Raw genomic sequence first — 115,343 nt, 5'->3', positions numbered from 1 at the left:
AATGGCAGATTCTATAAAACCATGTGGAGATGGCATTTGTATGCGGGCATTATTTTCGCGCCGCTTCTCGTGCTGTTAGCTATAACAGGTTCCATTTATTTGTTCAAGGCTGAAATTGAAGAAGTACTATACAAAGATTACTATCAAGTTAGTCCACAGGATGAAAGAGCCGCCGTTACAGAACAGCTTGATGAAGTGAAACGGCTGTATCCGGATGCGGTGGTGACGAAATACCGACCCGGTGAAAGCGAAACCCGTTCCAGCGAAGTGACCATCAGTTCGAACGGCGAGTCCCTCACTGTATTTATGGATCCCTATACTGGAAAATCCATTGGGGAATTGAACAATGACGACCGGATCATGGATAAGATTGAAGAAATCCACGGGGAATTGATGGCCGGGACACTCGGGGACCGAATTGTTGAACTGGCTGCCTGCTGGGCTATTGTGCTGATGGTGACAGGCTTCTTTTTGTGGTTCCCCAAAAAGAAAACCGGCATCGCCGGGACTTTAATCCCTCGATTGCGAAAAGGCAAGAAAATCCTGAGAAGGGATCTCCATGTTGTCCCGGCTTTTTGGGTAACGGGAGGGTTGTTGTTCTTGGTGCTGACCGGGCTGCCTTGGTCCGGCTTGTGGGGAGCCAATTTTCAAGCCATCACGACGAATACGGGGGAAGGTTATCCGCCATCCGTTTGGATTGGGGATGCACCAACTTCAAATATTCAAACACAGGATATTGCCGAAGTGCCTTGGGCTGCCGAAACTTTGGATGTGCCTCTTTCCGCCATACAAGGCCAAGTTCCGCTTTCACTGGATAAAGTAGTGGAGGTGGCGGAACAAGAAGGCATTTATCCGAGTTATTCCATCTTTATCCCACAAGAACCAGAAGGTGTTTATACGCTTTCCGTCTTCCCGCCAAAAGCGCAGGATGAAGCGACCATCCATATTGACCAGTATTCAGGGGCCGTCTTGGCAGATTACCGTTATGAAAATTATGGCGTCATTGGGAAAATTGTGGCATGGGGCATCACGTTGCATAAAGGTTCTCAATTCGGGCTTGCCAATCAATTGATCAGCTTGTTCATCTGCTTAAGCGTTGTTTTTGTAGCCATCAGCGGCATATATTTATGGTGGAAACGTAAACCCCAGAACGGAATAGGGGCGCCAGTGGCACCAGCCCTTTTCAACACGAAAGCTTTTCTGTTCCTTATGATTGGATTGGGTATTTTATTCCCATTGGTCGGTCTGTCCATACTCGCCGTCTGGCTGATTGATTGGCTCTTAATCCAACGCATTCCTTCTGTAAAAAAGTGGCTGAATGCTTAATGCAAAAAGGAGGAGACCGCAATGAGAAAATCAGGAATGCTGGCATTGTTGCTTCTATGTATGCTTATTCTAGGCGCATGTTCCCTTAACAGCGATGCAGCTAGCTTGTACAAGCAAGAAAGCCCGCTTCAAGTAAAAATGAACGTGCCAGAGGACCTTTCGGTGAATGAAGAAGTCGTACTTGAAGTTTCGTTAAGCCAAAATGGAGCGCCGGTGGATAACGCAGACTTCGTCCATTTCGAAGTCCAGAAACAGGATGGTTCAATCCGCTTTCCAATGGAGGAAGCGGAAAATGCCGAGAATAGCGCATATCAAATGCAATTTGAATTTGAAAGCGAAGGCCTCTACTACCTCGAAGTGCATGCAGGGAATAAGGGATCCGTTGTAAGCCCTCAGCAGCAATTCATCGTCGGCGAGCTCTCGGACAGTGAAGTGGAAAGTCTGAAGCAAGGATCCAAGCCAGAACAAGGCTCATCTGGGCATCACCATTAAATTATATTTAATAAAAAAATAAACTTCCGGAGTCATTATTAAGACTTCGGAAGTTCGAGGCTGCCGATATTTTATCGGCAGCTTATTTTTTTCAACTAGGTGAAAGATTTTAAACTTCTATTAATTCCTCAACCAAGATGGCTGGTTTAATAGTTCGCTCACACACCAAGATTTCCCGCAGAAACAATCCTTTTTTCGCGATGCAGCGGTCGGTTACCGTGAATCCAGCTTCTTCTATCATGTGATCGATGGACTCAATGGTAACGACAAGCAGTTTTTCGGCGAAGGGCAAGGCATGGCTAAGGATTTCCTGCTGTTCGTCTGGTGTGGCGTGCGTATAAAGGTTATAAGGCATATCTATGATGGCGACGTCATATTGCTGGCGGATGTCGGCAATCGGCCCTAAGTCAACTCTACCCGTCAAACCGAAATGCGCAATGTTTTCACGTGAACCATCCACGACAAGCGGATTGATGTCCCGGCCGACAATATCGATTCCCATCGATAAAGCTTCGACCAGTACAGTTCCAATGCCGCAGCACGGATCGATTGCTTTCACTCCCGCGGGTTCCGGAACGGCAATGTTGGCAATGGCGCGCGCCACTTTAGTGCTCAAAGCCGTAGAATATTCACGCGGTTTTTGCTGGTGCTTGAACCAGACTGACTCACTTTGCAGGTATGTGCCGAAATACCAGCGGCCGCCAAACGGCATGAGTCCGAATGTGACATCCGGGTTATGGACGTCTGCTTTCCCGGTAATGACAAAGCCGATCTGGCGCTCAAGGTCGCGTTTTTCCGCATAATCCACGTTATTTTCGAGCGTCAACCCGTTGATTTTCGGTAAAATTACTTTAAACGTGGAACTGTCCATATTCACGTGGGCAGCCTGCTCCAGAATATCCGCTACATCTGCGCCTTCAAAGAGCACTTCGATGCGCTCCTTGATGAACGGGCTTCTGCTCGGGTCTATGCCGCGCGTACTTTTAACGACTTTCTCTTCAGAATCCGCTCCAAAAAAAGCGCGCATTTCCAAGAAGCATAGGTCTTTCTCATCTTGATGGTATGCGTATGTATAAAGAAATTCACCTGTTGGCGTTAATTGTTTCAATTCATCCCGTCCTTTTTTGCGCCGTTTTCAGGCTGCATGAAACAAGTATACCAACAACGGCAGAAAAAGAAGGCATAAGAACATCGAAAAAGACACGGATTCCAAAACGTATTCAATTGATTAGTGTTTCTATGTATTAAAAAGCGCCATTATTAGCTTACAAGTGATCCTTCTTGTCACAGAATTCCGAAAAAATCGGTGGAGAATAATAAAATAAGCAAAACTAAGATGAAAGCGGATTGGTAGATTGTAGAAAGATAGGCATTCGGATTTTTCGCATATTTTCGTTCCATGACGGCTCTTATAATTTCAGAAGTGAACACCAGCACAAATAGCAAAACCCAGGGCTGCAAGAACAAATAGGGTTCCTGACCGATTCTTCCCGCATTAACAGAAGCCCCGATGATCATCAAGACAATGAATATAATCCTTAGAGTCCAATCAATTTTTTTGTGTTGATCATTTACATGGTTATGGGAAAAAGCTTTCGGTTTCTCGACTTTTAACCATCTTCGTATAAGGGCATTAAATAACGTGGTTAGTCCGATAAAAACGGTGAGCACGAGAATTAACCTCAGCCAAAAAGAGGGGTCAACTGCATACATGAAATCTTCTCCTTTCTTTGTTCTATTTGTTCTTTTACTATACTAATTAATTTTCAATAAAGTTTCATTTTTCAAAAAAGGCATTATCAAGATTATTTAATATTCGAGATAAACAATATCCAGAGGTTCGCGTAAATGCATGGAGATATATTATGAATATGAGTTCTGCTGTTTGTAAGTTAAGGGAGATTAAAAGTGTTTGCGGAGGCCCTAAATTTTTTTAATCTTCTAGGAGCAATAAAATTTCATTCGTTTCCTTGAGCTTCGTTAATTTTTTTTACTAATGCATCTAGGGCAAAGCCATAAAGTAGTGCTAGAAGAAAATGGAGAAGCAGAAGAAAGGGTAGCGTGTTCATAATATGCGGCAACAATGAACGAATAAAACCGAATACAGGATCTAATCCCATCCAAACAAGAGGCTTTGCCGGCTGCACAAACAACTTAAACAAAATCAACATAAAACTAAAGAACGGCAGCCAAAACGAAAATTTGAAATATAGTTTCATGTTCAACCTCCTCATGACGGATGTAAAAAGAAAAAATCGGTTTGATTTTGTCTGCTGAATATGCTTCAAGTACTGTTAACAAGTAGTTTATTATAGCATTTGGATTTCGAGAAAAAATGAAGGATTTCTAAAAGAAAATATTTATAAAAGGCTGATTAGAGATGGCTTTTATTTTTGTTGGGGGGGGGGATATAGTTTTAAAAGTCCATAACGTTGGGTGCAATCAACGTAAACAAGATTTTGCATAGTAACTAAAGAGGAAATCGAAACTATAAAATCGAATGTATGATATTGGACCTCTTTAAAATTCAGGAGAATTAACTTAATGTATATGGGATATTCAACTAGAAACTAGGAAAGAGCTTCTTTTTTACCATATTATTGTAAAAATTGGAGGGAAGTATGAATAAAGTTATTGCATGTATATTATTAGGCTTATTGGTTTTAACTACCGGCATATATGTCTCTACTTTTTTAACTAAATCGTGGATTGTAATTGGCATAATCCTTTCTGGATTTGGCGGAATTCTAATGGGAGCTAGTTCCTTTTTCTTGCCTAAGCGCATTGTGAAGTAGTTTGCTTGCAAGAGGGTTGGGACTCTATATTGGAATGGAAAGTTTTTAAAAACACTCTACTCATGAAGATTAATGATACTCGTCAATTCCTGGTTTTTGTTAAACAATGCTATTGAATTAATAGCGAATTATGTATTATATATGATTAATTCTGTAAGATTCTATTTTCAGCAAATTTGCTTCTAACTTTTAAAATGAGAAAAACATGAGGTAGATATTCTTAAATGGAATTTCTATTTTAAAGGAGAGAAAGAAAATTGACTCAAAACACATACAAAGCCGCTAAGAAATTGCTATTGAAATACAAAAGCAAAGCAGATTTTGTAGGTGAAGTACCTTCTGGAATTATTGCGAAAGCTGAGGAGGCTTTAGAACTTGAGTTTACTGGCTCCTATTTGGATTTTTTACAGAATTTTGGTGCAGGAGATTTTAATGGAGAAGAAATTTATGGCATCTTAGATAGCGACTTTGAGAATTCTTCTGTCCCAGACGCAATCTGGTATACTCTTCAGGAACGAAAAGAAACGAATCTCCCTTTGAATCTTCTTGTCATTTATGATACTGGGAGCGAAGAGCTTTTTTGTTTGAATTTTAATGATCTAGATGAAACAGGAGAACCTAAAGTTGTTTCTTATATGCCAGGGATAGATATGGGGGAACAAAATTTTGAAATTATTGCTGAAAACTTTTGCGACTTTTTGTTGGAACTATTAGAAGACTCTTTGGACTAAGAGATTGAAATTCTACATATAAAAAATTGATTGAAGACAAAAAGAAAAAGAAACTTTAGGACAGCATTATTCTTTATAGCATTTTGCTTGATTCCAATCAACTTGTTTTTGGGTACGCGGTATTTTTGGGGCCACCTATACTGAGTCTTGCTGCATCAAACAGTAAGACTCAGTATAGGCGTTTTCAGAAAAGGAGTGATCTTATGTTTTCAAACGAAATAGTTTGGGAAAATAAAGAAACCTTCGGATGTGAATATTTAAAATGCCTTATTACGGACACTGCCGTCCTCGCAGAAAGTACAGTTATATATTTGGGGCCAAGTTCTCCTGTTCAACTTGATTATCAAATTGAAATGGACCGCTCCTGGCGTACAAAGCTTCTAAATATCCATTCCAAGAGTGGACAGAGTTTACAGCTCACTTCTATAGGCTCCGGGAAATGGGCCGACAAGAATGGAACCATAATGGCGGAACTGGATGGAGCGGTTGATGTCGATCTATCTGCTACTCCTTTTACCAATTCACTTCCGGTAAATCGTTTTAACTGGAAACCGAATCAACAAAGAGTTCTGGAGATGGTCTACATTTCTGCTCCTTCGCTGGAAGTTTTCAAAATGAAGCAGACCTACACTTTTATAGGGAGCAGGGGAGAGATTCGGGTTTTTAATTTCCAAAGTCCTGGATTTGAGTCCCTCATTTCCACTGATGAAAAAGGATTTGTTGTTGACTATCCCGGGCTATTCAAAAGAAAATATTAATAGCTATTTTCTTTTGGTGAAATAGAAAGGTGATTTTTATAGGGCATAACAAAGAAGCTGAAAAGTTCCAAGAACAATTTCAGCTTCTTTTTGTATAATTTGTGTATAAGTTTTGGAAATACATTAGGTCGATTGGTATTTTCTTCATTTTGATGTTTTCTCCGGCCCGTTAAAAGGTAGTGAATAAGAAAAGGGGCGTTCCAAGCGCAAAAAGGAGCAGCATCATGAAAACACTCGACTATTGGGTCTACCTGGCCCTTACTGCAAGCAAGTTATATTTGTTCAGCATCTACACCGACACACCGTTCAGCTTTGGGTTCTTTCTGATTAGTTTATCAGGAGCGCTTGTGTTATCGAGCTGGACTTTATTGATAGGCGCGAAAAAACGCCGGTGGATTTTGCTGTCGCTATTGGCACTCCATAGCATTTTGCTGATTTCGGATGTATGGTATTACCGATATTTCGGTGATTTGCTGTCTGTGCAGCTGATTTCGTCCATGACGCAAATGAGCGACGTAGGCGGAGGCTTTATGAGTTTGATCCGCTGGACGGATTTTTTCTTCTTCGCTGATTTCTTCGTTTTCCTGGCCTTCATCCTGATGCTTCGGAAGCGCCAGAACCCTGTCCACGGGACTGCGAATAAGAAGCTGGCAAGCGTCATTTTAGCTGCCGGTTTAGTCATTTTTGCTGCACCTATTCTGTCCAGCGTCGCTAAAGGCGAAGCTTGGCTATCCGGCGACGCGGTCAGCGATATGCGGGAATACTATGAACTTGGATTTTGGGGCTACCATGGCTACGATTTGGCAAAAGGCGCCGTTTCGTTGGTCCAGGATACTTCACCATCTGAGCAAAATCAGGCACTGGTACAGGAAGCATTTGCTGCCAGTGTTACCGAAAACACCGGCGAACAGCCGAATGTCATTCTCGTGCAGCTGGAATCCCTTCAGTCTTCTCTTATCGGGCAGGAAATTGGCGGGGAGGAAGTGACGCCATACTTAAACGAACTGAAAAACGAAATGCTTTACTTCCCGGCTTTCCATCACCAAACCCACGAAGGGCGCACGTCGGATGCTGAATTCACGATCAACACATCGCTTCATCCGCTGCGCACCGGCTCGGTCTATACCCGGTATGCGGACAGCACGTTCAATTCTTTGCCGGAAACCTTGCGGGACGGCGGCTACGATACCGCGGCGATGCATGCCTACGAAAAAAGTTTCTGGAACCGGGATACCGTCTATAAGAATATTGGATTTTCCCATTTCTTCAGCAAAGAAGATTATCCGGATACCGAAAAAATTGGCATGGCCATCAACGATGAAGATTTTTTCTTAACTTCCATCGACCACATGAAGCAATTGGAAGAACCATATTATAGCTTTTTGGTCGCCTTAAGCAGCCACATCCCGTTTGAAATGCCGGAAGACCGAAAGCAATTGGAGCTGCGTGGCTACGAAGATGAACTTGTTCGCAATTATTACCACTCCGTCCATTACGTCGACGGGGCTGTCCAGTCTTTCGTCAATGAACTGAAAGCACAAGATATGTGGGATGATGCGCTCGTCATTTTTTACGGAGACCATGACAGCGGCTTAGTTGAAGCAGGAGGCGAAATGGCGACTCAGCTAGGTGTTGATGGCACAGCGGAACAATTTGAACTGTTCCGGACGGTCCCGCTATGGATCAAGCCGCCGGGTCTTGCAAAAGGCGAAACCGTTGAAACTGCCGGTGGCCAAATTGACGTAGCGCCAACCATTTTGGAAGTGGCGGGCATCGACCAAGGATTTATGCTTGGAACTTCGCTGTTATCAGATGCCGAACGCCTCACCGTCTTCCGCAATGGTTCGTTCCGCAAAGGAGATTTATATTTTGAACCTGATTTAACGACCGCTTCCGGATCCGGAGAATGCTATTCCATCGAAAGTGGAAAAAAAGTTGAAGATGCACGTTGTGAGCCGTTTATCGAAGAGGCCCTCAATCAACTGCGTATTTCCGATACCGTCATTGAGAACAACGGCCTTGAGTATATAGAAACACAGTAAAAAGCTTTGGACTTTATGTCCAAAGCTTTTTTAAGGGGGAAAAATTTCATTGAAATAAAGAAGCGAATTAAATAACAGCTGCTTCTAATAAGGAAAACGCCCTATGTAATCGCTCATTTAATAACTATAAAACGAATTAAATGGACTATAATGATTGATTTTATAAAAAATTTGTTTTATTCAGGCTTCACATTGTATAGAATAAGATTATCTTTAAAATTTCGTGCTGTTAGAGGAGGTACCTTACTGCTAGACTAAACATCAGAATAACAGCTCGGTTGTAAGATTTTAAAAACAAAGGGGATACACTAATGAAATTATTAAGCACGTGGAATCGAATCAGTCTTGTAAAGCAAATCATGATCGGCTTGGTTGTTGGGGTGGCTTTGGCTCTTTTGATTCCGGAAGCAGCAAAATCATTAACTATTTTCGGCGCCTTGTTTGTCGGTGCATTAAAAGCAATCGCTCCTGTATTGGTGTTGTTTTTGGTCATGGCATCAATCGCACAGCATAAAAAAGGCCAGCAAACCAATATGAAATCAATCATCTTCCTTTATCTTCTTGGAACATTTTTAGCAGGTTTGATTGCAGTTATTGCCAGCTTCATTTTTCCGGTCAGTATTGCTTTAACTGAAGGAGCGAAGGATTTAGCGCCTCCAGGAAATGCAATTGAAGTCATCAAAACATTGGTCTTGAATGTTGTCGATAATCCGGTCAACGCCCTGATCAATGCCAACTACATCGGCATCTTGGCTTGGGCGATTGTTCTTGGATTGGCGCTTAGAAATGCCGCGGATTCTACGAAAACTTTGATCACGAATTTCTCAGATGCAGTGGCCAAATTGGTAGGATGGGTCATTAAATTGGCGCCGCTTGGCATCATGGGCCTAGTTATTGAGTCGATTACGACAAACGGATTGGAGTCGCTGCTTGGCTACGGAAAACTGCTTGCCCTTTTAATCGGGTGTATGGTGTTTGTTGCACTAGTCATCAATCCAATCATTGTGTTTATCAACATCCGCCAAAACCCTTATCCATTGGTATTTAAATGTATTAGAGAAAGCGGAATTACGGCGTTCTTTACTCGCAGTTCAGCAGCAAACATCCCGGTAAACATGACCCTATGTGAAAAACTGGGCTTGGACCCGGACACGTATTCGGTCTCTATTCCGCTTGGTGCAACGGTCAATATGGCCGGTGCAGCCGTAACCATTTCCGTTTTGACGCTTGCTGCGGTGAATACGCTTGGCATTCAAGTGGATATCCCGACAGCTATCATCCTGAGTGTGCTTGCTGCAGTTTGTGCATGCGGCGCATCTGGTGTTGCCGGCGGTTCGCTTCTGTTGATCCCGCTTGCGTGCAGCTTGTTTGGGATTCCAAATGATGTAGCGATGCAGGTAGTCGGTGTAGGATTTATCATCGGCGTATTGCAGGATTCTTTTGAAACATCGCTTAACTCTTCTACAGACGTTCTTTTCACAGCAACAGCTGAATACAAGAAGCGTTTGAAAGAAGGAGAGAAAGTGAACTTCAAAAAAGTTTTTGCTTTACACAAAGCTTCTAAAGATTTGGCGAAAAACTAATTTTTCACTAACACTTAAAAAATGTAGGAACTAAAAAAAGGCTGTTTGAACCTGGGAAACCAAGGTTCAAACAGCCTTTTTCAATGAGTGGAATAAGGAGCCAACTTTAATTCTTTTCATTTAGCTCTAAACAATCAAATTTTCCGCAAAAGAAATCCGGCAAACCTGTGAGGACAGAGATGCCGGGTTTCGTATTTTTTACCTTCAGTTGTTTGGCTTAATTGGCCATGCTTTTGGATTTAGCGAACGTTTTTGTTCCAGCTTCGGTCCTAATTGGAACAGGAGCACACCACCGCTGATCAGCAGGACGCCAAGAAGCGATTGCCAAGTGAACGGGATTTGTTCGAGCCCGAACCAGCCAAGCCCATCCCATACCAAACCGAAGAAAATCTGAGAGACCATGACGAGTGAAATGGCGTGGCTTGGTCCGAGAATCTGCACGCCTTGGGTGACGCAAGCCACCACTCCGACTCCGACGATTCCGCTGAACCAGAACCACGGTTCTGCCTGGAAGCTGAACAATCCGCTTCCTTCTGAAACTACACCTGCCACAAACGATGCAGCAAATCCAAGAAACAGCACAAGTGCAGTAGTCGTCCAGACGCTCACCCGTTTTTTGACGTTTGCATTAAATGTATTCTGGAGGCTGACAAATCCGCCGCCGATAAGTGCCAGCAAGATGCCGCTAATCATTTGCTTTCCTCCTATTCGTATATATTCTGACCGGCTTGCGCCAACAATGCCTTTCGATCGAGCAGCGTAATTTTTCCTCGCTTTTTCACAAGCCAGCCCGCTTCTTCAAACTGCCGCAGCACCCGGTTTAAATGGCGGTAGCTGGTGCCGATCAAATCAGCCATATCGACGAGTGATGTGGAATTCAAAACCGGTTGCGTGGGCGTCATGGAAAGAAGGTAGCTCGCGACTCGGACATCAACGGTATAAAGCAAGTTGAAGTTCATCGCTCTGGATTTGCTTTCGAATTTTTGAGTGATCGTCCGAAGCAAAAATTGCAGCCATGCAGCATTTTCATTCAATTGTTTTCGCAAGCTGCCATGCGAAATTCCAATCACTTCAATATCCGTAACGGCTTCTACGGTATTGATGAAATGGCAGTCCCGCACATATTCAATGTCTCCTACAATATCAAAGGGCGTCCTGAAGGCCAGAATCAATCGCTTTCCTTCAGGGGACAACATGGAAATTTTCAGTTTTCCTTTGACAAGAAAATAAAGTACATGCGCTTCATCGTCTTGAGAAAACAGGCGTTCACCGTTTTTGAAAGTAGCAAGAGTCATTTCTTGCTTTAACTCATGCGGTAACAAATCCGTGAGTTGATACTGCTTTAAATAATCCGTTACACGCGGGTCCATTGTTTTCCTCCTCACCATTTCAAGACAATAACACCTGTAATCATCAACAAGACGCCAATGACTTGTGTCCAGCTAATTTTCTTTTTGGACATATCAAACCAGCCTTTGCCGTCGATGGCAAGAGCCATGACGAGCTGGGCAATCAAAAACACGCCGATTGTCAGCGTAACGCCCATAATATGGACAGCCGTCATATTGCAGAACAGTACAATGGCTGCCAACATGCCGCCAGATCCATAAAGAGGCGATACCTGGTTAAGTTGCCGGTAAGTCCGGTCTCTGAGCAGGACGACAATAAGAAGGGCGAACAAAAATCCCGTCAACTGAGTCATGGCCGCCGCTTGCCAAGTGCCGATATGGCTGCTGATCTCTGCATTCGCCACGCTCTGCAAAGTCAGAAAAAAGCCGCCAGCCAGCGCAAAAAATATCCCTTTCATAAAATTCCCACACCTTTCTGTATTTTTAATGTACAGGGAATAAAAGGAGATTAAAAGGACACATGTCCTATTATCTTTTCGCATTCAACGAAATTTTACAAGCATTAAAATACCCAGATGAAGCTAGAAAAACCATTGCAACTTACACCAACATCAGTCGTGAAAAGTGGCGGCTAAAAGCCCAGCCGAGAAATTTGCAAAGCTGTCTATTTTAAAGAAAAAAGAAAAGTGAAACTTTATAGAAATTAGTGCGTAAGTTAAGAACGCGAGAACTGATTTTACTGATTCGAAAAAGCAAATGGGGGATTAACTGCTTTGAAGAAAAAATTTTAAGCGGATTGAAGGTGCACGGATGGAAAAGTCAAAATTAAAAGCCGCAACAATGCATGCGGATGTTGAAGTAATTGAATTTCTTGGTGAAGGGGCCTGGCACTATGCCTGGAAAGTAAAGAAAGGCAGTAATAAATTGGTCCTTCGGATTCCAAAAGATATAGCTTATGGCAAACCGGTTCCTTTCAACGAAGAAGCATTAAAAGCTGAGTACGGAGGAACGGAACTGTACTATCGATCCGTCAATAAAGCAGTGGGAGGAGCAGCTCCTGAATTCTTCAAATTCCATGTTTCAGCGGAACTGGCATATACGCTGGAAACTTATGGTGGGGAACAAATTGATTTACATAGTACGACAGAAGCAACCGCTTTTCAGATAGGGAAAGAAATAGGAGAGATTCATCGGAAGACAGAAGAAGTTCCGCACGGTTTGGACGGTTTCGGCTATTTAACCTGGTCAGAAGAAAAGGGATTGCGAGGCAGCATAAGCGGAGACGCAAGGAAGTTTCTTGATGAAGAAAGTGCAGAGCATTTAGCAGATTATCAAGCCCTATGCGCAGCTTATTCGGAATTCGAAGACAAAGTTCTCTTTCAAACGATTCAACTGGCTGTTGACCTAAGAAAAAAATCATTTTCAAAGCCGCTTTTGGTAAATCAGGATACATCTCCTGAAAATATTTTGATGAACGGCAATCGTGTGTGTTTAATAGATCCTTACCCAAGCATCTATTACCCGAGAGGGATGGCCGGAAATTTCATGAATCTCTATGAAACTTACTTTATCGCTTTGGCGCAAACGGAGCGTTATAAAAAGCACCGGTTTGCCGCTTGTGACCGGCAGTTAAAAATGATGGCAAAAGGATTTATGGAAGGATACAGTGCAGGGGATCAAAAGGTTGCTGCAGAAGTCAAAGGAGAACAATTGCTGCAACTGCTTGAAATTGCAAACATCCATCGCCAGCTGTTAGCGGAGAACTTAACAGAAGAAACGATGATTCGTTATGGCAATAAAGAAGAAATAATGAAAAGGCTCTTGTTCCTGTCAGAAGAGTTGAAGATGCTGGCATCCCGGCAAGTTAGACAGCTAGAGGATTTAGTAGTGGAAGAACTTAAATGATTTAATGAAAGAACTGGACTGAGCGGCAGCACTTTAAAAGTGATTGCCGCTCAGTCCAGTTCTTTTTAAACATACTTTTAACAATGCAATGAAATGGACAGCATTCCAGCTTGAAAAAGAAGTGTTAATTAGAAGCATTTCTCTTGAGTCGCCAAAGTGCACACTAGTTAATTCTTACTCACCTCCGCTGGTGTAGTTGTTGTCCCCCATTTTGTAATTAGTGCTTTCTCCAGGTCTGGTGTGGGGGTTGCTTGTTTTATAGGCATCATCATTTCTTCTTTTTCGCTTCCATTCAATCAATAGTCCAAAAGACAAAAGAAATGTTATCGGAATGAAAAAAATCCACATCATCCATCCGCTCCTTTCCGCAAATTGAGTAATAAATCAATTAAAAACCGTTCGCAAAGCTTGTGTTATTTAATTATCTGAATAATACCATAAATTCCCATAAATACCAGCCTCACTAAGGCGCAAATAGATAAGGTTTATACTTCGAAATAACTCCTATTTTTAATATCCGTTCGTTGAGACAAAAAGTGGTTTTCTCATTTTATTTCCAAATAAATGAAATAGTTTTATCTTCTTACCCTATAACTGGCATGATGCTTATTTGGACGATCGCCATTGGGCTAGTGCTGTATTATGGTATGCACTTGCAGCAACAGTTAACGGAATGGCCGCAGACCTGCTTTAATCTTTTTCCACTTCAGGACTACCTGGCACTTTTTCCAGTAGTGATCGGGTTGTTGCTCCGGACGCTAGAAAATCCAATGGGAAATGTTGAATTGTTGCGGTGAAGAGGCAGAGGCATTAGTTGATGCCAAGCTTTGAAGGATAGACCCTACATAGATATAGAAATGAGCCTTCCCGAGTGGAAAGGCTCATTTTTGCGAATAAAATTAGACGGATCAACCAGTTGGGCATTGATAAATAATAGATATTTGTAACTCACACTGCATCAAATAAGAAACTTGTGGCTATATGGCCAAAAGAATAATAGATAGCCGTTTTCCTTTTGATTACCGGCTGGCAGGGATGGAAGCAGCGATATTTTTCTGCTTATGGATGTCTTCAGTGCCGGCTTCCAACGCCGTTTGGTAGTACATACATTTGTGTTCAATGACTTCCATCGTCTTTCTTAGTTCGGCCATCTGGGCTTCTACCGTCGCTTTTCGCTCCATGAACATGTCATAGCGCTGCTGCAGCGTAGCATCCCCCTCCGAACACCAGTCGATGAAATTTTTGATTTCCTTTATCGGCATGCCGCTTGCTTTCAGGCATTCTATGACATTCAATGCGGCAATATCACTTTCTTTAAACAGACGGATGCCGCTTTCTGAACGCTCAACAAACGGGATTAGCCCTTCCTTATCGTAGTAACGGATCGTGTAGACCGTTAAATTCAACTCTTTCGCAACTTCACCTATCGAATATGTTTTCATCGTTCGTTCCTCCATTCAACTTCCACCTTGAATGAAAGCTGGAATTTGGAAAGACTTTATCACGTATGGCGCCGGAAGTCAAAATCAATGCGGTGTGAGGTTCGCGCAGTTTATCGCTTGACCTAGAGTTAACTCTAAGGTTTATCATGGGTTTTCAAGAGGACGGAGCAGGGTAGAAAGCGTTAGGAGTGAATCTGCAATTAATTCCTCGTGGATGCCTGCAACAGCGTTCTTAAAAAAACTGGAGGTTTTCGATATGGTTACAGCTAAAGCAAGAGCGGTCGATGGGCCGGACAAATCTTTTTATGAAACAGAAATTCAGCGCCGCGACTTGGATATCAATGATGTTCTGATTGAAATCAAATTTTCAGGGATCTGCCATTCCGATATCCATACGGCTCACGGCGAATGGGGGCCTGTGAATTATCCATTGGTTCCGGGACACGAGATTGCCGGGATTGTTACGGAAGTTGGATCGAATGTTTCTACGTACAAAGTCGGCGACCGGGTAGGGGTTGGCTGCATGGTGGACTCATGCGGCGAATGCAAGAACTGCCAAAAAGGTGAAGAACAGTACTGCCTAAAAGGCAACGTCCCGACGTATGCGGGCGTGGATAAATACGGCGAACCAACCCAGGGCGGTTATGCGACGCATATCGTGGTCACGGAAGATTTCGTTGTCCGGATTCCTGACAACATTGAATTGGACGCGGCTGCACCTTTGCTTTGTGCTGGCATCACGACGTATTCACCGTTGAACCATTGGGGAGCCGGGCCAGGCAAAAAAGTGGCGATCGTCGGTATGGGAGGACTCGGCCATATGGCTGTCAAAATCGCAAGTGCAATGGGGGCAGATGTGACAGTTTTGTCGCAGACCTTGAGCAAAAAAGAAGACGGCATGCAGTTTGGCGCGAAAGACTATTATGCCACGAGCGATTCTGAAACTTTCTCGAAACTTGCCGGCACGTTCGACTTGATCATCAATACGGTAAGCGCCAAGATCGACATGGATGCGTATTTCTCTTTGTTGACGCTGGACGGTACATTAGTAAACGTCGGTGCGCCTGCAGAACCGCTCGCAGTAAATGTGTTTTCCCTAATTGGCCATCGCCGTTCATTCGCAGGTTCCATGATTGGCGGCATCCGTGAGACGCAGGAAATGCTGGATTTCTGTGCAAAACATAATATTGCTCCGAAAATTGAAGTGATATCGGCGGACCGGATTGACGAAGCTTATGAACGTGTATTGGCTTCAGATGTAAAATACCGCTTTGTCATCGATATCAGCACGATGTAAACCAGCCATTCCTGGCGTTGAAATAAGCTGAGCTTTGCTATGAATGCTTAATCTTCAATAACCGATTGGCAACAATACATTCCATTCACTGCAACGGCCAAATAGAATTCCTCTTCATAACCTAATGACGGGAGTTTTCTATTTGGTTTTTTTGATTAATAAAACAAGGAGGATTCCTATGGATACCAACGACTTTTTAGCACATCTAAACAGTGGGAAAGCAATTGAGGGCGGTTCGGAGATGCACCAAATGATGCATAATCTGGCGCAGGAAGCCTTGAAAATAACGGTGGAATTGAATGGGAAATACCATACGCCTGAAGAAGTCCAGGAATTATTTTCCCGGTTGACCGGCAAACCGCTAGATCCTACTTTTGCCTTGTTCCCGCCTTTTTACACGGACTGCGGCAAAAACATCCGTATCGGCAAGAATGTCTTTATCAATTCAGGCTGCCGCTTTCAGGATCAGGGAGGCATTACGATAGGCGATGGATCGCTTATCGGGCATAACGCCGTGTTAGCGACGTTGAATCATGACATGGACCCTCGAAAGCGCAGCACGATGCACCCTGCTCCTATTACCATCGGCAAAGATGTCTGGATCGGCGCAAACGTCACAGTGGTTCCAGGTATCAACATCGGAGACGGAGCTGTTATTGCGGCTGGTGCAGTCGTTACACGGAATGTTCCGTCGAACACCATTGCAGGGGGTGTGCCTGCTAAAGCGATCAAGCAAATTGAAGCCGGTAAAGAATAGACAATCTTCCGGATTTATCTTTAAGAAGCAAGTAGTTTTCAATACGCATCCTTTTATAAAAAACGAAAGTTGGATTTTTCCGTCTGTTTCCTAAGAGAAACATTATTTTAGTAGAGCTATTTTGGTTGATTGAGGAAAGAAGATTGCTGTAGACCCACTCAATATCCCTCTGTTATGCTGTTCGAGGACGTCTTTTGGAGGGAACAGCATGGAACGGAAATACCAGGATTTAAAACGCGGCGAACGGGGAGCATACCTCAGCATCGTTGCTTATCTTTTTTTGTCGGCAGTTAAATTGCTGGTCGGGCATTTGACCGGTTCGGAAGCATTGCAAGCGGACGGATTTAATAACACCACTGATATAGTGGCTTCCTTAGCAGTTCTAATTGGCTTGAAGATATCGCGGCGCCCGCCTGATGAAAATCATCATTACGGACATTGGAAAGCAGAACCGGTGGCTTCTTTGGTGGCGGCTTTTGTGATGATCGCAGTTGGCCTCCAGGTTCTTTATGGAGCTGCTGTTTCTGCTTTTCTCCGGCAGCCGGAAGCACCTGATCCCATTGCGGCTTGGACTGGATTGTTGTGTGCTGTTGTTATTTACATGGTATATAGATATAACAAAAAATTGGCATTAAGAATTCAGAGCCAGTCGCTTATGGCTGCAGCGAAAGACAATCGATCAGATGCTTGGGTCAGCGTTGGGGCAGCAATTGGCATCTTCGGTTCTCAGTTTGGCTTGCCTTGGCTGGATCCTGCAGCGGCATTAGTCGTTGGTTTTCTAATTTGCAAAACCGGGTGGGACATCTTTAGAGAAGCTTCCCATGATTTGACAGACGGCTTTGACGAAGAAAAACTAAAAACATATGAGCAAGCAGTTTATACGGTAGCCGGGGTAAAAGGGGTCAAAAACATTCGGGCACGAAAATATGGCAATAACCCTGTAGTGGATGTGGTTATATTGGTCAATTCTAAATTAGGAATAGCGGCAGCGCACGATATTTCGAACGAAGTGGAGGATCTCCTGATGAAACGCCACGGAGTGATTGAAGCGCATGTTCACGTGGAACCAAAATAAACGCCGCCTGTTTAAAGCAAATTAAAAACAGCCGCATGAGGAAAAAACAAATCTTTTGACGTTTTTCTAATGGAGGTCCGGTCTTATTTTCATGACGAGCCACTGCTCAAAAGTAAGTTGCGATACAATTTACGAATGACTTGCAGAAATGGCTGAAAAGGAATAGTATTACTAATTGACGGGAGGCGAACTCTATGCCAAACATAGGTGTACCAGGATTAATTTTAATCCTCATCATTGCATTAATCTTTTTTGGACCAGCGAAATTACCGGAGTTGGGTCGTGCTGCAGGACAAACTTTGAGAGAATTTAAAAACTCAACAAAAGGCCTCATGGACGATGCAACAGAAGATTCCAAAGTGGACGAAGACGCTGAAAAAGAAAAAATGATAAAAAAATAAGAACGCAAAAAACCTTTCTTCGCTTCGGCAAAGAAAGGTTTTTTTGTGGAAAATTGTTGATCCAAGCGATAGCCGAAATTCATTTTAGCTGTCTAGCTATAATATTGCAATCGGAATAAGTTTTGTAAATCCACTATTTCAGCATAGTAGATTAGAGAAGATAAATTGTTATAGGAATTTATGTAAAAATATGGTACGTTAATTTGAGTGAAGCTTATAAGCAAGTTGCTAAATTATATAATTTTACCTTTTATGAATCACGCAATGGACGAACCGTTGCCCATGCAAATGCAAGAAACGAAATGGCAAAAGCAGCCCAAAGATTATAACTGGCATTATACCGGATGGTAAGTGTACCTGCTCCTGCACCCAACATGAAAATCAGGACGGTCGCTGCCAAATTGGCCAAATGGTCTTTTGCTTTCGAATCATTTTTGAAAACAAGTTGATATAAATGGCTCATCAGGTTTTTTGTATTGCCAGTCATGATTCCATTATTGACCACTGTGCCCCGGAATTTACGGAAGATGGTCAGTTCATATCCCGCAAGCGTACCAAGTAAAAAGATCATAAGTGCCCCGGTAAACTGATCCTGAAATAGTGCAAGTACGAGCAGCAAAACCGTTTGGATCAATAAATAATAACGGTATCTTTTCACGCCTTTATCTTGATAACGGTCCATGACTGCTTCACCGGCAAATGCACCAATCAGAAATCCTCCAAATGCCCAAACATGGCTCATGGTTTCTTTCCATTCCCCTGAAAAGAGCTTTGAACTTAAGCTGACGAGATTGCCGGTCTGTGCACTCGCAAAGACTTCATCTTGCTGCAAGAATGTATAAGCGTCTAAAAATCCCATTAGAAACGATGCGATGATCGTCAAAACAGTGCTGATATAAAGTGTTTCATTTTTCTTGATGTGCATTTTTTCACTTTGTTGCTTTAAATTTTCCACAGTTCACTCACTTCCAATACTTGAAATAAAAAATGTTGAAGGCGGTGCTATTTTAGCCAAATGCACAAGACGCCGATATTGTCGAAAAAGCTATTTTACACTTTTAAAGGGAATTTGTAATGCAATTACCTTATGAGTACTAGAATCGTGCGATGGGATAAACTTTATGGATGGAAGGTTTGAAAAGTGAAAAGACTGCTCAGCGTTCTGATCTTTTTACTCTTTCTTTTAGCAGCCTGCGGAAACTACGAAGGAACCGTAGTAGAAAAGAAAGATTCAAGTTTTATGTTGGAGCTGTCATCCGGAAATTCTGAAGTAGTGGTAGAAGAAATGCAATTGATCGATCTAATGACTTTCAGCGGAGACGTAAGTTCCTTTGAAGAGTTGGAAGTAGGCGACCAGGTGATTGTTGTCCCTGTCGATACACCATCCGATTTCTCATACACCCTGCCAATGGAGGTGATTGTGGAGCGATGAAAGAAAGGAGGAGAAAAAAGGTGGCAATTTATTACTTGATGCTGGAAGCAGTTCCGCTTCCCGAGAATAAAGAAGAAAAAGAGATTGCAGGCGCCTTTATAAACTGCTGGGTAAATTCTGCGAGTATGGAATCCGCTTTGACAGAAGCGAATGATTACATTCAGAGCGAAGGATGGAAAGTGCAAAAAGTGGAAGATCAGTTCATTGTGAACCGGGAGCGGTACTTAAAGGATCCTGAACTTCAGGAATCACTGGAATGTTTTGATCAAGCTGTAAATGATGGGATTTCTTCTATTTTTTACGTTTGGCCGAGCGAGGAAACTGATTTTTCAGGTCTTTAGGCAATGAAAAAAGAAACAAGGTTGAATCACTATAAACTTGCAGTTAATAAAGAAAGGGGGAATTATTATGATAAGTTCAATCGGTGTTCCAGGGTACATTATTACCGCTATAGCCATTATTGGATTGGTTTTCCTGTTTCAGAAACTGTTTAGGCGATAAGAGGGAACGGCAAAAGAGAGATGTTAAATATGATATGGTGTTGTGTAAGGAGAATTGACAGCTTTTGCATAGAAAGAGAATGGTAAATTAAACTTTCTCATAGGTAGAAACTAATTGTCGAATGACTCTTAACGGCTTTCATTTTTTGCTGGATAAAGGAGGCCCCGGATTGGCCAACAAATTGTATAAACTCACAGCTAAATGTGATATAAAAATTGGAGAAGTCACTTACGAGGAAGGCAGTCAAATCCATACTTCTGTGACGCAGAATTTCCCGCTCGAATATTTTGAGTGTGTGGAGCAGGAGCCCTATATATCGTATAAGAAAAAGAAACACTTGCCCAAGCGCAGAAGGAAATTTTAATTTCCTTTAATGCAGAACCAGTTCTTCTTATTGGACTGCTGATTTCACTTAAAGCCATGCATCCTGCTAAAAGCCAAGCTTTATAGAGATGAAAACTGATTTTAAACTGAAGCTATTTGGAGGTCTTCGATGAAATATCCGTTACAGGACTTTTTAGATAGCTATTTCGACGGGTTAATCTTGAGCCCAGCCTTATTCTATTCCTGGAATCCGGGCATTCGTTTCGAGATTTCAGACCCTGCTCTTTCTGCTCATGATCCAAACTGTTTGGTCCAGGCACATCACCGGGCAATAACTTTGTTTAATGAAGTATTTGATGACAAAGACGAACTCTTGCTGGTGACTGACATTGTCGCCAGGCCAACAAGTTCCATTCTTCAACAGAAACCGCTCAATCTATACCGGAAATATGTAAAAGATAAACGAAATTTGTATCAACTGCAGCTAGAAACTTTTTCATATGGAGAGTATTTAGAAGAGGACCTTGATGAAGAGGATGCGATGGCCGTCCACCGCTTTAGTCTGAAATGCCAGAAAACCGATCTGCGCTTTGTCCAACTGCTTCAGGCCATCTGTTATGAAGATTTTAATCACCCGACGACAATTTTAAAGAATAATCCAGAAAGCGGGATTGAAGTTTATTTCATAAATCTGTCTAAGAAACTAATCTTTCATTTATACGATGACCGGGGTTGCGATGTTCTGGCGGCAGACCAGGAAAACATTCGCTTTTTGTATGAACAGTATAATAGCTGGATTCTGGACTACGACCGCCAAGAAATAGATGCCGTATTTCAAAGAGACTCACCTGGAATTCCCTGAATACAGTAAAAAGTAAAAGTCCGCATGCAGAGTTAAGCAGTTGCAAAACGACTCCAACCAGTGAATAAACTAAAAAACGGAATGCCTGGTTAATCGAGGCATTCCGTTTTGCGCTTTGAATTATTCTGTTTCCGGTCTGCGGACCACCAATACATCGCAGGAACTGTTTCGGACAATATGCAGTGATACGCTGCCCATTAAGTAACGCTCAAAAGCATTCATGCCTGTAGCACCGCAGACGATGAGATCCGCCTCGACCTTTTTGGCAGTATCGCGTGAAATTACTTTTTTGGGGGAACCGGGAGTGAGAAAGGTATTGACTTCTGAAACACCTGTCGCCTGAGCTTCTTGCTTGTAGCTGTCGAGCAGTTCTTTTCCATAATCATAAGCTTGTTCTTCAATATCCGGTTCGTGCAATTTGACGCCTGTAAACGAACGGGTATCCACTACATAAATCAGATTCAGGGCAGCTGCGTTGCGCTTGGCAATGCCGGTTGCTTTCTTGAACGCCCATTCCGCTTCATCCGATCCGTCAACAGCCACCAATATGTGTTTATACGCCAATGTCATGTTAAATTCCCCCTGTCATAAAAGCTTCATCGACGTATTTCTGTAAACAAAGACCAATCTCCTGCAGGGAATAAAATATATTCTAACCGATTGAAATTAAATTAAGAAGGAATAAATATTTATTGTAAATCAATAAACAATGTGATAAATTCAATGTAAAAGTTAGCGAGTTCTAAATCATCCCCCTTTCTGTTTCTTTTTTGAGGAAAAATAAAATAAATATCTCGTTAAATGTCACAAAATTCAGTAATATGGTGTCATTAAGGTAGGGGCTTTTCTGGAAGGAGGCATCAATGATGGAGGTGAAGGCGAATTTGTCCGACAGCCGAAGCAATTCGTCAGGCGAAGAATCGTTCCAGGAGTTATTCAAGCAGCATTATTCTCTGGTCGTCCGGAAAGCTCTGATCATTGTGAAAGAACAGGCCTTGGCGGAAGATATTGCCCAGGAAGTTTTTATGAAGCTGTACCATGCGGACCGGAAAGCGATTGAAAATATCCAGGGATGGCTGACAAAAGTGGCTGTTACCACCGCCTATAACCATATACGGACCGAAAAGCGCCATCATGCACGGGAAGAAAAGCAAAAGCGGTTTGGAAAAAATGCAATCGGGTCTGTTGAAGACCGCTACATGGCGCTCGAAGATATCCAGGAAGTCCAAAAGGTTTTGATGAAGTTATCCGAGCGGGATCGTGACATCCTGATTATGAAGTACTCAGGATACAGCTACGAAGAAATAGCCCAAAGCAATGGACTTGAAAAACTATCCATCGGCACCTTATTAGCGCGGGCAAAAAAGCGGTTTCGGGATTTTTATGCGGAAGAAAGGGGCGACGACCAATGACATGCCGGGATGTGGGAAGGCTGCAGGCTTATTTGGACGGAGAAGTCAGCCGCGAAGAAAAAAAGCAAATCATGAAGCATTTGGAAAACTGCCAAGCATGCCGCAGAAACATTCTCGAATTGCAGCAGCTGAATTCTTTTTTTGAAAAAAATTTAGAAGCGAACGAAGTTCCGCTTGATCTGGAAGTGGCCTGGGCACAGTTCGAAGAAAACCTGCAGCACGGCGGAAGCCGGAAGACGGCTGCCGTTCAAGAGATGAAAAACAGGAAGGGATGGAGTACCTTGAAATCGAAAACCAAACGTTTGCTTGTTTCAGGAGCGATTGCAGCCGCGTTGTTCAGCACACTTGCCCACCCGCAAGTCCGGGTAGAAGCGAACCAGTTTTTGTCGCTGTTCCGCGTGAACGATTTTGAAATCGTAACGCTGACGCAAAATGATCTTCAGGAAATCGAGTCGTGGGTCAGTGAAAACAAAGAAGGGACGCTCGACTTGAAGGACATCGGGCAGCTGGAAATGTCAAAATCCGCCGCTGAAGCCGCCTACTTTGAGTCTAAACAAGCGGCTGAAGCAGCCGGCCACGCGGTACCGGCATTAGGAGAATTTGAAGTGGAAGGGGTGAACGTGATGCCCGCTTCGACAATCACCTTTACGCTGAATGTCGAAAAAGCGAATCAGATGCTAAGCCAATTAGGATCTGACCAGCAATTTGACGCCTTGCTCGACGGCAAGCCGTTCTCGGTCGCAACTTCTGAAGCCGTTCACACCGATTACTCAATGAACGGCCAATACGTGTCGTATATGCACACCCAGTCACCCGAGATCACGGTGCCGGAAGGCGTATCGATCGAGCAGCTGAGAACGACGCTGCTGTCGCTTCCGTTTTTGCCTGAAAACGTGAAGACGCAGATTGCCGGCATCGACAATATCGAATCGACTTTGCCGATTCCGTATGCCCAAACAGAAGGATCGGAAATGACGGAAGTTAAAGTAGGCGATGGGGAAGGATTTGCTGTTGAAAGCGACGAGCATTCCTATATCGTTTGGCAGGCAAATGGCGAGATTCATACCATCTTTGCTGAAGGCAGTGTAAGCGCTGAAGAACTGATAGATTTAAGTGAACAAGTGAATGAATAAGAGAGAAAAGTTCAGAGTGGCTTCATCAAGCTCTGGGCTTTTCTTGCGACAGAGGGGGAAGAGGATGGACGTCATCCAGACGAATTCATTGACGAAAACTTATGATGGCAAAGGCGGCATCAAGGATGTGACTTTGTCGATCGGGGAAGGCATTGTCTACGGATTTTTAGGGCCGAACGGTTCAGGGAAAAGCACGTTCGTCCGGACGCTGCTTGGCTTGATGCAGCCGACAAGCGGTGAAGGCTTTATACTCGGCGAACCGATCGGCACGGTGAAATCGCGGGAACAAGTCGGCTATTTGCCGGAGCTGTTCCGCTATCCCGACTGGTTGACCGGCAAACAGCTGCTCGACGCCCATGCCGAACTGTGCAAAATACCGGTCCGAAACCGGAACAAACGCATACAGGAAGTGATAGAGCTTGTTGGCATGGCCGGGAAGGAAAAAGGGCGCATCAGTGGATTTTCAAAAGGGATGAGCCAGCGGATTGGCCTGGCCTGTGCCATCTTAAATGACCCGAAAGTGATTTTCCTGGATGAACCGACGTCAGCTCTAGATCCCATCGGACGAAAAGATGTCCGGGATCTGATGGTGTACTTGCGGGACCAGGGGAAGACCGTTTTTCTGAATAGCCATCTGCTGCAGGAAGTCGAATCCGTCTGCGACCATGTGTCAATTGTCCATGAAGGGGAAATGATTGTACAAGGACCGTGGCGGGAGCTCATGACAATCGAAGCCCAAGTGGAAGTGGTGACCGAAGGGGCACTGGCTGCACCTTTCCCGGCCTTTGTGGTGAATTACCAAAAAGGCAGCGAACAGGGAGGGCGGACGCGGTGGCTGTTCCAGCTTGAGCAGGAGCGGGATATTCCCAAAATCCTTCATTATTTGTCTGCCCAAAAGGTGAATGTCTTTGAAGCGAAACCGATCATTCCGCACCTGGAGGACGTGTTCATGCACTGGGTGAGTCACAAAAAGGAGAGCGCCTATGTGGACCATCGCTAAACTGACGATTCAGGAAATGGTAACAAAACGAATTTTTTTGATAACCGTCGTCATGACGCTCATCTTTCTGGCGCTTTACGGAATAGCCATTTATTTTGCCGGCCAGGAAGGCGCCGAAGAAGTGGGAAATAGCGGCCAAGGAACAGAAGTGTTTCTCATGCAGCAGTTTATCTCGTCGCAGCTGCTCGGAGTCGGCCTCTATTTTTCATCATTCATTACAGCGCTTCTGGCCATCATGTCCAGCGTCAGCTCGATTTCAGGAGAAGTGGCCAGCCACCAAATCGATACGTGGCTGATGCGGCCGATTGCCCGCTCCCAATTTGTGCTCGGCAAATTCATCGGATTGGCTTTTCTGCTGATTGCCTATGCCGCCAGTTTATTCTTTGCCATCATCCTGCTGCATCAAGGAATCGGAGCGGATTGGATGTCGCTGGACTTCCAGGCGCTGCAATTGATCAAAGCAGTTAGTGTATTCGTGATCCAGCCCTTTGTTTTAGTAGCGTTCGGCGTATTGTTGAGCACACGGATGTCGACGTTGAATGCCGGAATCATCTCAATCATTCTTTACGGTGCGGCTTTCATCGGCGGCTTTATCGAACAGTTCGGGGCAGTCATCGAAAAAGCGAGCCTCGTAAATATCGGCATTGTCATGAGCCTGGTGTTTCCGATCGATTCGATATACCGGAAAATGACCGTTTTTTTATTCGATACGACGGACAATCCGCTTTCCATGGCGCAAGGCGGCATGTTTACAAGCATCTCCGTGCCGGGCAATATCATGATTGGGTATGCGGTATTGTACGGCGCAGTCGCGGTGCTGTTTTCCATTTACAGCTTTAACAAGCGCGATGTGTAAATGAAAACCTTCCGGTGGTTGGTTATTGAAGTCATTTTTAAAGTTCGTAAAGGGATTTTTTCCTTTACGAATTTTTTTTTGCATAGGTGAAATAATAGAGGAATTGCTTTATATCGAGATATGTGAAACCATAGGAGTGAAAAATAATAGAATTACTAAACCAAAAAGGTTAAAGGGGTATGCGCAGTGGAACAACCTACAACCGTTTTAATCTGTGACGATAATGAAGCAGTTCATGAAAGCCTCCATGCTTATTTGGAAGCTGAAGGCATGATGAGTGTGTCGGTATACAACGGAAACCTGGCTTTGCAGCTATTAAGTGAGCAGCATTTCGATTTAGTGGTGCTGGATATCATGATGCCGGGCCTTTTTGGAACCGAAGTCTGCAAGGAAATCCGTAAAACGAGCGACATTCCCATTCTGATGCTGAGTGCAAGAAGCGAAGAAATGGACCGGATCATCGGTTTGGAAATCGGTGCGGATGATTATATTACGAAGCCGTTTTCTCCGCGTGAAGTGGTGGTGCGGATCAAGACAATCCTGAAGCGGGTTCAGCCGAAAAATAAAAATCTACACTATTTGAATGCAGGAAACTTGTCCATTGATGTATCGGGCTACGAAGTTAAGGTCAATGGGCAAGCTATCGAATTGACGGCAAAAGAGGTTGAGGTAATGGCATATCTGGTCAACCATAAGGGGAAAGTGATTAACCGGGAAGAGCTGCTCTATAAAGTATGGGGCTATGATTACACCGGCGATACACGGACTGTGGACACGATGATCAAGCGCATCCGCCAAAAAGTGGCGAAAGCCGCCCCCGACTTTTCCATTAAATCGGTGTACGGCGTCGGCTACAAATTTGAGGTGAACGAATGAAGCGGTTATTTTCAAGCAAGCTGTGGATTGCTTTTGTCATACTAGCCATCTTTATCTCCGGCCAATTGCTGGGAGCCTTTGCGATCAAGCATTACTTTATTCAGTCTAAAATTGAAGAGCTTCAGCCGCCCCTGACTTTGATCGGGGAAGAAGTGGCGAAAGGGGATAAAATCAGCCGAACAGACGATTTCCTGGTAAAAGCGTTCGATGTGCACGGCAAGGAAATGGGCGTTTACTCTGATGAAAAGGTGCCAACTTCTGATGATGCCAAAGTGAACAAGAAATTGGCATCTTATTTGCCCAAAATCATCAGCGGCAAAATGGCTGTTGAAATCCACGAAGTGCCAGGCTATTCGAAACGGGCCATCATCATTGGCCAGCCGATTGTCCAAGACGGCAAAGTGACTGGCGGCATTTTCTTATTAAAAGAAGCACGTGCCTATCAGGCAGCGCTGGATGGTTTTTACCTGGTGTTCTTCGTGACTTTGGCAATCGGAACAATCATCATTCTCGCTTTTCTTACTGTGTTCATTAAAGAGAAAAACGAGCTGGAGCAGATGCGAAAAGACTATGTCGCCAACATCAGCCATGAACTGAAAACGCCTCTTTCTTCAATTAAAGCATTAACAGAGACTTTGGCTGACCATGTCGTGACCGATCCACAAAAAATCGATCAATACTACAGCATCATTTTGAGGGAAAGTGCGCGCCTGGAGAAACTCATTGCCGATTTGCTGGAATTGTCGCGGCTGCAGCATAAGAAAGTGGCTTTTGACAAGTCGGTCGTGGATACAAAAGAAGTGATCAAAGAAGCTGCCGAACCTTTTGTCATTTTGGCAGATGAACTCGATCTCCATTTCCAGATTACCGAGCGGGCAAAAAACCTTCCGGAAACCTATTCGAACAAAGACCGGATTGTTCAGGTTTTGACGATTTTGCTGGACAATGCTTTTAAATTCACGCCTGAACAAGGCAAAGTGGTGATTGATGCCAAAACGACTGGAAGGAAGGCGGAAATTTTGGTGTCGGATAACGGGCAGGGCATTTCCAACGACATCCTCCCACATATATTCGGCCGCTTCAACAAAGAAGATCTGTCGCACACCAGCTCCGGCAGCGGGCTTGGGCTTTCCATTGCCTATGAAATTATGGAACAGCTGGGCGAAAAAATTAAAGTGGAAAGCAAAGGCGAATCGGGAACCACCTTTATCATTACCTTGAGACGGGCATCATATTGAATGACTTTTTATTGTTATACCAATGGCAGGAAAACGTGCGTTTTGCATCGTTTTTCTGCCATTTTTGTGCCACATTGTTTTGTTACGATCAATGTATCGAAAGATTAAACAAAACAAAAGGGAGTTGTATTGAGTGAAAAAATCATTGTACCCAATTATTTCAATGTCCCTCGCCGCTGCTTTACTGGCCGGCTGTTCAACGAGCACTTCTGAAGAATCCATGCTGGAAAGTGATGGAACAGTGGAAGCGTCTGAAACAGCACAAGCAAAAGATAGGAAGAAAGCTTCTTCTGATGGAGTGGATGCTTCCTCTATTGAAAATCAATTTTTAGATATTCCATATGCAAGTCTGTCCGAAGCCCAGCAACTTGATATTTATTTGCCGAATGAAGGAGAAGGGCCGTTCCCGGTTATTGTCGCTATCCACGGCGGCGGATTCAAGGAAGGAGATAAAACAGGAACTGACCTTGAGCCGATGCTTGAAGGCGTCAATCGTGGTTATGCAGTCGTAGCGGTCAATTACCGTCTGTCGCAAGAAGCCTTCTTCCCGGCTGCGATCAGCGATGTCAAAGCCGCAATTCGCCACGTGAAAGCAAATGCAGAAGAATACAACTTGAATCCTGACAAAATAGCTGCCTGGGGCGGCAGTGCCGGCGGGCATTTGGCAGCACTTGCTGGCACAAGCGGAGACAGTGGTGAGTTAAAAGGGAAAAATAGGGATAACATCAACTACACTTCGGGGGTGCAGGCAGTTGTCGATTGGTACGGCCAAATCGATTTCCTGAAAATTGATGAGCAATTTGCAGATTCTGGCATTACACCGAAGCTGGGTGAACGAAACGCTTCCGGCTCGCCGGAAAGTAAATACATGGGCCGCAGCCTTTTGGAGAAAATAGATGAAGTGAAAAAAGCAAATCCCGAAACGTACATCACCGAAAACGATCCGGCTTTCCTGATCCAGCATGGAACAGCAGACCCGAACGTACCGGTTCAGCAATCGGTCAATTTCGCTGAAAACCTGAAAGCTGTTTTGGGCGAGGGACAAGTGGAACTGTCCCTGTTTGAAGGGGCTGTACATGGTGGTGAACCGTTTACTACAGAAGAGAACCTGGAAGAAGTCTTCAGCTTCCTGGATGAAAAATTGAAATAGCATTCTGCGGATGGCCCATGCCATCCGCTTTTTGTTGGTTTTAGAGTCCAATACTCAACGATTCTAGACAGAGTTGCGAAGAGACTGAAGCGGCTAAAAAAGAAAGTAGCTTTTTGAGGAATAAAAAAATGACGGTTCCCGGGAACCGTCATTTTGTCTATTAGTAAATAAGTTATCGAACTACTCCCCTTGTGCGAAGTAGTCCTGAACAGCTTTTGAAACCTTTTTCAGTATTTCTGTTTTAGTCGATAAAGCATTGATGCGCACCGGCAGTATGTGTTCCGTTGCTGCTTGAGCTGGCGGATGGACAGTCAATAATACCTGGCAAGCTGTGTGTCCGGGATTACAAGGTGTAAGAAGGTCGACCGAGTAAAGGCCAGTCTCGATGATTCTTTTCTTATTTTCATGTAATTGATTTGAACTGGTGGCATAGCTCATGGTTGTTTGGCTGTTTTCGAGCAAAGGAGACATAATTCCACTCTTCTTTCTATGAGTTTCTAACTGTATCTAATTCTTTTCCCAAAAATAAAAGAAGTTAATCTTTGTACAGTCAATTAAAGGCTGTAGTTCTGCAGTAATGTGAAAGAACAAAGCGAATTTCTTTGAACCGCAATTAGTAGTTGTGTGTTTTACGATTAATATGTATTGTAAGATTAAGGAATTATTGGGTATAAAGATCTAGCGGTTTTCTATTCACTTTAGCACGTATTGATACTGGAAAAGGCGGAGAATGCAGTGAAAAAGAAAAAGGTTCTGATAGTAACCACCATAATGCTAGTTTTACTGGCACTTTATCTAGTGCTTGTTCAGCCGAAACTCGAAGCAGAGTACTCGTTTGCAGGATATGACGGGAAAGTAGTAATCCTGACAATCGGTAATGCAGGATTCCAAGACATCCATATTAGGGATATCCTCGTCAATAGCGTGGATAAACCCGAAATAGCCAAAATCCAACTTCAACAGGAACAAGAAGGCTTTGCCATAACTGAAACCTTTAACGACAGAGGATATACTTTTGCTAATTACGATGCGATGGCGATTGAACCTGGAACAGCCTCGAAAGGAAACGCGAAAAACTTGCCGTCACCTTACGGCTTAACGGTCAAAGACAGCACCACAATTCCGTCCGTCACAATCGTTTACGAATATCTGGAAAAAGAATTTAAAGAGACGGTAATAATAGATTGAGGCTTACTGGAAATTAGAAACAAAGGATTCGGATGCAAAGAAAACGGAAAGATTGCTGCTTATTAAGGAACGGCGGAGGAGACCTATATATGGATTACATTAAAAATCTAAGATCGATGGTTGGACATGAAAAAGTAATCATGGTTATAGCAGGGGCTTTTGTTTTTGATAAAGATAACCGGCTCCTCTTACAGCAACGGTCGGATACAGGCGAATGGGGACTGCCCGGCGGCTTTGCGGAGTTAGGCGAAAATTTTCATTACGCCGCCAGAAGAGAAGTTTTAGAAGAAACAGGGCTTTAACTGGGCAAGTTGGAGTTGTTTGGGATATATTCCACAATTAATAGGCACGCTGCAGGGAAGAGCAAGAGGGCTCGATCCTTCAGAATCCTGCCACCTCATCGCCTTTACAGAAAAGCAAGTGCTGCTTTATCAAATTTTAAATGAGGACGAATACAAATTTCTTTAGATAATGAATGGAGCGCCTACTAGAAATCCAGAATTTTTTTGTACCCTTCCGCAAACAAATTAAATCCCGAATTTCCCGGATTCGCTAATGGAACAAACGACAAATACTTGTCTTCATCTGAGGAGAAAACCGCTTTTAAAAGCCATTCTTCTTTAGTGACTTCGCCGTTCTGATAAACACGCATCTTGTGCTTTGATTTGTATTCCAAACCGTTCAACGGATTTTCCTTTTTGGCATAAAGCTGCAGGGCTGCTTCATCTTCTGCAGTTAAGGCTTCACCTGTTTCAATAACCGCATACCAACCGCTGAGTTCTTCATGGTTTCCTAAAGACTGCTCTACAACGTAGAAGCGATGATCGTTGTAAAAGCCGTAGTTTTTCGGTGTATGCAAAAACGCACCTTCTACCGGTCCAAAAATATGGAGACCATTGTCACGGACTGAATTTTCTACTAGTCTTTTGCTGGGTACGGGTTCATGGGACATTGCAAAAGAGTAGATGAAAAACAAAGAAAACAGCAAAAAGCATACAGCGAGCATTACAAAAAATATCCTTTTTCCCATAAATGAATTTCTCCTATTTTCTGTAAAGTGATTGCTTCTTTATCATATCAATAAAACCGCGCTTATCAATTTATTTTCAGCAGGTCAAGCGAAAATAGGAGGAGAGGAAGATCGAAGATGAAAAAGGCAGGGGTCATATTCTTGGCTTGTTTGTTGCTGTCCGGCTGCCAAAACGAGCATGATTCTTTTCCGGAAGAGGATACCGTTACAATAGCGAACTCAGGTGACAGGGAGAACTTTGATCGCCTGGAGCGTTTTTTGCAAAACTTTCAGCAACAGAACCCGGACCATATAAAAGTGATATTCTATACAACGGAAGGCGATCCAATCTACCAGGACCTTGAATTTGACGGCCAGGCAATCAAGTCCGTCTACGATTCAAGGGAAGATCAGTATGGCTCCGGGGAAGTCATCGAAACCATATGTGCAGAGTTTAAAGCTGTAGAAACAGGTGATAAACCGGATTATATTTTGACCGGATGCGAGAACAAGGACTATGAGACAGAGTTTATCCGGGTGCAATAACGGGTTATAAGCAGGAAATTCATCGTGTCGGGATGAATAGTTAGGAGAATGACAAAATTAACTCAACTATTGGATTTGGTGTATGGTATATTGGGGTTTGTGCTATCTTTGACACTAGGTGACCAACAACATTTGAAAGCGGGTAGTCTGATGAAATTTTGGAAATACATCGAACTTGATGACGGCATCGGCCAAGGTCTGACTGAAGAGGGCGTTCCTTTTTGGGAAGTGGAGATTCAAGGCTGGAACGATAATGAAACCTTTACCGATTTGACGAGTTTAGTGAAAATAACAGCGATCGATTCTCCTTACGATTCAGAAATCGAATTGAATGTTGAGTATAACCGACCGGAATTAGAGCACGACTTAATGATCGGCAAACTTGTCGACGAAGCAAAAATTGAATTGCAATCAGCTGTTTCGGCGTTCCGCCAGTCGGAAAGAAATCTCTGATTCCCAAGACCACAGCTCTATTTTTATTAACTGAAAATATACGTATCAGCGCATTCAAAAAGGCAGCCCTGGGGCTGCCTTTTTGAATGTGCTTGTTTTATTGTTATTGCGGGCGCTTGCCCGAAATAGGGATCAACAAATGGTCAGATTGGCTCTTTTTAGCAGCCTTGCGGTCCTGCCAGAAGTTGAGTAAACCGATGACGGTATCGCTCCACTGATCGGCCTGGGCCACGCTTTGTCTGTCGTTATCCACTCGTGACGCGATATTGACTGTCTGCGTCCGGACGGCTGAATTCAAATCGAGCACTGAATTTTTTGTGCCTTTAGCAGCGTCCACGAACACCGTAACTTTTTCGGATTTCACTTGCATGTCTTCTTTCAATTCATTTGCCGTATGCGACAGGCTCGAGGTTTCCAGTTTGAGCTTGTCCATGCGCCCTTTTAAATTGTCAGCTGAACCTTTGATTTCTTTCATCGGTTCTTTCATTCCTTTTATAAATAAGAAAACTCCGATTCCTGCAATGATTAGCCCCACCACAACTATTGCGAGTGCTATGTACCACCAAATAGCAGAGTCCATGCGATTTCCTCCTCCGTGTAATTGACGTCTCGGATATGCTATACCCGTTCTGCCGGCTTCAATAACCTGCAGGATTGCACAATTTCCTATGAGATGGCTATAAAAAGAGTAAGATAACTGCTTTTGAAGCAATCAAAGCGGCAACCGCTGAATTTAGGCAACTATAGAAAAGGAAGCAGCCAAAGAAAAGCCTTGCGCGTTACTTGTAAATTTTATAGTCGTCTTGCTCTGATTTTTTGGCTTCGTATAAAGCCATGTCCGCATATTTAATCAGTTGTTTTTCGTTTAGCGTGTGGCCAGGGTAAAGGGAAATGCCGATTCCTGCTCCTATTTTGATTTCAAAGCCATTGAAGACCAGCGGCGTTTCAAAGGACTTTAAAATCCGTTGTGCCATGTTTTCGGCTTCTTCTTCTGAATCCAGTTCAGGCATCACCACGCCCATTTCATCTCCGCCTAAGCGCGCCGCTGTATCAATCGGGCGGACACAAGCTTGGAGCCGTTTCGCCATTTCCTTGATGACAGCATCTCCTGCATCGTGGCCAAAGCGGTCATTGATTTGTTTGAATTTGCGTCCGTCGAGCATGAGGATGGCCACTTTTTTGCCGGAACGTTTGGCTTGGTCAATGGCTTTTTGCAGCTTGTCATCAAACGTTCTTCGGTTGGGGATGCCGGATAAATGATCGTAAAAAGCCATTTTCGCAATCTTATCCTGAAGCCTCTTTCGCTCTGTGATATCGCGGGCAATAGTGAATAAGCGTTTCACTTGCCCGTTTTCAATAACGGGAGTAGGGGAAACTTCCATCCAGATATAATGGCCGTCCTGATGCAAATAACGAATTTCAATAGTGGCCGGCTTTCCGCCGTCAACCAGCGATGTCACACTTTCCATTAAATCGAACGCATCTTCCGGATGGACATTCATCGTAAAGGGGCTGCCGATATAAACTTGGTCGGAATATCCCAATATTTTTTCGTTGGCGGGCGAGACGTATTCAATCAGTCCGGAGAGGTTGATCAAGGTGATGATGTCAAACGTGCTTTCGGTTATGATCTTGTATTTCTCCTGGCTTTTTTGCAGTTCCTTTTCGGCTTTTTTAAGTTCCGTCACATTTTTATAAATGATAGTGGCTCCAATGATGTCTTTCTCTGCATTTCGCACCGGGGTATAAGAAGAGATGATATTGAGCGGCCGTCCAGATTTTGTCATGCGGATGGTGTCATGAGAGTTTACCGTTTCACCGTTCAGAATTCTTTCGACAATCTCGAATTGGTCTTTGACCATGTGCGGCGGAATAATAGTGCCTTTGCCCGAAACCATTTCTTCTTCCGTAAAACCGAAGATTTCCTCAAATGCCGGGTTTACTTTCAGAATATCGCCTTTTGTATCAATATAAAAAATAGGATCCGTGGAATTTTTCCAGAACACTTCGAGCTCTTCTTTCGTTTCAGTCAATGCTTTTTGGGCACGGTTCATCTCCGTCACATCGGTGACGATGCCGTGTAATCCAACCAATTGCTCATCGACTATGATCGGTATGTTCATCGCTTGAAGGTCGATCAGCTCGCCGTTTTTATGGCGAAAAGCCATTTCGAAACGTTCCGGCTGCTTATTATGAATCGTTTTGTAGAAATGGTGCTTTATTTTTTCCATTTCAGACTGCAGCAGGATCGGCTTAAAGGACTGCACCAGCATTTCTTCCATTAAATAGCCGGTAATTTGTTCTGCACCGGCATTCCCGCTTTTTAAAATGCCGTTTCGATCAAATGTGAAAATGCCGTGCGGATGGTTGTCAAACAAGGACTTGTACCGTTGTTCGCTTTCCCTTAGAAGACGCTCCATTTCTTTTTGTTCGGTAATATCTTTAGCAATGGCATAGACGCCGATTACGCTTCCATCAATCATAATGGGAATGGTGTTGACGTAAAATTGCAGCAGCTGTTCTGTTTTTGTGTAAACAGCTGTTTCAAATTCAACGGAACTGCCTTCCAGCGCTTTGTCAAAATGCCATAACGTATTTTCCAGGCAAGACTCGTGCACCAAGCCGACAATGGATTTGCCGAGCAGTTCTTCTTCGCTGAAGCCAATGGCCTCGGTCACCATCGGATTGCTGCGGATGAAAATTTTATTGTGGTCAAACTCAAATACCGCATTCGCATTGTTTTCGATTAGCGAATTCAATCTTTTTCGTTCAATTTCAATTTCTCTCTGCGTTCTTTGCAGCGCCCGTTCTTTTAGTTCCCGTTCCGTAGCATCTCTGATGACAGCGAGTATGTAGCGGCATTCCCCGTTTTCTGCAATGATCGGATTCAATACGGTCTCGCCGATAAACTCACCGTGTTCCGTCTCAATTCCTTCCATAAATTCTATCGATCTCTTTGTGGATTGGGCTTTCTGATGGAAGTGAATGACATTGCGGCTTTGCTCCGGCGACAGCACTTCTTCGATGCGTTTGCCAATAAGATCCTGTGTTGGCATAAGTGCCAAAGCGGATGGATTTACATAAGTATAGCGAAAGGAATCAGCGTCTTTCTCCATCAAAAAAACTGGGTCTTTGATCAAGTCAAAAAGAGCGGTAGAAGCCAGAATATGCTGGCCTTTTTCTTCTGAAAAGTACTTCATAACTAAAGATCTCCCTTCGGTAAATAAAGCGTGGCGGTCTAATGGAAAAACACGAAAAATGATCAATTGCTAATTTGCGAATAAAATAGAAAAGGCATATATTACCATGTATCTTTAGTTTATCCGATTCGCTATGAGGAAGATAGTAAGTTATGAAAAAAATTTGAGAAGTGGGATAAAGTTTAAGTTCTCAGGCATTTTTAGATGCGTGGAGAAAATAGAAAAGACCCGCTGGAAGAACTTCTTCCAGCGGGCCTATTGGAGCTACGCGATATTGCGGCAAGCTTCTGCACATTTGCGGCAAGCCTCCGCACACTGTTTGCAATGGTCGTGGTGGTCTGCGTGCTTCGCACATTCGTCGCCGCATGCATCACAAATTGCAGCGCATACTCTGGCCAGTTCCGTTACAAACGGTGAATTTCTGGAAATTGTCTGTTCCAAAAAGGCGCAGATCTCTGCACATTCCCGGTCCAAGCGGATGCACTGAACCATCATTTTCACGTCTTCCTCCTGCAGGCAAGCGTCAAAACAGTGGTTGCACGCCGCAACGCACTCGTGCAAAATTTGGATGAGTTCCTGATGCTGATCATGAGCCATATTAAAACCTCCATTTTTTAGTTTTCTTTAATACCTCTTCCCGTTTGCCCTTCCGTTAAACGAAAAACGCCAAACTGCATATTTGGGGCGGCTCTTAAAGGGGGCATTGTATTTTTATGATTTTTTTCTGTTGGCGTCATTACGCTATGAGGGAGTGATCCGTCCGGCAATTGGTGCTGTTTTCAGGAGTCGGAGTATAGTGATCATCGCTATTAATACGAGGCTTTTGAAGGCTTAAAGAGAAGCGGAAAAGAAACGCAAATTCTTTAAAATAAAATATATGCTTACATGATTAAAGGAATGAAACTTTGTAAAAAGCTTCTTTTTTACTTTTATAAATGACTATACGTGAAGTGGAATTTTAAAATGAAACTATTCCTAAAAATCTTACGTCTACGAAGTATAAAGAAAAGGGGAGGATGGGACTGTGGCTAGAGACATACGCGAATCTGAAATAAGCGATGAGCAGATGGAAAAGATTATGGACAACTGCGGCGAAGAATTGATTCGCCTGGCTTATTTTTACGTCAAGGATTGGCAGGCTGCCGAGGACATTGTGCAGGAAGTCTTCCTATCTTATTATCAAAAGTCCCATCAGTTTGATAAGCGATCCTCCCTGAGAACGTACCTTTCCAAAATAACCATCAATAAATGCCATGACCATTTGAGAAGCTGGAAAAATAAGCGGGCTTTATTCACGGATGCTGTCAGGAAGAAAGTCTCATGAAGAAAATGTGGAAGTCCGAGCGGAACAAGCCAATTTAACAAGAAAAGTATTGGGGCTTCCAATTAAATACCGGGAAGCCGTCCTTCTATACTATTACCAGGAATTCGCGACGAAAGAAATCAGCCGGTTGCTGAACTGCCCGGAGAACACAGTCAAAACGAGGTTGAGAAGAGCGAAGAAGCTGTTGAAAGACCAAGTCGATGCAAGCGAATAGGAGGGGTTTCAGGATGAACAAGCTTAAGCGAGAGATGGATGCGTTTATCGGAAGCAATCCCCGGTTCAAGGAGTCCTTGAAACAAAAGATAAGAATGGAAATCAAAAATGTTAATCAGGTAGAAGCTTCTTCTAAAAGAAAGAGCCCCATTAAATACGTCGCCGTCTTTGTGCTTCTCCTGTCAGCTATCAGCGTATTTTTAGTGCTGAATTTGAATAAAGGTGAGCCTGAACCGCAAAATACAAATTTCGGCCAGCCGGAAACTGCTGTCCTGACGGATCTCGGCACGGAGACAGAAATTGCTTTTTTTACGGAATACGATACGCCGATGGAAATCCTGAACTTTAAGTATGATGCGATGGACCGGGGGAATCATGAATACACTGTTTATCCTTTATTGATTGATCCGCAAGCTTATGAAGACAAATCCGTTTCCAGAGGAGATGTGATTGTCTATAAAATGGAAGCATTTGATGGGAAAAAGAAGACCGTCTCCCGAATAATCGGGCTTCCGGGGGAAACAATCGAAATCAAGGAAGGGCAAGTCTATGTCGATGGCCAGCGGCTGGATACTTTTTATGGCAAGGCAAATCGGATGGGCATCGGGTCTCTTGAGGAATACGTCGCCGCCCTGAAAGCGCAAGGGGCTGAACAGAATGTCGGATCGATGAAAGAAATCTTTTCACAGACGACACCTGCATTCCGACTGGCTGAAGATGAAGTGTTTGTCGCGGGCGATGATTGGTTTAGAGGCAGCCAGGAAACGCTTCTGCTTTCTGAAATTGAAGGAGAAGTAATGGGGTATGTAAAATGAGCTAGTGGATTCGAACCACTGTTAAAAAAGGAGGGACTTGGCTGCAAGTTCCTCCTTTTTTAATATGCCGGCACTTCTTATTATTAGCCAATTTTCGCTTATGAATCGTATTTTCGGCGTTACTGATCGTATTTCGGTGACATCTGGTCGTAAATTTGCGACTGCTGGTCGTATTTCAGAAACTTCTGGTCGTATTTCTAAAAATCGAGGCGATTGACAACGCTGAGTATGAAGAAAACTCAAATTTCCGCTCCAGTTTCCTTCAATTTCATTAACTGTATCCCACTCCAGGCGTAGACAAGAGAAGCAATGTAAAAAATCGTGGCAATCGTCAGGAAGTCGACGAGGTATCCGGTGCCAATCACTGCAATGGCTGCCGCAATGGACGTCCATACATGATAGCGTCCGATTTGGGTGCCGGCCAATTCTTTTGTTACATAGCGCGCCAGTACGGTTTTTTCTGAGTTTTTTTGGACTGCCCCAAGTACGCCCATCAGCACCTGCAGGATGTAGACATGATAAACTTCAGTGGCCAAAGGGAAACAAAGGAGAAGGATTGCCATTCCCCAGGAATAGATATTTAACAAAGTCTTGTCGCCGACGCGGTCTGCGTATTTCCCAATCAGCGGATAGCACAGCGCCGCTGTCAGCGCAAACAGCCCATAGGCCCAGCCGAATTGTGCGTAGCTGTTTCCGACATTTTTGATTAGCAGAATATAAAACGGGAAAATCATGCTGGACGCCATGCCGATGGTGCCTTGATAATAGATGAAACGTTTATAATTCATGGCCGATACTCCTCATAAAACAGATTTTTGAAACGGTGGTCCGGATCGTAGCGGTCTTTCAGCTCGAAGAATTCATCGGTTCTCGGATACGCTTTCTGCATTTGCGCTTTGGTCGGATAGCCGAAATAAGGCAAATAATAACTGCCGCGATGGGCGAGTGTTACATCAATCATTTCCTGCACGATTTCCCGAGTATCTGCCACACTTTCCGGGTCGGTTCCTTGGTTGATGAGCAGCACCAAAGAAAACATATCTTCTTTGGCATACGACAAAACGGCATTGTCATTTTTGCCGACGTAGCGGACGGTGACATTCAATAGGTTGAAATCAGGATGGGCTTCCAAAATGGCTTTCAGTTCGGGAATATACGATTCAAATTCATCGACGGGAACGAAATATTCCTGAAGCACTTCCGTTTTCCGGCTATTGTCGTATTCCATGAATTCCGAGTCTGATCGCATGACGTTGTTTCTTGAAACGTGCTTCCCGTCTATCCCTTCCGTATACGTTTTCTGGGTCTTCCAAAATGTTTCTTTTCCGGCATCATTGATGCGTGACAGTCCGAGGAAAAACTTCGGCACCGCCACGAGGTTTTCCGTTTTCAACTGGTTGTGCTCAGGAAGCTTGCTTTGGTCCGGAGCCGTCTCATACGTGATGGCATACATTTCTTCCAGCAGCGATTCCGGTGCAATGGAAAGCCGGGCCAAATGCATTTTGGCTTCCGGATTCCCTTTCACTTGTTCTTTGAAATATGCCGGATAATCCCGGAAATCCATGCTTTGGGTTTCCGTGACATACAGCTCGTCTTCGGTAAGCTTTAAAGTCACATCCATAATGATGCCAAACAAGCCATATCCGCTAATCACTGCATAAAACAGCTCTTTATTTTCTGTCGGGCTCAAGTTCCGGATCTCTCCGTCGGCAGTCAGAACGCGCATCGACAATACCGTATCCGACAAGCCGCCGTGGCGGATGTCCAGGCCATGGGCATTGACGCTCAAGGAGCCGCCGACGGTAAAAATGTTTTGCGACTGGCTGACTTTCAGCGACAGGCCATACGGATTGACCGCTTCCTGAATATCCGCCCATGTGGCTCCACTTTGAACGGTTACTGTCTTGGCGTCTTCATTGACTTCGAGTATTTGATTGTACGGCTTCATATCGACCATGATGCCATCGGGATACACCGTCTGCCCGCCTTGGCTGTGCTGCATGCCGGCAATGGTAAGAATGTCTCCTTTTTGGTTTGCATTTTCCACAAGCTGCTGCAGTTCCATTTCGTCTGTCCCTGGTTTTACCGTTTTGATTTTGATGGGCAAGAGCCGCTGGTGCACTTCTGCAGTGGTATCATGGAGATGAGCGGAATAGAAGTATCCCGATAAGCACAAAATAAAGAAGTATAATAAAACCATCCCGATTTTTTTCATCGCTTTCACACCCTTTCATCGCATGAAGTGTATTCATATGTTATATTTAGTGTAATATTACACTATTGGTGAAAATTAAACTAGAGGTGTTTGAATGAATCAACAAGAATTAATTGAAGTTGTATCGCAAAAGATGCGATTGATCCGGCTGGAAAATGAATTTTCACAAGAAGAAATGTCGAAAATTTTGGGTCTCTCCAAAAAGACATTGATTCAAATTGAAAAAGGCAGAGCCGAAGCGAGCTGGAATGTAGCGGTAACGTGTGTGGCGTTATTTGAGCAAAGTGAAATTCTGCAGAACGGTTTAGGGGATGACCCGTTGGAAGTGGTCCGGTTGGTAACGTTCAACAACATCGAACAGGCTTCCACTAAGACGATGGGCGGGAAGGTTTGGTGGAAAGAACTTGAAAAAAGGGGAGCGTACAAGCTGCAGCAGAATGTGGTGAGCCAGCATTTCCGGATTATCGATGAGGCCAATTACCGCTGTTTCAGTTCGTTTGATGAGGAAGAAGCGAAGCTGCATTTAAATACGCTGGAGCGAAAAGCAAAGGATTTAGGCTTGAAGAAATCTTCAAATTGAAAAAGATGAATGAACTCAACTATTCTTCAACACAAGCGAAGGAGGAATTCAATTGAAACCAAAAGTATTCATTGCAAGGCCGGTGCCGCCGGCAGTAGAAGCCTATATAGCCGAATACTGCGACTACAAAATCTGGGACAAACAAGAACGCATTCCGAACACTGTGTTGCTGGAAGAAGCGAAAAGCGTGGATGGCCTGCTAGTCCAGAATCCGCCGATTACCCGTGAATTTCTTGCACAAGTGCCGCAGGTGAAAATCATCAGCAATACATCGGTCGGGTATGATTCGTTTGATGTGGAAGCGATGAAAGAATTCAGCGTAATCGGTACGCATACGCCATTTGTACTGGACGAAACAGTGGCTGATCTGGTCTTTGCGCTCATCCTGTCAGCCGCAAGACGAGTATCGGAAATGGACAGTTTTGTAAAACAAGGGAAGTGGACCAAAGACACAAAGCCGAAGGAATTGTTTGGAGTAGATGTACATCATGCCACGCTGGGGATTGTCGGAATGGGGCGCATTGGGGAGAAAATCGTCAGAAGAGCCGTCCATGGGTTTGAAATGAATGTCCTTTTCCACGCGACGACGCCAAAACCGGAGCTTGAAGAAAAATACGGCATCCGCTACAGCCCGTTGGACGAGCTGCTGGAAAAATCCGATTTTGTCGTATTGATTGTCCCGTTGACCGAGTCGACTCGTCGTCTATTGGGGGCGGAGCAGTTCCGCCGGATGAAACCCACAGCCTATTTAATCAATGCCGCAAGAGGAGCCGTGGTAGACGAACAGGCTTTAATCGATGCACTGGAAGCGGGAGAAATTGCCGGTGCGGCACTCGATGTGTTTGAACAGGAGCCGGTCGACCCGGGAAATCCGTTGTTGAAGATGAAGCAAGTGACGGCAGTGCCGCATATTGGTTCAGCGACGGCCAAAACCCGCGAGGCGATGGTCATGAAAGCTGCTGAAAATTTGGTGGCCGGAGTAACAGGTGGCATTCCGGAAAATGTGATGAAAGAATTGAAAGAGCTGGTGGATACGAAGAGCGAATGATAGTATGGTTCATCTAGCTTTCTCTGTAAGGAACGGTTTTGATAGTAGAGAATGAAAAAACACCTTTTGTTGGTTTAAAGGAATTGCGTTTCCTTTATTCAACGAAAGGTGTTTATTTTTATGGAGCTGTTGGCTTCTTATGGCATTCAGTGCTGCAGTTAAGCTCTTTCTGCTTCTGCCGCGTCTTCTGTGTCGCCTGTCCGGACTACAAGAACATCGCAATGGCTGCTGCGGACGATGTGTTGGGATACACTTCCCATCAAATATCGTTCCACGGCATTTAAGCCTTGGGCCCCGCAGACGATTAAATCCGCTTCCACCCGTTTTGCGTAGTCGCGTGAGATGACTTTATACGGCGATCCGGCAGCAATAAACACATTTACTTCTGGGATGCCTGCATCTAGCGCATTTCTTTTGTAGCGTTCGAGCAGTTCCTTCCCGTGATCGAAAACCCGGTCATCAACATCTGGAACACGCTTCGTCATTGCGGAATACGAACGGGTATCGACGACGTAGATTAAATTCAATACGGACTTGTTTCGAAGCGCAATTTCCACAGCCTTCTTGAATGCCCATGCAGCTTCATCTGACCCATCCACTGCTGCCAAAATTTGTTTATACGCAAAATCCACTTTTATCTCCTCCTATAGTTTGTCTTCTTATTGTGTAAAATTCTCTACAACGGGAATGGATTCCTGCAGAGAAGAGGAAAGATTTTTGAATTATCAGTATAATTAAAAGGCGGCAGTTTTCCCATTTACCAACAACGTATTGAAATTGTTTTTTTGTTCGAAGCAGTGGTCTATGGTTAGAAGGTTTAGAACTGTCCAGAACGGTCATATGAGGAGTAAAAGAAAGGAATGAGGAAGTATGGAAAAAAGAATTCTATGCATTGTCGCAAACCCGGACACCCGGGCCGATTCTTTCAGTTCGTCCGTTTCCAGAGCATTCTTGGATGAGCTGCGCGCCAGCCAGTCAGATTACGAAGTCAAGGAAGTGGATATATTTGAAACAGAGCTGCCGGCTTTGGATTTCAATTCAGAAAACAGAGTGAAAGAGGCAGAAGGGAAAACGAAGGAATACGGTCTTTTGCTTGAACAAATAGCGGATGCAGAAGCTGTGGTCTTCATTACACAAACGATTGGGTTCGGGATTCCAGGCCACTTAAAGTCATGGATCGAAGTATTGGTGGCAACAAGAAACACGCAGAAACTGGCAAATAAAAAAGGCTTCCACTTGCAGATAGAAGACGACACGCTCGTTCCGGTCTTCCAGTTGAAAGAACATGATTTTTTACGGAATTTTCTAAAGGAATGTTCCATGGATATGTTGGAAACCTGTGCACTAAGGCATTTTCACCAGGAAAGGAGCGAACCCGACAACTTCCTGATGGAATTGATACAGGATGCAAGAGAAGCGGCCCGGGACTTTTCAGGGTTTCTTAAACGGTAAAAAGAACTTTATTTTGAAAAAGCCAACCATTTTTAATGCGGAAGGATAACATCTTTCTAGTCTAAGGTATAAAATCCTGTAAGTCCTTCGTAAAGAGCTTACAGGATTTTAAATTTCACTAATTATCATCTGTTTTATCTAAAGGATTTAAAACCCAGGGGAGATCCACTTCAAACTCCAGCTGAAGAACCGGCGCTGGAAAATCTTCAGGAACAAACATTAACTTCCTGGAGAAACCGATGGTGAAATTGTCGAGTTTCAGCGTGTTGGATTCTTTCCAGTCAGAGGAAGTAATCAGTTTGCCTTCTATAACTTCTCCTGTGAAATGGTAAAAACCCAAGTACGTATGAAGCCCTTCTTCGTTGGATGGGAATTCTGAGAGTTCTGCAGGCATCTTCGGGTCGATTCCGAGTGCAGCAAGCAAAGTAATGAACCTAGCACTCATCGTGCCAGTGGAAGCTGTGAAATTGCTGCAGTATGCACAATTGCATACGTCTACGCCTTTAGCATAGAATTCCTGAGTTTGATCGGAATCTAACTCCAATAACCAATTAGCGATTTTTAACTGAGATTTCATGTATAGCGTTCTCCTTACCACTTTTAAAAGAAGGGTTCGATAGGAAGTTAACTCTTTGGCGCGGGTGTTTTCTTCTCCATTACCTCTGCCAGCCGATGGGAATTCGGATCTTTTTCTTCGTGAAGTTTCGCAACAATATTTTCATAATCCTGTGCATTGCGGTTCTGGCTTAATTTGTTTGCTGCCTGGATCTCTTTAACCTTGATTTTAAATCCGACAATGCCTTTCACTTCTTTTTCCAATAAAGCAGGAGACAGCTTGTCCCATAAGACCGGGTTCTCCCGGTGCTCTTCGTATTTCAATAATAGTTTCGTCAAGTCCTGTTTCAATTCTTCCTCGCTTAATAGCTGGGCCGCTCCGTAAATATGGACCGATTGGTAGTTCCACGTCGGAACGTTTTCGTGCTCGTACCAGGAAGAGGAGATGTAGGCATGCGGGCCTTGGAGCATGACCAGAACCTCATCATTCGCTTCAAATGTGCGCCACTGTGGATTGCCGTACGCCATATGGCCAGTTATAAAGGTATCTTCATCTTCTTTGACCAACTGCAAAGGGAGGTGGGTGGCAATAGGCCTTCCTTTTCGAGTAGTGACCAGTGTCCCAAAGGAGTTTTGCTGGACAAATTCCCGGATTTCTTCAAAATCGCTGACTTTAAACTGTTTTGGAATGAACATGATGGACCGCCTTTCAGAAGCTGTTATTGGAGTGATTTTGTCATGATCAAGTCAATTTGTTCGTCGTCGCCCATAAAGAACGAATGGGCGCCAGTTTGCACAAATCCTTTTTTCTGATAAAACGCAATTGCGTTGTCATTTTCTTCCCATACCCCAAGCCAGACCTTCGACTTGTTCAGCTCCAAAGCCATTTCCATCGCTTTGTTCAGCAGCTGTTTTCCGAGACCATGTTTCTGAAAAGCTTTTTTTACATAAATCCGTTCCACTTCCAGCGAATCGTCGCCCATTTCTTCCGACTGGGCATCCCCGGTATTGATTTTCAAATAACCCGCGACTTGCTGGCCGTATAGAACAAAGTAAAAGTGGGAAGACGGGTTGGCTAATTCACGTTTCAATAGCTCTAGATTATAAGCCCGTTCCAAATAGGCATTCAAATGTTCCGGTGAATTTTGTTCCTGGAAGGTTTCCGTAAATGTTTCTTTGCTGACCGCTTGGAGTTCGACTACGTCATCCAAGGTGCACTTCTTTATTGTCATCTAAATTTTCGCTCCTTTGCTTAATAATCCCGCTTGTTTCCTTTTTTCACAAAATCCCAATCCGTTTCGATGTTCTTCCGGATCCGCTGCAGCAATTCAAAAGCCATTTCTTCTTCCAGCTCAGAAAAACCGTCCAATGCCACTTTATTGGAGTGATCGTTTTCCCGTTTGATAAACGGATAGACAGCGTTGCATTTGTCTGTCGGAAACAGCTTTTTAATTTTCTTATTGCGCGGATCGTCTTTTTTCTCAATAAACCCGTTTGCCTCCATCTTCTGAATCGCTCGTGTAGCGGTGGAGCGGTCGACTTTGATCAAGTCGATTAATTGTTCCTGGATAATTCCAGGGTTCTCGCAGATCCGCACCAAATACAAATACTGGCCTTTGGTCAAATCGAATTCCTTGAATTCGATATTGCTGATGGAATCCAGGGCCCGGGCAATCATGCCGATTTCGCGCAGAATTTCTTTCATAAGGAACTCCTTCAAAAAAAGTTTTTGTTGCATTTGCAATAAAATATCGTATATATTGAATGTACTGCAAATGGACCGCCAGCGCAACAGGAAAATGAAATTCTTATTAAACCATTAGGGGTGAAGGGTATGGAAACCAAACTTATATCGAATGAACAAGACTTAAAGAAAGCCTTCATGATTCGGGAACAAGTCTTTGTTAACGAACAGGGGGTGGCGATAGAAGATGAATTTGATGAGTTTGACACACTCAACAGTCCATGCAAGCACATACTGGTATTTCATGAGGGGCAAGCTGTCGGGACGGGGAGAATCCGATTCCTGGCGCAAACAGGGAAACTGGAACGAATTTGCATTTTGGAACCGTACCGAAAACTGGGAATCGGTAAAATCATCATCGGGTCTTTGGAGGGAATTGCTGAAAGCCAAGGCGCAGCGCAAGTGAAATTGCACGGACAGACGCAGGCAGAAGGCTTCTATAAAAAACTAGGCTATGAGAGCCGCACGGCTGTCTTTATGGAAGACGGAATCCCTCATATTGTCATGACGAAAGATTTGTCTCAAGGAAAACGAGCATGAAGAAGCCATACGCAAGATTTGCATTTTTTCTGCTGGGGATCATGGGACTGGCCCTTGGCATTTCCTTAACTATTTTATCCGGCTTAGGGACGTCGCCATTTGATGCCGTTTTGGTGGGTTTGTCTATTAAGGTGGGGCTAACCGTTGGGAGTTGGGAAGTCTTGCTGGCTGTCCTCATGATCGGCTGCAATTCTTTACTGACCAGGCAACGGCCGGAATTGTTGGGACTGGTCACAGCAGTCATCACAGGAATTGGAATCGATCTATGGCTTTTTCTCTTGGGCAGCTTAATCATTCCGGATATGTGGGTGGGCAAGGCCGTCTGTTTTTCCATTGGGCTGATTCTGATCGGAGCGGGGACCGCCACTTATCTTCTTACAAATTTCGCCCCCATTCCGATAGACCGGTTGACCTTAATCATTAAGGACTTAATGCGAACCGACCTCTTTGTTTCACGGACGCTGATCTATCTTGGCTTCTTGATTGTGGCTTTTCTCGTAGGCGGACCGATTGGCATTGGAACGGTTTTAACGGTTTGTTTTGGAGGATTGATCCTTAATTTCTTTATGAAGCCAATCGGGAAGGCCGTGAACGCAACGCTCAATTTAGAATCATAAAATAAAACTTCAAGCTCATCTTGTAAAAAATGGCATCTGCAGATATACTAATCAAAATAAATAATTTAGCGTTGATGAGAAGAGTAGATTGACTGCGTTTTTTCCAGAGAGCTTCGGCAGCTGAAAAGAAGCAAAAATGCGCATTCGAAAATGGCCTCGGAGCTTCGCGTTGAACCTTCCATTTGGAATCAGTAGAATGCGACAAGAGTTGGCACTTGTTATCAAAGCCGCAGTATAGGAGCAGAAGCTTTGTACTGGCTGAGGCTGTTGATGCGAGTTGGCAGCAAATTAAAGTGGAACCGCGAGTGAAACCTCGCCTTTATTCGATTCGGATAAAGGCGGGGTTTTTTATTTTTTAAAAGAGGAGTGGAGAAGATGAGCGTATTTATTGGAGGAGCCTGGCCATATGCCAACGGCTCTTTGCATTTGGGTCATATCGCTGCATTGCTGCCGGGGGACATTTTGGCACGGTATTACCGGTTAAAAGGCGAGCGGGTTTTGTATGTTTCAGGGAGTGACTGCAACGGAACTCCGATTTCAATCAGGGCCAATCAGGAAGGGAAAACAATCACAGAAATCGCTGATCACTACCACGAGGAGTTTACGGCCAGTTTCTCAAGGCTCGGCTTCACCTATGATTTGTATACAAGGACAGATGGTGCGTTTCATCATCAAACGGTTCAACGGATTTTTTTTGGACTTGATGGAAAACGGCCATATTTACAAGAAAGAAACCGACCAGATGTACTGTGAAACCGATCAGTGTTTTTTGCCTGACCGGTATGTAGAAGGGATTTGTCCTGTCTGTGCCCATCCGTCCCGCGGCGACCAATGCGACAATTGCTCGACCATTTTGGATCCGCTGGATTTGCTGGAGCCGAAATGCAAGCTTTGTGGAAACGCGCCGACGGTGAAAAAAACGGAACAATTTTATTTCGCATTAAGTGCTTTTCAGGGAGAACTTGAGGCCTATGTTAAAGAAGCAAAGGAGAGGGGTGCTTGGCGCGAAAACGCCATCCATTTGTCTGAACGTTACTTAAAAGAAGGGCTCTTGGACCGGGCAGTGTCCAGGGACTTGCCAAACGGCGTCCCGTTGCCGGTAAAAGGCTATGAAGACAAAAAGGTGTATGTCTGGATTGAAGCCGTTTCGGGCTATTATTCCGCAAGCCGGCAATGGGCTGCTGAAAATCAGCAGTGCGACGAAGAATTCTGGCAAGGAGATGCAATGGCTTATTATGTCCACGGCAAAGACAATATCCCGTTCCATACGATCATTTGGCCGGCGATTTTAAAAGGCATTGGCGTCCAGGGCTTGCCGACTCATATCGTCTCCAACGAATACTTGACGCTTGAAAAACGGAAGCTGTCGACAAGCAAGAATTGGGCTGTGTGGGTGCCGGATATTTTGGAAAGATACAACCCGGATTCCATCCGCTATTTCCTGGCCATCAATGCGCCTGAAAACCGCGACACGGATTTTTCCTGGCGCGAATTCATTTACAGCCACAACGGCGAACTGTTAGGCGCTTATGGAAATTTCATCAACCGAACCTTGAAATTTATCGAGAAAAGCTACGAAGGAACCGTGCCAAAAGCGGAAGTGGATCTAAGCATAAAAAGAACAATCGAAGGGCTTTACGAAAGCGTCGGCCGAAAAATCGAGGAAGGCCATTTCAAAGAAGGCATTGAAGAAGTGTTCACGTTCGTCCGCTTTGCCAATAAATACTTTGACGAAAAAGAACCGTGGAAAGAAATCAAAGAAAACCGGGCTTCGTGCGATCAAACGATTGCCACGTGCATGCTGATCATTGCGAACCTCAGCCAGCTCTTAAACCCGTTTTTGCCGTTCTCTTCGGAAAAGGTAAAAGGCATGCTGGCAATGAAAGAGTTGAACTGGGCGTTTGTAGCTTGTGAAACAAATACTGTATCAAACATCAAGCCGCTATTTGAACGCTATGATGTAAAACGAATCGAAGAAGAGGTCGAGAAGCTGGTCAGTGAAGCAAAGTGAATGGAAGCTTTTAGCAGGTTCAGAAGAAACTTATTGCTAAGTTTCTTCTTTTTTTATGGAATCAAATGATCAAAAAATGCTTTCTACATTTAAAAGAAGAAAATTTCTATATGTGTTAATGTATTTATATGGTATTGGTTCTAAATTTAGTAAAGTTCAAGAAGAATATCTTTGAAATTAGAAATAGAATTTTGGATTTTTCAAAGATCGATTAATTAAAAATTTAAACTAGCGAGTGAGGCTCATCATATTAATGAAAAATGTCATTTTGGAAGTTAAGCACCTTACAAAAATCTATACAGGAAAAGGTTTTGAAGTAGAGGCGCTAAAAGACGTTTCGTTCAATTTATATATGGGTGAATTTGTTGCAATTATGGGAACGAGCGGCTCTGGAAAAAGCACGCTGCTTAATGTGATTGGCGCATTGGATGAACCGACCAGTGGAAAAATACGTCTGAACGGTGTAGATTCGGAAGCTTTCTTTACAGAGCCTAAAGCGACAGATTACCGAAGAAAAAACATCGGCTTTATTTTTCAGGCATATAATTTGTTGAAGGACTTAACTGTTGAAGAAAATATTTCATTGCCTTTGCTCATAAAAGGCGAGTCAGAGGAAGTAATCGACAGTAAAACTAGCAACATGATCGAACGGATGGGTTTAACAAAGTGGAAGACGCATCGTCCTGTCCAATTATCCGGAGGGCAGCAACAGCGGGTGGCCATCGGTCGCGCTCTTATAGGTGATCCACCGATTTTGTTGGCGGACGAATTGACAGGGAACTTAGACGCCAATACTTCTGAAGAAATTCTGGATGTGTTGACTTCTGTGAAAAAAGAACCCTATCAATGCATACTTGTAGTTACACACGATCCAAAAGTCGCCAGCTATGCAGATCGCGTGCTATTTTTTCATGATGGCAAAATTGTCAACGAGTATGAGTGTACTGGGAATCAGAATCTTGAACACATCATGAAAATTTCCAAAGGGATCATCACAGGTTCAATCGTATGAAATCACTTAATCAGTTGGCGTATCGCTTATTCAGAGAAAACAAGTTTTTAGTGTTCACTTCAATTATGAGCATTGCCATCGCTGTTTCTCTTGTAATAACAATGTCTCTTTTTGCTGTAAATGCGAAGCAGACACTGGAGAATGACCTCCGGGAAATGTATGGCGATTTAGATATTGCCCTTGTGTTCAGCGATGACAATCTAGTGGAGAATGAGAAGGAACTCTATCACGCTGTTTCTAACCACGCTTCGACCATAAGTGTTTCGGAGGCTTTGGTTACACAAGCATATGTAGCTCCTTTAGGTGGAGAAGTGTATGCTCTCGGGATTGAAAATGATCCGATTGCGAAAAGCAGATACAAAACAAGCGTAGATTTGAGGGAAGACTCTGTCATAATTACGGAGAATTTGGCAAAATCCTTAAAGCTTTTAAAAGGCGATCAAATCGAGATTGAACAAGATTCTTTTGAGATAGTGGAAGTCTTGAAGAATGCTCAAGGAACTGGCATTTCTCCTGATATGGTGATGTTCACCTTGGAGAGAGCAAAATTATTCAATACGGGAGAATTGCCAAAACATAAAAACGAAACAACCGCTTTAATGGTTAAAACCAAAGAAAAAAGCGACTTGATTGCAATGGCCAATGATTTTAAAAAAATTCAGCCGGGCTTGCGCGTAGATATTATTGAACAGGATGAAGCAGCAAAAAGCAATTTAGATTCCTTGAATTTGTTTATTGTCATTTTATCAATGTTAATTTTAATTGTTACTTCCATCATGGTGATTTCCAATTTCGACTTGTTTGTTTACAAGAACAAAAATCAATTTGCCATTATGCGTGCGCTAGGGGCAAAAACCACACAACTGGCTAAAGTAATTCGAATCCAAAGCATATTGATTACTGTTGCAGGTGCTCTGCTCGGAACAATGATTTCGTATCTTGCAAATCAATTCCTGCAGCCTAATTTCGGCCAATGGTTTTCCATCTCACTTTCCCAAGAACCATTTGCCTGGGAAGTGGCGGTTCCCGTTCTAGTAGCCTCGAGTATGGTGATTCAACTGTTTCTTTATATTCCGGTTCTCAAATCATCTAAGATTTTGCCCTTGGCGATTTTACAAGAAAATGAAGAACTTGATTTCAAAAATGAGAACACCCGGAAAGTTGCTATGAAAATTTTATGGATTATTTCTATTGTTTCTCTACTGTTTGGCACCATACTCGTAGTAAATGATGCAGCCAGGACACTGCTTATCCTACTTAGCGCGTTTCTTTTGTTAGCTGGTCTTTTTATGGCAATGCCCATATGGCTTACTCGCTCCTTGAACTTTCTGATGCCCGTATTTCGGAGAGTATTTTCTAGTAACTTTGTGATTGCTATCCAGAACTTAAAACCGCAAGTCAAAAAGAACAGCTTTGTCATTCTTTCAATAAGTGTGGTCATGATCATAGCTGTGTTCGGATCCGTTCTGCTAAATACCATTAGGGATAATAATATAGAGTATATCAACGAGCAATTTCCTACTTCTGTAGTTATCAAAAGCCGGATACAGCAATCCGAGATCAACCCGTCAGAGTTGATTAAAGAAGTACGTAAACGAATGCCGGGTGTGAAAGTGGCTACTGTAAGCACCTATGGTGGAGCGGAATTATTAGGTAACGGCGGGTCTGTCTCATTTGACTATACATTGGTTGATTTAGAAGCACTTCATGATGTCGGTGTATTAGCAGAAGCAGCTGGAAAAGACTTAGCGAAAAAAGCTATAGTTTCGCCAGAATTTGCAAAGAGGCATGGGTTATCTGTGGGAGATTCACTGGAAATCGGGATCTATTCAGAAGAAATGCAGCAAGCTGAATATGTAACGACAATGGCAGTAAGCGCAATTTCTGAAGCAGTGCCTACAGGAGAAGTTCTTTTCGACTGGCAGGCGAAGGCTTTAAATATCTCTTCAACTAATTTCCAAAAAGCATATGTAAAATCAACAGATGAATCAGCGGCTTTGAATTCGCTTGAAACTTTAAAAAATATGTATCCAGAAGTCACGGTCAATACTCATGGCGTCTCTATTAAAGAAGCATCTCATATGTTTTTACAGCATTGGGCTATTTTCATTATTGTATTAATTGTGCTTGTTGTTTCTGTAATCGCGGGCGTCTTTAACACTCTTTTAAACAATATACTGGTTAAACGTAAAGAGTTTGCGGTTCTTAGAACAATTGGAGTAAAGCCCTGGGGTGTCGTAAAGATAGTCGTCACCCAGATATCCTTTTACCTTGTCTCTGGACTTATGTTCGGGCTTGTTTGCGGAGTGTTATTTTCTTTGACTGTTTCTCTTGTCGATCCAGGCAGTCCGACAATTGATTATTTATTGATTTTAGGAGTTGCAGGAGCTATGTGGTTTATCAGTTTGGTAATATTTATTCCAGTCGGATGGAAGATAGGCAATAAAAAGATCAGTCTTGAAATTTTAAGCGACAACAAATAATTTCATTCCCACTTTGCTTCCGCCTATTTTTCTGTTTGTAGCATCGATCACGTTATTTAAGACAAGAAGAAATAGTGAGTTGCAATTAAATGAATAATGACTGAAGAACCCGATAGAATTGCTACCTGTTTACACCATTAATTGCTAAATAGAAAAGAAGCGCTTCTATTTAGAAAGTGCGCGGCAGTTACTTGTCGCTGTCTCTTCATTTGCAGAGCAGCAAAGCTTTTATCCCTCATTTGAATAAAATGCTTCTGTCATTAATTTGACTATTCAAACATTATTAAGGCGAGTATAATGATTGAAAAGAACCCGTTAATTATTGTATGTAATTAAAAATGGGAGTTGGGACAAATGAAAATACTGGTCATCATCTTTGCAACGATTGTACTCGCATTTTCCGCTTACGGTTTGCTCACAGGAAACACTGCAGGGATTTTGCCTTTTATGTTGCTGGGGCTCGTCATAATGTTCGTAGCGGCCGGAATTTCTGAATTCGGAAAGCGAAAAGTAGATGGATTAATCAACTTTGTCCTTGCTGCATCTATTCTAATAGCAGCTATTTATGCATTTCAATGAAACTGGAAAAGGTAGTCTTAAAATACAACGAAATGAAAAGGATAGCATCCGCTATCCTTTTTTTGTGGCTTATAATTGATTCAATTAAAACTGATTGATCTCTTCCATGATCGTTTTCAACGCATCAATCGATTTGAAAGGATCGCCTTTATATTCCATGCTGTGGTCCACATTGGGAATGAGCCGGGAAACCAGATGCGGGTTTTCCGCCAATAATTTGTATCGTTCCTCTGAATAGCAATAATCGTTGTCGCCGATGAAAGATAATCCTTTATTGGTGCTCCGGACCATTTTATCCAATACATCATCCCGGTGGATTAATGGCGTCAGCCAAACCACTTTAGCATCTTTAAAAGCAGCTCTTTCCAGTTCGGTGCACAACGCAATCGTTCCCAGTGATTTTGCAACCAAATAAAATTCCTTATAAACCCCATTCTTCAACACTTCATCGATTACAATTTGCACATCCACTTTGATTGCCGTACTCAGTTCATCCATATCAAAGCTGTCATAATCCGCATCGTTGTATCGGTAGTTCACATTCAAGACATCAAAACCTTTTTTCAATAGGATTTCTTCTGAGTAATGGAACAAGGGTTTTTGTGTCGTATATCCAGCGCCGGGCAGGAATATAGCCAGTTTATTTGATTGTTCTTCATGTGTGATAAGTGAATATGGAATATTTAAATTTTTGTAGCCTTTGATTGTTTCTTTTTGCATGTTCATTATAGGTGCCTCCATTGTTTATACTTCATCAAATTGAATGAGGAATATTATATTTCTTTTTTAGAAATTACCATTACATGTTAATTAGTATATACCGTGTTTTTCTTTAAAAGGAACTGATTTATTGAATCATTTCGAAAATTAACTTACAGACCTTTCCAGTTTGTGATAGATTAAATTTATATCATAAGGAATTCATCAACCTCGCATTAAGGAGTGCCCATGAAACCCAAATATAAAATTATCCTATTAATTTCTTCCATATTTATTATTTTAGTTTGCGTGCTATTATTTAGCGGAAGTTTCTTTTTGTATAAAGTAATTTCAGCTGCCCAGGGAACGGAGATGTCATACTTTCAAACAATGTCTGCGCTGGCTACAAAGAACGCCGATGGAGTTGTCGAACGGAAGCTGCAAGAATCTTCTCTTCTGGAAGAACATCGGCATGTTTCCATATACTACTCTGAAAATTTCAGTGAATTTGTGCCTTCAACAATTGAAACACTCGATCTAGCCATTGCAAAAAACGAAGAGATTTTTGGTCGGTTTGATGAAGTGCCAGTTGATTTAATGGTATTTGATGATAAGGAACAGTTTATGGATTTTTCGGGGTTGACTGATGTGGACGGTGCATATTCTGATTTCGATAAAGTCCTGGCTATTCATTATTCGGATGAGAGTGACAAATCAGCCTCACACGAATTTCAAAAATTGCTCCTGCACGAATACAATCACTATGCGTTTAACCGAAAGTCGCCAGATCAAGCTGCATATCCGATGTGGTTTATAGAAGGAGTAGCTGAATATGCAGCTGTTGATCCGGATGATGTCTATTTTCCGAATTTCGAGAGCATCCCTTTTTCAGATTTGAATAGTCCGGAGCAGTGGCAAGCGGCTAGGGAAGTGCCAACAGCTGATGCTTATCTGCAAAGCTATTACGCAATAGATTTTTTGACTAGCAAATTCGGACAAGGCGTTATCAAAGAAATTATGGAATCTGTAGTTGAAACCCGTGACTTCGAAGAAAGTTTAAAGACTGTCACTGGGTTAGAAACAAACGAACTGGATCAGGATTATCTAAATGTTTACCTGAAGTGACATAGTCTCAATATACCGGTAATTTTAGTGAACCTTGAGATGCGATTTTTTATATTCGCTTTTTTATTTTAAGCAACTTGCTAAACTAGCCTAACTAATAAAATAGGAACCTGAAAAGGCTTGGATTAAACAAGGCTTTTCAGGTTCCATTTCATTTAGACAAACGGAATCAGCAACAAAGTAGGATTGCTTTTTAGTATTAATTTTCGAGTATGTTTTTCGGATTTTCTTCAATCGTTTTAAAAATTCTTGAGAAGACTTCCTGGACATTTTCTTCGTTTACTTCGTCTTTATATAGACCATATGTCCATGTCTTTTCTTCTTGCTGAGCTGTTTTCAGGTAACCGGTGGCGTAATAATTATGATTAGGAATTTCACTGGCGTCTTTGTATTCCAAATCGGCATCGATAAAAGGGTATTCTCCAGTGTTTGACTCTAGAAAAAAGAAAGGCATATGGGCATCCGAATAGACCGGGGCATACTGGCTTTGGGCAGCCTCCGCGAGGTTTTCTTTAGTGATGAAAACTGCGTCGAATTTTCTTAACGCTTCTGCATTGAATTCATCAAACGAGATTTCCTGAAATTCTACTTGCTGCTCTTTCACTGCCGGTCCTCCACCCAAAACAGCGATGCTTAAGTTTTTTCCTTTGTAAAGTTCGAATTGCGGGTCTGTCGAACACCCCGTAACCAAGAAAAGCAACCAAACAATTGAGATGAAAGCAGCGAACTTTTTAAAGCTGTTCATGATTACACCGCCTTAAAGTTTTTATGGTCAACCATTTTCTTTTTCTTTCATTGAATAGTGGCCGCAAACAAATGTCCACCGATTCCGGCAAGCATCGTAACAATTCAGCGGATTCATTCAAAAACTCTTTCGATCAAGCAAAATACGAGAAAGGCAATAGTGAGCCCGAGCAAAGTGTCGGCTAAGACATTCAGTTTCATTAAAACAGTCTCCTTTACCATTTCGCTTTAGATAAGAAAAGACTCGATAAAACTTTGGAGATCAGCAGTCCAGATATTTAGATAATACATTTTGTCGAAGTAAATCATGATGCCTAAAAGGACAATAATAGCGCCTCCAAATCTCATCAGTCCAGCCGAGTAATTCAAGATGAATTTCGTCTTTCCGATAAAGAACGCCATGATGATAAACGGCACACAGAAGCCGAGCGAATAGGCGGTGACCACTGCAATCGTCTGAGCAGGATTTACCAGGCTTCCATACGTGATAATGGCGCCGAAGATCGGTCCGATGCAAGGCGTCCACCCGGCCGAAAAGATGAAGCCGACCACAAACGAATTCAAGTATGTAGCGGATTTCTTCTCGTAATTGAGGCGTTTTTCACGGAACATAAATTCAGGTTTGATAATACCCATTAAGAACAAGCCCATGAAAACCAGGAAAATGCCGCCAAGCATCTGGATCAGGGTCTGGTTCGTCCGGAATAAGCCGCCGATTGTGCTTAACGAAAAACCAAGTATGTAGTAGATGACAGAGAAGCCTAACGAAAAGAAAATCGAGTGAACTAAGATTTTCTTCCTGAAAGAAGCTTGTTTGTTTTCCTTTAACTCGTTTACGGAGACGCCTGTTATGTATGAAATAAAAGAAGGGTATAAAGGCAAACAACAAGGAGAGACAAATGCCAAAAATCCTCCGGCCAGCGCAATGAATATTGTAATGTTTTCCAAGTTCAACACCTCACCAATATTCTAGCACAATGACATAACTTTTATTTCCATAGTTCCCATTAAATATTACAATTAAAAGGACGACTATTTTGAATAAAAAAATTTGAAAATGCCATTATTTCTGAACGAGGAGGAGTAACATGATTTCGAAAGAACAACCGACCTATTTATCCACTGGAGAATTATCCAAGCTATTGAACATTTCTGTACGGACCATCCGCTATTACGATCAGATTGGGTTGGCCGAACCTTCCAAAAAAGAGGTAGGCGGAAAACGGTTTTATTCCAAAGATGATATCCTGAATCTGCAAAAAATCCTGTTGCTTAAATCGTTGAACCTGTCCCTGGAAGACAGCCGGCGTGTCCTTGCTGAGCAGTCCATGAAGACGATATTGCTGGCACATAAGACCCTCCTAAAAGAAGAGATTGAAAGGCTCCATGCCTCGCTGAACCATACACAATCGCTGTTAAATCTTTTGGACTTGCAAGACAGCCTGCACTGGGAGGATTTGATCTCACTGGTCGCCGGTGCTGAAAAGGAAAAAGAATGGCGCCGCTATTTTTCCAAAGAGCAGCAAACTACTTTAAAAAGACAACTGCCGAAACTGGAAAGTGATGACGCCGCGACGAAAAAGTGGATCAATTTGATCAAAAGGATTGACCTGTGCCTGAAGAAAGGAAATTCTCCTCAATCCCAAGAAGGGCAGCTAATTTCAGAAGACGCGGATCTTTTGTCTGCGGAAACTTTCAGCAGTCCTGAACTCGCGGAAGCTTTTTGGGAAGTCCGAAAATCAGCCAAGGCTTCCGAAGAGCTCGGACTGTATCCGATTGCCCCGGAAGTCCTTGGGTTTTTGGAAAGCGCAAGCAAAAAAGAGCCTATTTAAGTCCAAAGCAACCTGATACTAGGCTTAAAAAAGCTAGGCTATTGCCATAAGGATTACAGCGATACCGTTAAAAACGCCATGGATAACGATACTTGGAATGACAGAACCCGTTTTTTGGTAGACCCACGCAAAAATGAGGCCGGATACAAAATTGACAGGCAAGGTGTTATAGGTCGGAATGTGGACAATAGTGAATATAACTGAGCTGAGCAGCATACCCGACAAAATGCCGTAACGGCTTTGGAAGAACCGGTAAAGAAAGCCGCGGTAAAAAATCTCCTCGTATACCGGCGAAATGACGGCTGCGGAAACAAAGGCGATAATGAAATGGAGAACGGTCATGTCCGTTTGGAGGCTGTCGGTCTTGCTGTTGGCGGAACCAATTCCCATAAAAGACATGATCATCATCAATCCGACACTGATCAGGATTAAGATAAATGTCCACACCGCCATGAGCTTCCAATGTCCAGGCGAAAAGGGCCGGACTCCGACAGCTGCCCATGACTGGTTTTTGGGTTTTAATACGAAAAAGAAGAGTGCTGCCATAAAAATAAAGGACATGATCAAGCCGATGGATGTGCCGGCATAAAGCTCGTTTTGGAAAAGTTCCCGCAATGCATTAAATAAGCTGTATTCAATAAAAACAGGGACGAACACCAATACCAGGAACAGCAAGCTAAATAGATCCCGCCAGTGCCAATTTGTATTTCTGTCAAATGTTTCCGTTGTCAATTTAATCCCTCCAACTTTTTTGTTATCTCCAGCGTAGATGGTGACGTAAGGTAACCTGCAAGTGTTTTATTTGAAAATCAAAAAGACAAAAGAGCCATTTCATATTCAGTTGACTTTGGGTAAATTAGATGGTAAATTGATTTTAATTAAAGACTATAAGGCTCTTTAATATCTTTTTTTAGATTACAGCAAATGATTTTGTGAATGAATAACGCCGTTCTTACCAAATGGCATAGAGGAGGAAATAAATGATGGCACATCATCACAATCACGCTCATGGACAGCACCAGCACAAAGGGAAAGTATCCTACTTGGACAGCCCGAAAAGAAGAGCGGAGTTGCCTCCGGAAATGTTACTGAGCTTCATTCCAATAAATGCGGAGGCTGCTGTTTTGGATTTCGGGGCAGGGACCGGTTATTTTTCCATTCCTGCAGCCAAACGGGTGAAGGGACCGGTTTATGCGTTAGATCTGGATGACAGCATGCTCGAAATGATCCAGAAAAAAGCTCAGCAGGAAAACATCACAAATATTGTACCGATTCAAGGCCATACAAATAAAATTCCATTGGTTGACGCATCCATCGATGTTGTCATCGCTTCATTGGTACTTCACGAAATCCATCCCTTAGCGCCGACTTTAACGCAATTGAAGAACGTACTGAAAGAAGGCGGCCATTTGATTTGTGTGGAACTGGAACCTAAAGCCGGACCAGGTCAACACGCGCCCAGAATTACGTTGGCCGGCATGGAGCAAGCAATAACGGATGCAGGACTTCGGATTACGGAAAAACACTTTCCTGCTGAATCTTTGTATGTCTTGATTGCCCAAAAATCATAAAAAAATTTTGCTCAAATAAAGGACTTCACGTATCTGTAAAGGTTTTGAATAAAAGGCAATGCGGCAAAACATGTACTGGGGCATGGAGAGATTGGAATCTGCAGATAAGTTGACGCGCAACCATTTGGTTGCGTATAATGAAGGTATGAAAAATGACGAAGCAGTATTTAAAGCTCTTAATGATTCGACGCGGCGGCTGATCCTGGACGAAATGGCGGAGCGCCATGAACTGACTTTGTATGAATTGTCCATCCGCCTTATTTCAAAACACAAGCTTGATATGTCGCGACAAGCCATTGCCAAGCACCTTGCTTTATTGGATGAAGCGGACCTTGTGAAATCGGAAAGGAAGGGGAAGTACCGGGTTCTCCGGTATAATAGTGAACCGTTGAAGGATTTGCTGAGCAGGTGGATCGATTGACTGGCAAAAAGGCAGCTTAAGCTTTGCATGAGTTTAAAAGGCTGTTTGAACATGGAACGGCTTGGATAACGAAGTTGTAGCGAAGAAGTTAATAAGGAGGATAAGACAATGAACATCATCGTTACCAGTTTGTTTGTAGAAGACCAGGACAAGGCATTGGCATTTTATACGGAAACGCTCGGCTTTGAAAAAAAGCACGACATTCCCATGGGGAAATTCAGATGGATTGCATTGGTGTCCCCTGAAAATCCGGAAGGTACGGAACTATTGCTTGAACCAAATGACCATCCGGCATCCCGGGAATACCAGCAGAAAATCTTTGCTGAAGGCATACCGGCCACTATGTTTGGCGTTTCGGATATTCACGCCGAATACGAGCGCTTACTGGATTTAGGGGTTCAATTTTCAATCGAGCCGACTGAAATGGACACGGTCACAATTGCAGTGTTTGACGATACATGCGGAAATTTCATTCAGATTGCGCAGCCGAAATAAAAAAGTTAAAGAGTAAAGCAAAAAAGGGTTTCTTCGGAAATCCTTTTTCTTTTATATTAAGAAAAGAAAGATGCTCCAAAGGAATTGTGGGCATTAAGTAAAAAAAATTAAATGTTGAAATGGTAATTCGCTTCTCTAAGTATGCAGTTACTTAAAATTGCTATGCAAAAGCAACAGGTATACTCTGAAGGTGATAAATTGAATTTTCTGTAATTTATAATCTGCTATCAGTCCCTTGCAAGCGTGTAACGAAGGGAGAGTTTCATCATGAAAGCAAGCGTCCACCGAAAATACGGGCCGCCGGAAGTAATGGAGTTAAGAGAAGTGGATAGACCGTTGCCAAAAGATGACGAAGTACTGGTGAAAGTGTATGCAACAACGGCGACATCGGGAGACTGCAAAGTAAGGAGAGCGGATCCGTTTGCTGTCAGGTTCTTCTATGGCATGAAAAAACCGAAAGCCGGGATACTGGGTTCTGAATTATCCGGAGAAGTAGAAGCGATTGGGAAAAACGTCAAGCAATTCAAAGTCGGGGATTTCGTGTTTTGTGGGACCGGGGGTAATCTGGGTGCTAATGCCGAGTATGTCTGCCTGCAAGAGAAAAGTGCTATTAGCCTCAAACCTTTCAATATGACGTTTGAAGAAGCGGCTTCCGTTCCATTTGGAGCGACCACGTCTTTATTCTTTTTAAGAGATAAGGGGCATATCAAACCTGGCCAAAGGGTTCTGATATATGGTGCATCCGGGGCACTGGGCACTTATGCGGTCCAGCTTGCTAAATCGTTTGGCACGGAAGTAACCGCGGTCTGTGGTCCGAAAAATTTAGATCTCGTGAAATTACTGGGAGCGGACTTCATAGTCGATTACACGACAGAAGATTTTACAAAAAACGAAAAAACTTACGATTTAATTTTTGATACGGTTGGAAAAACCTCTTTTACCAAATGCAAGAATTCGTTGAAGGAAAACGGCATCTTCTTAGCAGCTGTTGCCGGGGTGCCGCAATTCGCCAAGATGTTGTCGAGCTCGTTAAGCCGCAGCAAAAAACTGAAAGGCGGAGTAGCATCGATGAAAAAAGCAGATCTGCTTTTTTTGAAAGGATTGATTGAAGAAGGGAAGATCATATCGGTCATCGACAGAAGTTATCCACTGGACCAAGTGGCGGCCGCTCATAGTTATGTTGAAACGGGCCATAAACATGGAAGCGTGGTTATCACAATGCAACATTAATTAGCAGCAAACGGTTCTTTTAAGCGGCATTTGAATGCTGCGCCTCAAAAGCTAGAAGTAACATCCGGCTTTTGAGGCTTTTTCTATGGTTGAATGCTGGATGGAGCGCTTGAACGGCCAGTTTTCCAAGCCTAAAATTGATCCGGAAACAGAATTAGATTAAGTCACTCTTAATCGCATCAATCAAATATTTTTTTGTTTCTTTCGCCATTTTTCTGGCAGTAAAGTTTCTTCTGGCATCGGGATGTAAAAAATTCATTTTTACTTCAACGGATGAGTATGTATTAATGACTTTGATTACAATCAATTTTTCTAAATCCGTATACTCTTGATCGTCATTCCAGCCTTTAATTTCTACTTCGTAATAAGGAAAACCCTTGGCTGTCAGTCCTTGTTCAATGCCTTCTCCCCAATCAAAATAATTCCAAGTAAACATATGGACACCTGCTTCCTAAAATGAATAAATGATTCAAGAGACGTTAATCACTTTCGAACATCAATACTTTGCGATTCGCTCTCTAAAAACTCATGTAAAGCTCTTTGGTTGGCCTCCAAATCGATGACCAATACTTCGCCCGCGTTTTTCCGTTCTTCTGTAAATGCATCGGCAACAGGAATCCGCATCGTTTTAACTTCCTCAGCATCTCCTTGGACCAATGACTTGCCGATATTTAAAAGAGTAAGCTTGTCTAGATCCGTATCAATGTAAGTTCCGAAAGCTCCTATTATTTCGGGAAGATTCAGCAAGCTGTTAAAATTGATGCCTTGTGTTTTAAGTGCGGAAAGCACTTCCTGCTGCCGTTCCACACGGCCATAATCGCTGTTTTTGTCATGGCGGAAACGCACATAGCCCAGCAATTGGCCGCCATTTAAAGTTTGTATGCCAGGTTCTAACGTCATCCCGATGCCGTGGGACATTTCATAGGGAATATCCACTTCAATGCCGCCGGGAATTATCAAGTCAAAAAGGTGTGGAAAGCCATTGAAGTCCACCGAGGCATAATGATCTGCTGCAATTCCAAAATTTTCATAAAGCGTTTCACGAATCAACTCCGGACCGCCGAAGGAATGGGCAGCATTAATTTTCTGCATCCCGTATCCTGGAATGTCAACATATGTATCGCGCATAAAAGAAACCAGTTTCAGCCGGTTGTTTTTGAAATTATAGTTAGCCAGAAGCAAAGCATCTGAAAGACCGTATTCATCGCTTCTTCGATCTGTGCCGATTAAAAGTACATTCAGTTCGCCTGTTTCCGGAACATTAGTTTCGCTGTATGTAGTCTCCAAGTCTTTCTCTGGAGTAGCTTGTGATGCTTCTTTATCGGATAGCGCCTCGTGCATCAAATGAAAAGCCAAAAAGAGCAATAAGGAAGCCATAATAAGAAGGGTTAGCAAGACAATGGTTGACCTTCGTTTTTTTATTTTTGTGGAGCGACCCAATTTATCTCCTTCTTTCTATGGAGCAAGTAAAAAGCGATACAGTAAAATCTTAGAGGGTCGTTGACTATTTGTCAACAACAAATAAAATTGACAAAAAAACAACAGGTCGATAAAGTGATAGGAACAGACTTTACTTACTATATAAAACGAGAGGAGCATTTTTGTGCAAAACAAATCTGTAAGTTTGGGAATGCTATTAAAAAACGCATTAACTGCCCATTCTTATTCACTTCGGTATTTCGCAGAACTTACGTCGATAGATAAGGCGACCATTTCGCGAATCATAAACGGCAAAAGAAAACCGACGCTAAAACAACTAAAAATATTTTCTTCTACTCTTAAAGTTCCTTTAAATGAATTGATTGAATCGATAGACCATAACGAAGAAAGCAAACCAATTGAAGTTGGGAATTCAGAGCCAGAAAAGCTTCCAGCCTCTCCATCTATAGACGAAATTGAACTATTAGAGCAAGTGATCCATTTGCATGACCAGTCTATTACAGTTGCAAAAGTGCAGGAAGAATGGGAAAGGTGCCAGGAATATGCTGGCACTAACGAAGGAAATGGGATGATCAAAGAAGGATTTGAAGCGAAAGTAAATCATTTTGGAAATACCGGGACTTATATAGATCAACTGAAAAGCTGGCACCTAAAGCTTTTAAAATCACAAGGAACCAAACGGGAACTGGCCATCATAGGAGGCGCTCTGCTTTACTTTGTTTTGCCGCTTGACCTCCTGCACGACTATGTTTTTGCAGTCGGTTATTTGGATGACTGCATGGCCATTCAATTAGCCAGTAATAGGTTGGAAAATAACGCTTGAATGAATTTCAGAACCTGCGATTTCGAGTAAGTGTAATGCGAAAAAATAACTATCAAAAAGACCTGAACAAAAGCGGCAAGAGAAGCCTTGCGCCAATGTTCAGGTCTTTTTTTGAGGGCATAGCCTAGCATTTTTCTGTAATCCTAACTGCTGATCGAGTTTTGAGATGATGATACTTAAATGGATTTGACTCTTTTCCTCTTTTTCACAATCATCAAGACAATGATGGCTATGATTGGCACCAACAGAAGGTTGGCGTACTGGCTGAAAATCTCTCCAGCTTGCGTCCACTGAGGCCCAAGTTTGAATCCTAAATAGACATAAACGGTTGTAATCGGAAGCATCGCGATGTATGTAAAAAAGATGAATTTCCAGACATTCATTTTTGCCATGCCGCATGGAATGGAGACTGCTGTACGGACGCCCGGCAAAAAGCGGCCGAAGAAAGCGACGCCGCCGCCGTATTTTTCGAAAAAGCGGTCAGACTTATTGATATGTTCTTCGGTGACCAAGAAGTATTTGCCGTATTTCAGCACCATCGGCCGTCCGCCGTATCGGCCAAGTGCATACAGCGTTAATGGGCCAAGTACGCCACCGATTGAGCCAGCCAGAATTGCGCCGTATAAAATTAAATCGCCTTCGTAGACCCAATAGCCTGCTAAAGGCAGGACCAGCTCCGCCGGCATAAATTCAAATGTCAAAGCAAGCATAATCCCGAAGTAGGAGAGCCCCTTAAACACTTCCATTAATTGCAGAATGATCGTTTCCAAATCTTATAGCCCCCTTACTCTCTAATGTTCTTACGAGAAAATAATCACCGATAAATTCTCTGTTTCAAAGTACGAAGTATACCACGAATAAGGGGGACGGAAAAGTGGCTGCATAAAAAAACTACATGAGCTAATCTAAAAGCGGACATGGAATACGTGAGTTGTAGAGACAGTTGAAGAATCCTGTAAACGCAAAAAGGAGAAGAGGCATAAAGCAGCATCTTCTCAATACCTATAGGATTTTTAAAAATGAAAATTGGGTCTTCACGTTTTTCTTCATAGACGAAGAATCAGTGTTTACCCTGAAAATTGGTGCTCCCAGCATTTTGCAAGGAAATCTTTCGTTTCGGGAGTAGCACTCATCGCCAAAGGCTCATGGAGACGCTGGACATGTTCGACCATAATATGGCCAATGCCCTCATTCCGGAAATCAGGATGAACGCTGGCATGATGAACGTTGAATGTATGTTCATTTAATTCAATGCCAATGGCACCGACAAAATTTTCCTTCAGTTTCCAAAAGTACAGGTGCCAATTCGGATTTTCTTCATATAATTGGATGGTGTGATGGAGGACATTTAATTTTTGCTCGCTGGACATGAAAGATAACAAATTCATGGCAACTTTTTCATGAGAATTTTCGAACTTGATAAGTACCATTAAATATTCCTCCTTAGTGATAAAAAAGGCAGAAACGCCGAAAAGAATGGTTCATTCTTTTCGGCGTTATTTCCAGCGCTATTGTCTGGTATACTCGTCCTGATTTTAAATTGTAAGTCTTCATAAAAATGGTGCGGAAATTTTAATGACATTTTTAAAAGATTGATATTATATTTTTTAGATATATTTATGATACTAAGTCGGATATTAAAAGTCAAATAACAGTAAAATATAAGAATTGCATAATAAATGCTTCATTATCTAAGCTAGCGAATAATCGAGCATTCGGAGAAAGAAACTGCAATCGGATTAGTTTGTTAAAGCTGAGATATACGATATTTTCGATGCTTTTAAATGACTTAGAAACATCCGATTTATCTGCTTGTACTTTAGAAAAGCGAAATAACAATAAGTTTCTTTTTCATCTCCCATAGGCAGGGCTGGGTAAATTTGTTAATATTGTAATAACCATAATTTGTCTAGATTTACTTTATTAAGAGGAGGCCGTTCCAATGCCGGAAAAAAAGCCATTTAATGACGCGGTCGCACATATGCAAAACATCGAAGGGGCTCCAAGTTCGATTGAAGTGAAGAAACTTCCACGCCTGTTGCGTTATTTCGGCTATTTCATGGCCGGATTTTTTGGGTTGTCTTTGCTGATTATCTTGATCGGCATATTCATTCAATAAGTTAAGAATAGCCGGCGTAGTTCTTATTATTAATGAAGAGTAAAGTTCTTAAGTTTTTTAAGATTTCAATGTACGTCAGCTTTACAGATTTTAAATCTATACGAAATCAATCGCATAGGAGCTATCTGGATGAACAAGCGCGCTAAAGGAATTGCATCAGTATTTTGCGAATCTCACGCGAATGCATCAAAATCGTAGAGTCGAAATCATTCAATGGTTGAATTCAAATTTAATGGGTTTGGCAGTTCAAGAAAAAAGCAACTGCTCTGGCAGGATATGACTTGACCAAAACAGCTACTGTTAAAAAAGAATCATATGAGTACAATTGAAAATTTTAAAGGCTGTATAGTCTGAATAGGGGGACGGAGTTGTGGAATTTATCAATTGGTTTGATGTAGTACTTACAGTCATTTTCTTTACGGCTATTTTCTTTGTTTTTTACTTAGTGAAGGAAAAACTTATGAAGTGAGCTAATTGAAAAAATACACATAAAAAGAATCGTACTTGATGTGGGTTTGGCTTTTGTTCTGGGTAGCAGCGGACTGGCCATCTACTCTTTTCTGCATCCAGTAAGCGACACTATTTTGATTATATTGTAAAGGAGTGCCTTTTTGACTTTGGCTTCTGTCATTTCGAATCAGGTACTTTCTCAATTAAAGAAAGTGCAGCAAGAATTGAAGAATCAAGAACAGCTCAAAATACATAGCAATATATAATGAAGGAGCCATACAAAATGAAAAATGATTTGTTTTTTAAAGTGGTCTTAAGCGGAATCTTGATTTGTTTGATTGTAATCGTCGACAATATGACTACCGAGGCAGAAGAGCTCAATCATCCGGAAGTTCCTGTCAGTGTAGAAAGTCCGGAGAATCGCATCATCCAAATCGCGCCTAATAAAATCGGCATCGTCGATGAAGGAACGGTAAGCGGCTGGAAGCAGCTGGTGATTTTTGAATACAAAGAACAAAGCGGCGAATACGAAGTAAGTTCAACAATTCCTTACGAAGAAATGTTCACCCATCCAGAATTCAATGAGATTCCGGTAAAGAGTAATGCATACGGCAATTGATGAAAATATTGTTATTCAAATAATCAGTTGAGAGCATGCCGATAGCGGTATGCTTTTTTAATTTCCATAAAGTTTAACCTGCTCCATTAAGGACTCTTGAACATATAAGCAAATGCTGATATGTTGTAAAAGAGAAAAACTAATAAGCAGCTAATCATGCATTGAATTTTAGATAACCATGAATAGCAGGCAAACGACTGGAAAAGGGGTTTATTGAATGACGAAAAAAACATTGTATTTCCTATGCACAGGCAACTCTTGCCGCAGCCAGATGGCAGAAGGCTGGGGAAAAGAAATTCTCGGAGACGAGTGGCAAGTATTGAGCGCAGGCATTGAAGCACACGGCTTGAATCCGAAAGCGGTGAAAGCGATGGACGAAGTAGGCATCGACATTTCCAAGCACACATCGGACATCATCGACACGGACATCCTAAACAATGCCGACTTTGTGGTGACGCTTTGCGGCGACGCAGCGGACAAGTGCCCGATGACGCCGCCCCATGTAAAACGCGACCACTGGGGATTTACAGATCCTGCGAAAGCCCAAGGAACGGAAGAAGAAAAGTGGACCGTATTCCAGAATGTCCGCGATGAAATCGGCGAACGAATCCGCCACTTTGCCGAGACCGGAAAGTAATTAAGGTAGATCTGATAAAGGCCGGTTTAGGGTTATAGAACGGCAAATGGCCCTGTTTATGATAAGCGAAAATCGGCTATACCCATTTGAAAGAGCAGTTCTCGAAAGTTAGCATGCAAAAAATATTTTTGAACGCGGAGGAAGGTGGAAGCGTAATGGACAAAGCCTATCAGGAATTGGTGGAAGGCCGCATTTTCATTGGCGGCGCAGCAGATGCCCAAAAAGCATTTGATACAGAACAAATCGATGTGGTCGTTGACTTGCGTTCAGAAGCGGGAGCAGGGGACTACGGCTATCAGCGGATTCACAGCCCAATCATAAACGAAACTGACCAGCAGCAGGATGAATCGGTCAAAGAAGCAATTGATCAGGTTGTCGGCGCATACAACGACGGCAAGAAAATCTACTTCCACTGTGCCAGTGGCAGCAACCGGGCCGGGACTGTGGCCATTGGCACGTTGCTCGCCCTGGGTAAAGCCGACAGCATCCAGGATGCAGAAGCACAAGCCAAATCGGTGCGTCCGATTATCAGTGTGAATCCACACTTGAAGGAATCTTTGCATCGCCTGTTTCCGGAAGCCTAGCAAAACCGGAGACAGGGTCAACTAAAAGCGGAAATTCCTAAGTTTCCCAGTTTATAACGAAGAGCTCATCTTTGGGCTCTTTTTTTATGACATATTGACGGAATAGTTTGAATTTGAGGGAAATAAGTTTTATGATGGCAGTACATCCAGATGTTCAGCGTCGGAAGATTGAAGCACCAATCCAAACGGAGGAGGCATCATTTTTATGACGAAAATTGGCATCATTACAGGAAGCACGCGTCCAGGGCGCAACAGCCCGCAAGTTGCGGAATGGGTCAAAGGCATTGCGGACAAACGCGGAGACGCCGACTACGAAATTGTCGACTTGGCGGAGTTCAACCTGCCGATGTACGCAGAACCGATTTCTGCGGCATACAGCCAGGATTACCAGACACCGGAAGCGATTCCCTGGTCAAAGAAAATAGCAGAACTGGACGGCTACGTCTTTATCTGTCCGGAATACAACCGCGGCGTGACATCGGCATTAAAGAACGCCATTGATTATTTGTATATTGAATGGAACAACAAAGCGGCGGGCATTGTCAGCTATGGTTCGGCAGGCGGCGTCCGGGCAGCGGAATCGCTGCGGATCATCATGGCCGAACTGCAAGTCGCCACTGTACGGGCACATCCGTCGATGTCGCTGTTTACCGATTTTGAGAAAATGAGTACGTTCACGCCTGCAGCCATCCATGAAAAGTCGGTCAATATGATGCTCGACCAAGTCAACGCCTGGACGAATGCCTTGCAGCCACTGCGCAATAAATAATTCGAACACCAAAAGCAACCGGCCTTTTTCCGGTTGCTTTTTCTATGGGAGAGCCTTTAAAACAAAAAGTCGAAATCCAAAGTGTTGACAGCCGAAAATAGCCATGATATGATTATCTCGAATTAAAGATAAATTAATTCAAGATAAAAGAGGTGAGGCCATTGGAATTTTCCAATCTCAATTTAAAAGCTGTAACAGTCCTGGTTCGTGCGGCAGACGCGCTTCACGAAGCCATCAAAAACGACGTCGCCCAATACGGATTGAATCCAACGGAGTTTTCGGTACTGGAATTGCTTTATCACCAAGGGAAGCAGCCCATTCAGCTGGTCGGCAAAAAAGTGTTGATTGCGAGCAGCAGCATCACGTACGTCATTGATAAGCTGGAAACAAAGAATTACGTTAAGCGGCAAGCTTGCCCAGAGGACCGGCGCGTCACCTATGCAGAACTAACAACTGAAGGCCAAGGCTTAATAGCAGAGATTTTCCCAAAGCATGAAAAAACGATCGACAAATTGTTTCATGGCATGGATCCACTTGAAACGCAAACGATGATTGCAGCAATTAAGAAAATCGGTTTTCAAGCACAGCACGCTTAAATTTTTTTAATCTTATATCTCGAATTCGAGATATTTAGATGGAGTAAATGAATATAAAAACAGTTAGGAGCATCAAACATGAGTTTATTCTCAAAATTATTTGGTACACAACAAACAACCCAAAATGAGGAGGAAACAACAATGACAAAATTAAACATCGGTATCGTATTAGGATCAACACGTGAAGGGCGCTTAAGCCCGCAAGTAGGAAACTGGGTAAAAGAATTGGCAGACAAACGCGGCGATGCCAATTACACCATCATCGACATCGCAGATTACAAATTGCCATTGCTTGGCGAAGCTGGTACAGACGCATCTGGAGCAGCGGCATGGTCTGAAGCGATTGCTGCACAAGACGGCTTTGTCTTCATCGCACAAGAATACAACCACTCCATCACAGGGTCTTTGAAAAACGCACTCGATTACCTTCGCGCAGAATGGAATGACAAAGCAGCTGGAATCGTATCTTACGGTTCAGTCGGCGGCGCGCGTGCTGCGGAGCACTTGCGCGGAATCCTGGGCGAATTGTCAGTGGCAGATGTCCGAGTCCATCCGGCTTTGTCTCTGTTCACCGACTTTGAAAATGGTGCAGAACTAAAAGCGGCCCCGGTTCAGGAAGCTTCTGTTAACCAAATGCTTGACCAAGTGATTCCATGGGCAACGGCTCTTAAGTCAGTCCGCCTTAAAACAGTAAACGCATAATCCCTTCATCTTTAGAAATCACACAATGTGCAAACGCACATTGTGTGTGAGCTTGTAGATAAAATAATTTTTAGACATGATAGGTGAATAAATAGCCAATTAGAGAGGAAATACCGGATCCTCCGTTACAGCCGGACGCGTTCCGCGGGCTCGCGCCGAACTAACTCGGAACTAGCGTCCCGAGTGGATTTCGGCACTTCGCTATCCCGCAGGAGTCGCCGGCTTTCACTGCTGATCCTCAGAGTGGAGGCTACTCTAAGGTGTCGCTTTTCTTCTACAACTAAATGTTTGGGCTTCAATCAGATTATCGTTCACTTTCAGATGAAAGAGAGTCGTCCAACCGGTCCAGCCACGAAGACTCCTGTGGGAGCAGTGAAGGAGCAACGCGACGAAGCGACGAAAGCTGAAGACCCCGCAGGAACGTTAGTGACGAGGAGGCTGAAGCTGAGCCCACGGAAAGCGAAGTGGCGGGTCCGGTTGGTTTTATGCATCGCTTTACATTTCATCTAGACTTTGTCTACAGTCTGACACAAAATGTGCAAACGCACATTTTGTGTTTCTAATAAATTTTGAGCAAAGCGGTTCAATGGTTCGGCGAGTTTTGCTGAATATTTATTTGAAAGTAAGAACGGCTTAAAAAAGGAGCGTTTTTGATGAATCATTCTACAATGACGGCAATTGATCCAAAACAAAATACAGAACGCGAAAACTACAAGCTATTGATCGGTTCGATTATCCCGCGTCCAATTGCATTTGTTACCACCCAGTCTGAGGCGGGGATCGTCAACGGTGCGCCGTTCAGTTATTTCAATATCGTCTCGTCGAACCCGCCGATGGTGTCGCTGGCGATTCAGCGGCCAGAGGGTGAACTGAAAGACACGGCGCGGAATATTTATGGCAACGGCGAATTCGTGGTGCATATCGTGGATAGAGAGAATGTGGCGAAGATCAATGAAACCGCTGCTTCCTTGCCGCCATCGGAAAGTGAAGTGGAGTCGGCAAATCTGACGTTGATTCCGAGTGCAGCGATTTCGGTTCCGGGCATCAACGAATCGAAGGTGCGTATGGAATGCCGGTTGGTACAGGCGATTCCGCTAGGCGGAGATGGGCCAGGCAGTGACTTGTTCATCGGAGAAGTAATCTGTTTCCATGTGAATGAAGCGATTTATGAAAACGGGCGCATCGACCCGAGAGGATTGGATGCCGTCAGCCGGTTGGCAGGCGCCAATTACGCCGCCATCGGAGAGATCTTTTCAATTGAGAGACCAAAATAAAAAAGAAAGAAGGAACAATGATGGAACATATTTTTAAAAAAGGATCCAATCCGGAAAAACCGGTTCTTCTGTTGCTGCACGGAACAGGCGGGAATGAGCAGTCGCTCCTGTCATTGGCGCCGATGGTTGATGCCGAAGCTTCGGTACTCAGTATAAGAGGAAATGTCTTGGAACACGGCATGCCCCGGTTCTTCAGACGGTTGAGCGAAGGCGTATTTGACGAAGAGGATCTGGTTTTCCGTACGAACGAATTAAACCGCTTTTTGGATGAGGCTTCGGCGAAATACGAGTTTAGCCGGAACCACATCGTTGCGATCGGCTATTCGAACGGGGCAAATATTGCTGCAAGTTTGCTCTATCACTTTAGCGATGCCTTGAACGGTGCAATCCTTCATCACCCGATGGTGCCAAGACGCGGAATCGAGTTGCAGGACCTTGCCGGAAAGCAGGTCTTTATCGCTGCTGGAACCAACGACCCGATTACACCTGTAAAGGAAGCAGAAGAGTTGCATGCCTCGCTAGAATCGGCGAACGCATCTGTCGAAGTCCACTGGGAAAACAACGGCCACCAGTTGACCGGAAGTGAAGTGGAAGCGGCGAGACAGTGGTATCAGCGAAAATACGGACAAACAGTCGAATGATTGACGGGAATGGAATCCACTCAAAACACATCTGATTTAGGAGGAAGATAGATGAAAAAAACAGCGGGAATACACCACATTACAGCTGTCGTCGGACATCCTCAGGAAAACGTCGATTTTTATGCAGGCGTACTGGGATTGCGGATGGTCAAGCAAACCGTCAATTTTGACGACCCGGGCACCTATCATTTGTACTTCGGCAACGATGGTGGAAAACCGGGTACGATCATTACATTCTTCCCGTGGGCAAATGCCTACCAAGGGAAAATCGGAGCCGGGCAAGTCGGCGTGACTTCTTATGTAATTCCAAAAGGCGCGATGCCGTTCTGGGAAGAACGCCTGGAACGTCTCAACATTCCTTTTGCGAAAAAAGAGCGTTTTGGCGAAACGAACCTATTGTTTGAAGATCCACATGGCCTCCAGCTGGAACTTGTGGAAAGGGAAGCGGGCGAAGTGAACCATTACAAATCGGGCAGCATTACACCAGAAGTGGCGATCAAAGGCTTCGGCGGAGCGACTTTGCTGTCGGCCCGTCCGGAACAAACCGGAAAAACCTTGGTGGACGTCATGGGGCTTGAAAAGGTCGGAGAAGATGGCAATTTCATGCGCTACCGCGCTTACGGCGACATCGGGAACGTCATCGACGTCAAACAGACGCCGCTCGGCCGCGGCCAAATGGGCGTCGGAACTGTGCACCACATCGCTTGGCGTGCAGAAGATGACCAGGACCAGCTTGGCTGGCAGGAACATGTCCGGAACCAGGGCTACGGCGTAACGGAAGTGAAAGACCGCAATTACTTTAACGCGATTTACTTCCGGGAGCACGGGGAAATCCTTTTTGAAATCGCCACAGACCCTCCAGGATTTGCGCATGACGAAACTCTTGCGGCCATGGGCGGAAAATTGATGCTGCCGGAACAATACGAGCCGCGCCGCGCTCAATTGACCGAGTCGCTGATTCCGTTTGAAATCCGTGAAATTGATTAATTTAATTCGGTGAAGCGAACCGAAAATCATTCCAAACAAGTAAGCAATTGCAAGCAGGGAAAAGTCCATACTTTTCTCTGCTTTTTTGTTTGAAAATTTAAGTCAGCTAATTAACCTTACTAGTCTAACAAAGTATACATATCGATAAAAGAGAAAAACTTACTGAATTATACAAAAACTCCGAAGCTTAAATGGCTAGCCCTTCATCTTCCTCAACGGTATATTCGGTACTAACAGTTTCCGCTTCAGGAGGAAACGTTTGCAGAGGCTCCTAATGAAGAGGGAGTGGCAACTGTTTTCTTCACGGATCAGGAGACTGGTTCAGAAATCATGAATTTCAAAAGGAGGAGTTTCAGAAGTGAAAAAAAGAGGATTGACTATCGCCATACTCGTTGCATTCTTACTTGCAGCAGCGGGCTTCGCCGGCGCTAAAAACTTGTACGAAACAAAACCGGTGCCAAAAGAGGAACGGCATAAAATTTCCGAAATCGTGCCCGCGAAAGCCAAATGGGAAAAAGTCGTAAAAGGCGACGGCGGATTCATGGAAGGCATCAACTTTGACCGCAAAGGCACCATCTGGATGGTGAGCCCGATGTCCGGAGAATTGCTGACGGTCAAAAGAGACAAAGTCCAGCAAGTCAAGAAATATCCGGGACCAGTCGGGGCGAAGTTCCATAAAGACGGCCGCCTGTTCATAACGGACATTACGGGCGTGATCCACGCCTACGACCCGAAAACAGGCAAGAGCGAAACGGCCGTCAGCACGTATAAAGGCCAAGCCTTGAACGGGTTAAACGATTTGATCTTTGATAAGGACGGCGGTTTGTACTTTACCGAACCAATGGGGTCGAGCGCCACCAATCCGGTTGGCCGCGTCTTTTACTTGCCGGCTGGAAGCAAAGAGCCCGTCTTGTTCGCAGATAAAATTGCCTATCCAAACGGAGTCGCGATATCCGCAGATGACAGCCGGGTGTATATATCCGAGTTCGGCAAAAACCGGGTGCTCGCGGTTCCTGCCAAAAATGCGCCGCCTTCACCTGAAACTCCATACGTTTTCGGCCAATATGAAGGCGGAATCGGACCGGACGGCTTAGCAGTGGATCAAGAAGGGAATCTGTATGTCGCTCACTTCCAGGCGGGACAAATCGTAATCCAGGACAAAGACGGATTCAAATACGGCACCATCCGTCTTCCTGAAAGCGCCGGAACTTTCACGACGAATCTGGCATTCCGCGAAGGCTATCTGTATATAACGGAATCCTCGAAAAACGAAGTATGGCGTATCAAAGTGAACAAAGAAGGCTTAGTGCCGTACGGCTTGCAATAAATTAAGATCACAAACACGAAAGGGAAACAATGTCCGGTGCGTCCGGTGCTTTGTTTCCCTTTTCCTTTGTTTCTTATAACGGGTTCTCTCCATAAACTGCCCACAGCTGCGGAAACATGCGGCTCAGCCCTTCTTCATCGTCCTCATCCCAATCGAAGTCGATATCCGGATCCGGGTCATCGTCTTGCATCAACTGATCATAAAGCTTCCAATAATCTTCCATGTCCCGGCCGGTTTTCTCTTCAAAAGCCTCACAAGCGACCATTAAGAATTCTTCCAGCTGCGGGATTTCTTCCTGTTCCTGCAAAAGCCCGAAATAGGGCAGAAGCGCTTCGGGATCTTCAATGGCTTCATAATAGACATCCTTCCCGAGGTACAGGAGCCACGCCCGGAAATAATCAAAGCAGTCATCCGAACAGCCGCCCATGGCAATATAGGCAGCAGCCCACAAATCGGAGGTATAAGACTGGCTGTAATGCTTTTTCAAAATGGAATCAAAACTCAAAATATCAATTACGGACCCTTTCGCCAATTGGGAAGCAAGCCACTCCATCTGTTCGTCTGGCTCATCGCCTTTTTCCTTGCAGCGGTCGAGCAGTTGCCAAAAGTAAGCTTCGGTCATGGCACTTTCTTTGATGAGCGGATCGGTCGACACCGCCGGCTGATAGCCTTTTTTAAGTTTGGACTGAATGAGGCGGTGGGCTTCTTTTTTGCAGGCTTCCGGCGTCGGGAAGTCTTTGACGTTGACGGAACCTGCTGTACCGATTTTTCCGTAGTTGACGGCGAACGAAGTGTCGGCAACGGTGATTTTCCAAAACTTATTCGAAAATGAACTTCTAAAAACTAATAGGGTTTCCAACCTGCTACCTCCTTGCGTTATGCATTTAATAAGCCATTACTGTGTCCGAGTCCTTGAACCGTTTCTTTTATTGTAGCGAAGACGCCTTGGATTCACATCAAAAGATTGGTTGTTTTTCTTGAAATATTTCCACCTAACTTTCTACTTTGTTGATGCAAATTGTTTGAGAAGTCAATTAATTCCGAAAATTACATTTACATCTTAAAACCATTACCATATACTGAGTGTATACAGTATACACTGTTATGATTATTTATGTAGGAAGGAGGAACCATGAAGAAGATAGCGAAAAAAGTCACACTTGCCGAACAAGCTTATGAATACATCAAAAAGTTGATTATGATTGGCGAACTAAAACCCGGAGATGAATTGCCGGAAGAAAAGCTGGCAATGGAACTTGGAATCAGCCGAACTCCACTTAGGGAAGCATTGAAAAGATTGGCTGTTGATGCGCTTATCGAGTTGAAGCAGCCAAGGCCGGCCGTCGTCGCTGATTTCACCCAGCAAGACGTTGAAGAGATTATGGAACTTCGGCGATTGCTGGAAATTTACGGACTTCAGGAATGGCCGGAAGCAGATCTAGAGCGCATCGTGGCGGACATGAAACAAAACGCTGAACTTCAGCGGCAAGCGATTCAGGAAAAAGACTTTGTCCGGTTCATGGATTTGGATGAGGAATTCCACTCGTTATTGTGCAGCAACCATCGGAACAGACGCTTGAAAGAAATCATCAAAGGCATCAATACCGGAGGCAGCCGGGCGTTTATGCTTGTATCTGATACGATTGCCGGCAGTTCAAAAATGGCCTATGCCGAACATTTGGCCATTATCGAAGCGATTGAACAGGGAAATTTTCAGGAGGCCAAACAGCAACTGGCCGTCCATTTAAACAACATTGAATACCGGTTGCTGAAATACATCACACGGGAGGATCTATGAAAAAAATACTTGGATTATTACTTATTGCATTATTTGTCTTATCAGCTTGTGGCCGTCCGGACAGCGGCGGTTCATCGTCGGAGGGCGGGGAGTCAAGTGGAGAAACTTTCACCATCCGTTTGGCGCATTTGGTGCCGGAAGAACAATCGTCCCATGTGGCAGCAGTAGCTTTTAAAGAGAAATTGGAGAAAGAATCGGATGGCCGCTTGAAAGTGGAACTTTATCCGAACGGCCAGCTTTACGGCTCTGACCGCGAAGCGATTGAAGCGGTGCAGCTCGGAAACGTCGAGATGACGATTCCAGCGGTTGCGGCAATGGCATCGTTCAACGAGAAATTCCAGGTGTTTGATTTGCCGTTCCTGTTCAATAACAACGAAGCTGCTTATCGTGCGCTTGATGGAGATTTGGGAACTGAACTACTGGCGGATCTGGAAAACAACGGCATTAAAGGGCTGGTATTTGGCGAAAACGGTTTCCGCCATGTATCCAATAACGAAGGTCCGATTGAAAAACCGGAAGACATGGAAGGCTTGAAAATGCGGACGTTGGAAAGTCCGCTGCATACCGATACATTCAAAGCATTTGGTGCAAACGCATCGCCATTTGCTTTCGGCGAATTGTACACCGCGCTTCAGCAAGGAACCTATGACGCGATGGACTGCCCAATTTCCTTGTACTACACAAACAAATTTTATGAAGTGCAGGATTATCTGACATTGACGGGGCATGTCTATGCAGCAACAGCGCTATTGGTGAACAATGATTTCTACAACACCTTGCCGTCAGATCTGCAGGACTTGGTTATGGAAGCTTCAGAAGAATTCCGCACCGAGCAGCGCGAATTGGCGCAACAGCAAGATAAAGAGTTTTTGGATCAACTGGAAGCAGAAGGCATGAAAGTCAACGATTTGACGGACGACCAGCGCAATGCATTCCGTGAAGCTGCAGAATCCGTTTATACGAAATACGAAGGCCAAATCGACAAAGTATTGATCGATCAGGCGCTTGCTGCGAATGAAGAGTAAAAAGACACTACAGTTGAAGAATCAAGGAAGCATTTCCTTGGTTCTTCGTTTTTGAAAGGATGTGTGGAAATGATCAAGAAGTTTGAAAAAGCAGAAGAAGCGTTTTTAGTCCTGACGCTAGTCGTCATGGTAGTTTTGATATTCGGCCAAGTGGTCGGACGTTATGTATTTTCCAGTGCGCCGAGCTGGACTGAGGAAATGGCCCGTTATATACATATTTTCCAGGTGTGGATCGGTGCAAGTTACGCGGTCAAATTGCGGGAACATATCCGGGTGGAGGCCTTTGTTACCCGTTTTGAAGGGGTGACGCGAAAGGTATTGGAAAGTATCAGTGTAATCATTTGGTTTGGAATGGCTTTGTTTTTGGCATATTTCGGAACGGATTTGGTACTTGCGAGCATGGCCAACGGTCAAGTCACACCGGCCATGCAATTGCCAATGTGGATTCCATTTTTGGCTGTCCCACTTGGCGGCATCGGTATGTGTGTCCGCTTGATCCAGCAACTGATCCAGATCTGGAAAGGCGATTACGAAATGCATAAGGGAGGGGACCTTCCAGCATGACGATAGCCCTGTTATTCGGTACTTTATTTGTCTGTTTATTTATCGGTGTTCCAATCGCCTTCGCACTTGGCGTTTCCGCCTTGACTGCGATTTACTTCGGTACCAATCTGCCTCTTAGCATCATTACGCAAAAAGCGTTTACGTCGCTCGACTCGTTTCCGTTGCTGGCAATTCCGTTCTTTATGCTGGCCGGTGTTTTAATGGGCAAGGGCGGTGTGTCCAAGAGGCTGTTGGCGCTTGCGTCTTCTTTGGTCGGCTGGATGACCGGCGGGCTCTCTATGGTGACGATTGTCGCCTGTATGTTTTTCGCGGCCATATCCGGGTCAGGCCCGGCTACTGTCGCGGCAATCGGCGGCTTTATGATTCCGGCGATGATTGCGCGCAAATATGAAGGCGGCTTTGCTTCAGCCGTTGCAGCTTCGGCCGGTTCAATCGGCGTCATCATTCCGCCAAGCATTCCATTTGTGTTGTACGGCGTCATCGGCGGCGTGTCGGTCGGCAGCATGTTCCTGGCTGGAATCCTGCCCGGGCTGTTGATTGGTGTGGCCCTATTGATCACCGCTTATTTGATCTCCAGAAAACGCGGCTACAAGCCAGAAGCGGGAGAAGCTTCAAACTTTGAATTCAAAGAAGTCATCAGAACGTTCTGGGAAGCAAAATGGGCGTTGCTGATTCCGGTCATCATTCTCGGCGGCATCTACGGCGGAATTTTCTCGCCGACAGAAGCAGCCGTCGTTGCGGTAGTTTACGCCATCATCATCGGCAAGTTCGTCTACAAGGAATTGTCATGGGAAGGCCTGTATGAGAGTTTCCGCCAGTCGATTGTCATCAATGCCACCACGATGATCATTATCGGGCTGTCTGTGTCATTTGCCTATTTCATGACGATCGAACAGATTCCGGGAGCCATCTCCGGTTACCTGACCAATTTATCGACAAATCCACTTGTCATTTTGATTGCCATCAACCTGTTGCTGCTGGTAGTCGGGATGTTTATCGATACGATTTCAGCACTCGTCGTCTTAACACCGATTCTGTTGCCGATTGTGGTCGCAGTAGGCGTTGACCCGATCCATTTCGGCGTCATCTTGGTTGCCAACTTGGCGATCGGCTTTATCACACCGCCGCTTGGGGTCAACTTGTTTGTGGCGTCGAGTGTCGGCGGTGTCCAGTTTGAACGGATCGCTGTTTCCGTTTTGCCGTTCTTGCTGGCGATGATCATTTGTTTGGCCATCATCACGTTCGTTCCGGCCCTGTCGATGTGGTTGCCGAATCTATATGAATAATTGAAAGAAAAACAATTAGAATTCGTAAGCGATTCTTGCTGCATTGATTAAAATCAAAAAAGAAATAACAGAAAACCCCTGGATTCTCACAGATGATTGTGAAATCCAGGGGTTTTTGAATCGCATTTGTTTTAACATCTTACATATTTGCGCTTGAACCCGAGACGATTCCTGTCTACAGCCTTTTGAATATTCTCCATGGCATTCAAGGTTTTGCTTCTTTTCTGGTCTTTCTGGATTTCGACAGGACCGACGGCTTTGACAGTTGCCACCGCCTTGTCATGAAGCGGCGTGTACGACACAGCCACCGTGTAGATATAGAAGGGACTTGGTCCTACATGGCTGCGATTGAAGTGAAGTTTCATGTTCTGTGTGCTTATAAAAGGAAAAAGTGAAACTAGAATGAAAAAGGGTAAAAACAAAAACCTTTAAAAAGACTGAATAAATAATTAATTCGTGATATTATAAATACGTTAAAAATAATAAAAATATCATTTTTTCAATACATAAAGTGGGGATTGCAAAGGATTAGACGCAAGTAAAAAAGAAGCTATGGGATTTTCCAATGGAGATCCAGAAGTATTGCCAGCAATGGAGGCGAAAAATATGACTGCTAGTACTAAACGGAAAACGAAGAAGTGGATGCTCTGGAGCATCATTGGCATTTTGGTTCTAGCGATAGCAGCAGCTGCTATTTTTATGCCAAAAGGGACAGGAGCTTTCCAGGCAGAGGTCGCCAAAACTGGAAATATAACGACGTATTCTAATTTCCCAGGCATCATTGACACCCAAAACAGGGAAACGGTCATTAGCGAAAAACCGATGCAAATTTGCGACATCAAAGTGAAGCAGGGAGATCAAGTCAAAAATGGTGACGTGCTGATGGTAACGTCGTTAGGAGAAAATATAAAGGCAACGATAAATGGCGAAGTTTCAAATATTCGCATCAAGAAAAACACCCAAGTGAATGCCGGCATGGAGATGATGAAAATTGTCGACTACAAAAATTACAAAACAAACGTCAAAGTGGACGAATTCAGCTTTAGGTTCTTGGAAATCGGCCAAAAAGTTAACGTTAGCATCAACGCACTCGGCAAAGAACTGGGAGGCACCATAAGCGACATCTCAAAAGAAGCGGTCAACGAAAACGGCGTTTCGTATTTTATGGTGGCGATGGACCTGCAACGGGATAGCGACTTGCGCATAGGCATGAGCACAGAAGCAAAAATCGTGAAGGATGAAGCACTGGCTGTGACGACGCTGCCTATGGATGTCATCCTTTTTGACGATGAAAACGAACCTTATGTGCTGCTGCCGTCAGAAGAAGGAGAGCCGAAAGAAAAAGCCATTACGACAGGCATCAATGACGGCATGATCGTGGAAGTGGTCAGCGGTGTATCAGCCGGAGAAAGCGTCATGTATTCGACTGGAGAAGAAGGGCTGTTGGAAGAGCTTTTCTGGAGGTGATCAAGCATCATGGTGGAGCAAATTTTAAAAATGACCGGCATCAGCAAATCGTATTTTCTGGGTGGAGAAGAACAGGTGGTGCTCGACCAGATAGACTTGTCCGTAAACAAAGGCGACTTTGTGGCCATCCTGGGCCCATCGGGTTCCGGCAAATCCACGCTGATGAACATGATCGGCTGCCTCGACACCCCGACGGGCGGCGAGTACCGCTTGTCGCAGCAAAGGGTGCAGGAATTGGATGAAACCAAACTGGCGTCAATCCGCAACAAGGAAATCGGTTTTGTGTTTCAGCAGTTTCATCTGCTGCCGCGTTTAAGTGCCCGGCTGAATGTGGAACTGCCACTCGTATATGCAGGACTCCCGGCGAAAGAACGCGAGCGGCGGGCAGCGGATATGCTGGCCAGAGTCGGCCTCGAAGAACGAATGGAGCATTTGCCCAGCCAACTGTCGGGCGGCCAGCAACAGCGGGTGGCCATTGCGCGGGCGATGGTGACGGAACCGACGATTCTGCTCGCCGACGAACCGACGGGCGCGCTCGACCAAAAGACCGGCAAGCAGATCATGTCACTTTTCCATCAGTTAAACCAGGAAGGGAAATCGATTATCATGATTACGCACGACCCGGAAATCGCGAAAAACGCGGGACGGGTTTTCCATATCCTCGACGGCCATCTGAGGGAGGAGGAAGCCGGATGCTAAGGGAAAACTTGAAAATGAGCTGGATGAACGTTCTTCACAACAAAATGCGTTCGGCACTGACGATCCTCGGCATCGTCATTGGCGTCGCTTCCATCATCACGCTGATTACCATCGTCAAAGGCGTGACCAACGACATGACCAACGATTTTGCGACGTTCAAAGCGGACCGGATCGTTGTCTCGACTCTCGGCTCCCCTTTACAAACGGGGCTGCTCCACCAGGACATCGAGCGCCTGGGCGACATTGACAATGTGTCCGGTGTGTCGCCGAACGTTACCGGCTTCACAACCATTGCAGCGGGAGGCACCGTCAAAGAACAAGTAACCGTCACCGGGAGAAACGATGTTTATTTTACAAAAAACACAGACGTCATTGAAACCGGAAGAGGAATCAATCCGTTGGACACCCAAAGTGAAAACAAAGTCAGCTTGATCGGCTCTGCGATTGCCGAAGAAATGTTCTACGGCGAAAACCCCATCGGAAAAAGCATATTGATTGGCGGCATCAACTTCACCGTCATCGGGACACTCCAGCAATCGCATGCCTTTTCGTCAAGTTCCATTAATGAGACGGTGATCGTCCCTTACACAACTTCGATGCAGCTGCTCGGAACCAACTATATCATGGCAACCGATGTTTATATGGAAGACTCCACAGAAGCGGACAAAACCACGCGCGCCATTGAAGCGACGCTGAATGATGCCTATGACAACCAGGAAAATGGCTTTGCAATTCGCAATACACAGGAAATGCTGTCGACCATTAATCAAATGATCACAACATTGTCCATGCTGCTTATCGGGATTGCTTCTATTTCTCTCCTGGTGGGAGGAATCGGCATTATGAATATGATGCTTGTTTCTGTTACAGAAAGAACGGCTGAAATCGGTCTCCGCAAAGCGCTTGGAGCGGAGCCAAAGCGAATCCAGCAGCAATTCCTGCTCGAAGCGGTCTTTTTATCGCTGATTGGCGGACTGATTGGCGTGATATCCGGCATCCTGACAGCTTTTGCCATCTGTTCAGTCATGGACACCAGCTTCCTGTTGTCTCCGTTAACCGTCTTTTTGTCTCTCGGATTCTCCATGTCGATTGGCATCATCTTCGGATTCGCCCCTGCACGAAAAGCGTCGAGGTTGAATCCGATCGATGCTTTGAGGAGTACATAAGGCAAGAGGGTTGTTACTAGATTCGAATGGAGGAATAGATCATTGCATTGCATCATCTAACTGCATACGTATATTCAAACAGCCTTCAATAATTTTACTGAAGGCTGTTTTTGTGGTTGAAATCAAAAAACGCCTAAAACAATGAACTATTACTTAGTACATAGAGGCGGAGAAGAAACTTCTTATGTTCCCGCACGTCATCTTGTCTAAAATCCTAATCGTTGGTAGTATTAGGAATAAAAGAAGAAAAATCATACTAAGATTGTCAATTAGTTAATGGCAAATAAATGAGACCTTTATACAACAATGAAAGATAAGAGAGGTGTATTCGATGGAATCCATTACAGCGAAAGAGAAAGCCAAAAACTTTTTTGAATACATGCTGGCATTAAATAATTTAGTAGGAAAAGTCGTACGGGATTACCGGGATTTTGAAAAGAACTGGCAGCTCGAAGACTTGGCTAACTTGGAAGGTTGTTTTACGTTCGGCGATTGCCACAATAGTGAGAACTTAATTGAAATCCATAGACCAACGATCACGAAAGCCGACCAGACACCGCCGGCACCAAAGCCGATTTTCAAAGACTGGCTCAATTTTGATCCGAAGAAAGAAACGGCGGTTCCTTCCTATATAACGATGAAAACAAAAGACCTGGCAGTCGGGGAGCAGCGAAAGGAATTTTTCATCGATGACGAGAGACGCTTAGCTGCATACGAGCAATGGGTTCCGGAATGGAAAGAATGGGCAGCGAAACTCAAAATCAAAAAACGCACGCTGGAGAAATACGAAGAATTTTTCGAGCTTTTTTCGCGTTTTGAAAAAGAAGGCGAAACGCTGGAATTTGTCTACGGCACCGGCTTGTTCACTTGGCAGCACCCGGACCCGAAAATCGGAGCCATTCGTTCTCCGCTCTTAACGAGCAAAGTGGAACTCGACTTGGACGCATTTAAAGGCATCATTTCCATCAAACTGGTCGACAAGGAAATCACCGTCGAGCAAGAGATTTTTACTAGCATCCAGATTCCGAACATCAACGCGATCAATCAATTATGGCAAGAAGTCCAGGCAAGGGAGATTACAGAAGACTTCACTGATTTCTTCACCCAATTTATCCAAACGTTTGACGCGAACGGAAAATATATAGCAGATTCGACAACAAAAGTGCCGGACCGGGACCCTGCGATTTACAGCCATCATATGCTTTCCCTGCGCATCAAAAATGCACGGGTCTTGCGGGATGACCTCACCCAAATCATTGAAGGGATTTCTACTAACCAACTGGAACTGTCCGATACCGTTGCTTCCATTATCGGAGAACCGATCAAAAACAGTGCTGTTGAAGAAAGTGAAACTTTATCACATACCGGCGTGTTTGACGACAACAACTTGTATTTCCCGCTTGAGTCAAATGAACAGCAAAAAGCCATCATCCAGCGCGTATCGCGTCACCAAGGCGTTACGGTGCAAGGGCCGCCTGGAACCGGAAAAACGCATACGATTGCGAACCTGGTTTCCCACTTTTTGTCCGAAGGGAAAAAGATCCTCATCACCAGCCAAAAAGAAAGCCCACTAAAAGTATTGAAAAACAAAATCCCGCAGGAAATCCGCGATTTATGCGTGCCGGTTCTTGGAGGCGGACGCGAATCGCTGCAGGAAATCGAGCAGTCGATCCGCGTCATCGGCGAAAAACTGGGTGAGTTGGATGTTCCAAGACTGGAACGGGAAATCGAACGCAATAAAGAAGCGCTCAACCGCAGCAAACGCGAAGAAGCCCGCTTGAAAAACTTGCTGAAAGAATACGCCGAAAAAGAAGGGACGGTCCTCGCCTACAAAGGAGAAAAACTGTTCAAATACGATGTCGCAAAACGCTTGTCGGAAACGGATATCCACTACAACTGGATTCAGGACAATTTAGCACTCCATGCCGAGTTTCCGCTGAACTCCGTGGATTTCAAGGAATTGTGGCAGCTGAAAAGCGACACGGCAAAAGAAGAACTTCATTTGCGCAACCAATCCCTGCCTTCTGCAGAAGCCGAACTCAAAAATGCTTCTGCTTTTGCAGCTTTCATGGAAATCGAAAACAGTTTGAAAGAAGCGAATCAAGAAGGGGAAGCCATCCTGCAAAAATACTCTTTGCCGATCGTCGAAAGCGAAATCAAAGCGCTGCAGAAGGATTTGGATGGACTTCTCAGCATGTCGGCGGTGCTGGAAAACCAGGTGTACCAGTCGATGATGGACGATTGCAGGGCTGGCGGGCACCGCGAAGAGCGCTGGCGGACATTAACGGATAAGCTAGCCGGAGCCGTTGACCGGTTATTTGCTTCGTACCATGTTCTCGTCACGCACCGGATCAACTTGCCTGAAAAGGGCAGCGAAGCTTTAACAAACGATTTAACCGTCGCAAAAGAGCCGCTTCAAAACGGCAAAAAGCCGAACTTCCTTTTCTTTATGGTGAAAGGGAAGCAAGCAAAATACTTATTCGAAGATCCAGTCTTAAACGGCGAGCCGGTAAAAACGCTTCAAGACATTGAAATTCTGGATACGCATTTGGAATACGAATGGGTCAAAAAAGAAGCAGCGCGGTTGCTGAACGGCAATATGGAAGACATCGGCCATACGGTCATCGATGAAAAAGAAAAGCGCTTTCCGCATCTGTTGGAAGACCGCTTGAAAGAATTGCAATTGGTTTTAAAAGCAGTCGACACAGCTCAAACGTTCAAAGGGAAAATCACTCCTTTTGGAATGGGCGACATCAATCTCTATTCCGTCGACCAACTTAAGCAATTAAGCAAAGACCTTGAGGCAGTGCTTAAACGGCTGGAATACCTGGCATGGGAAGCGCAATACAAGCAGGACTTGGCTGAGTTGACGATGTTAAGCGCCAAAGTAACGATGCATCCGATTGGCCAGGAGTTTGTCCAGGCTTACCAAGAAAAGGACCATGCCAAATGGGTGCAGCTGCTAAGCAAACTGGAAGAACTGCAGCGCACAAAAGCTAAAGTGAACCGATTCTACAACTTGCTGGAGCAGTTCAATCAAACCTTGCCGCTGACCGGCAAGCTGCTTGAAATGTCGGCCGGGTCTGAAATTGAGTTTCCTGAAAACCATGTCGAAGCATTCGAATTGAAAAAATTGCAGTCGTGGCTCGATGAAACGAAAGATACGAACACGACACTTTTGAAGAAACAGCTGGAAGAAGAGCATATCGAACAAAAGCGCTTGATCCGCAATATTGTCAGCGCGTCCACTTGGAAAAACCAAGTCAACCGCATCACCGATGAAGAGAAACGGGCATTGTCTGCCTGGAAAACCTACATCAAACGTTTTGGCAAAGGCAGCGGGAAATCGGCGCAGCGCAATCTGCAAGGTGCCCGTGAAGAAATGAAAACCGCCCAAAGTGCCATTCCGGTATGGATCATGCCGATTAGCCAAGTGCTGGAGAACTTCCCGGTGACCAATGAAAAGTTCGATGTCATCATCTTTGACGAAAGCAGCCAATGCGATTTGTTCGCCATCAATGTGCTCCTGCGCGGCAAGAAAATCGTCGTCGTCGGTGACGACGAACAAATCAGCCCGCAATCAATCGGCACCAAGCAAGACGATGTACTGGAACTCGTGCGCCGCCACTTGAAAGGCATCCCGAATGCCGATCTATTTGATGGCAATTTGTCCTTATATGAAATCGCGGAACAGACCTTCCCGAAAGAAGGGAAACTGATGCTGCGGGAACATTTCCGCTGCGTGCCGAAAATCATCCAGTTCTCGAACGACATGAGTTATGGCGGCGAAATGATTCCGCTTCGGTTGCCGTTAGATGAAGACAAAATCGATCCACCGGTTCTGGCAATCAAAGTCAAAGACGGTGTCATCGATGACCGCAAAGACGTCAATGAAGGCGAAATCGATGCCATTGTTGCCGACATGGCAGAAATGGTCCGCGATCCGAAACTAAAAGGCCAGACATTCGGCGTCATTACGCTGCTTGGCCAAGACCAGCACAAACTGCTCGAATCACGAATCCGTCAGGAAATCGGCGACCATGAATTCGTCGAGCGGAAAATCATTTGCGGGAATCCGTATACGCTGCAAGGCGATGAGCGGGACATCATCTTCCTGTCGATGGTATCTGCACCGAACCGCAACTTCAGAGCCTTAACAGGCAACGCCGACAAGCAGCGGTTCAACGTCGCGGCGAGCCGTGCAAAAAACCAAATGCGCTTGTATCATTCAGTGGATTTAGAAGAATTGAATCCCCAGGACTTGCGCTACCGTTTGTTGAGCTATTGCCAAAACCCGACTCGCTTGAATACGGAAGTCCAAAACCTTGAAGAACTCTGCGATTCACCGTTTGAAGTCGATGTGCTCCGGATGATTCTGGCAAGAGGCTATAAAGTGACGCCGCAAGTCAAAGTCGGCCAGTACCGGATCGATATGGTAGTCGAAGGCATGCGTGATCGCTTAGCCGTTGAATGTGACGGCGAAAGATGGCACGGCCCTGAGAAGTTCGAGGAAGATATGAAACGCCAGGAGTCTTTAGAGCGTTCAGGTTGGAAATTCTGGAGGGTGCGAGGCAGAGAGTTTTACTTTGATAAAGTGAAAGCGCTGGAGAGTCTTTGGGTGCAGTTGGATGTTCTGGGGATTGGACCGGTGAAAGAGGAGCAGTTGGTGGAATGATGAAATTGAAATGTTGAAAGCAATACTACAAGAGCAAGTAAAATAATCATTCTAGGCATCCATCTGGGTGCCTTTTTTATTTCAAACTTTTTCTAAATAATTTAAGTCATAACTTAGAAATTGATTGACGCTTCAAGATACATAAAAACTATCAATAATATTGCAAATGAAAGTAAATATAATATATTTTTCTGATAATTATATTTAGTAATAAAAGTCAATATGTTACAATTAATACTTAAATGTAACTATTTATAAAGACTAACACTAAATCAAATAACACTTTTTCATATTATTGTATATAAATAAAAGTACTCAGCAACTGGAGGGTAAACATGAACGTCGAAGAGTATTTAAATTATACAGAATCAAGGATGGCCAGATACTTTGAAGAAATAAAAATCGTCAGTGAAGCAAATCTTCCATATACCGAATATATAAAGATATTAGGCTATTTTAATAAAATTCTAAGTCACAATATCCAGCGTCAAGGGAATGTTGTTAAATTTATTTGGAAGCTCGCTCCACGGACAGCATTGCTATTGACAGTGAATTATGCGATTTACAATTATGACGGGAATTTTTGGGGGAAATTTAAAAAAGATATTTCCTTACTAAAAGATCATGATTGGAAAGTTTATTTCCTTCGGCAAATTGAATTCGAAAATTTAGAGATCTTCAACAAGAATAGCAGCCAAAAATATGTTGAAAATATTTTGGGGCATGCGGGCATTCCTAAACATAATATAGCTGGATTTCTTAAGCATGTAATTGATCCTGCTGCCAGCTTTGATTTAACAGCTGAAGAAGTTATTGAAGCAGTCAAAAAAGACAAAAATTATGGTTCTGTGGTGAAAACTTATGGTTTATATAAAAGTGTCAAAGATTTTATAAAGCTGGATAATTCCGTTTCTAACAGCCTAGTTTCCCGTTGCATAGAAGTCTGGAGAGAGCAGGAGCGGCCATTTACCGAAAAATACAGAAACTATTTGCCGGATCATATTTTGGATGAATTCGAAAAATACGCATCTCAGGAAGTAAATACAAAAATTCGCCAGACGCGACAGCAACGTGTGGCAAGGCCGATACTCAGTTATTCGACGCAGTTTCAGAATGTTTTCATTAAGTTGCCAATCCAACGATTCAATAAGAAAGAATACTTGAAAGTCGATTGGAAAATAATATCTGGTGAAGATTCGATTATATTGCCTACAAAAGTGTATGTGTCCGATGAGGAACAAGAATATATAGTCGATAAAAAGAATGGCGAGCATCCTGTTTCTCCCTTAAATGACTACACTGTGCATCTTTTAATTAATGGGGAGATAAAAGGAGAATGGAGTTTTTACTTGGAAGAAGTTGCAGTATTCGATACTGGCAGCTATGAACAACTCAATAAAAAATATTTGACTAATTCTAACATTTTAATGATATTGCATGAGCCTGAGTATAAGAAAATGGGAAGTTGTAAGAACGATTTCTTAGTCCGACCATTGTTCAATCAATGGCATGGATATTATGAAATAGACTTGTATGTAGAAAAGCCGGATATCGTTGAGTTTTCCAATACAACATTGACGATGAATCCGTTGCGCCATCTAATGGAAATTGAAGGTGCCAGAGTGGCGGATGCAAAGGCGGAAACTGCCATTTACACAGACCAACCGATTATTAAAATAAATTCTGATATCACATTATTAAATGAAGACTTTGCTAAATGGAACATTAAACTTTATCATCCCTATTCCAAAACTACAATATGGAAGAGGATTAGTGAATTAGAATATGATCAATCATCAAAGGGAATAAATATCAACTTGCTGAATTTGTTCAACGAAAAAAGCGGGCCTTTCGGAAAATACTCAATAAGCCTGACTGGCTTTTTAGGACATGACCAATCAATTGACTTCCATTATATCTCAAGGAAAGACTTTTCATTTTCTGTCCATGAACAAAAAATGAATGTATTAACATCGCCGAATATTGATTTCACTATTCCTACAATTTTTGATGTTGAAAAGAAGAGTGAAACAGAAACTTTGTTCAATGTTCCGAATCATCCTGATTTCGTTCGAGGTAATCTTCTGAACCTCCAAACAAAAGAAAAACTGGATCTGAAACTTTATTCCAGTCTAATTTCAAGTGAAATAGTCACTGCTGATGGTGCTCTAGCATTAGGCGCAGTTTTTAATGCCAATGAATTCGATTTTACAGAGACGCATGTATTGCTTGATTTGGAGAATCCATCCTTGCTCAATTCTGGTAAGGCGATAGCTGTCACATTGATGGAAAGGTTGAAGACAGGAGAATTTGCTAGAAAAACATTCAACTGCAGAGTTGGTAGAAAGCATATTCTGGATTTAAGGTACTTTAATGGCTTACATGAAACTCGTGGAAAAAGAACGATTGGCTTGTCTATCGCCGAATTGAATGTATCTGAAAAAGTGGTAACTGTAGAAACTGAATGGATATTAAATTCGGTGACCGCTCCCAGCTCGGACAATGATAGTTTATCTTTCGATTGCTCCTTCCAACCTGAAAAGCTGAAAGTCCGGATTTGGTCTTTCAATCCCCGGAAAGAGCTTATTCTGGTACAGGAAATAAATTATCCGGCATACTCTCTACAAATCGACGAAGAAAAATTGTCAGATGGATATTATATTTTTGAATTATACGAAGTGGAAGAAGATGACTTTTTTGATATTTTTGATGAAGTGAATTATCCATCTTCACTTGATAGCCATAAGAAATTTATAAAAGTAGAGCGAAAAGCTGAAGTTCCTACTTTTGTAGAATGGCTACTCTTACTTGACAGGGATGGAGAAGAGAAAGAATGGACATTAACTGATTTAGAAAAGCTTTTGAAATTTATGTGGGACAAAAAAGCTGTGATAGAACCTTTGTTACTTACAGACTATAATTCATGCTGCGATTTTGGTCTTCAAAACATCGATTTTTTGTTAGAAATTATTAAGAAAGAGAAAAATGATGAATTTGCTTCATTTATTTGCAAAGTAGCAGGATACCAAGAATGGGATCCAGATTCTTTCAATAGTGCAATGCAAAATCGTTCGGATAAAGAAAATTTAAAAGCTCTGTATGCCCCGGAAAAAATAAGCTTGCTTAGTACGCTATCGAGAAGGGAAAGAGCCATCAGCTTTCAAAGAAAAATTAAAAAAAGCCAGTTTATTAAGGGATTTAGTATACACCATGAATACCTATCTTTTTTTGACAAAGTTGATAATGAGGAAGCCTATAGGTCAAAAATTGAAACGTTTTATGCCAACCACATAAACGCCTTAGACAAAGTGCTCGTTTCTCTGATAGATTTACAGCTTATATCGAGAGAGAACTTAAATCGGATAAATACGAGAAAAATAATCTCGAATTATGTTTTATATGAGTTCCCATACTATATCGGTCTTTCTGCATTGGCATGCGCTTTAATAATCGACCATGAAAGCAAAATGGATGCGCAAACATTATTTGCCTTAAGACAAGCTATTCCTGCTTTATATGATGTTGCGGAAGAATGGTATTTACATGACCTAGTACATTGGAAAGAAAAACTGGTAGCCGACAAAAAAGAATTAATCATTTTAAAAGAGAGGAAGCAAAAATATGAGCATCCATCCTTTACGTGGAAAGAATAGAATTGATAATGATTACCGAGATTATTTGGCCACGACTTTTCCGATTAACGATGAAGAGATAGAGGCTGCATTTTCGAAAGAACTTAGAAAAGAAAATCTTCTTTCCAAAGGACCTTTCCTAGAAGTGACGCCCCCTTACAAAAAAGGAGCTTCTATAAGTGACTTGGTTAGAGAAGGAATTTTATCCAAAGAATTTCTAACACTGAACCAGGAAGAGATGCCTGCTGAACGCCCATTGTATACCCACCAGGAAAAAGCAATCAGAAAAGCTAAAGAAAAAAAGAATTTCGTCGTTGCGACTGGTACAGGGAGCGGGAAGACCGAATCCTTTATGATGCCAATTTTAAATAATCTTTTTTTTGAAGATGAACACAAAGGTCTGCGGCCAGGGGTCCGAGCGCTTTTTGTCTACCCGATGAATGCTCTTGCCAATGATCAGATGAAAAGGCTTAGATCTCTATTGAAAAACACACCGGAAATTACTTTCGGCAGATACACAGGGGAAACTGAACAATTGGAAAGCAAAGCCTTAGATAAATTTAAACAACAAAATCCTGGAATTGAAAAATTACCAAATGAAATTCTCTCACGGAATGAAATGAGGAATAAGCCTCCACATATATTAGTAACGAACTACGCGATGTTGGAATATTTACTTCTAAGACCGACTGATACTGCATTTTTCGATGGACCTTTTTCAAACGAATGGAAATTTATTGTATTGGATGAAGTGCACTCTTATAACGGTGCCAATGGCATCGAAATTGGGATGCTCTTGAGAAGGTTGAAGGATCGGGTTTTGAAGAAGAGACCATATAGAGGTAGTTTGCAATGTATCGCGACCAGTGCAACACTGGGATCTGGAGCTGAAGCAAAACAAAAAGTCCTTGAATTTGCAGGTAATATTTTTGATGAACCCTTTTATTTTAAATCAGAAAAAGAAAATGACCTGATCGAGTCAGAAAGAATTGACTATCGAGATGAACATGAATTGTTACATCGTCCTGACTGGACTGTGTACTCTTATCTATTGGAATTGAAGCAAAAAGATCGGTTAAATGACAGCGATATTTTAAAACTAAATGATTTCGGCATTGAAAACGCAAATTCTTTACTGACAAATGAAAGAAAAACTAACGAATTTCTTTACGATTTTCTTAGTGGGGATGAGAATCTGTTCACGCTTCGGGACCTGTTAAAGAACAAACCTCAAGATTTAAATGCCTTATTATATCGTCTCATAGCTCTTCAAGCAAAATATGGGGAAGTAAAAGCGGAAGAAGTACATCAAGGGTTAATTAATTTAGTGGATATTGCAGGAAGCATTTCAGCGAAAGATTCCCAGGAACCGCTTTTGCCAGCGAGATATCATGTGTTTGTTCGTGCGATTGAAGGCTGTTATCTTAAACTTTATCCTAATTATGAAGTGTCTTTGCAAGCAAAGAAAGTGGATGAAAAAACTAATCATCCTTTTTTTGAAATGGGTGTTTGTTCGAATTGCGGTCAAGTCCATCTCATCGGTGAAGAAGAAGATGGGAAACTCATGCAGCGAAAACAATCACAGACACAAGATGAAAAAATTACTTATACAGCATATATGATCAAAGAGAATGATCAGGAATTAGCAGTCGATGAAGATGAAGATGAACTTACAGAAGAAGATAAAGAGACCTATGAAATGTGTCCATGCTGTGCGAGTATTTGGCAAAAAGGAGACGATTCAACATCTTGTTGCCGGGAGAGAGAGATTACCAATCCGAAGCTGGTAACACTTGTTAAAGAACCAATTAAATTTTCAGGTCACTCTTCCTGCAATCATTGCGGAAAAAAGAAGCAGAATCCGATTAAGTTATTTATGAGTGGCAACGATGGTCCTGCTGCAATTTTGACAACTTCTCTTTACCAGCAATTAGTATTAGATTCAAAAAAGATAATAAAAAATGAAAATGTCACAGTTAGAAATGAGCTTTTTGGAGATTTATTCAATGATGTACTATCTGACGAAGAAGTAAAAGAAGTAATAGAAAATAAATATGAGCCTCAAAAACTATTAGTATTTTCCGATTCACGTCAGGAAGCTGCTTTTTTCGCTCCTTACTTAGAATATACCTATGAACGCGATTTGTGGAGAGCCATTCTATATAAAACAATTGGAAAGTATGATGAAAAAGAACCGATTAGTTTAAAAACATGGGCATTAGACGCCTATAGTGAAGCTTTGAAATGGGATGTTTATACTCCAGAGATGGACAGAGAGGAACGGAAAACAGTTGCCGAAGAATATGTGATGTCTGAATTTATTAAAGGGAACGTCCGGATTTCTCTTGAGGGGACAGGATTGATTTCTTATCAACTTGATATACCTGATCAGATCCAGTCAAATCTTGAAGCGCTTGCACAACGCCTAAACTTCGATAATGGGGAAGAACTGAAAGTTGCTTTGCAAGTATTGCTAAGCACTTTAAGATATAAAAATGCTGTCACTCACCTTGAAAGAAGTAAATTCAACTCAGATCGAATGAAACCTATAAATTTTGAAAACTCGATAAACAAAGATGCTGCTGATAATAAAGGGTATGTCAGTGCGTGGATTCCAAAGCGTTCAAATATTCGTCTTGACTATTTAAAGAAAATTTTTCTTCAAAAAGGATTGGATGAAGATGCAGCCAAAATTGCTGCAAGGGAACAACTCTCAAAGATTTGGGACTTGATAAACCTTCCTAGGTTTTATGAAAGTTTTTTCAAAAGCAAAAATGGCAATAACCTTTTAAGACAGAGTATTTGGCGAGTACGTAAAATCCTGCCGATTTTTCAGTGCAACGACTGCAAAATTATCACAACTTATAATGTCAAAAATGTGTGTATGACAAACGGCTGCTCAGGTCATTTGAAATCTATAGAAAGTGACTCATTAAAATCCCATTATATTAATCAATACAATAACTTGATACCCGTTAAAATGAGCGTAAAAGAGCATACCGCTCAATTATCTCCTGAGAATGCATCGCACTATCAGGAGAAATTCGTAAATGGAGATATCAATGTATTAAGTTGTTCGACCACATTTGAAATGGGTGTTGATGTTGGGGGTTTAGAAGCTGTTTTTCTAAGAAACGTACCACCGGAAACAGCTAATTATATTCAACGTGCAGGACGTGCGGGACGAAGAAAAGCGTCAGTTGCTTTTGTTTTGACTTTTGCCCAAAGAAAATCGCATGACTTAACATATTATCAAGATCCTGAAAATATAATTGCTGGTGTAATAAAACCGCCAGTTTTAAAAATGGATAACTCAAAAATAATTAAACGGCATTTAAATTCTTTAGTTTTATCAAGTTTCTTTCGAGAGAATGAAGAATTGTTCGGGAAAGTATCAGATTTCTTCCAAGACTCTATGACTATAAAATCAGGACCGAAACGAATTGACCACTACATTAAAAATATGCCAACTCATTTACTTGAATCTGTTCAGAAAGTAGTTCCGAATTATGGCCAGCTTCAATATCACCCTGAATTTATTTCTTGGGAAAAAGATCTCATGCTAGAAGAAACAAGCCTATTTAAGAAGGTCTCAAAGTTATATTATCAAGATTTAGAAGAACTAAGAAAGATAAAAGAAGAAGATTTTAAAGCTAGCCGGAACACAGATAGATTAAATCGTGTAATGAATCGAATTCAAAATGAAGGGTTAATTAGTTTTTTATCCAGTTCAAATATCATTCCGAAATATGGTTTCCCAGTTGATGTGGTGGAAATGGTTATTTCTCAAACAGAGAAAGATGATATTCGATTAAGCAGAGATTTATCAATGGCAATTGGAGAATATGCACCAGGGTCGCAAATTGTGGCAAATGGAACTATTTACGAAAGTACTGGCATCAGAAAAGTAAAAGGTTTTGAGCTACCAACCCTTTATTATATTGAATGTAATAATTGCAAATCTTATAAAGTTATTGAGCGATTAAATCCCAATTACCGCGTTATAACTGCACAATGTGAAACATGCGAGGAAATTTGTGAAGTTCATAAGATGATCATTCCTAAATTTGGCTTCAATGCAAAACGCTTAGAAAAAGCAAGTGATAGAAAGCCAGCTAGAGAAAATCGCTCTAGAGTATTCTTTTCTGAATACTTTTACTCGGAAGAACAAGAAGTTCGTGAACACCAACAAGCATCTGAACAAGAAAGAACTTTCAATTTGAAAGGACAGGAAGTACGGATCAAGTATTCGCCTTATGGCAAGTTGTCAGTTATTAGTAAAGGACGCAGTGGACAAGGTTATAAGATTTGCACCTTATGCGGTTCAATGATGAGCACTAAAGACTCTAAGCATAGAAACCAAATGAATAAGATTTGTGAAGGCACTATTGATAAAAAATCGATACATCTTGGACATGAATTTATTAGTGATATTTTAGAAGTTGAATTTATTAACAGTACTCCTGAACCCGAATTATGGGATTCTTTACTTTATGCATTTTTAAATGGGATTAGTATTTCCTTGGGCATAAATCGACGTGATATTGATGGATGTATTAAGTACAACCATTTGGCTACCCCAACCATTGTGTTATTTGATAAAGTTCCAGGTGGTGCTGGTTATATGAATGAAGTCTTTGGTCAATTAGAAAAAGTGATTCAAGCTGCCAAAGAACTAGTAAGTTCTTGTCAATGCGGTAAGGAAACCAGCTGCTATGGCTGTTTGAAAGATTATTCAAACCAATATTGTCACGACACACTATCGCGCGGAATGGTGGAAGAGTATTTAAGTAAGTTAGTTAAATGAAAATCAACCTCTTAATATAAATATACGTAGAAGATAGAGGATACGATGGTGTTAGATACGTAGGCTATTGAGAAGCGATTAAGTGCGGACAAGTTAAAGGAAGTGAAGGACTACTTATATACAAAAATTGGAGATCAGAAAGGGGCTAGCTGAGATCGATCAGCATATCGCATTGCCACCCTCTTGTTGTAAGTAATCAGGAAGCAGCTGAGGATTTGCATAAGAGTTATCAAGGGCTGAGTTTTGGAAAGATATTAAAGAAGTTGAATCTGTTAATTAAAAAGATGAAAAAAAGAGTGTCCATATGGGCGCTCTTTTTTGTTAGCGGTTAACAAATTACAGCTGAAAGATCATAACTACTTAATCAATATTTCGACTTTTATGGAGCTTGTTTGAACATATAGTTATAAAAATTAAAATATTCTGAACTATATGTTAAAAATAAAGCTTAGAGGTTAAAATCTAATTATGCTTAAGCCACCCGAGAGTTAAAGTACTACAGAATTGCTCAAACAACACGGAGGTGATTTTTTGACAAATAACTGATAGAGAATCACTTAGCGTATTAAAAAATGACAAAGCTGCACATAATTAGGCTCTAGAATTGTCAGTGAAAGCAAGAGATTACTATTCTAAAAGTCCTGAAGATATATAAGAATATGATAGTCCACATCGCAGTGTCTAATTGTAATAGAATATTCAAATGGTAACTTGGAAGTTACTACTTGAGCTAGAAATAAAATAATCGAATGAAGATTCAGTTTTTAAAATAAATTGAAAATCAATCTAATAAATTATGAAGAGAAATATTTCTCTGCCCTAAAATAATTACATTGAATTCTTTTCAAGGAAGACGGAAGCCTGGTTAAATGAGTGATATGCAAAGTGCCAAAAAACTCCAGCAAGTTCCCGTTGATGAAATAAAATTCACTTATAAAATATACTCTCAGAAAGGGGCAGAAGACATGGATAATTGGTTTACCGACTTATACGGCGAAGAGGCCTTCAAGGACTGGATGGAGGAGCTGACCGAAAAGGGGCTGTGGGACGTGAACAAACATGGCGAGAAATACCTGATACGGGTCAGTGAACAGGAAGGGACGCTCATCATCGCTCTCTACGACCGCGAGACGGGCGAAGGGTATTACCGGATGTTTCCGGTGGGCGGATTCGACATGGAGAAGCGCAAAGTGATCGCCGAAAAGGCGCTCGCCTATGTGGAGGAAGATTTGCCAATCATGTGGAAGGAAATCATCTCTCCGCTGATCGGCGGGTACTGGGAGGACGAGGAGTGGGATGTCACCATTGTCCATAATATCGACCGCTCACGTATCAATCCTGGTTACCGTAATTATCTCAAATAAGAATAAAAAAAGCCATCCTGTGCTTAACACAATTCAAGATATATAATAAAAATGCATGAAGAATCTAATCAAGCTTGCAATAAAGCGGATTCCTCATGCATTTTTATGGTAAATGACAACTTGTCATAATTAAGGTATTTACAGGGGAAATTTGAGAACCGCTGGTATAATGTGAAATACAATGAACTCATGTTTGAGGTTAACCATAGATGTTCCAATGCATAAATCTTAAATCTCTTTCTGACTCTGCTCCTCCGTATACTTTCTGCGTGTTTCCTACAGTGTTTCCCCTATTTCTTCATGAACTGTGAATACATATGTTTGGATGCTGAACCAGCCATACAACCCTTTTCCCCATTTCTGCATCGATAAAATTCTTCATGAAAGTCTACAAGGTCGTTCTCTAAAAGAACGGCTTTTTCAATGCGGTTTTTGATTTGAGCGCGTCTCCAGGTCTGATGAGACCCTTTTTAGCATGGCATCAATTTTAATCAGCACCCGCGTGGTCAATATTTTTTTACTTTTGTTGGGTGTATTTTTGTCCAAGAAATTTACGTAATAATCGGCGTGATCGTTTAAAGGAGAAATCTTGATGTGAGGAAGAATATTTTCATGGTAAAATAGAATTATGAATATTCCAATTTTATCGACCAAACTTTATATTCCACAGCCACGGCCAAACAGTGTCCAGCGGCCACGTCTGATTGAACGGCTTAATGCTGGATTGGATCGCAAACTGACGCTTATCGCTGCCTCCGCCGGGTTTGGCAAGACGGCGCTGATTAGCGAATGGGCAGCCGATTGCGGCCGGAGGGTCGCATGGTTGTCGCTGGACAAAGGGGATAGTGACCCTGTACGCTTCTTGTCTTATTTTATTGCAGCATTGCAGACGATTAAGGAAGACTTTGGAACCGGCGTGGTGGATTTGCTTCAATCCCAGCAGCCACCGCCAATCGAATCGGTTCTGACGGCTCTGATCAATGAAATCTCGGCCATTTCGTTCAAATTCATCCTTGTTCTTGATGATTTCCACGTGATTGATTCCAAAGAAATAAATGAGGCTCTCAGCTTCTTGCTCGAACACCTTCCGACACAGATGCATTTGGCCATCGCCTCACGTGAAAACCCGCCGCTTCCCTTGGCCAGGATGCGTGCAAGGGGGCAACTGAACGAATTGCGTGCCGCCGACCTGCGCTTTACTCCCGATGAAACGGCCCTGTTCCTCAAAGGGATGATGCGCTTGAATCTCACAGCTGATGAAATTACGGCGCTGGAGTCGCGTACCGAAGGCTGGATAACCGGGCTTCAGCTGGCAGCACTTTCGATGCAGGGGCGCAGTGACATTCCAGCATTTATCCAGGCATTCGCCGGAGACAATCGGTATATCGTGGACTATCTGGTCGAAGAGGTTCTGCAGCTGCAGCCAAACCATGTCCGGGCCTTTTTGCTTCAGACCTCCATTCTTGACCGGTTAAACGGGCCACTTTGCGATGCCGTCACTGGCCGGCAGGATGGGGCCGTTCAGTTGGAGGCGTTGGAGCAGGGCAACTTCTTCGTTGTTCCGATGGATGAAACTCGCCACTGGTATCGCTATCATCACCTTTTTGCCGAAGTTCTATATGCGTATTTAAAGGAAGAGCAGCGGGCCCAATTAGCTGATCTGCACTTGAGCGCGAGCACGTGGTATGAAATACACGGCTTTTCGGCTGATGCGATTCGCCATGCACTTGCCGCCGAAGATTTTTCCCGGGCGGCGGGCTTGATTGAGCTGGCTTGGGCAGATATGCGCAGGAATCGCCAGGAAGCGGCGATGCTCGGCTGGCTGAAAGCAATTCCCGATGAGCTTGTCCGCCAGAGGCCGGTCCTTAGTGTAATTTATGCCTGGGCGTTATTGTCGGCCGGTGAGATCGCGACAGTAGAGGAGCGGTTGCAGGACGCTGAACGGTGGCTGGAAATGGCTGATGCGCATGAAAAAACCGAATCTTTTTTGGATGGCATGGTCGTCGTAGACAAAGACGAATTTCGCGGGCTCCTGAGCTCAATCTCTCTTTACCGTGCCGCAAATGCTTTGGCGCAGGGGGACATATCCGCTGCCATGAAAAACGCCCGGCGGGTTCTCGGCCTCGTCCCTGAAACGGATCATCTCCGGCGGGGAGCGGCAGCCGGTCTTTTGGGGCTTGCCTACTGGACAAGCGGGGAACTCGAGACGGCACACCATACTTATTTCGATGGCATGGCAAATTTACAGCTGGCCGGCAATCTATCTGATGTCATTGGGGGATCAATCGCTTTGGCTGATATCCGGATTGCCCAAGGCCGGCTTCGCCAGGCAATGCGAGTTTACGAGCGCGGATTGCAGTTAGCGGTGGAACAGGGCGAACCTGCCATGCGGGGAACGGCAGATATGTGGGTGGGAATGAGTGAGCTTTGCCGGGAATCTAACGATTTGCCAAAAGCCTTGAAGCATTTAATGAAAAGCAAGGAACAAGGTGAGCATACCGGTTTCCCGCAAAACCAATACCGCTCTTGCGTCGCCATGGCCCGCATAAAGGAAGCTCAAGGAGATTTCGACGAGGCGCTCCAACTTTACACAGAGGCAGAACAGCTGTATGTCAGTGACTTTTTCCCGAACGTCCGGCCCATTGCAGCGTTAAAGGCACAGGTGTGGCTTAAACAAGGGAGGCTGGACGACGCTCTCGATTGGATGCGGGAGCAGGGTCTATCCGTCGACAACAGCCTGAGTTACTTGCGTGAATTTGAGCATATCACCATGATCCGAGTGCTTTTGGCCAGCTATGCGAGTGGGCTCGCAGACCATCGCTCTTTGCCCGTGGCAATAGAATTCCTGGAACGCCTCCTCAAAGCTGCAGAAGAAGGCGAAAGGATGGGGAGCGTAATTGAAATCCTGATTGTGAAGGCGTTTGCCGATCAGCTGGAAAGCGGCACCTCTGCCGGACTTGTGCCCCTGCAGCGAGCACTGTCCCTGGCAGAGCCGGAAGGATATGTCCGCGTCTTTGCAGATGAAGGTCCTTCTATGGCGGCCTTGCTTGAAGCGGCCCTAAAAAAGAGGATTGCCCCGCACTATGTCCGTCGCCTGTTAACAGCTTTTGGCCAGACAGAACCTAACGTGCCTGCTAAACAGCCTTTAAGCGAACATTTGAGTGAACGCGAACTTGACGTGCTGAGGCTGCTTCGAACCGACATGAGCGGCCCTGACATTGCCCGGGAGCTTACAGTCTCCTTAAACACGCTGCGGTCCCATACCAAGAACATTTACGGCAAACTCGAAGTAAACAACCGCCGTGCAGCCATCCGCCGGGCTGAGGAACTCGGATTGTTTTGATGAGAATGCACCCCTTCCTATCCAGGCGGATTTGAACTGCACCGGAATCGTTAGACCCAAGTCTAGCAATTCCGGTGCAGTTTTTTTGTTTTTAAATTTATTCTTTTTATTTGATAAATCACCACATATGGTGATGTGCTCTCACCACATGCACGTGTATCTTTTAATTTAAGAAGAGAAAAGGAGGCGCAAAATGAACGGGGAAAAAGAAGCAAGCAATGGCTACGAGACGCCAGAATTGTATGAAATTCGCCTCAAAGGACATCTGAATGACCGGTGGGCCGACTGGTTTGAGGGCTTTTCCTTCACCCTTGAAAGCGACGGAACAACCATTCTCTCCGGTGCAGTAGCGGATCAGGCAGCCTTACATGGTATGTTGCGGAAAATACGTGATCTGGGGCTTCCTTTAATTTCAGTTATTCAGGTTGGGAACAACCAGTAAAGTTTGAGAGATAACAACAAAAATCAATCGTAAAGGAGACGAACTCATGAATACACATCAACAAGTTACGGTTTATAAAGAAAACATACAGGCTGACGTTGACCAAAAATCTGCGGTTAAGGCAAAAGGAAAATGGAAGTTAACGGCTTTGGCTCTTTTCCGCGGGGCAGGGTTGTCAGCTATGGTGGCAGGTTTCTTTTATGTGCTCATTCAAATGATCCACCCGCCTGAACTTCTCTCGACGGTCACGTCTGGCGCATGGGCAAACGTCCACTATTTAACTTTTGCCATGTGCCTTTTCTGGCTGCTGGGCATGGTGGGTATTTACGTGAAACAAGCGGAAAAGGCCGGGTGGCTGGGCCTTGCTGGTTTTCTTCTGTTTAGCCTCTTTTTGGTACTCTCAGCTTCCTTCAATTTCGCCGAAGCCTTGATCATACCGCTGCTAGCGGCAGACGCACCGAAATTTGTAGAAGGCTTCCTGGGGATTTTCAGTGGAGCGGGAAGCGAAGTCAACCTTGGAATTCTTGCAGCAATCGGGCCAGTAGGCGGGATATTGTATTTGTCCGGAGGCGTAGTGTTTGGCATCGCTACATTCCGCGCAGGTATCCTGTCGCGCTGGGGTGCCGCCATATTTGCCTTCGGGGCAGTGGCATCTTTGGGAGCTGCCGTGCTCCCTCACGAACTGGCAAGGCTGATGGCCGTGCCAATGGGAATCGGCATCGCTTGGCTAGGCTATTCGCTGTTGACGCACCGGCGATAAAAAGCTAAAGAAATTTTTCGTGTTTTGGGAAACCTGTATTTTTTCAATGGAATGACAAGCGGCAAAAAGGCCGTTTGCCTCAATGTGTTTGGCACAAGATGGCCGCAGTCTCTTTTGATAGAAAGGAAGAGGAACATGAATTCATCCAAAAGAACGGCGAAACTTATTGGTGTTTTGTTTATTCTTGCAGCAGTTTCGGCCATAGCAGGGGTTCTTTTATACAATCCCATTTTGAATGGTCCGGATTACCTGATTGAAGGCTCCAGCCACGCCAACCAGGTGTTGCTCGGCGCCCTGATGGAATTGATCCTGGTGGTATCAGCCATTGGTACGGCGACTACGATGTTTCCCATTTTGCGGAAGTACAATGAAACCATCGCACTTTGGCACGTTTGCTTCCGTTTTCTAGAAGCGGTTGTCATCACCATCGGAATAGTCAGTGTGCTCGCTCTCTTGACATTAAGCCGTGAATTTGCAGCAGCAGGAGCTCCGGATGCCGCCTCATTTCAAGCTGCCGGAACTTCCTTGATTGCCATACACGACTGGACTTTCATGCTCGGGCCGCTTTTTTTCCTCGGCATCAATACGATCATGTACAGTTATATCTTTTATAAATCAAAGCTTGTGCCGGCGGCTATCGCCTACTTAGGCATGTCGGGTGCCGTACTGGTTTTCATCTGTGCCTTGCTGGTCATGTTCGGCGTTATCCAACAAGTATCATTAGTTGGAGGTCTGTTGGCGCTGCCGATAGCAGTTTATGAAATGACCTTAGCGGTGTGGCTCATCGTGAAAGGCTTTAATGGTTCAGATGTTGTTCCCGAGGATGAAAAAACAACTGTACCTGTCTATTAGCGTCCGCCTAAAAGAGGAGAGTTGCAAAATGAAAGCACTTGTCGCAACGAAATACGGTTTGCCTGAAGTTCTCCGGTTCAAAGAGGTCAAAAAACCTTCGCCTAATGACAATGAAGTGCTGATAAAAGTCTGTGCGGCTTCCGTAAACTCATGGGACTGGGATCTTTTAAGAGGGAAACCTTTATTGACCCGGATAGGAGGGCTTTTTACACCGAAATACCCAATACTTGGCGCTGACATTGCGGGGCAGGTCATAGCGGTGGGCAAAAGTGTAAAGCAATTTTTTCTGGGCGATGAGGTATATGGCGATATTTCAGGAGCCGGATGGGGCGGTTTTGCCGAGTATGTATGTGTCCGAGAAGATGCATTAGCGTTGAAGTCAGCCCACATGACAAACGAACAGGCAGCTGCTATTCCTCAAGCAGCAGTGCTCGCTTTGCAAGGGCTCCGCTATAAAGGAAGGATAAGCAAAGGGCAAAAAGTTTTGTTAAATGGTGCCGGCGGGGGAGTCGGTACGTTTGCGGTGCAAATCGCGAAATCATTTGGTGCGGAAGTGACCGCTGTGGACAATTCAGGGAAATTGGCGATGCTGCGTTCGATTGGTGCAGACCATGTCATTGATTATACAAAAGAAAACTTCACTGAAAATGGAGAGCAGTATGACTTGATCTTGGATGTTGTCGCGAATCGCTCGATTTTCGATTGTAAACACTCTTTAAAACCGAAAGGCCGCTATGTCGTAATTGGAGGCAGAACGGCCCGAATTATTCAGTTTGCGTTTTTGGGTCCATTGGTTTCACGAATGACGAAAAAGAAGATGGGAATCCTCATCCATCTTCCAAACCAACAGGATTTAAACGTGATAAAAGTGCTTTTCGAAAGGGGCAAAATCGTGCCTGTTATCGATAAAAGCTATCCATTGTTCCAGGCCGCCGATGCTCTCCGGTATTTTGGCGAAGGGCAAGCTAAAGGAAAAGTGGTCATCACGATGGATTAAAAAGTATGTATCTTTTATTGGCGTGTTTATCTTGTAACCGCCTTCCTGTAATGAACAAAATCCAAGCCCACAATAGTAATGCAATTGGAATTCAACAAAGTCGGTAATAGATTTTACAAGGAATAGAAAGACCGAGTGCCGGTACACCGGGTCATTGCAGTTCAGGCCGCGAAAGAGCGGCTGGTTAAAATGAAGATGTTTAAGCAAAAGAAGTAACCATCCACCATCCGTTTAAAGGAGGGGCTGGTTACTTCTTTTTGTAGTGGCAAGTGCAACGATTATTAGCGCTTCCGGGGAATTGTTCACTTGAAAAGCCTAATGCTTTCCAAGTTCACAAAATCCGCTTTCCCTGACTTCCTTATAAAATGCTTCTATTATTTAACGGTTTCCATAGGAATATGCTGGGCTTCGAAGAACTCGGCGACAGCTTCTGTGGTAACAAAAGAAGGAATCGTGAATTTTCTTTCGCTGCCGTCATTCAAATAGATTCGAAGCGTCCCGTTAGCAGTGCCCGCAGTGTGGAATGTCGATTGGGTCTTCATCTCTACTTTATTGATGGCTGAGAAATGGATATCAAAATTCTTACTGCTATTGAGCAGGCTTTGTGGATTTTCGCTCATTTGGCGATCGATTGCCGCTTCTCGCTGTTCTTTTCTTTTATGGAAAAATAGCTTTCTTGAAAGCATCATGGCAAGCCCTACAACCAACGGCATCGACTCATCGCTTGCCTCATCATAAAATTGGCCGCCAACTTTAGCGAATAAAAAAGAAGATTCAGTTGAATAAACTTTATAATACCTGTCTAGTGCCATCGTGCTAGGCGCTAATAAGTGAATGGATTGGTGCATTGTTTTTCCCCTTTTGATATGCGATTTGAGAGATAGTCTTATTTCTTCATTAGTATGCATCAGAAAATTAAGGAAATAAAGTAATATTTTAAAAATAGTTTACAAAATTGATCATTTAGTGAGCAGTATTAGTCTTGAGTTAAATAAGTTGAAATAATGCTTGGTTTGTCTGCTGGGCTTCAAGAAAGTGAAAAAGCATTGCCGATTGGGCAATGCTTTTTTTAATCAGTATTTATAGCCTCCAGCCCGATTTCAGCAAGTACAGCTTGTCCTTCTTCTGTTGGATGAATATCGCCGGGGATGATATAGTCTTCCTGTTTGCCGTTGAAAGCTGAATAGGCATCTATCAGGTAGACATTCTCAGAGCTTTCAGTAACCTCTCGGAACGTGGCGTTTACTTCAGGGAGAAGGGCTTCACCGATTTGGTGCATGGAATTGCCAGGCGGAAAAGGATTGTAAATGTTATAAAGAAGGATTTGGGCGTCTGTCAGTGACTGGATCTCTTCAATGAGTTCACCGATTTCATCGAAGACAACGCTATTCCCAAGCTCTTGCCTCAGTAATACTTCTACTTGTCCCGGGTTGTCTGCACCGGTAGTTTCAGCAAGCCGGAGGATTTCAAGCAGATCGTTGCTGCCGATTGTCATGGCAATCACGTCTGCGTCTTGGACCCTTTGCCGGTATTCTTGGTCTCCGCGAAGAGCTTCCATGACCTGAGCGGTTTGCCAGCCTGAGACGGCAAGGTTCTGCACTTCGAATCCGGCATCTTCACCAATCAAGTGCGGATAAGCCGACTGGCCGCTGTCTTCGAGGTTGGCGCCATATGTGATGGAATCGCCTAAAGCGACGAGTGTTTCCTGCTCGGCGTCTTCCTGTGAACAGGCGCAGAGCAGGACAACGGCTGATAAGGTGAAAAGGGCATTCCTGCCGATCCGCTTGAATTTTGCCATAGTGTTTCTCCTTTTATGTTTTCTACAATATATCATGAACGTCAAACCGTTTCTCTTTCATGGAGCACTTCGAGGAAATCTTCTTGGCTAAGGGTGAAGGTTTTCGCCGTAAATACCCAAAGGAAATCAGGAGAAAGGCAAAATGAATAAAAGAATGGCGAAATTCATCCGTGAAAAGACGAATTTCACCATTCTTTTTTAGATTGAAGAAGTATCAATAACCAAACAGCTTACTTGAAAACCCGTTCGCTAATCGAGAATGCTTCCGGTTTCGTACATGAGCTCTCCATCCGGTAATAAGCACTATCCCGCGACGAAATCAAAAAGCCGTGCATCGCTTCCAACACGTGATAAGCGAGCGCTCCGTTCGCACGGTGCGTTTCGCCGTTCAGTATGGCATGGGCCATATCCGCGACGCCGATGCCGCGGGCGTTGTCTTGGAAACTGGAGACAAGAGGGATGTCGGTAAAGTCTTCTTGGTCTTTTTTGCGCAGCCGCACCGGTCCGCCGAATGTATTGGGATCCGGAACGAGCAAGGTGCCTTCGCTGCCGTAGATTTCAATCGGCGGAAGCGTGGAGCCGCCGAACGCGTCAAAACTGGATGTAAGGGTACCGATCGCACCGGATGCAAAATCGATCGTTCCGGCAATATGAGTTTCGGTTGAAACCTCGATTTTCTGTCCGGCGTTCGGTTTGCTAAGGATGGTGCGTTCCGGATAACTGATGCGTGCGGATCCAGCAATGCGGTCGATGGGGCCGAGCAGCGCGATCAAAGCGGTTAAATAATACGGTCCCATATCAAACAGCGGGCCGCCGCCTTCTTCGTAGTAAAAAGCAGGGTTCGGATGCCAGTGCTCGTGCCCGCGGCTGATGACGAATGCTGACGCGCCGATTGGGACGCCGATGTCCCCATTTTGGATCAACTGCAGAGCCGTTTGGATGCCCGCTCCGAGGAACGTATCCGGGGCGCTGCCGACCAGTAAGCCTTTTTCTTCCGCTTTGTCCAACACAAGTTTTGCTTCCTGCAGACTGATGGCCAGCGGTTTTTCAACGTAGACATGTTTGCCGGCTTCCAGCACTTGAAGGCAAACTTCCGCATGTACATTGGGAAGTGTTAAATTAATAACCAAATCGATTTCCGGGTCATCCAGCAATTCCTGAACGGTACAGGCTTTCGGAATTCCGTATTGCGCGGCTTGTGAGCGGGCGCGTTCCAAGTCCAAATCTGCGCAGGCCACAAGCGATAAATGGTTGAAGGCCGGGATATTTTCCATGTAAATAGAGCTTATGTACCCGCAGCCGATGATGCCGATCTTGAATGTGCTCATGCTGTTCCTCCCTTACTGGCTGTCGCCCATGCCGGTGTAGATTTGAGTGTTGCCAGAAGCTGCATAGCTTCCGTTGTTTGAATCTCCGTAGAGCGTTTTGCCTTCAGCTGCCCAAAGAAACCCTTTTTTCATGATGAACGATACTTCAGGCATCGCTACAATGTCCGCCACATGTCCGAGCGAATTATAGAAGACGCGGCCAACGCCCCAGCGCTTCGTCCAGACAACCGGCATGTCGACAGCTTTGTTCAACCTATGCGGACCGTCCGCCACGGGGAAGCGGGTAGTGGCCAGCACTTCAACGGCCGGGTCGACGTGCAAGTAGTATTGTTCGCTGACGACTTTGAAATCATCCAATCCTTCCAAAATCGGACTTGAAGAATGTTTGACGTTGACCGTGTATTCAACGCCGTCGTTGCCAGGATGCGCCACCCAGTTGCCTCCGGTCATAAACTGCCAGTCGACGTTTTTGCGGAATGAATCGCACATGCCGCCGTGGCTGCCGGCGAGCCCAACTCCGCTGATGACAGCTTCCGAAACGTTGCGCACGTATTGCGGGTCGATTTCACCCATCGTCCAGTGCGGCACAATCAAATGAAGCGCTTTCAATTTTTCGGCGTCTGCATATGCGTCAAGCGTATCGGATATTTCGACATCAAAATTTTCGGCAACGAGTAGGTCTTTGTAAATTCGGGCAACTTGTTCCGGCTCATGGCCATCCCATCCGCCTTGGACAATCAATGCTTTTTTCTTCATATTCTTAGCACTCCTATCGGTTCAAGTTCGGTTATCAAAGGCTTGTAACGTCAATCCACTTTCTTTCTCGTACGGAAAGTTCCACGGCTTCCAGCACTTGCTGGCATTTGACGCCGTCGTTGAAATTCGGAACCGGCTGCCGGTCTTGCTCGATGGCGTCCAGAAATTCGACGAACGCGTGTGTGAAGGTATGTTCATAGCCGATCGGATGTCCGGCAGGCCACCAGACACCGGAATAGGCATGCGCCGGATCGGTTGCCAGTACGCGGCGGAAACCTTGTACATCTTCTTTATCGTCGGTGAAGTAAACTTGCAGTTCGTTCATCCGTTCAAAATCAAAAATGACGCTGCCTTTGGAGCCATTGATTTCGAACGAATTGGTGCTGCGATGGCCGGTCGCGAAACGGGTCGCTTCAAAACTGCCAAGTGCGCCGTTTCCAAAACGCGCCAAGAACAAAGTGGCATCGTCGACGGTGACGGGGCCTGTTTGCGATGGGTTTCCGCTCGTTGCCGATAAACCGCCAGTTTCTTCCGGCAGCGGGCGCTCTTTAATGAAGGTTTCGCTCATGCCGATCACTTCAGTGATATCACCAATCAAGTAATGGGCCATGTCAATCAAATGCGCCCCCAAATCGCCGTGGGCACCAGAACCGGCAATTTCTTTTTGCAGGCGCCAGGCAAGAGGGAAGTCCGGATCCACCAGCCAGTCCTGCAAAAACCAGGCACGGAAATGATAGATGTCGCCTAAGCGGCCTTCGTCAATCAGTTTCTTCGCCAGCATGACGGCGGGCGCAAAGCGGTAATTAAAGCCGACCATATGCTTGACGCCTGCATTTTCTGCCGCTTCCAGCATGTCGCGTGAATCCTGGAGTGACAGTGCCAGCGGTTTTTCACAGTAGAGGTGTTTGCCGGCACTGGCTGCCGCAACGGCAATTTCCTTATGCGCGTTGCTCGGGGCGTTGATGTCGATCAAGTCAATATCTTCCCGAGAAACAAGCGCTTTCCAGTCCGATGTGTGTTCTGCCCAGCCGAATTGTGCAGCGGCCGCTGATACGGCTGCGGTATTTCGGCCACAGATCACTTTCATATTTGGCGTGATGCGGTCCGGAAAAAACATCGGCAACGCACGGTATGCGTTGCTATGCGCCTTGCCCATGAATTTGTAGCCGACCATGCCAATATTTAGCTTAGCCATTTCTTCATCCCCATTCTTTGTTTAATGATTAAACAAACACATTTTTATTTTCTCGAATAGTTAATATTCTGTCAAATTTAAGTGTTTAGTTCTCCATACCCTGAAAATTGCAGCGAAACAAATGGATTTATAAACTTTAGATTGTTTTCCGTAAAGAACGCTATAATTAAGCTGTTGATTTCCTCTTTAATAGTAGAAAGTTCTAGCAGCGAATTGGAGATGAAGAAATGAAAAAGATAGAAAAAGTTAAAGTGGACACGGTTGCCGAGTGGGAAATGGAAACGGATGCTTATTCGCTTTGCCATGTTTCACTGGGGCCGGACGGAGAAGTTTGTCTGCTGCTGGCTTCCTCCATACCGGAATTGATCGATGGCAGTTTTGCACCGACCCGCACGGATGAAGCCATTACCTATAAAGCGCTTATGATTAAAGACGGCGAGTTGAGCGAGACAACCATCCCTAAGCAAAAATGGAACTACCATTTTTTGCAGCCGCTTGGTGATGATCAGCTTTTGCTTGCCTGCGCGAGATCCATCAATTATGGCGGCGGCCAGGTGGATGAAAATGCACGGGTGTTTGACCGGGATGGGAACTTTATCCGGTCGTTCTGTCTTGGCGACGGCATTGGACATTTGTACACGACCGGGGACGGAAAGATTTGGACAGGCTATTACGACGAAGGCATATTCGGCAATAATGGCTGGGACGATCCCATTGGCAAAGACGGCCTCATTTGCTGGGATGGATTCGGACACATGCTGGAAAAACATGAACAGCCGGAGGATCATTTCATTTCGGACTGCTATGCGTTAAATGTCACAGCGGATGATGAAGTATGGTTTTATTTTTATACGGATTTTCATATTGGAAAGAGGCGGAACGGCAAAACGGAATATTTTATCCCGAATATAAATGGCGCGACCGCTTTTGCGGTTCACGGCGAACTGCTGTTGTCTACCGGAGGATACGGAGAGCATGACCGTTTTTATTTGTTCGAAAAGAATGCATCCCGTTACCGGCGGCTAAAAGAAATTGTGTTTGTAAATTCTTCCGGCAAGAAACTGAAGCCGTTGTTTACGAGCGCGCGCGGGTCGAAAATACTATTGCAATGCGAATCAGCCAGTTATCTTTTTGATTTGAAAAGTCTGAATGCAGACTGATAAACTCCAAAAACACTGCCTCAGTATAAGGAAGCATCCCCATAAAATAGTTTTTGTTGATTTGGCAAAATGGACTCCTATGCCGGAATGATTTCACTTTCTTCACCACATGTTCCTGTCCAAGTTGAAAAGAAAAGAAAAATCCGAACTCCTTAATGCAGAGGTTCGGATTTTTTATGTTTTTTTGGTAATTCAGATATGCGGTGGCAGGCACTGCTAAGTCCTTTTTGCATTAAATGATTGGCACTTCTGTAATTTCTTCTGAATTTCATTTAATGAACCTATATTGAACTAAAGGTTCTGCCGTGACATTCGGACGACTCAAAGCAAAGAAAATGAATACGCCTGGAATAGCTTTTTAAAATAAAATTGAAGGAGGCCATGACGTGAAAAAGTATTTAATGACTTTAGTGAAGTATTTAAAGCCTCTCTACTTTACTTATTTTTTGTTCGGCACACTCTTGGTGAATATCCTTAAGTTTCTTATATTGCCAGAAGACAACTTGATTCTTTTCGTAAGTTTCGGCGGAAAGAAATTCGATGATAGCCCGCGGATGATTTATGAAAAAATGATCCAAGATCCAAGGTTTGACCGTTATGAATTGGTTTGGGCTTTCCACGAACCAAGCAATTTTGACATTCCGAGAGGCAAGGCCATCAAAACCGACTCTTTCCAGTATTACCTTACTGCACTGAAAGCGCGAAGCTGGATTACGAACTCGACAGTGGAACGGGGATTGAATTTCAAGGGGCGTCGCACCTTTTATTTTAATACTTGGCATGGCACTCCGATTAAAAAAATGGGGGCCGACCTTTTGCAAAGTGATAAACCCGTTAAGCGCAAAGCCCAGTGGGGCGTAGACGTCATGGCGGCCCAAAGCACTTACGAATCCGCTGTTTGTTCACAGGCATTTCAGCTGGATAAAGAAAAGTTTTTTGTTTGCGGGTTGCCGAGAAACGATGATCTGGTAAATGTTGCAGAGGAAACCCAGCAAGCCATGAAAAAGAAAATAGGGATCCCATTGGACAAAAAAGTCATCCTCTATGCCCCGACTTATCGTGAATACGAACGGGACAGCAATTTCAATTGTGTATTGGACCCATCCATTCACTTTGGCAACTGGAAAAAGGAATTAGGGAATGAGTATGTAGTGTTGCTGCGGGCTCATTACGAGGTTGCTAAAGTACTGAATATCGAAACGGACGATGAATTTGTCTTCAACGTATCCGATTATCCTGTGTTGAATGACTTAATGATCGCATCCGATCTGTTGATTTCCGACTATTCCAGTATCTACTTTGATTATTCGATTTTGAATAAACCGATGATTTGTTATGCGTACGATTACGAGAAATATGCCGATAAGCGCGGTTTATATTTTGATATCCGGGAGTCTTTGCCGGGCGGATCTATTTCTGAAGGCGAATTGCTGCATTTAGTTAAAAACCTGCCTTATCAAGAAAGCCTGGATCTTGTTAGAGCGTTTCGGGAAAAATATGTTGAAAGTTATGGGAATGCCACAACTGCATCGGTGGATAAGATTTTTGAGAATATTGCGCTGGTGGAGGAATCTTCTATTCAGCCTGTCGAATGACTCTATATTTTAAGTTGAAGAAAAAAAGCAGCTTTTAAAATCCGATGGGTTTCAAAAGCTGCTTTTTCGTAGATGCTAGCAAATAGTCGTTAAGTCATTCGCCGCAAAAATCATCAATCTCCTGAATTGCCTGGTCCAACGATTTTTTCCTTCTCTCCAAAAGCGTCCGCTGCGGGCTGCCTGGCTTCAATCTGGCATAACTGTGTTCAATCGAAGGAACCAGGATTTTTAAGATTATCCGAGCTTCTGCTAGTTCTTCAGAGGTATATTGATGGGTTTGTTCATGCCAGGCATTTTCCAGTACAGCCAAACCGACTTTCAGGGCATTGAGTCGCTTCTCTAATAAGGTGGTGTTGGAACCTTTCTCGTTCATTTGAATCCAGGCATTTTCACATTTGCTGATGGTGGAGCGGAAGGATCTGATGGATTCTTCTTTTATAAGAGCGGATAAGTGATCCACAGGGCGCCACTCCTTTCCATATACATAAAAAGAAACGAAACAGCCGATTTAGGCTGTTTTTTTATTCTTATATCTACATTTTATAACAGGGGAAGCTTTTCGTCATTTTCTTCTCATTCTTTAAAAATCCTGGGAGGACAAGGCACTTATTTTTAGATGTCCCCGGGCGGCGACTTGGGCCCGAACTACAATCCGGCAACAGGCACAGGACGCAATAATTCCTGCTTGTCATATGCAACCATTCCAGGCGGCAAATACGGCTATAAAGCCGGCACAAGTCAAGCACATCATTCAGTCATCATCGGAAGATGTCTTTAAAACAGGCCATGACAAGTATTCAGGATTCAGATTGATCGATGCGGTAGACGCATTGGATTGATTTGGCAACAATATAAAGGAAAAACAGCCGTCTCCGAAATCAATCGATTTCGGAGACGGCTGTTTCGTGTTTCGTGCAAAATACTATACTGGCAAGATGAAATAAACGCCGAATGGTTGGAAAATTATAAAAACTATAGCAAAATTCTTGGCTTTGACCTATCATTAATCTTAATGAATGCTCTTCTATCAACTGAGCATTCTTTTTATTTACTTTTGGATACGGGGGAGAGGATAAGTTGAGCCGAAAAGAGATCGTCTACGTCGTATCAGATTCCATCGGCGAAACAGCCGAACGGGTGGTCAAAGCAGTAGCCGCTCAATTCCTCGAGGATGAAATTGGAATCCACCATTCGTCGCATGTCAGTGATGAAACGGATATTGACGAAATCATTGCAAAAGCCAAAAAAGATTCTTCCATCATTGTCTACACCATTGTTGTCGATGAGTTGAGGGATTACCTGAACAAACGGGCTGAAGAAGAAAATGTGTCCGCGGTTGATTTACTGGCTCCATTAATGCAGGCTTTTGTCGACAAGTTCAATCGGGAGCCCGCCCATAAGCCGGGGCTCACGCATGTCTTAGATGAAAGGTATTTCCAAAAAGTTGACGCCATTGAGTTTGCGGTGAAGTATGATGATGCCCGGGACTTGGAAGGAATCAAAAAAGCGGATATTGTGTTGATCGGCGTCTCACGGACATCCAAAACGCCGCTTTCGATGTACTTGGCGTATAAAGGCTATAAAGTCGCCAATATTCCATTGGTTCCAGAAGTGCCTGTACCGGTTGAGCTGTTTGAGGTACCGAAAGGCCGATGCATCGGACTGATCATCACGCCCGACAATTTAAACGCAATCCGCAAAGAACGGCTGAAAAAAATGGGCCTGCAGCCGAACGCGTCATATGCCCGGTTGGACCGCATTCTGGAAGAACTGGATTATGCAGAAAAAATCATGAAGCGCGTCGGCTGCCCAGTCATTAATGTGTCGAACAAGGCGATTGAAGAAACGGCGAACGACGTAATTGATATTTTGAATCTCTAAACAGTTTGTTCATTTCAAGGGGGTCATCAGATGGTTAAAATGGTGTATATGTTCGACGAAGGTAATAGTGAAATGAAAGAAATCTTGGGCGGCAAAGGGGCAAACTTAGCGGAAATGACGAATATCGGTTTGCCGGTACCGCCTGGATTCACGATTTCTGCACAAGCCTGCAACGATTATTACGAATCCGGAAAGCGCATACAGGACGAAGTCAAAACCGAAATCCTGGATTCATTAGCCCGTTTAGAAGAATCCACTGGCAAAAAACTTGGCGGAACAGACAATCCTTTGCTGGTGTCGGTGCGTTCTGGTTCGGTCTTTTCGATGCCGGGGATGATGGATACCGTCCTGAACCTTGGGATGAACGATGAAACAGTGGAAGCGGTAGCCAGGCTGACCGGAAATCCGCGTTTTGCGTACGACTCCTACCGTCGCTTTATCCAAATGTTTTCGAATGTTGTACTGGAGATTGACGTCTTTTATTTTGAACAGTATCTGGAGAAATTCAGAGAAGCGAAAGGCTACCAAAACGATCCCGAGCTGGAAGCGGACGATTGGAAAGAAGTCATTGCGGAATATAAAAGGATCGTCAAAAAGCACAAAAAAGAAGAATTCCCGCAAGACCCGATGCAGCAGCTGTTCCTGGCGATCAACGCTGTCTTCGATTCCTGGAACAACCAACGGGCGATCGTCTACCGCCAGCTGAATAAAATCCCCGGCCACTACGGCACAGCTGTGAACATCCAAAGCATGGTGTTCGGCAACATGGGGAATGATTCCGGGACGGGCGTCGCTTTCACGCGCAATCCTTCGACTGGTGAGGCTTTGCTGTACGGCGAATACCTCATCAATGCGCAAGGGGAAGACGTCGTGGCCGGCATCCGGACCCCGAATCCAATCGACACCTTAAAGCAGGATATGCCGGAAGTGTATGAACAGTTCACGGAAGTATGCCGGCAGCTGGAGCGCCATTACCGCGATATGCAAGACATCGAATTTACGGTTGAACACGGCAAATTGTTCATCCTGCAGACGCGGAACGGCAAACGGACGGCCCAGGCCGCACTGCGTACTGCAGTCGAAATGGTGGAAGAAGGCGTCCTGACAAAACAGGAAGCGATCGGCCGCGTGGAGCCCGAACAACTGAACCAATTGCTCCACCGCCGCATTGACGACCGCTACCAGAAAGACGTGCTTGCGAAGGGCTTGCCGGCTTCTCCGGGAGCGGCTACGGGACGGGTCGTATTTGATCCGGACGAAGCCGAGCATTTGAGCAAAGAAGGCATAAACGTCATCTTGGTCCGCACGGAAACCACGCCGGACGATATCCATGGCATTATTGCGGCACAAGGCGTCGTCACGAGCCGCGGCGGCATGACGAGCCATGCGGCCGTTGTGGCAAGAGGCATGGGGAAATCGTGCATTTGCGGCTGTGAAGCCGTGAAAATTGATATGCAGCGAAAACAGTTCCAAGTGGGCGAAACGGTCATCAAACAGCTGGATACGATTACAATAGACGGCGGGACCGGTGAAATATTCGCGGGAGAAATTCCGATGATCGCTCCGGAGCTTTCCAAGGAATTTGAACTGTTGCTGTCATGGGCAGACCAGGAACGGAGCCTCGACGTACGGGCGAATGCCGACAATCCAGAAGACGCGAGAAAAGCGGTGGAATTCGGAGCGGAAGGCATTGGACTGTGCCGCACCGAGCACATGTTTATGGACTCGGAACGGGCCCCGATTGTTCAGCAAATGATTCTGGCGGAAACGGAAGAAGAAAGAATACGGTCACTCGACCAGCTATTGCCGATGCAGGAAAGTGATTTTGAAGGCATCTTTGAAGCGATGCAGGGGCTTCCTGTGACCATTCGCTTGCTTGACCCGCCGCTACATGAATTTTTGCCGGATAAAGAACAGTTAGCCATAGAAGTGGCTGAAATGCAAGTGACGGACTCCCATTCTCCGGGACTCGCTGTAAAAGAAAAATTGTTGAAACGCGTTCGGCAACTGCATGAATCGAACCCGATGCTTGGCCACCGTGGATGCCGCCTCGGCATTATCCATCCGGAAATCTATGAAATGCAGGTAACCGCTATTTTCAATTCAGCGGCTAAACTGCAAAGCAAGGGAATTTCGGTAATTCCCGAAATCATGATTCCGCTTGTGGGCCATGTCAATGAATTGAGAATCCTGCGGGAACTGGTCAATGAAACCGCGGTTGCTGTCCAGAAGAAAACGGGTGAACAAATTGAATACTCGGTCGGCACCATGATCGAAGTGCCGCGTGCCGCACTTACAGCCGATGAAATTGCCACCGAAGCCGACTTCTTTTCATTTGGCACAAATGACTTGACGCAGACGACGTTCGGCTACAGCCGCGACGATGCAGAAGGCAAGTTCTTGAAAGATTATGTGGACAGAAAGATCCTTCCGGACAATCCGTTTGCCGTGCTCGACCGAGAAGGTGTGGGCGTATTGGTGAAGACCGGCATCAAATTAGGCAAACAAACCCGTCCGGACCTTAAGACGGGAATTTGCGGAGAACATGGCGGTGAAAAGAGCTCGATTGAATTCTGCTGCCAGCAAGGGATGGATTATGTCAGCTGTTCACCGTACCGTGTTCCATTGGCGCGTTTAGCTGCCGCGCAAGCGGCAATCAAACACGGGCTGCGACGGGCTGAAGTGACACAGAAATAAAGGGTTTGGCAATAATTCCGGAAAAATAAATAAGTGAGGCAAGAGGCCTTTCCAAGGAGAATCACCCTTGGGAAGGCCTCTTTTCTTGGTACATTGCCGAACCATTCATGTTTACAGCAGAAGGCAGGGGATTCTGCTGTAAACTTAAGTAAATGCAACATCATGAAGTCATTTGAATAATTCACTTTAAAACAAATCCAAGCCATATTCCTCACAAAGAGAATGTAGCTTTTTATTGTGATTCATATGAATAATTCATTCAAGTGCAGGTGAAATTTTTATGAATAAAATAAAATCAGTCAACCATCCCGCATTCATACGTGGTATGGTTAAAGAGTATACATAAACCAGTGAATAAATGTAAGACAGAAAGGATGTTTTCATGGTTTCAACGACAGAAATCGCAAAATATGCAGGAGTTTCCCAAACAACCGTTTCCAGAGTGCTGAATAAACCCGATCAAGTCAAAAAGGAAACTTACGACAAAGTCATGGCCGCGATCACTGAATGGGGCTATTCGGCTGAACCGAAAGAAAAAATAGAAGAACTGAAAGCAGCCAATACCATCAGAATTTTAGCATCCGCAAACGACCCGATCATCTATCAGGGCGCTATGCAGGAAATTGTGAATAGTGCTGCAGAACAAGGGA

112 protein-coding genes, 3 pseudogenes and 1 other annotated feature (2 of these 116 cut by a window edge) are annotated in these 115,343 nt (G+C 43.9%); of the genes and pseudogenes, 77 read left to right on the top strand and 38 right to left on the bottom strand.

Annotated features, from left to right (window positions below; all coding sequences use genetic code 11):
- Together QWY22_RS11080 and QWY22_RS11075 are read left to right on the top strand one after the other, a co-directional pair.
- Nucleotides 1-1,326, top strand: the 3' portion of a protein-coding gene (locus tag QWY22_RS11080; RefSeq protein ID WP_300980943.1) for a PepSY-associated TM helix domain-containing protein. 54 nt of this gene lie to the left of the window's left edge; the window shows 1,326 of its 1,380 coding nt (coding positions 55-1,380); its start codon lies off the left edge, out of view; its stop codon occupies nt 1,324-1,326.
- A 21-nt stretch (nt 1,327-1,347) separates the two neighbouring features.
- On the top strand, nt 1,348-1,818 hold the full coding sequence (locus QWY22_RS11075) for a FixH family protein (protein WP_300980941.1): 471 nt from the start codon (nt 1,348-1,350) through the stop codon (nt 1,816-1,818).
- A 109-nt stretch (nt 1,819-1,927) separates the two neighbouring features.
- Here QWY22_RS11075 and QWY22_RS11070 read toward each other — a convergent pair whose 3' ends face one another.
- The 3 genes from QWY22_RS11070 to QWY22_RS11060 form a co-directional block, all read right to left on the bottom strand.
- A complete protein-coding gene (locus QWY22_RS11070) occupies nt 1,928-2,926 on the bottom strand; it encodes a TRM11 family SAM-dependent methyltransferase (protein ID WP_300980940.1) in 999 nt (332 codons plus the stop codon).
- Between the two features lie 176 nt (nt 2,927-3,102).
- Nucleotides 3,103-3,531, bottom strand: coding sequence for a DUF4181 domain-containing protein (locus QWY22_RS11065; RefSeq protein WP_300980938.1), 429 nt, complete (start codon nt 3,529-3,531; stop codon nt 3,103-3,105).
- A gap of 245 nt (nt 3,532-3,776) precedes the next feature.
- A complete protein-coding gene (locus QWY22_RS11060) occupies nt 3,777-4,037 on the bottom strand; it encodes a hypothetical protein (protein WP_300980936.1) in 261 nt (86 codons plus the stop codon).
- A gap of 833 nt (nt 4,038-4,870) precedes the next feature.
- Between QWY22_RS11060 and QWY22_RS11055 the strand changes: the two genes are divergently transcribed.
- The 4 genes from QWY22_RS11055 to sstT all read left to right on the top strand — a co-directional run bounded on the left by QWY22_RS11055 (nt 4,871) and on the right by sstT (nt 9,727).
- Complete coding sequence (locus tag QWY22_RS11055) at nt 4,871-5,344, top strand: SMI1/KNR4 family protein (RefSeq protein ID WP_300980935.1); 474 nt, start codon at nt 4,871-4,873, stop codon at nt 5,342-5,344.
- Nucleotides 5,345-5,547: 203 nt separating this feature from the next.
- Nucleotides 5,548-6,102, top strand: coding sequence for a putative glycolipid-binding domain-containing protein (locus QWY22_RS11050; protein ID WP_300980934.1), 555 nt, complete (start codon nt 5,548-5,550; stop codon nt 6,100-6,102).
- A 224-nt stretch (nt 6,103-6,326) separates the two neighbouring features.
- Nucleotides 6,327-8,144, top strand: a complete 1,818-nt coding sequence (locus QWY22_RS11045) for an LTA synthase family protein (protein WP_300980933.1) — start codon at nt 6,327-6,329, stop codon at nt 8,142-8,144.
- A gap of 311 nt (nt 8,145-8,455) precedes the next feature.
- Nucleotides 8,456-9,727, top strand: coding sequence for a serine/threonine transporter SstT (gene sstT / locus QWY22_RS11040; RefSeq protein ID WP_300980932.1), 1,272 nt, complete (start codon nt 8,456-8,458; stop codon nt 9,725-9,727).
- 204 nt (nt 9,728-9,931) lie between these two features.
- Here sstT and QWY22_RS11035 read toward each other — a convergent pair whose 3' ends face one another.
- From QWY22_RS11035 to QWY22_RS11025, 3 genes are read right to left on the bottom strand one after another with little or no spacing between them, the layout of a single operon-like run.
- Entirely contained in the window at nt 9,932-10,420 is a 489-nt protein-coding gene (locus QWY22_RS11035) for a DMT family transporter (RefSeq protein WP_300980931.1), read from the bottom strand.
- An 11-nt stretch (nt 10,421-10,431) separates the two neighbouring features.
- The gene (locus QWY22_RS11030; protein WP_300980930.1) at nt 10,432-11,097 is read right to left on the bottom strand and encodes a Crp/Fnr family transcriptional regulator; all 666 of its coding nucleotides are present in this window, start codon (nt 11,095-11,097) and stop codon (nt 10,432-10,434) included.
- Nucleotides 11,098-11,108: 11 nt separating this feature from the next.
- Complete coding sequence (locus tag QWY22_RS11025; RefSeq protein ID WP_300980928.1) at nt 11,109-11,534, bottom strand: DMT family transporter; 426 nt, start codon at nt 11,532-11,534, stop codon at nt 11,109-11,111.
- Between the two features lie 352 nt (nt 11,535-11,886).
- Here QWY22_RS11025 and QWY22_RS11020 point away from each other — a divergent pair, with 352 nt between their 5' ends.
- Complete coding sequence (locus QWY22_RS11020) at nt 11,887-12,981, top strand: hypothetical protein (RefSeq protein WP_300980927.1); 1,095 nt, start codon at nt 11,887-11,889, stop codon at nt 12,979-12,981.
- 174 nt (nt 12,982-13,155) lie between these two features.
- Here the strand turns inward: QWY22_RS11020 and QWY22_RS11015 are convergent, their stop codons facing one another.
- Together QWY22_RS11015 and QWY22_RS11010 are read right to left on the bottom strand one after the other, a co-directional pair.
- Nucleotides 13,156-13,332: a hypothetical protein gene (locus QWY22_RS11015; RefSeq protein ID WP_300980926.1), complete on the bottom strand. Its 177-nt coding sequence runs from the start codon at nt 13,330-13,332 to the stop codon at nt 13,156-13,158.
- A gap of 668 nt (nt 13,333-14,000) precedes the next feature.
- Complete coding sequence (locus QWY22_RS11010) at nt 14,001-14,423, bottom strand: MerR family transcriptional regulator (RefSeq protein WP_036803327.1); 423 nt, start codon at nt 14,421-14,423, stop codon at nt 14,001-14,003.
- A gap of 256 nt (nt 14,424-14,679) precedes the next feature.
- On the opposite strand from QWY22_RS11010, the gene QWY22_RS11005 reads away from it, so the two are divergent.
- The 4 genes from QWY22_RS11005 (at nt 14,680) to QWY22_RS10990 (ending at nt 17,953) form a co-directional block, all read left to right on the top strand.
- Nucleotides 14,680-15,720, top strand: coding sequence for an NAD(P)-dependent alcohol dehydrogenase (locus QWY22_RS11005; RefSeq protein ID WP_300980925.1), 1,041 nt, complete (start codon nt 14,680-14,682; stop codon nt 15,718-15,720).
- Nucleotides 15,721-15,898: 178 nt separating this feature from the next.
- Complete coding sequence (locus QWY22_RS11000) at nt 15,899-16,477, top strand: DapH/DapD/GlmU-related protein (protein ID WP_300980924.1); 579 nt, start codon at nt 15,899-15,901, stop codon at nt 16,475-16,477.
- A gap of 208 nt (nt 16,478-16,685) precedes the next feature.
- Complete coding sequence (locus QWY22_RS10995; RefSeq protein ID WP_300980923.1) at nt 16,686-17,552, top strand: cation diffusion facilitator family transporter; 867 nt, start codon at nt 16,686-16,688, stop codon at nt 17,550-17,552.
- Between the two features lie 194 nt (nt 17,553-17,746).
- A complete protein-coding gene (locus tag QWY22_RS10990; RefSeq protein WP_300980922.1) occupies nt 17,747-17,953 on the top strand; it encodes a twin-arginine translocase TatA/TatE family subunit in 207 nt (68 codons plus the stop codon).
- Nucleotides 17,954-18,203: 250 nt separating this feature from the next.
- Here the strand turns inward: QWY22_RS10990 and QWY22_RS10985 are convergent, their stop codons facing one another.
- The gene (locus QWY22_RS10985; protein WP_300980921.1) at nt 18,204-18,908 is read right to left on the bottom strand and encodes a YoaK family protein; all 705 of its coding nucleotides are present in this window, start codon (nt 18,906-18,908) and stop codon (nt 18,204-18,206) included.
- Nucleotides 18,909-19,094: 186 nt separating this feature from the next.
- On the opposite strand from QWY22_RS10985, the gene QWY22_RS10980 reads away from it, so the two are divergent.
- The 4 genes from QWY22_RS10980 to QWY22_RS10965 all read left to right on the top strand — a co-directional run bounded on the left by QWY22_RS10980 (nt 19,095) and on the right by QWY22_RS10965 (nt 21,072).
- Entirely contained in the window at nt 19,095-19,385 is a 291-nt protein-coding gene (locus QWY22_RS10980) for a hypothetical protein (RefSeq protein ID WP_300980920.1), read from the top strand.
- Nucleotides 19,386-19,405: 20 nt separating this feature from the next.
- Entirely contained in the window at nt 19,406-19,726 is a 321-nt protein-coding gene (locus QWY22_RS10975; RefSeq protein WP_300980919.1) for a hypothetical protein, read from the top strand.
- A gap of 329 nt (nt 19,727-20,055) precedes the next feature.
- Nucleotides 20,056-20,250 (top strand): hypothetical protein, encoded by a 195-nt coding sequence (locus tag QWY22_RS10970; protein ID WP_300980918.1) that lies wholly within the window; start codon nt 20,056-20,058, stop codon nt 20,248-20,250.
- Between the two features lie 129 nt (nt 20,251-20,379).
- Complete coding sequence (locus tag QWY22_RS10965; RefSeq protein WP_300980917.1) at nt 20,380-21,072, top strand: DUF3885 domain-containing protein; 693 nt, start codon at nt 20,380-20,382, stop codon at nt 21,070-21,072.
- A gap of 120 nt (nt 21,073-21,192) precedes the next feature.
- On the opposite strand, the gene QWY22_RS10960 is transcribed toward QWY22_RS10965, so the two are convergent.
- A complete protein-coding gene (locus QWY22_RS10960; protein ID WP_300980916.1) occupies nt 21,193-21,642 on the bottom strand; it encodes a universal stress protein in 450 nt (149 codons plus the stop codon).
- A 293-nt stretch (nt 21,643-21,935) separates the two neighbouring features.
- Here QWY22_RS10960 and QWY22_RS10955 point away from each other — a divergent pair, with 293 nt between their 5' ends.
- The 7 genes from QWY22_RS10955 (at nt 21,936) to QWY22_RS10925 (ending at nt 28,737) form a co-directional block, all read left to right on the top strand.
- Nucleotides 21,936-22,484 carry an RNA polymerase sigma factor SigX gene (locus QWY22_RS10955; RefSeq protein WP_300980915.1) on the top strand — a complete coding sequence of 183 codons (549 nt, stop codon included), beginning with the start codon at nt 21,936-21,938 and terminating at the stop codon, nt 22,482-22,484.
- Nucleotides 22,481-23,617 (top strand): zf-HC2 domain-containing protein, encoded by a 1,137-nt coding sequence (locus QWY22_RS10950; RefSeq protein WP_300980914.1) that lies wholly within the window; start codon nt 22,481-22,483, stop codon nt 23,615-23,617. Before QWY22_RS10955 ends, QWY22_RS10950 begins: the two co-directional genes overlap by 4 nt.
- 64 nt (nt 23,618-23,681) lie before the next feature.
- The gene (locus tag QWY22_RS10945; RefSeq protein ID WP_300980913.1) at nt 23,682-24,617 is read left to right on the top strand and encodes an ABC transporter ATP-binding protein; all 936 of its coding nucleotides are present in this window, start codon (nt 23,682-23,684) and stop codon (nt 24,615-24,617) included.
- The gene (locus QWY22_RS10940) at nt 24,601-25,473 is read left to right on the top strand and encodes an ABC transporter permease subunit (protein ID WP_300980912.1); all 873 of its coding nucleotides are present in this window, start codon (nt 24,601-24,603) and stop codon (nt 25,471-25,473) included. The genes QWY22_RS10945 and QWY22_RS10940 overlap by 17 nt, the downstream gene beginning before the upstream one ends.
- Nucleotides 25,474-25,659: 186 nt before the next feature.
- Entirely contained in the window at nt 25,660-26,349 is a 690-nt protein-coding gene (locus QWY22_RS10935) for a response regulator transcription factor (RefSeq protein ID WP_300980911.1), read from the top strand.
- The gene (locus tag QWY22_RS10930; RefSeq protein ID WP_300980910.1) at nt 26,346-27,587 is read left to right on the top strand and encodes a sensor histidine kinase; all 1,242 of its coding nucleotides are present in this window, start codon (nt 26,346-26,348) and stop codon (nt 27,585-27,587) included. The genes QWY22_RS10935 and QWY22_RS10930 overlap by 4 nt, the downstream gene beginning before the upstream one ends.
- A gap of 133 nt (nt 27,588-27,720) precedes the next feature.
- A complete protein-coding gene (locus QWY22_RS10925) occupies nt 27,721-28,737 on the top strand; it encodes an alpha/beta hydrolase (protein ID WP_300980909.1) in 1,017 nt (338 codons plus the stop codon).
- Nucleotides 28,738-28,917: 180 nt separating this feature from the next.
- Here QWY22_RS10925 and QWY22_RS10920 read toward each other — a convergent pair whose 3' ends face one another.
- Nucleotides 28,918-29,208 (bottom strand): hypothetical protein, encoded by a 291-nt coding sequence (locus tag QWY22_RS10920; protein WP_300980908.1) that lies wholly within the window; start codon nt 29,206-29,208, stop codon nt 28,918-28,920.
- 264 nt (nt 29,209-29,472) lie between these two features.
- Between QWY22_RS10920 and QWY22_RS10915 the strand changes: the two genes are divergently transcribed.
- Together QWY22_RS10915 and QWY22_RS10910 are read left to right on the top strand one after the other, a co-directional pair.
- A complete protein-coding gene (locus QWY22_RS10915) occupies nt 29,473-29,925 on the top strand; it encodes a hypothetical protein (protein ID WP_300980907.1) in 453 nt (150 codons plus the stop codon).
- Between the two features lie 89 nt (nt 29,926-30,014).
- Nucleotides 30,015-30,224: pseudogene (locus QWY22_RS10910) on the top strand (NUDIX domain-containing protein); the annotation flags it as partial.
- Between the two features lie 188 nt (nt 30,225-30,412).
- Here the strand turns inward: QWY22_RS10910 and QWY22_RS10905 are convergent.
- Nucleotides 30,413-30,955: a hypothetical protein gene (locus tag QWY22_RS10905; protein ID WP_300980906.1), complete on the bottom strand. Its 543-nt coding sequence runs from the start codon at nt 30,953-30,955 to the stop codon at nt 30,413-30,415.
- 117 nt (nt 30,956-31,072) lie between these two features.
- Between QWY22_RS10905 and QWY22_RS10900 the strand changes: the two genes are divergently transcribed.
- Together QWY22_RS10900 and QWY22_RS10895 are read left to right on the top strand one after the other, a co-directional pair.
- Nucleotides 31,073-31,480, top strand: coding sequence for a DUF4362 domain-containing protein (locus tag QWY22_RS10900; protein WP_300980905.1), 408 nt, complete (start codon nt 31,073-31,075; stop codon nt 31,478-31,480).
- Between the two features lie 48 nt (nt 31,481-31,528).
- Nucleotides 31,529-31,933 carry a hypothetical protein gene (locus tag QWY22_RS10895; RefSeq protein ID WP_176294969.1) on the top strand — a complete coding sequence of 135 codons (405 nt, stop codon included), beginning with the start codon at nt 31,529-31,531 and terminating at the stop codon, nt 31,931-31,933.
- A 103-nt stretch (nt 31,934-32,036) separates the two neighbouring features.
- Here the strand turns inward: QWY22_RS10895 and QWY22_RS10890 are convergent, their stop codons facing one another.
- The 3 genes from QWY22_RS10890 to QWY22_RS10880 all read right to left on the bottom strand — a co-directional run bounded on the left by QWY22_RS10890 (nt 32,037) and on the right by QWY22_RS10880 (nt 35,730).
- The gene (locus tag QWY22_RS10890; RefSeq protein WP_051413692.1) at nt 32,037-32,513 is read right to left on the bottom strand and encodes a DUF948 domain-containing protein; all 477 of its coding nucleotides are present in this window, start codon (nt 32,511-32,513) and stop codon (nt 32,037-32,039) included.
- Between the two features lie 199 nt (nt 32,514-32,712).
- Nucleotides 32,713-35,133: a PAS domain S-box protein gene (locus QWY22_RS10885; RefSeq protein ID WP_300980904.1), complete on the bottom strand. Its 2,421-nt coding sequence runs from the start codon at nt 35,131-35,133 to the stop codon at nt 32,713-32,715.
- A 264-nt stretch (nt 35,134-35,397) separates the two neighbouring features.
- Nucleotides 35,398-35,730: a four-helix bundle copper-binding protein gene (locus tag QWY22_RS10880; RefSeq protein WP_300980903.1), complete on the bottom strand. Its 333-nt coding sequence runs from the start codon at nt 35,728-35,730 to the stop codon at nt 35,398-35,400.
- Nucleotides 35,731-36,157: 427 nt separating this feature from the next.
- Between QWY22_RS10880 and QWY22_RS10875 the strand changes: the two genes are divergently transcribed.
- From QWY22_RS10875 to QWY22_RS10865, 3 genes are read left to right on the top strand one after another with little or no spacing between them, the layout of a single operon-like run.
- Complete coding sequence (locus QWY22_RS10875; protein ID WP_300980902.1) at nt 36,158-36,457, top strand: sigma-70 family RNA polymerase sigma factor; 300 nt, start codon at nt 36,158-36,160, stop codon at nt 36,455-36,457.
- Nucleotides 36,458-36,464: 7 nt separating this feature from the next.
- Nucleotides 36,465-36,671: a sigma factor-like helix-turn-helix DNA-binding protein gene (locus QWY22_RS10870; RefSeq protein ID WP_300980901.1), complete on the top strand. Its 207-nt coding sequence runs from the start codon at nt 36,465-36,467 to the stop codon at nt 36,669-36,671.
- Nucleotides 36,672-36,684: 13 nt separating this feature from the next.
- Nucleotides 36,685-37,485, top strand: coding sequence for a S26 family signal peptidase (locus tag QWY22_RS10865; protein ID WP_300980900.1), 801 nt, complete (start codon nt 36,685-36,687; stop codon nt 37,483-37,485).
- Nucleotides 37,486-37,724: 239 nt separating this feature from the next.
- Here the strand turns inward: QWY22_RS10865 and QWY22_RS10860 are convergent, their stop codons facing one another.
- A complete protein-coding gene (locus tag QWY22_RS10860) occupies nt 37,725-38,273 on the bottom strand; it encodes an MFS transporter (protein ID WP_300980899.1) in 549 nt (182 codons plus the stop codon).
- Nucleotides 38,270-39,709, bottom strand: coding sequence for an FAD-binding oxidoreductase (locus tag QWY22_RS10855; RefSeq protein WP_436836759.1), 1,440 nt, complete (start codon nt 39,707-39,709; stop codon nt 38,270-38,272). The genes QWY22_RS10860 and QWY22_RS10855 overlap by 4 nt, the downstream gene beginning before the upstream one ends.
- An 85-nt stretch (nt 39,710-39,794) precedes the next feature.
- On the opposite strand from QWY22_RS10855, the gene QWY22_RS10850 reads away from it, so the two are divergent.
- The gene (locus tag QWY22_RS10850) at nt 39,795-40,280 is read left to right on the top strand and encodes a helix-turn-helix transcriptional regulator (RefSeq protein WP_300980897.1); all 486 of its coding nucleotides are present in this window, start codon (nt 39,795-39,797) and stop codon (nt 40,278-40,280) included.
- A 52-nt stretch (nt 40,281-40,332) separates the two neighbouring features.
- A complete protein-coding gene (locus QWY22_RS10845; protein ID WP_300980896.1) occupies nt 40,333-41,328 on the top strand; it encodes a 2-hydroxyacid dehydrogenase in 996 nt (331 codons plus the stop codon).
- A 158-nt stretch (nt 41,329-41,486) separates the two neighbouring features.
- Here the strand turns inward: QWY22_RS10845 and QWY22_RS10840 are convergent, their stop codons facing one another.
- Entirely contained in the window at nt 41,487-41,960 is a 474-nt protein-coding gene (locus QWY22_RS10840; protein WP_300980895.1) for a universal stress protein, read from the bottom strand.
- Nucleotides 41,961-42,198: 238 nt separating this feature from the next.
- Between QWY22_RS10840 and QWY22_RS10835 the strand changes: the two genes are divergently transcribed.
- Complete coding sequence (locus QWY22_RS10835) at nt 42,199-42,780, top strand: NAD(P)H-dependent oxidoreductase (protein ID WP_300980894.1); 582 nt, start codon at nt 42,199-42,201, stop codon at nt 42,778-42,780.
- A gap of 118 nt (nt 42,781-42,898) precedes the next feature.
- Here the strand turns inward: QWY22_RS10835 and QWY22_RS10830 are convergent, their stop codons facing one another.
- From QWY22_RS10830 to QWY22_RS10815, 4 genes are read right to left on the bottom strand one after another with little or no spacing between them, the layout of a single operon-like run.
- Nucleotides 42,899-43,357, bottom strand: coding sequence for a hypothetical protein (locus tag QWY22_RS10830; RefSeq protein WP_300980893.1), 459 nt, complete (start codon nt 43,355-43,357; stop codon nt 42,899-42,901).
- 47 nt (nt 43,358-43,404) lie between these two features.
- Nucleotides 43,405-44,031, bottom strand: a complete 627-nt coding sequence (locus QWY22_RS10825) for an FMN-binding negative transcriptional regulator (RefSeq protein WP_300980892.1) — start codon at nt 44,029-44,031, stop codon at nt 43,405-43,407.
- 23 nt (nt 44,032-44,054) lie between these two features.
- On the bottom strand, nt 44,055-44,567 hold the full coding sequence (gene paiA, locus QWY22_RS10820) for a spermidine/spermine N(1)-acetyltransferase (RefSeq protein WP_053168094.1): 513 nt from the start codon (nt 44,565-44,567) through the stop codon (nt 44,055-44,057).
- A 20-nt stretch (nt 44,568-44,587) separates the two neighbouring features.
- Nucleotides 44,588-45,040, bottom strand: coding sequence for a MarR family winged helix-turn-helix transcriptional regulator (locus QWY22_RS10815; protein ID WP_300980891.1), 453 nt, complete (start codon nt 45,038-45,040; stop codon nt 44,588-44,590).
- A gap of 129 nt (nt 45,041-45,169) precedes the next feature.
- Between QWY22_RS10815 and QWY22_RS10810 the strand changes: the two genes are divergently transcribed.
- The 6 genes and pseudogenes from QWY22_RS10810 (at nt 45,170) to QWY22_RS10785 (ending at nt 52,321) form a co-directional block, all read left to right on the top strand.
- Complete coding sequence (locus QWY22_RS10810) at nt 45,170-45,619, top strand: GNAT family N-acetyltransferase (protein ID WP_300980890.1); 450 nt, start codon at nt 45,170-45,172, stop codon at nt 45,617-45,619.
- Nucleotides 45,616-46,236, top strand: a complete 621-nt coding sequence (locus tag QWY22_RS10805; protein WP_300980889.1) for a YczE/YyaS/YitT family protein — start codon at nt 45,616-45,618, stop codon at nt 46,234-46,236. Before QWY22_RS10810 ends, QWY22_RS10805 begins: the two co-directional genes overlap by 4 nt.
- 62 nt (nt 46,237-46,298) lie before the next feature.
- Nucleotides 46,299-46,560, top strand: a binding site (T-box leader).
- A 51-nt stretch (nt 46,561-46,611) separates the two neighbouring features.
- Nucleotides 46,612-48,247 (top strand): annotated as a pseudogene (gene metG, locus QWY22_RS10800) (methionine--tRNA ligase).
- A 253-nt stretch (nt 48,248-48,500) separates the two neighbouring features.
- The gene (locus QWY22_RS10795) at nt 48,501-49,259 is read left to right on the top strand and encodes an ABC transporter ATP-binding protein (protein ID WP_300980888.1); all 759 of its coding nucleotides are present in this window, start codon (nt 48,501-48,503) and stop codon (nt 49,257-49,259) included.
- Nucleotides 49,256-51,742: an FtsX-like permease family protein gene (locus QWY22_RS10790; protein ID WP_300980887.1), complete on the top strand. Its 2,487-nt coding sequence runs from the start codon at nt 49,256-49,258 to the stop codon at nt 51,740-51,742. Before QWY22_RS10795 ends, QWY22_RS10790 begins: the two co-directional genes overlap by 4 nt.
- 354 nt (nt 51,743-52,096) lie before the next feature.
- Nucleotides 52,097-52,321: a hypothetical protein gene (locus QWY22_RS10785; RefSeq protein ID WP_036803425.1), complete on the top strand. Its 225-nt coding sequence runs from the start codon at nt 52,097-52,099 to the stop codon at nt 52,319-52,321.
- An 84-nt stretch (nt 52,322-52,405) separates the two neighbouring features.
- Here the strand turns inward: QWY22_RS10785 and QWY22_RS10780 are convergent, their stop codons facing one another.
- On the bottom strand, nt 52,406-53,047 hold the full coding sequence (locus QWY22_RS10780) for an alpha/beta hydrolase (protein ID WP_300980886.1): 642 nt from the start codon (nt 53,045-53,047) through the stop codon (nt 52,406-52,408).
- Nucleotides 53,048-53,269: 222 nt separating this feature from the next.
- Here QWY22_RS10780 and QWY22_RS10775 point away from each other — a divergent pair, with 222 nt between their 5' ends.
- Nucleotides 53,270-54,145, top strand: a complete 876-nt coding sequence (locus tag QWY22_RS10775) for a gluzincin family metallopeptidase (protein WP_300980884.1) — start codon at nt 53,270-53,272, stop codon at nt 54,143-54,145.
- Between the two features lie 199 nt (nt 54,146-54,344).
- Here the strand turns inward: QWY22_RS10775 and QWY22_RS10770 are convergent, their stop codons facing one another.
- Nucleotides 54,345-54,890 (bottom strand): hypothetical protein, encoded by a 546-nt coding sequence (locus QWY22_RS10770; RefSeq protein ID WP_300980883.1) that lies wholly within the window; start codon nt 54,888-54,890, stop codon nt 54,345-54,347.
- A gap of 227 nt (nt 54,891-55,117) precedes the next feature.
- Nucleotides 55,118-55,837 carry a cytochrome c biogenesis CcdA family protein gene (locus tag QWY22_RS10765; RefSeq protein ID WP_300980882.1) on the bottom strand — a complete coding sequence of 240 codons (720 nt, stop codon included), beginning with the start codon at nt 55,835-55,837 and terminating at the stop codon, nt 55,118-55,120.
- Nucleotides 55,838-55,977: 140 nt separating this feature from the next.
- On the opposite strand from QWY22_RS10765, the gene QWY22_RS10760 reads away from it, so the two are divergent.
- The gene (locus tag QWY22_RS10760) at nt 55,978-56,721 is read left to right on the top strand and encodes a MerR family transcriptional regulator (protein ID WP_300980881.1); all 744 of its coding nucleotides are present in this window, start codon (nt 55,978-55,980) and stop codon (nt 56,719-56,721) included.
- A gap of 33 nt (nt 56,722-56,754) precedes the next feature.
- Here the strand turns inward: QWY22_RS10760 and QWY22_RS10755 are convergent, their stop codons facing one another.
- A complete protein-coding gene (locus QWY22_RS10755; RefSeq protein ID WP_300980880.1) occupies nt 56,755-57,453 on the bottom strand; it encodes a CPBP family intramembrane glutamic endopeptidase in 699 nt (232 codons plus the stop codon).
- A 248-nt stretch (nt 57,454-57,701) separates the two neighbouring features.
- Here QWY22_RS10755 and QWY22_RS10750 point away from each other — a divergent pair, with 248 nt between their 5' ends.
- From QWY22_RS10750 to QWY22_RS10735, 4 genes are all read left to right on the top strand, one after another.
- A complete protein-coding gene (locus tag QWY22_RS10750; RefSeq protein WP_300980879.1) occupies nt 57,702-58,292 on the top strand; it encodes a class I SAM-dependent methyltransferase in 591 nt (196 codons plus the stop codon).
- Between the two features lie 145 nt (nt 58,293-58,437).
- Complete coding sequence (locus QWY22_RS10745) at nt 58,438-58,713, top strand: ArsR/SmtB family transcription factor (RefSeq protein WP_300984379.1); 276 nt, start codon at nt 58,438-58,440, stop codon at nt 58,711-58,713.
- Between the two features lie 108 nt (nt 58,714-58,821).
- Nucleotides 58,822-59,208: a VOC family protein gene (locus QWY22_RS10740; RefSeq protein WP_300980878.1), complete on the top strand. Its 387-nt coding sequence runs from the start codon at nt 58,822-58,824 to the stop codon at nt 59,206-59,208.
- Between the two features lie 267 nt (nt 59,209-59,475).
- A complete protein-coding gene (locus QWY22_RS10735) occupies nt 59,476-60,438 on the top strand; it encodes an NAD(P)-dependent alcohol dehydrogenase (RefSeq protein ID WP_300980877.1) in 963 nt (320 codons plus the stop codon).
- A gap of 154 nt (nt 60,439-60,592) precedes the next feature.
- Here the strand turns inward: QWY22_RS10735 and QWY22_RS10730 are convergent, their stop codons facing one another.
- Together QWY22_RS10730 and QWY22_RS10725 are read right to left on the bottom strand one after the other, a co-directional pair.
- Nucleotides 60,593-60,874: a hypothetical protein gene (locus QWY22_RS10730; RefSeq protein WP_300980876.1), complete on the bottom strand. Its 282-nt coding sequence runs from the start codon at nt 60,872-60,874 to the stop codon at nt 60,593-60,595.
- A 47-nt stretch (nt 60,875-60,921) separates the two neighbouring features.
- A complete protein-coding gene (locus QWY22_RS10725) occupies nt 60,922-61,878 on the bottom strand; it encodes an LCP family protein (RefSeq protein ID WP_300980875.1) in 957 nt (318 codons plus the stop codon).
- A gap of 163 nt (nt 61,879-62,041) precedes the next feature.
- On the opposite strand from QWY22_RS10725, the gene QWY22_RS10720 reads away from it, so the two are divergent.
- Nucleotides 62,042-62,701: a helix-turn-helix domain-containing protein gene (locus QWY22_RS10720; protein ID WP_300980874.1), complete on the top strand. Its 660-nt coding sequence runs from the start codon at nt 62,042-62,044 to the stop codon at nt 62,699-62,701.
- A 176-nt stretch (nt 62,702-62,877) separates the two neighbouring features.
- On the opposite strand, the gene QWY22_RS10715 is transcribed toward QWY22_RS10720, so the two are convergent.
- Nucleotides 62,878-63,471 carry a DedA family protein gene (locus QWY22_RS10715; protein ID WP_300980873.1) on the bottom strand — a complete coding sequence of 198 codons (594 nt, stop codon included), beginning with the start codon at nt 63,469-63,471 and terminating at the stop codon, nt 62,878-62,880.
- Nucleotides 63,472-63,768: 297 nt separating this feature from the next.
- Complete coding sequence (locus tag QWY22_RS10710) at nt 63,769-64,131, bottom strand: GNAT family N-acetyltransferase (protein WP_300980872.1); 363 nt, start codon at nt 64,129-64,131, stop codon at nt 63,769-63,771.
- A gap of 512 nt (nt 64,132-64,643) precedes the next feature.
- Here QWY22_RS10710 and QWY22_RS10705 point away from each other — a divergent pair.
- From QWY22_RS10705 to QWY22_RS10655, 11 genes are all read left to right on the top strand, one after another.
- Entirely contained in the window at nt 64,644-64,820 is a 177-nt protein-coding gene (locus tag QWY22_RS10705; RefSeq protein ID WP_115650549.1) for an amino acid transporter, read from the top strand.
- A 733-nt stretch (nt 64,821-65,553) separates the two neighbouring features.
- Nucleotides 65,554-65,889: a hypothetical protein gene (locus QWY22_RS10700; protein ID WP_300980871.1), complete on the top strand. Its 336-nt coding sequence runs from the start codon at nt 65,554-65,556 to the stop codon at nt 65,887-65,889.
- A 217-nt stretch (nt 65,890-66,106) separates the two neighbouring features.
- Nucleotides 66,107-66,526 (top strand): arsenate reductase (thioredoxin), encoded by a 420-nt coding sequence (arsC, locus tag QWY22_RS10695; protein WP_053168032.1) that lies wholly within the window; start codon nt 66,107-66,109, stop codon nt 66,524-66,526.
- A gap of 155 nt (nt 66,527-66,681) precedes the next feature.
- Nucleotides 66,682-67,110 carry a protein-tyrosine phosphatase family protein gene (locus QWY22_RS10690; RefSeq protein WP_300980870.1) on the top strand — a complete coding sequence of 143 codons (429 nt, stop codon included), beginning with the start codon at nt 66,682-66,684 and terminating at the stop codon, nt 67,108-67,110.
- Between the two features lie 205 nt (nt 67,111-67,315).
- Nucleotides 67,316-67,879 (top strand): NADPH-dependent FMN reductase, encoded by a 564-nt coding sequence (locus tag QWY22_RS10685; protein WP_300980869.1) that lies wholly within the window; start codon nt 67,316-67,318, stop codon nt 67,877-67,879.
- Between the two features lie 161 nt (nt 67,880-68,040).
- On the top strand, nt 68,041-68,475 hold the full coding sequence (locus QWY22_RS10680) for a MarR family winged helix-turn-helix transcriptional regulator (RefSeq protein WP_300980868.1): 435 nt from the start codon (nt 68,041-68,043) through the stop codon (nt 68,473-68,475).
- 78 nt (nt 68,476-68,553) lie between these two features.
- Complete coding sequence (locus tag QWY22_RS10675; RefSeq protein ID WP_300980867.1) at nt 68,554-69,177, top strand: NADPH-dependent FMN reductase; 624 nt, start codon at nt 68,554-68,556, stop codon at nt 69,175-69,177.
- Between the two features lie 668 nt (nt 69,178-69,845).
- Nucleotides 69,846-70,451, top strand: coding sequence for a flavin reductase family protein (locus QWY22_RS10670; protein WP_300984378.1), 606 nt, complete (start codon nt 69,846-69,848; stop codon nt 70,449-70,451).
- 17 nt (nt 70,452-70,468) lie between these two features.
- Nucleotides 70,469-71,092, top strand: coding sequence for an alpha/beta hydrolase (locus QWY22_RS10665; protein WP_300980866.1), 624 nt, complete (start codon nt 70,469-70,471; stop codon nt 71,090-71,092).
- A gap of 51 nt (nt 71,093-71,143) precedes the next feature.
- Nucleotides 71,144-72,079, top strand: coding sequence for a ring-cleaving dioxygenase (locus QWY22_RS10660; protein WP_300980865.1), 936 nt, complete (start codon nt 71,144-71,146; stop codon nt 72,077-72,079).
- 358 nt (nt 72,080-72,437) lie between these two features.
- On the top strand, nt 72,438-73,406 hold the full coding sequence (locus tag QWY22_RS10655; RefSeq protein ID WP_300980864.1) for an SMP-30/gluconolactonase/LRE family protein: 969 nt from the start codon (nt 72,438-72,440) through the stop codon (nt 73,404-73,406).
- A gap of 73 nt (nt 73,407-73,479) precedes the next feature.
- On the opposite strand, the gene QWY22_RS10650 is transcribed toward QWY22_RS10655, so the two are convergent.
- Nucleotides 73,480-74,265 (bottom strand): DUF4240 domain-containing protein, encoded by a 786-nt coding sequence (locus QWY22_RS10650; protein WP_300980863.1) that lies wholly within the window; start codon nt 74,263-74,265, stop codon nt 73,480-73,482.
- A 273-nt stretch (nt 74,266-74,538) separates the two neighbouring features.
- Between QWY22_RS10650 and QWY22_RS10645 the strand changes: the two genes are divergently transcribed.
- The 4 genes from QWY22_RS10645 (at nt 74,539) to QWY22_RS10630 (ending at nt 78,079) form a co-directional block, all read left to right on the top strand.
- On the top strand, nt 74,539-75,204 hold the full coding sequence (locus tag QWY22_RS10645) for a GntR family transcriptional regulator (protein ID WP_300980862.1): 666 nt from the start codon (nt 74,539-74,541) through the stop codon (nt 75,202-75,204).
- Nucleotides 75,201-76,229, top strand: a complete 1,029-nt coding sequence (locus QWY22_RS10640; RefSeq protein WP_300980861.1) for a TRAP transporter substrate-binding protein — start codon at nt 75,201-75,203, stop codon at nt 76,227-76,229. Before QWY22_RS10645 ends, QWY22_RS10640 begins: the two co-directional genes overlap by 4 nt.
- A 69-nt stretch (nt 76,230-76,298) precedes the next feature.
- On the top strand, nt 76,299-76,793 hold the full coding sequence (locus tag QWY22_RS10635) for a TRAP transporter small permease (RefSeq protein WP_300980860.1): 495 nt from the start codon (nt 76,299-76,301) through the stop codon (nt 76,791-76,793).
- On the top strand, nt 76,790-78,079 hold the full coding sequence (locus QWY22_RS10630) for a TRAP transporter large permease (RefSeq protein ID WP_300980859.1): 1,290 nt from the start codon (nt 76,790-76,792) through the stop codon (nt 78,077-78,079). The genes QWY22_RS10635 and QWY22_RS10630 overlap by 4 nt, the downstream gene beginning before the upstream one ends.
- Nucleotides 78,080-78,210: 131 nt before the next feature.
- Here QWY22_RS10630 and QWY22_RS10625 read toward each other — a convergent pair.
- Nucleotides 78,211-78,399, bottom strand: a pseudogene (locus tag QWY22_RS10625) (DNA alkylation repair protein); the annotation flags it as partial.
- A gap of 286 nt (nt 78,400-78,685) precedes the next feature.
- On the opposite strand from QWY22_RS10625, the gene QWY22_RS10620 reads away from it, so the two are divergent.
- The 12 genes from QWY22_RS10620 (at nt 78,686) to QWY22_RS10565 (ending at nt 102,283) form a co-directional block, all read left to right on the top strand.
- Nucleotides 78,686-79,546 (top strand): efflux RND transporter periplasmic adaptor subunit, encoded by an 861-nt coding sequence (locus QWY22_RS10620; RefSeq protein WP_300980858.1) that lies wholly within the window; start codon nt 78,686-78,688, stop codon nt 79,544-79,546.
- 9 nt (nt 79,547-79,555) lie between these two features.
- A complete protein-coding gene (locus tag QWY22_RS10615; RefSeq protein WP_300980857.1) occupies nt 79,556-80,245 on the top strand; it encodes an ABC transporter ATP-binding protein in 690 nt (229 codons plus the stop codon).
- On the top strand, nt 80,239-81,411 hold the full coding sequence (locus tag QWY22_RS10610) for an ABC transporter permease (RefSeq protein WP_300980856.1): 1,173 nt from the start codon (nt 80,239-80,241) through the stop codon (nt 81,409-81,411). The genes QWY22_RS10615 and QWY22_RS10610 overlap by 7 nt, the downstream gene beginning before the upstream one ends.
- Nucleotides 81,412-81,742: 331 nt before the next feature.
- Nucleotides 81,743-86,086, top strand: coding sequence for a PDDEXK-like endonuclease domain-containing protein (locus QWY22_RS10605; protein ID WP_300980855.1), 4,344 nt, complete (start codon nt 81,743-81,745; stop codon nt 86,084-86,086).
- A 335-nt stretch (nt 86,087-86,421) separates the two neighbouring features.
- Entirely contained in the window at nt 86,422-89,739 is a 3,318-nt protein-coding gene (locus QWY22_RS10600; protein ID WP_300980854.1) for a hypothetical protein, read from the top strand.
- Nucleotides 89,708-94,525, top strand: a complete 4,818-nt coding sequence (locus tag QWY22_RS10595; RefSeq protein ID WP_300980853.1) for a DEAD/DEAH box helicase — start codon at nt 89,708-89,710, stop codon at nt 94,523-94,525. The genes QWY22_RS10600 and QWY22_RS10595 overlap by 32 nt, the downstream gene beginning before the upstream one ends.
- An 869-nt stretch (nt 94,526-95,394) precedes the next feature.
- Nucleotides 95,395-95,889, top strand: a complete 495-nt coding sequence (locus tag QWY22_RS10590; protein ID WP_300980852.1) for a hypothetical protein — start codon at nt 95,395-95,397, stop codon at nt 95,887-95,889.
- 628 nt (nt 95,890-96,517) lie between these two features.
- Entirely contained in the window at nt 96,518-99,232 is a 2,715-nt protein-coding gene (locus tag QWY22_RS10585) for a winged helix-turn-helix domain-containing protein (protein ID WP_300980851.1), read from the top strand.
- Nucleotides 99,233-99,425: 193 nt separating this feature from the next.
- Nucleotides 99,426-99,674 (top strand): DUF8691 family protein, encoded by a 249-nt coding sequence (locus QWY22_RS10580; RefSeq protein WP_300980850.1) that lies wholly within the window; start codon nt 99,426-99,428, stop codon nt 99,672-99,674.
- A gap of 46 nt (nt 99,675-99,720) precedes the next feature.
- Nucleotides 99,721-100,434 carry a hypothetical protein gene (locus QWY22_RS10575; RefSeq protein ID WP_300980849.1) on the top strand — a complete coding sequence of 238 codons (714 nt, stop codon included), beginning with the start codon at nt 99,721-99,723 and terminating at the stop codon, nt 100,432-100,434.
- Between the two features lie 135 nt (nt 100,435-100,569).
- On the top strand, nt 100,570-101,286 hold the full coding sequence (locus QWY22_RS10570; RefSeq protein ID WP_300980848.1) for a DUF4386 domain-containing protein: 717 nt from the start codon (nt 100,570-100,572) through the stop codon (nt 101,284-101,286).
- 28 nt (nt 101,287-101,314) lie between these two features.
- Nucleotides 101,315-102,283: an NAD(P)-dependent alcohol dehydrogenase gene (locus QWY22_RS10565; RefSeq protein WP_300980847.1), complete on the top strand. Its 969-nt coding sequence runs from the start codon at nt 101,315-101,317 to the stop codon at nt 102,281-102,283.
- 374 nt (nt 102,284-102,657) lie between these two features.
- Here QWY22_RS10565 and QWY22_RS10560 read toward each other — a convergent pair whose 3' ends face one another.
- The 5 genes from QWY22_RS10560 to QWY22_RS10540 form a co-directional block, all read right to left on the bottom strand.
- Nucleotides 102,658-103,131, bottom strand: a complete 474-nt coding sequence (locus tag QWY22_RS10560; protein WP_300980845.1) for a hypothetical protein — start codon at nt 103,129-103,131, stop codon at nt 102,658-102,660.
- Nucleotides 103,132-103,352: 221 nt separating this feature from the next.
- Nucleotides 103,353-104,081, bottom strand: a complete 729-nt coding sequence (locus tag QWY22_RS10555; RefSeq protein ID WP_300980844.1) for a GDSL-type esterase/lipase family protein — start codon at nt 104,079-104,081, stop codon at nt 103,353-103,355.
- Nucleotides 104,082-104,311: 230 nt separating this feature from the next.
- Nucleotides 104,312-105,409, bottom strand: coding sequence for a Gfo/Idh/MocA family protein (locus tag QWY22_RS10550; RefSeq protein WP_300980843.1), 1,098 nt, complete (start codon nt 105,407-105,409; stop codon nt 104,312-104,314).
- A 12-nt stretch (nt 105,410-105,421) separates the two neighbouring features.
- Complete coding sequence (locus QWY22_RS10545) at nt 105,422-106,165, bottom strand: ThuA domain-containing protein (RefSeq protein WP_300980842.1); 744 nt, start codon at nt 106,163-106,165, stop codon at nt 105,422-105,424.
- A gap of 34 nt (nt 106,166-106,199) precedes the next feature.
- A complete protein-coding gene (locus tag QWY22_RS10540) occupies nt 106,200-107,360 on the bottom strand; it encodes a Gfo/Idh/MocA family protein (protein WP_300980841.1) in 1,161 nt (386 codons plus the stop codon).
- Nucleotides 107,361-107,587: 227 nt separating this feature from the next.
- Here QWY22_RS10540 and QWY22_RS10535 point away from each other — a divergent pair, with 227 nt between their 5' ends.
- Entirely contained in the window at nt 107,588-108,520 is a 933-nt protein-coding gene (locus QWY22_RS10535; protein WP_300980840.1) for a YxiH-YxzG fusion protein, read from the top strand.
- A gap of 386 nt (nt 108,521-108,906) precedes the next feature.
- A complete protein-coding gene (locus QWY22_RS10530) occupies nt 108,907-110,115 on the top strand; it encodes a CDP-glycerol glycerophosphotransferase family protein (RefSeq protein WP_300980839.1) in 1,209 nt (402 codons plus the stop codon).
- A gap of 94 nt (nt 110,116-110,209) precedes the next feature.
- On the opposite strand, the gene QWY22_RS10525 is transcribed toward QWY22_RS10530, so the two are convergent.
- Entirely contained in the window at nt 110,210-110,575 is a 366-nt protein-coding gene (locus QWY22_RS10525; protein ID WP_300980838.1) for a hypothetical protein, read from the bottom strand.
- Nucleotides 110,576-111,192: 617 nt separating this feature from the next.
- Here QWY22_RS10525 and QWY22_RS10520 point away from each other — a divergent pair.
- The 3 genes from QWY22_RS10520 to QWY22_RS10510 form a co-directional block, all read left to right on the top strand.
- Nucleotides 111,193-111,996, top strand: coding sequence for a pyruvate, water dikinase regulatory protein (locus QWY22_RS10520; protein WP_300980837.1), 804 nt, complete (start codon nt 111,193-111,195; stop codon nt 111,994-111,996).
- A 30-nt stretch (nt 111,997-112,026) separates the two neighbouring features.
- Nucleotides 112,027-114,693, top strand: coding sequence for a pyruvate, phosphate dikinase (ppdK, locus tag QWY22_RS10515; RefSeq protein WP_300980836.1), 2,667 nt, complete (start codon nt 112,027-112,029; stop codon nt 114,691-114,693).
- A 382-nt stretch (nt 114,694-115,075) separates the two neighbouring features.
- On the top strand, nt 115,076-115,343 hold the start of the coding sequence (locus QWY22_RS10510; protein WP_300980835.1) for a LacI family DNA-binding transcriptional regulator. The gene runs 740 nt beyond the window's last position; only the first 268 of its 1,008 coding nucleotides appear in the window; the start codon lies at nt 115,076-115,078; its stop codon lies beyond the right edge, outside the window.

Origin of the sequence: Planococcus liqunii, assembly GCF_030413595.1 — a bacterium.
GTDB classification, from domain to species: Bacteria; Bacillota; Bacilli; order Bacillales_A; family Planococcaceae; genus Planococcus; species Planococcus liqunii.
This window is presented reverse-complemented; position numbering and strand designations above follow the sequence as displayed.

Excerpts from the sequence above, each read along its gene's own strand:
- QWY22_RS10990 (WP_300980922.1), top strand. The coding sequence starts at position 17,747 with ATGCCAAACATAGGTGTACCAGGATTAATTTTAATCCTCATCATTGCA.
- QWY22_RS10590 (WP_300980852.1), top strand. The coding sequence starts at position 95,395 with ATGAGTGATATGCAAAGTGCCAAAAAACTCCAGCAAGTTCCCGTTGAT.
- QWY22_RS10560 (WP_300980845.1), bottom strand. The coding sequence starts at position 103,131 with ATGCACCAATCCATTCACTTATTAGCGCCTAGCACGATGGCACTAGAC.
- sstT (WP_300980932.1), top strand. The coding sequence starts at position 8,456 with ATGAAATTATTAAGCACGTGGAATCGAATCAGTCTTGTAAAGCAAATC.
- QWY22_RS10550 (WP_300980843.1), bottom strand. The coding sequence starts at position 105,409 with ATGAGCACATTCAAGATCGGCATCATCGGCTGCGGGTACATAAGCTCT.
- QWY22_RS10945 (WP_300980913.1), top strand. The coding sequence starts at position 23,682 with ATGGACGTCATCCAGACGAATTCATTGACGAAAACTTATGATGGCAAA.
- QWY22_RS10730 (WP_300980876.1), bottom strand. The coding sequence starts at position 60,874 with ATGTTTACTTGGAATTATTTTGATTGGGGAGAAGGCATTGAACAAGGA.
- QWY22_RS10685 (WP_300980869.1), top strand. The coding sequence starts at position 67,316 with ATGACGAAAATTGGCATCATTACAGGAAGCACGCGTCCAGGGCGCAAC.
- QWY22_RS10825 (WP_300980892.1), bottom strand. The coding sequence starts at position 44,031 with ATGTTCATTCCAAAACAGTTTAAAGTCAGCGATTTTGAAGAAATCCGG.
- QWY22_RS10580 (WP_300980850.1), top strand. The coding sequence starts at position 99,426 with ATGAACGGGGAAAAAGAAGCAAGCAATGGCTACGAGACGCCAGAATTG.
- QWY22_RS10535 (WP_300980840.1), top strand. The coding sequence starts at position 107,588 with ATGAAAAAGATAGAAAAAGTTAAAGTGGACACGGTTGCCGAGTGGGAA.
- QWY22_RS11060 (WP_300980936.1), bottom strand. The coding sequence starts at position 4,037 with ATGAAACTATATTTCAAATTTTCGTTTTGGCTGCCGTTCTTTAGTTTT.
- QWY22_RS11010 (WP_036803327.1), bottom strand. The coding sequence starts at position 14,423 with ATGAAAACATATTCGATAGGTGAAGTTGCGAAAGAGTTGAATTTAACG.
- QWY22_RS10815 (WP_300980891.1), bottom strand. The coding sequence starts at position 45,040 with ATGAAAGAAATTCTGCGCGAAATCGGCATGATTGCCCGGGCCCTGGAT.
- QWY22_RS10600 (WP_300980854.1), top strand. The coding sequence starts at position 86,422 with ATGAACGTCGAAGAGTATTTAAATTATACAGAATCAAGGATGGCCAGA.
- QWY22_RS10705 (WP_115650549.1), top strand. The coding sequence starts at position 64,644 with ATGCCGGAAAAAAAGCCATTTAATGACGCGGTCGCACATATGCAAAAC.
- QWY22_RS11075 (WP_300980941.1), top strand. The coding sequence starts at position 1,348 with ATGAGAAAATCAGGAATGCTGGCATTGTTGCTTCTATGTATGCTTATT.
- QWY22_RS10860 (WP_300980899.1), bottom strand. The coding sequence starts at position 38,273 with ATGAATTATAAACGTTTCATCTATTATCAAGGCACCATCGGCATGGCG.
- QWY22_RS10615 (WP_300980857.1), top strand. The coding sequence starts at position 79,556 with ATGGTGGAGCAAATTTTAAAAATGACCGGCATCAGCAAATCGTATTTT.
- QWY22_RS10795 (WP_300980888.1), top strand. The coding sequence starts at position 48,501 with ATGAAAAATGTCATTTTGGAAGTTAAGCACCTTACAAAAATCTATACA.
- QWY22_RS10610 (WP_300980856.1), top strand. The coding sequence starts at position 80,239 with ATGCTAAGGGAAAACTTGAAAATGAGCTGGATGAACGTTCTTCACAAC.
- QWY22_RS10865 (WP_300980900.1), top strand. The coding sequence starts at position 36,685 with ATGAACAAGCTTAAGCGAGAGATGGATGCGTTTATCGGAAGCAATCCC.
- QWY22_RS10810 (WP_300980890.1), top strand. The coding sequence starts at position 45,170 with ATGGAAACCAAACTTATATCGAATGAACAAGACTTAAAGAAAGCCTTC.
- ppdK (WP_300980836.1), top strand. The coding sequence starts at position 112,027 with ATGGTTAAAATGGTGTATATGTTCGACGAAGGTAATAGTGAAATGAAA.
- QWY22_RS10830 (WP_300980893.1), bottom strand. The coding sequence starts at position 43,357 with ATGAAATCTCAGTTAAAAATCGCTAATTGGTTATTGGAGTTAGATTCC.
- QWY22_RS11035 (WP_300980931.1), bottom strand. The coding sequence starts at position 10,420 with ATGATTAGCGGCATCTTGCTGGCACTTATCGGCGGCGGATTTGTCAGC.
- QWY22_RS11030 (WP_300980930.1), bottom strand. The coding sequence starts at position 11,097 with ATGGACCCGCGTGTAACGGATTATTTAAAGCAGTATCAACTCACGGAT.
- QWY22_RS10620 (WP_300980858.1), top strand. The coding sequence starts at position 78,686 with ATGACTGCTAGTACTAAACGGAAAACGAAGAAGTGGATGCTCTGGAGC.
- QWY22_RS10565 (WP_300980847.1), top strand. The coding sequence starts at position 101,315 with ATGAAAGCACTTGTCGCAACGAAATACGGTTTGCCTGAAGTTCTCCGG.
- QWY22_RS10955 (WP_300980915.1), top strand. The coding sequence starts at position 21,936 with ATGATGGAGGTGAAGGCGAATTTGTCCGACAGCCGAAGCAATTCGTCA.
- QWY22_RS11050 (WP_300980934.1), top strand. The coding sequence starts at position 5,548 with ATGTTTTCAAACGAAATAGTTTGGGAAAATAAAGAAACCTTCGGATGT.
- QWY22_RS10575 (WP_300980849.1), top strand. The coding sequence starts at position 99,721 with ATGAATACACATCAACAAGTTACGGTTTATAAAGAAAACATACAGGCT.
- QWY22_RS10790 (WP_300980887.1), top strand. The coding sequence starts at position 49,256 with ATGAAATCACTTAATCAGTTGGCGTATCGCTTATTCAGAGAAAACAAG.
- QWY22_RS10760 (WP_300980881.1), top strand. The coding sequence starts at position 55,978 with ATGATTTCGAAAGAACAACCGACCTATTTATCCACTGGAGAATTATCC.
- QWY22_RS11025 (WP_300980928.1), bottom strand. The coding sequence starts at position 11,534 with ATGAAAGGGATATTTTTTGCGCTGGCTGGCGGCTTTTTTCTGACTTTG.
- QWY22_RS10750 (WP_300980879.1), top strand. The coding sequence starts at position 57,702 with ATGATGGCACATCATCACAATCACGCTCATGGACAGCACCAGCACAAA.
- QWY22_RS10660 (WP_300980865.1), top strand. The coding sequence starts at position 71,144 with ATGAAAAAAACAGCGGGAATACACCACATTACAGCTGTCGTCGGACAT.
- QWY22_RS10960 (WP_300980916.1), bottom strand. The coding sequence starts at position 21,642 with ATGACATTGGCGTATAAACACATATTGGTGGCTGTTGACGGATCGGAT.
- QWY22_RS10950 (WP_300980914.1), top strand. The coding sequence starts at position 22,481 with ATGACATGCCGGGATGTGGGAAGGCTGCAGGCTTATTTGGACGGAGAA.
- QWY22_RS10835 (WP_300980894.1), top strand. The coding sequence starts at position 42,199 with ATGGAAAAAAGAATTCTATGCATTGTCGCAAACCCGGACACCCGGGCC.
- paiA (WP_053168094.1), bottom strand. The coding sequence starts at position 44,567 with ATGACAATAAAGAAGTGCACCTTGGATGACGTAGTCGAACTCCAAGCG.
- QWY22_RS11015 (WP_300980926.1), bottom strand. The coding sequence starts at position 13,332 with ATGATGTGGATTTTTTTCATTCCGATAACATTTCTTTTGTCTTTTGGA.
- QWY22_RS10690 (WP_300980870.1), top strand. The coding sequence starts at position 66,682 with ATGGACAAAGCCTATCAGGAATTGGTGGAAGGCCGCATTTTCATTGGC.
- QWY22_RS10540 (WP_300980841.1), bottom strand. The coding sequence starts at position 107,360 with ATGGCTAAGCTAAATATTGGCATGGTCGGCTACAAATTCATGGGCAAG.
- QWY22_RS10785 (WP_036803425.1), top strand. The coding sequence starts at position 52,097 with ATGAAAATACTGGTCATCATCTTTGCAACGATTGTACTCGCATTTTCC.
- QWY22_RS10920 (WP_300980908.1), bottom strand. The coding sequence starts at position 29,208 with ATGTCTCCTTTGCTCGAAAACAGCCAAACAACCATGAGCTATGCCACC.
- QWY22_RS10570 (WP_300980848.1), top strand. The coding sequence starts at position 100,570 with ATGAATTCATCCAAAAGAACGGCGAAACTTATTGGTGTTTTGTTTATT.
- QWY22_RS10605 (WP_300980855.1), top strand. The coding sequence starts at position 81,743 with ATGGAATCCATTACAGCGAAAGAGAAAGCCAAAAACTTTTTTGAATAC.
- QWY22_RS10545 (WP_300980842.1), bottom strand. The coding sequence starts at position 106,165 with ATGAAGAAAAAAGCATTGATTGTCCAAGGCGGATGGGATGGCCATGAG.
- QWY22_RS10595 (WP_300980853.1), top strand. The coding sequence starts at position 89,708 with ATGAGCATCCATCCTTTACGTGGAAAGAATAGAATTGATAATGATTAC.
- QWY22_RS11020 (WP_300980927.1), top strand. The coding sequence starts at position 11,887 with ATGGAAAAGTCAAAATTAAAAGCCGCAACAATGCATGCGGATGTTGAA.
- QWY22_RS10640 (WP_300980861.1), top strand. The coding sequence starts at position 75,201 with ATGAAAAAAATACTTGGATTATTACTTATTGCATTATTTGTCTTATCA.
- QWY22_RS10675 (WP_300980867.1), top strand. The coding sequence starts at position 68,554 with ATGAGTTTATTCTCAAAATTATTTGGTACACAACAAACAACCCAAAAT.
- arsC (WP_053168032.1), top strand. The coding sequence starts at position 66,107 with ATGACGAAAAAAACATTGTATTTCCTATGCACAGGCAACTCTTGCCGC.
- QWY22_RS10940 (WP_300980912.1), top strand. The coding sequence starts at position 24,601 with ATGTGGACCATCGCTAAACTGACGATTCAGGAAATGGTAACAAAACGA.
- QWY22_RS10645 (WP_300980862.1), top strand. The coding sequence starts at position 74,539 with ATGAAGAAGATAGCGAAAAAAGTCACACTTGCCGAACAAGCTTATGAA.
- QWY22_RS10585 (WP_300980851.1), top strand. The coding sequence starts at position 96,518 with ATGAATATTCCAATTTTATCGACCAAACTTTATATTCCACAGCCACGG.
- QWY22_RS10905 (WP_300980906.1), bottom strand. The coding sequence starts at position 30,955 with ATGGGAAAAAGGATATTTTTTGTAATGCTCGCTGTATGCTTTTTGCTG.
- QWY22_RS10700 (WP_300980871.1), top strand. The coding sequence starts at position 65,554 with ATGAAAAATGATTTGTTTTTTAAAGTGGTCTTAAGCGGAATCTTGATT.
- QWY22_RS10710 (WP_300980872.1), bottom strand. The coding sequence starts at position 64,131 with ATGGTACTTATCAAGTTCGAAAATTCTCATGAAAAAGTTGCCATGAAT.
- QWY22_RS10995 (WP_300980923.1), top strand. The coding sequence starts at position 16,686 with ATGGAACGGAAATACCAGGATTTAAAACGCGGCGAACGGGGAGCATAC.
- QWY22_RS10780 (WP_300980886.1), bottom strand. The coding sequence starts at position 53,047 with ATGAACATGCAAAAAGAAACAATCAAAGGCTACAAAAATTTAAATATT.
- QWY22_RS10890 (WP_051413692.1), bottom strand. The coding sequence starts at position 32,513 with ATGGACTCTGCTATTTGGTGGTACATAGCACTCGCAATAGTTGTGGTG.
- QWY22_RS11000 (WP_300980924.1), top strand. The coding sequence starts at position 15,899 with ATGGATACCAACGACTTTTTAGCACATCTAAACAGTGGGAAAGCAATT.
- QWY22_RS10555 (WP_300980844.1), bottom strand. The coding sequence starts at position 104,081 with ATGGCAAAATTCAAGCGGATCGGCAGGAATGCCCTTTTCACCTTATCA.
- QWY22_RS11065 (WP_300980938.1), bottom strand. The coding sequence starts at position 3,531 with ATGTATGCAGTTGACCCCTCTTTTTGGCTGAGGTTAATTCTCGTGCTC.
- QWY22_RS10665 (WP_300980866.1), top strand. The coding sequence starts at position 70,469 with ATGATGGAACATATTTTTAAAAAAGGATCCAATCCGGAAAAACCGGTT.
- QWY22_RS10880 (WP_300980903.1), bottom strand. The coding sequence starts at position 35,730 with ATGGCTCATGATCAGCATCAGGAACTCATCCAAATTTTGCACGAGTGC.
- QWY22_RS11005 (WP_300980925.1), top strand. The coding sequence starts at position 14,680 with ATGGTTACAGCTAAAGCAAGAGCGGTCGATGGGCCGGACAAATCTTTT.
- QWY22_RS10930 (WP_300980910.1), top strand. The coding sequence starts at position 26,346 with ATGAAGCGGTTATTTTCAAGCAAGCTGTGGATTGCTTTTGTCATACTA.
- QWY22_RS10885 (WP_300980904.1), bottom strand. The coding sequence starts at position 35,133 with ATGAAGTACTTTTCAGAAGAAAAAGGCCAGCATATTCTGGCTTCTACC.
- QWY22_RS10630 (WP_300980859.1), top strand. The coding sequence starts at position 76,790 with ATGACGATAGCCCTGTTATTCGGTACTTTATTTGTCTGTTTATTTATC.
- QWY22_RS10895 (WP_176294969.1), top strand. The coding sequence starts at position 31,529 with ATGACAAAATTAACTCAACTATTGGATTTGGTGTATGGTATATTGGGG.
- QWY22_RS10745 (WP_300984379.1), top strand. The coding sequence starts at position 58,438 with ATGAAAAATGACGAAGCAGTATTTAAAGCTCTTAATGATTCGACGCGG.
- QWY22_RS11045 (WP_300980933.1), top strand. The coding sequence starts at position 6,327 with ATGAAAACACTCGACTATTGGGTCTACCTGGCCCTTACTGCAAGCAAG.
- QWY22_RS10740 (WP_300980878.1), top strand. The coding sequence starts at position 58,822 with ATGAACATCATCGTTACCAGTTTGTTTGTAGAAGACCAGGACAAGGCA.
- QWY22_RS10735 (WP_300980877.1), top strand. The coding sequence starts at position 59,476 with ATGAAAGCAAGCGTCCACCGAAAATACGGGCCGCCGGAAGTAATGGAG.
- QWY22_RS10805 (WP_300980889.1), top strand. The coding sequence starts at position 45,616 with ATGAAGAAGCCATACGCAAGATTTGCATTTTTTCTGCTGGGGATCATG.
- QWY22_RS10775 (WP_300980884.1), top strand. The coding sequence starts at position 53,270 with ATGAAACCCAAATATAAAATTATCCTATTAATTTCTTCCATATTTATT.
- QWY22_RS10635 (WP_300980860.1), top strand. The coding sequence starts at position 76,299 with ATGATCAAGAAGTTTGAAAAAGCAGAAGAAGCGTTTTTAGTCCTGACG.
- QWY22_RS10850 (WP_300980897.1), top strand. The coding sequence starts at position 39,795 with ATGAATCAACAAGAATTAATTGAAGTTGTATCGCAAAAGATGCGATTG.
- QWY22_RS10770 (WP_300980883.1), bottom strand. The coding sequence starts at position 54,890 with ATGAACAGCTTTAAAAAGTTCGCTGCTTTCATCTCAATTGTTTGGTTG.
- QWY22_RS10670 (WP_300984378.1), top strand. The coding sequence starts at position 69,846 with ATGACGGCAATTGATCCAAAACAAAATACAGAACGCGAAAACTACAAG.
- QWY22_RS10900 (WP_300980905.1), top strand. The coding sequence starts at position 31,073 with ATGAAAAAGGCAGGGGTCATATTCTTGGCTTGTTTGTTGCTGTCCGGC.
- QWY22_RS10965 (WP_300980917.1), top strand. The coding sequence starts at position 20,380 with ATGAAATATCCGTTACAGGACTTTTTAGATAGCTATTTCGACGGGTTA.